General features: G+C 37.2%; 115 protein-coding genes, 3 tRNA genes and 2 riboswitches (1 of these 120 running past the window's edge). Of the genes, 21 read left to right on the top strand and 97 right to left on the bottom strand.

What is annotated here, in order from left to right:
- The 32 genes from atpB to speE form a co-directional block, all read right to left on the bottom strand.
- A protein-coding gene (gene atpB, locus ACMW72_RS03735; protein WP_418367711.1) for a F0F1 ATP synthase subunit A crosses the window boundary here: on the bottom strand, positions 1-688 show its 5' portion. 101 nt of this gene lie to the left of the window's left edge; the window shows 688 of its 789 coding nt (coding positions 1-688); the start codon lies at positions 686-688; its stop codon lies off the left edge, out of view.
- Positions 689-692: 4 nt separating this feature from the next.
- On the bottom strand, positions 693-1,121 hold the full coding sequence (locus tag ACMW72_RS03730; protein ID WP_418367499.1) for an ATP synthase subunit I: 429 nt from the start codon (positions 1,119-1,121) through the stop codon (positions 693-695).
- Positions 1,122-1,124: 3 nt separating this feature from the next.
- Positions 1,125-1,355, bottom strand: a complete 231-nt coding sequence (locus ACMW72_RS03725) for an AtpZ/AtpI family protein (protein ID WP_418367498.1) — start codon at positions 1,353-1,355, stop codon at positions 1,125-1,127.
- A gap of 348 nt (positions 1,356-1,703) precedes the next feature.
- Complete coding sequence (locus ACMW72_RS03720) at positions 1,704-1,850, bottom strand: BH0509 family protein (protein ID WP_418367497.1); 147 nt, start codon at positions 1,848-1,850, stop codon at positions 1,704-1,706.
- Between the two features lie 201 nt (positions 1,851-2,051).
- On the bottom strand, positions 2,052-3,200 hold the full coding sequence (gene wecB / locus ACMW72_RS03715) for a non-hydrolyzing UDP-N-acetylglucosamine 2-epimerase (RefSeq protein WP_418367496.1): 1,149 nt from the start codon (positions 3,198-3,200) through the stop codon (positions 2,052-2,054).
- A gap of 10 nt (positions 3,201-3,210) precedes the next feature.
- Positions 3,211-3,840 (bottom strand): uracil phosphoribosyltransferase, encoded by a 630-nt coding sequence (upp, locus tag ACMW72_RS03710; RefSeq protein WP_418367495.1) that lies wholly within the window; start codon positions 3,838-3,840, stop codon positions 3,211-3,213.
- Positions 3,841-3,852: 12 nt separating this feature from the next.
- Entirely contained in the window at positions 3,853-5,100 is a 1,248-nt protein-coding gene (gene glyA, locus ACMW72_RS03705; protein WP_418367494.1) for a serine hydroxymethyltransferase, read from the bottom strand.
- 15 nt (positions 5,101-5,115) lie between these two features.
- The gene (locus ACMW72_RS03700; protein WP_418367493.1) at positions 5,116-5,745 is read right to left on the bottom strand and encodes a TIGR01440 family protein; all 630 of its coding nucleotides are present in this window, start codon (positions 5,743-5,745) and stop codon (positions 5,116-5,118) included.
- A 91-nt stretch (positions 5,746-5,836) separates the two neighbouring features.
- Positions 5,837-7,120 carry a methyl-accepting chemotaxis protein gene (locus tag ACMW72_RS03695; protein WP_418367492.1) on the bottom strand — a complete coding sequence of 428 codons (1,284 nt, stop codon included), beginning with the start codon at positions 7,118-7,120 and terminating at the stop codon, positions 5,837-5,839.
- Positions 7,121-7,178: 58 nt separating this feature from the next.
- A complete protein-coding gene (locus tag ACMW72_RS03690) occupies positions 7,179-7,880 on the bottom strand; it encodes a low molecular weight protein arginine phosphatase (protein WP_418367491.1) in 702 nt (233 codons plus the stop codon).
- A 17-nt stretch (positions 7,881-7,897) separates the two neighbouring features.
- Positions 7,898-8,638: a ZIP family metal transporter gene (locus ACMW72_RS03685; RefSeq protein WP_418367490.1), complete on the bottom strand. Its 741-nt coding sequence runs from the start codon at positions 8,636-8,638 to the stop codon at positions 7,898-7,900.
- A 4-nt stretch (positions 8,639-8,642) separates the two neighbouring features.
- Complete coding sequence (locus tag ACMW72_RS03680; protein WP_418367489.1) at positions 8,643-9,203, bottom strand: manganese efflux pump MntP family protein; 561 nt, start codon at positions 9,201-9,203, stop codon at positions 8,643-8,645.
- A 73-nt stretch (positions 9,204-9,276) separates the two neighbouring features.
- Positions 9,277-10,335 carry an L-threonylcarbamoyladenylate synthase gene (locus ACMW72_RS03675; protein WP_418367488.1) on the bottom strand — a complete coding sequence of 353 codons (1,059 nt, stop codon included), beginning with the start codon at positions 10,333-10,335 and terminating at the stop codon, positions 9,277-9,279.
- Positions 10,336-10,535: 200 nt separating this feature from the next.
- Positions 10,536-11,171 (bottom strand): stage II sporulation protein R, encoded by a 636-nt coding sequence (gene spoIIR / locus ACMW72_RS03670; RefSeq protein WP_418367487.1) that lies wholly within the window; start codon positions 11,169-11,171, stop codon positions 10,536-10,538.
- Positions 11,172-11,287: 116 nt separating this feature from the next.
- A complete protein-coding gene (gene prmC / locus ACMW72_RS03665; RefSeq protein ID WP_418367486.1) occupies positions 11,288-12,151 on the bottom strand; it encodes a peptide chain release factor N(5)-glutamine methyltransferase in 864 nt (287 codons plus the stop codon).
- A 7-nt stretch (positions 12,152-12,158) separates the two neighbouring features.
- Positions 12,159-13,232 carry a peptide chain release factor 1 gene (gene prfA / locus ACMW72_RS03660; protein WP_418367485.1) on the bottom strand — a complete coding sequence of 358 codons (1,074 nt, stop codon included), beginning with the start codon at positions 13,230-13,232 and terminating at the stop codon, positions 12,159-12,161.
- 200 nt (positions 13,233-13,432) lie between these two features.
- Positions 13,433-13,999 carry a YhcN/YlaJ family sporulation lipoprotein gene (locus tag ACMW72_RS03655; protein ID WP_418367484.1) on the bottom strand — a complete coding sequence of 189 codons (567 nt, stop codon included), beginning with the start codon at positions 13,997-13,999 and terminating at the stop codon, positions 13,433-13,435.
- 53 nt (positions 14,000-14,052) lie between these two features.
- Positions 14,053-14,640 carry a thymidine kinase gene (locus ACMW72_RS03650; RefSeq protein ID WP_418367483.1) on the bottom strand — a complete coding sequence of 196 codons (588 nt, stop codon included), beginning with the start codon at positions 14,638-14,640 and terminating at the stop codon, positions 14,053-14,055.
- A 133-nt stretch (positions 14,641-14,773) separates the two neighbouring features.
- Positions 14,774-14,974 carry a 50S ribosomal protein L31 gene (rpmE, locus tag ACMW72_RS03645; RefSeq protein WP_418367482.1) on the bottom strand — a complete coding sequence of 67 codons (201 nt, stop codon included), beginning with the start codon at positions 14,972-14,974 and terminating at the stop codon, positions 14,774-14,776.
- Between the two features lie 120 nt (positions 14,975-15,094).
- Entirely contained in the window at positions 15,095-16,354 is a 1,260-nt protein-coding gene (gene rho, locus ACMW72_RS03640; RefSeq protein WP_418367481.1) for a transcription termination factor Rho, read from the bottom strand.
- 88 nt (positions 16,355-16,442) lie between these two features.
- Positions 16,443-17,411 carry a class II fructose-bisphosphatase gene (gene glpX / locus ACMW72_RS03635; protein ID WP_418367480.1) on the bottom strand — a complete coding sequence of 323 codons (969 nt, stop codon included), beginning with the start codon at positions 17,409-17,411 and terminating at the stop codon, positions 16,443-16,445.
- A gap of 85 nt (positions 17,412-17,496) precedes the next feature.
- Positions 17,497-18,774: a UDP-N-acetylglucosamine 1-carboxyvinyltransferase gene (locus ACMW72_RS03630; RefSeq protein ID WP_418367479.1), complete on the bottom strand. Its 1,278-nt coding sequence runs from the start codon at positions 18,772-18,774 to the stop codon at positions 17,497-17,499.
- Positions 18,775-18,884: 110 nt separating this feature from the next.
- Positions 18,885-19,529, bottom strand: coding sequence for a fructose-6-phosphate aldolase (fsa, locus tag ACMW72_RS03625; RefSeq protein ID WP_418367478.1), 645 nt, complete (start codon positions 19,527-19,529; stop codon positions 18,885-18,887).
- A 17-nt stretch (positions 19,530-19,546) separates the two neighbouring features.
- A complete protein-coding gene (gene fba / locus ACMW72_RS03620; protein WP_418367477.1) occupies positions 19,547-20,401 on the bottom strand; it encodes a class II fructose-1,6-bisphosphate aldolase in 855 nt (284 codons plus the stop codon).
- Positions 20,402-20,519: 118 nt separating this feature from the next.
- Entirely contained in the window at positions 20,520-20,900 is a 381-nt protein-coding gene (locus ACMW72_RS03615; RefSeq protein WP_418367476.1) for a response regulator, read from the bottom strand.
- 198 nt (positions 20,901-21,098) lie between these two features.
- Positions 21,099-22,709 carry a CTP synthase gene (locus tag ACMW72_RS03610; protein WP_418367475.1) on the bottom strand — a complete coding sequence of 537 codons (1,611 nt, stop codon included), beginning with the start codon at positions 22,707-22,709 and terminating at the stop codon, positions 21,099-21,101.
- 180 nt (positions 22,710-22,889) lie between these two features.
- A complete protein-coding gene (rpoE, locus tag ACMW72_RS03605; RefSeq protein ID WP_418367474.1) occupies positions 22,890-23,378 on the bottom strand; it encodes a DNA-directed RNA polymerase subunit delta in 489 nt (162 codons plus the stop codon).
- A gap of 91 nt (positions 23,379-23,469) precedes the next feature.
- Positions 23,470-24,423 (bottom strand): methylmalonyl Co-A mutase-associated GTPase MeaB, encoded by a 954-nt coding sequence (gene meaB / locus ACMW72_RS03600; RefSeq protein ID WP_418367473.1) that lies wholly within the window; start codon positions 24,421-24,423, stop codon positions 23,470-23,472.
- Positions 24,424-24,564: 141 nt separating this feature from the next.
- On the bottom strand, positions 24,565-24,720 hold the full coding sequence (locus ACMW72_RS03595; RefSeq protein ID WP_418367472.1) for a XapX domain-containing protein: 156 nt from the start codon (positions 24,718-24,720) through the stop codon (positions 24,565-24,567).
- An 11-nt stretch (positions 24,721-24,731) separates the two neighbouring features.
- A complete protein-coding gene (locus ACMW72_RS03590) occupies positions 24,732-25,163 on the bottom strand; it encodes a DUF1934 domain-containing protein (RefSeq protein ID WP_418367471.1) in 432 nt (143 codons plus the stop codon).
- On the bottom strand, positions 25,164-26,039 hold the full coding sequence (gene speB, locus ACMW72_RS03585) for an agmatinase (protein ID WP_418367470.1): 876 nt from the start codon (positions 26,037-26,039) through the stop codon (positions 25,164-25,166).
- Positions 26,040-26,045: 6 nt separating this feature from the next.
- A complete protein-coding gene (gene speE, locus ACMW72_RS03580; RefSeq protein WP_418367469.1) occupies positions 26,046-26,876 on the bottom strand; it encodes a polyamine aminopropyltransferase in 831 nt (276 codons plus the stop codon).
- A gap of 219 nt (positions 26,877-27,095) precedes the next feature.
- Between speE and ACMW72_RS03575 the strand changes: the two genes are divergently transcribed.
- Together ACMW72_RS03575 and ACMW72_RS03570 are read left to right on the top strand one after the other, a co-directional pair.
- Positions 27,096-29,174 carry a transglycosylase domain-containing protein gene (locus ACMW72_RS03575; RefSeq protein ID WP_418367468.1) on the top strand — a complete coding sequence of 693 codons (2,079 nt, stop codon included), beginning with the start codon at positions 27,096-27,098 and terminating at the stop codon, positions 29,172-29,174.
- Positions 29,175-29,222: 48 nt separating this feature from the next.
- A complete protein-coding gene (locus tag ACMW72_RS03570; RefSeq protein ID WP_418367467.1) occupies positions 29,223-29,411 on the top strand; it encodes a 2-hydroxymuconate tautomerase in 189 nt (62 codons plus the stop codon).
- Positions 29,412-29,565: 154 nt separating this feature from the next.
- Here ACMW72_RS03570 and ACMW72_RS03565 read toward each other — a convergent pair whose 3' ends face one another.
- Together ACMW72_RS03565 and glcD are read right to left on the bottom strand one after the other, a co-directional pair.
- Positions 29,566-30,858, bottom strand: a complete 1,293-nt coding sequence (locus ACMW72_RS03565; RefSeq protein WP_418367466.1) for a (Fe-S)-binding protein — start codon at positions 30,856-30,858, stop codon at positions 29,566-29,568.
- Positions 30,855-32,267, bottom strand: coding sequence for a glycolate oxidase subunit GlcD (glcD, locus tag ACMW72_RS03560; RefSeq protein ID WP_418367465.1), 1,413 nt, complete (start codon positions 32,265-32,267; stop codon positions 30,855-30,857). Before glcD ends, ACMW72_RS03565 begins: the two co-directional genes overlap by 4 nt.
- Before the next feature lie 209 nt (positions 32,268-32,476).
- On the opposite strand from glcD, the gene ACMW72_RS03555 reads away from it, so the two are divergent.
- Positions 32,477-33,205 carry a FadR/GntR family transcriptional regulator gene (locus tag ACMW72_RS03555; RefSeq protein ID WP_418367464.1) on the top strand — a complete coding sequence of 243 codons (729 nt, stop codon included), beginning with the start codon at positions 32,477-32,479 and terminating at the stop codon, positions 33,203-33,205.
- 175 nt (positions 33,206-33,380) lie between these two features.
- Here the strand turns inward: ACMW72_RS03555 and ACMW72_RS03550 are convergent, their stop codons facing one another.
- The 10 genes from ACMW72_RS03550 to ACMW72_RS03505 all read right to left on the bottom strand — a co-directional run bounded on the left by ACMW72_RS03550 (position 33,381) and on the right by ACMW72_RS03505 (position 43,484).
- Positions 33,381-34,892, bottom strand: coding sequence for a tripartite tricarboxylate transporter permease (locus tag ACMW72_RS03550; RefSeq protein ID WP_418367463.1), 1,512 nt, complete (start codon positions 34,890-34,892; stop codon positions 33,381-33,383).
- Between the two features lie 20 nt (positions 34,893-34,912).
- On the bottom strand, positions 34,913-35,386 hold the full coding sequence (locus ACMW72_RS03545) for a tripartite tricarboxylate transporter TctB family protein (protein WP_418367462.1): 474 nt from the start codon (positions 35,384-35,386) through the stop codon (positions 34,913-34,915).
- 60 nt (positions 35,387-35,446) lie between these two features.
- Complete coding sequence (locus tag ACMW72_RS03540) at positions 35,447-36,463, bottom strand: tripartite tricarboxylate transporter substrate binding protein (protein ID WP_418367461.1); 1,017 nt, start codon at positions 36,461-36,463, stop codon at positions 35,447-35,449.
- Between the two features lie 132 nt (positions 36,464-36,595).
- A complete protein-coding gene (locus ACMW72_RS03535; RefSeq protein WP_418367460.1) occupies positions 36,596-37,270 on the bottom strand; it encodes a response regulator in 675 nt (224 codons plus the stop codon).
- Between the two features lie 15 nt (positions 37,271-37,285).
- Positions 37,286-38,875 carry an ATP-binding protein gene (locus tag ACMW72_RS03530; protein WP_418367459.1) on the bottom strand — a complete coding sequence of 530 codons (1,590 nt, stop codon included), beginning with the start codon at positions 38,873-38,875 and terminating at the stop codon, positions 37,286-37,288.
- A gap of 113 nt (positions 38,876-38,988) precedes the next feature.
- The gene (locus tag ACMW72_RS03525; RefSeq protein WP_418367458.1) at positions 38,989-39,951 is read right to left on the bottom strand and encodes a TIGR01212 family radical SAM protein; all 963 of its coding nucleotides are present in this window, start codon (positions 39,949-39,951) and stop codon (positions 38,989-38,991) included.
- 246 nt (positions 39,952-40,197) lie between these two features.
- Entirely contained in the window at positions 40,198-40,689 is a 492-nt protein-coding gene (locus ACMW72_RS03520; RefSeq protein ID WP_418367457.1) for a DoxX family protein, read from the bottom strand.
- A gap of 155 nt (positions 40,690-40,844) precedes the next feature.
- Entirely contained in the window at positions 40,845-41,651 is an 807-nt protein-coding gene (locus ACMW72_RS03515) for a TIGR01457 family HAD-type hydrolase (protein ID WP_418367456.1), read from the bottom strand.
- A 28-nt stretch (positions 41,652-41,679) separates the two neighbouring features.
- Positions 41,680-42,768 (bottom strand): sporulation integral membrane protein YtvI, encoded by a 1,089-nt coding sequence (gene ytvI, locus ACMW72_RS03510; RefSeq protein WP_418367455.1) that lies wholly within the window; start codon positions 42,766-42,768, stop codon positions 41,680-41,682.
- Positions 42,769-42,812: 44 nt separating this feature from the next.
- Positions 42,813-43,484, bottom strand: coding sequence for a site-2 protease family protein (locus tag ACMW72_RS03505; protein WP_418367710.1), 672 nt, complete (start codon positions 43,482-43,484; stop codon positions 42,813-42,815).
- 140 nt (positions 43,485-43,624) lie between these two features.
- Between ACMW72_RS03505 and ACMW72_RS03500 the strand changes: the two genes are divergently transcribed.
- Positions 43,625-44,698 (top strand): aromatic acid exporter family protein, encoded by a 1,074-nt coding sequence (locus ACMW72_RS03500; protein WP_418367454.1) that lies wholly within the window; start codon positions 43,625-43,627, stop codon positions 44,696-44,698.
- A 290-nt stretch (positions 44,699-44,988) separates the two neighbouring features.
- The gene (locus ACMW72_RS03495; RefSeq protein ID WP_418367453.1) at positions 44,989-45,171 is read left to right on the top strand and encodes an H-type small acid-soluble spore protein; all 183 of its coding nucleotides are present in this window, start codon (positions 44,989-44,991) and stop codon (positions 45,169-45,171) included.
- A 141-nt stretch (positions 45,172-45,312) separates the two neighbouring features.
- Here the strand turns inward: ACMW72_RS03495 and ACMW72_RS03490 are convergent, their stop codons facing one another.
- From ACMW72_RS03490 to tatA, 4 genes are read right to left on the bottom strand one after another with little or no spacing between them, the layout of a single operon-like run.
- Complete coding sequence (locus ACMW72_RS03490) at positions 45,313-46,038, bottom strand: formate dehydrogenase subunit gamma (RefSeq protein WP_418367452.1); 726 nt, start codon at positions 46,036-46,038, stop codon at positions 45,313-45,315.
- Complete coding sequence (locus ACMW72_RS03485; RefSeq protein WP_418367451.1) at positions 46,031-46,876, bottom strand: 4Fe-4S dicluster domain-containing protein; 846 nt, start codon at positions 46,874-46,876, stop codon at positions 46,031-46,033. The genes ACMW72_RS03490 and ACMW72_RS03485 overlap by 8 nt, the downstream gene beginning before the upstream one ends.
- A 2-nt stretch (positions 46,877-46,878) precedes the next feature.
- Positions 46,879-49,959, bottom strand: a complete 3,081-nt coding sequence (fdnG, locus tag ACMW72_RS03480) for a formate dehydrogenase-N subunit alpha (protein ID WP_418367450.1) — start codon at positions 49,957-49,959, stop codon at positions 46,879-46,881.
- Positions 49,960-50,011: 52 nt separating this feature from the next.
- Positions 50,012-50,182 carry a twin-arginine translocase TatA/TatE family subunit gene (gene tatA / locus ACMW72_RS03475; RefSeq protein WP_418367449.1) on the bottom strand — a complete coding sequence of 57 codons (171 nt, stop codon included), beginning with the start codon at positions 50,180-50,182 and terminating at the stop codon, positions 50,012-50,014.
- Between the two features lie 286 nt (positions 50,183-50,468).
- Between tatA and ACMW72_RS03470 the strand changes: the two genes are divergently transcribed.
- On the top strand, positions 50,469-51,647 hold the full coding sequence (locus ACMW72_RS03470; RefSeq protein ID WP_418367448.1) for a pyridoxal-phosphate-dependent aminotransferase family protein: 1,179 nt from the start codon (positions 50,469-50,471) through the stop codon (positions 51,645-51,647).
- 154 nt (positions 51,648-51,801) lie between these two features.
- Here ACMW72_RS03470 and ACMW72_RS03465 read toward each other — a convergent pair whose 3' ends face one another.
- The 6 genes from ACMW72_RS03465 to metX are packed head-to-tail and all read right to left on the bottom strand — an operon-like array spanning position 51,802 to position 60,092.
- Positions 51,802-52,482, bottom strand: a complete 681-nt coding sequence (locus ACMW72_RS03465) for a hypothetical protein (RefSeq protein WP_418367447.1) — start codon at positions 52,480-52,482, stop codon at positions 51,802-51,804.
- The gene (locus ACMW72_RS03460) at positions 52,482-53,378 is read right to left on the bottom strand and encodes a methylenetetrahydrofolate reductase (RefSeq protein ID WP_418367446.1); all 897 of its coding nucleotides are present in this window, start codon (positions 53,376-53,378) and stop codon (positions 52,482-52,484) included. Before ACMW72_RS03460 ends, ACMW72_RS03465 begins: the two co-directional genes overlap by 1 nt.
- A complete protein-coding gene (locus ACMW72_RS03455) occupies positions 53,378-55,816 on the bottom strand; it encodes a homocysteine S-methyltransferase family protein (RefSeq protein WP_418367445.1) in 2,439 nt (812 codons plus the stop codon). The genes ACMW72_RS03460 and ACMW72_RS03455 overlap by 1 nt, the downstream gene beginning before the upstream one ends.
- 26 nt (positions 55,817-55,842) lie before the next feature.
- Positions 55,843-57,678: an ASKHA domain-containing protein gene (locus ACMW72_RS03450; RefSeq protein ID WP_418367444.1), complete on the bottom strand. Its 1,836-nt coding sequence runs from the start codon at positions 57,676-57,678 to the stop codon at positions 55,843-55,845.
- A 28-nt stretch (positions 57,679-57,706) separates the two neighbouring features.
- Entirely contained in the window at positions 57,707-59,014 is a 1,308-nt protein-coding gene (locus ACMW72_RS03445) for a homoserine dehydrogenase (RefSeq protein ID WP_418367443.1), read from the bottom strand.
- On the bottom strand, positions 59,001-60,092 hold the full coding sequence (gene metX / locus ACMW72_RS03440) for a homoserine O-acetyltransferase MetX (RefSeq protein WP_418367442.1): 1,092 nt from the start codon (positions 60,090-60,092) through the stop codon (positions 59,001-59,003). The genes ACMW72_RS03445 and metX overlap by 14 nt, the downstream gene beginning before the upstream one ends.
- 63 nt (positions 60,093-60,155) lie before the next feature.
- Positions 60,156-60,263: riboswitch (SAM riboswitch) on the bottom strand.
- A gap of 80 nt (positions 60,264-60,343) precedes the next feature.
- A riboswitch (SAM riboswitch) is annotated at positions 60,344-60,451 on the bottom strand.
- 165 nt (positions 60,452-60,616) lie between these two features.
- Here metX and ACMW72_RS03435 point away from each other — a divergent pair.
- From ACMW72_RS03435 to ACMW72_RS03425, 3 genes are all read left to right on the top strand, one after another.
- Positions 60,617-61,051 carry a cell wall hydrolase gene (locus ACMW72_RS03435; RefSeq protein WP_418367441.1) on the top strand — a complete coding sequence of 145 codons (435 nt, stop codon included), beginning with the start codon at positions 60,617-60,619 and terminating at the stop codon, positions 61,049-61,051.
- A gap of 15 nt (positions 61,052-61,066) precedes the next feature.
- Positions 61,067-61,483 carry a spore coat protein GerQ gene (gene gerQ / locus ACMW72_RS03430; protein ID WP_418367440.1) on the top strand — a complete coding sequence of 139 codons (417 nt, stop codon included), beginning with the start codon at positions 61,067-61,069 and terminating at the stop codon, positions 61,481-61,483.
- Between the two features lie 278 nt (positions 61,484-61,761).
- Positions 61,762-62,466 (top strand): class I SAM-dependent methyltransferase, encoded by a 705-nt coding sequence (locus tag ACMW72_RS03425; protein ID WP_418367439.1) that lies wholly within the window; start codon positions 61,762-61,764, stop codon positions 62,464-62,466.
- Positions 62,467-62,508: 42 nt separating this feature from the next.
- On the opposite strand, the gene ACMW72_RS03420 is transcribed toward ACMW72_RS03425, so the two are convergent.
- The 4 genes from ACMW72_RS03420 to ACMW72_RS03405 form a co-directional block, all read right to left on the bottom strand.
- Positions 62,509-63,117 (bottom strand): acetate uptake transporter, encoded by a 609-nt coding sequence (locus ACMW72_RS03420; RefSeq protein WP_132768968.1) that lies wholly within the window; start codon positions 63,115-63,117, stop codon positions 62,509-62,511.
- Between the two features lie 197 nt (positions 63,118-63,314).
- Complete coding sequence (locus ACMW72_RS03415) at positions 63,315-64,172, bottom strand: carbon-nitrogen hydrolase family protein (RefSeq protein WP_418367438.1); 858 nt, start codon at positions 64,170-64,172, stop codon at positions 63,315-63,317.
- A 36-nt stretch (positions 64,173-64,208) separates the two neighbouring features.
- A complete protein-coding gene (locus ACMW72_RS03410; RefSeq protein WP_418367437.1) occupies positions 64,209-65,039 on the bottom strand; it encodes an aldo/keto reductase in 831 nt (276 codons plus the stop codon).
- Between the two features lie 25 nt (positions 65,040-65,064).
- The gene (locus ACMW72_RS03405) at positions 65,065-66,729 is read right to left on the bottom strand and encodes a glutamine--tRNA ligase/YqeY domain fusion protein (RefSeq protein ID WP_418367436.1); all 1,665 of its coding nucleotides are present in this window, start codon (positions 66,727-66,729) and stop codon (positions 65,065-65,067) included.
- 192 nt (positions 66,730-66,921) lie between these two features.
- Here ACMW72_RS03405 and ACMW72_RS03400 point away from each other — a divergent pair, with 192 nt between their 5' ends.
- Positions 66,922-68,154 (top strand): aminopeptidase, encoded by a 1,233-nt coding sequence (locus tag ACMW72_RS03400; RefSeq protein WP_418367435.1) that lies wholly within the window; start codon positions 66,922-66,924, stop codon positions 68,152-68,154.
- Positions 68,155-68,194: 40 nt separating this feature from the next.
- Here the strand turns inward: ACMW72_RS03400 and ACMW72_RS03395 are convergent, their stop codons facing one another.
- The 4 genes from ACMW72_RS03395 to ACMW72_RS03380 form a co-directional block, all read right to left on the bottom strand.
- Complete coding sequence (locus ACMW72_RS03395) at positions 68,195-69,592, bottom strand: DEAD/DEAH box helicase (RefSeq protein ID WP_418367709.1); 1,398 nt, start codon at positions 69,590-69,592, stop codon at positions 68,195-68,197.
- A 191-nt stretch (positions 69,593-69,783) separates the two neighbouring features.
- Positions 69,784-70,488: an FTR1 family iron permease gene (locus tag ACMW72_RS03390; protein ID WP_418367434.1), complete on the bottom strand. Its 705-nt coding sequence runs from the start codon at positions 70,486-70,488 to the stop codon at positions 69,784-69,786.
- Positions 70,489-70,650: 162 nt separating this feature from the next.
- On the bottom strand, positions 70,651-71,130 hold the full coding sequence (gene rlmH, locus ACMW72_RS03385) for a 23S rRNA (pseudouridine(1915)-N(3))-methyltransferase RlmH (protein ID WP_418367433.1): 480 nt from the start codon (positions 71,128-71,130) through the stop codon (positions 70,651-70,653).
- Positions 71,131-71,201: 71 nt separating this feature from the next.
- Positions 71,202-72,425, bottom strand: a complete 1,224-nt coding sequence (locus ACMW72_RS03380) for a S1C family serine protease (RefSeq protein ID WP_418367432.1) — start codon at positions 72,423-72,425, stop codon at positions 71,202-71,204.
- A gap of 162 nt (positions 72,426-72,587) precedes the next feature.
- On the opposite strand from ACMW72_RS03380, the gene ACMW72_RS03375 reads away from it, so the two are divergent.
- Positions 72,588-72,797, top strand: a complete 210-nt coding sequence (locus ACMW72_RS03375; protein ID WP_418367431.1) for a hypothetical protein — start codon at positions 72,588-72,590, stop codon at positions 72,795-72,797.
- On the opposite strand, the gene ACMW72_RS03370 is transcribed toward ACMW72_RS03375, so the two are convergent.
- From ACMW72_RS03370 to ACMW72_RS03360, 3 genes are all read right to left on the bottom strand, one after another.
- On the bottom strand, positions 72,789-73,601 hold the full coding sequence (locus ACMW72_RS03370) for an MBL fold metallo-hydrolase (RefSeq protein WP_418367708.1): 813 nt from the start codon (positions 73,599-73,601) through the stop codon (positions 72,789-72,791). The genes ACMW72_RS03375 and ACMW72_RS03370 overlap by 9 nt on opposite strands.
- A gap of 134 nt (positions 73,602-73,735) precedes the next feature.
- The gene (locus tag ACMW72_RS03365; RefSeq protein ID WP_418367430.1) at positions 73,736-75,232 is read right to left on the bottom strand and encodes a peptidoglycan DD-metalloendopeptidase family protein; all 1,497 of its coding nucleotides are present in this window, start codon (positions 75,230-75,232) and stop codon (positions 73,736-73,738) included.
- Positions 75,233-75,270: 38 nt separating this feature from the next.
- Positions 75,271-75,346, bottom strand: a tRNA-Thr gene (locus ACMW72_RS03360).
- A gap of 119 nt (positions 75,347-75,465) precedes the next feature.
- Here ACMW72_RS03360 and ACMW72_RS03355 point away from each other — a divergent pair.
- Positions 75,466-75,837: a hypothetical protein gene (locus ACMW72_RS03355; protein WP_418367429.1), complete on the top strand. Its 372-nt coding sequence runs from the start codon at positions 75,466-75,468 to the stop codon at positions 75,835-75,837.
- Between the two features lie 131 nt (positions 75,838-75,968).
- Here the strand turns inward: ACMW72_RS03355 and ACMW72_RS03350 are convergent.
- The 18 genes from ACMW72_RS03350 to ACMW72_RS03265 form a co-directional block, all read right to left on the bottom strand.
- A tRNA-Glu gene (locus ACMW72_RS03350) sits at positions 75,969-76,043 on the bottom strand.
- A 15-nt stretch (positions 76,044-76,058) separates the two neighbouring features.
- Positions 76,059-76,134 (bottom strand) — tRNA-Lys (locus tag ACMW72_RS03345).
- A 206-nt stretch (positions 76,135-76,340) separates the two neighbouring features.
- Positions 76,341-77,630 carry an adenylosuccinate synthase gene (locus tag ACMW72_RS03340; RefSeq protein WP_418367428.1) on the bottom strand — a complete coding sequence of 430 codons (1,290 nt, stop codon included), beginning with the start codon at positions 77,628-77,630 and terminating at the stop codon, positions 76,341-76,343.
- Between the two features lie 92 nt (positions 77,631-77,722).
- Positions 77,723-79,084, bottom strand: coding sequence for a replicative DNA helicase (dnaB, locus tag ACMW72_RS03335; RefSeq protein ID WP_418367427.1), 1,362 nt, complete (start codon positions 79,082-79,084; stop codon positions 77,723-77,725).
- Positions 79,085-79,107: 23 nt separating this feature from the next.
- Positions 79,108-79,554: a 50S ribosomal protein L9 gene (gene rplI / locus ACMW72_RS03330; protein WP_418367426.1), complete on the bottom strand. Its 447-nt coding sequence runs from the start codon at positions 79,552-79,554 to the stop codon at positions 79,108-79,110.
- Positions 79,551-81,506 carry a DHH family phosphoesterase gene (locus ACMW72_RS03325; RefSeq protein WP_418367425.1) on the bottom strand — a complete coding sequence of 652 codons (1,956 nt, stop codon included), beginning with the start codon at positions 81,504-81,506 and terminating at the stop codon, positions 79,551-79,553. The genes rplI and ACMW72_RS03325 overlap by 4 nt, the downstream gene beginning before the upstream one ends.
- A gap of 8 nt (positions 81,507-81,514) precedes the next feature.
- Positions 81,515-82,432 (bottom strand): DUF2232 domain-containing protein, encoded by a 918-nt coding sequence (locus ACMW72_RS03320; protein WP_418367424.1) that lies wholly within the window; start codon positions 82,430-82,432, stop codon positions 81,515-81,517.
- 12 nt (positions 82,433-82,444) lie between these two features.
- On the bottom strand, positions 82,445-82,756 hold the full coding sequence (locus ACMW72_RS03315; protein WP_418367423.1) for a MazG-like family protein: 312 nt from the start codon (positions 82,754-82,756) through the stop codon (positions 82,445-82,447).
- 181 nt (positions 82,757-82,937) lie between these two features.
- On the bottom strand, positions 82,938-83,165 hold the full coding sequence (gene rpsR / locus ACMW72_RS03310; RefSeq protein WP_418367422.1) for a 30S ribosomal protein S18: 228 nt from the start codon (positions 83,163-83,165) through the stop codon (positions 82,938-82,940).
- Between the two features lie 32 nt (positions 83,166-83,197).
- Positions 83,198-83,617: a single-stranded DNA-binding protein gene (ssb, locus tag ACMW72_RS03305; protein WP_418367421.1), complete on the bottom strand. Its 420-nt coding sequence runs from the start codon at positions 83,615-83,617 to the stop codon at positions 83,198-83,200.
- Positions 83,618-83,637: 20 nt separating this feature from the next.
- Positions 83,638-83,925: a 30S ribosomal protein S6 gene (gene rpsF / locus ACMW72_RS03300; RefSeq protein WP_418367420.1), complete on the bottom strand. Its 288-nt coding sequence runs from the start codon at positions 83,923-83,925 to the stop codon at positions 83,638-83,640.
- A gap of 110 nt (positions 83,926-84,035) precedes the next feature.
- Positions 84,036-85,136: a redox-regulated ATPase YchF gene (gene ychF, locus ACMW72_RS03295; RefSeq protein ID WP_418367419.1), complete on the bottom strand. Its 1,101-nt coding sequence runs from the start codon at positions 85,134-85,136 to the stop codon at positions 84,036-84,038.
- Between the two features lie 131 nt (positions 85,137-85,267).
- Entirely contained in the window at positions 85,268-86,833 is a 1,566-nt protein-coding gene (locus ACMW72_RS03290) for a cation acetate symporter (RefSeq protein WP_418367418.1), read from the bottom strand.
- Between the two features lies 1 nt (position 86,834).
- Positions 86,835-87,161: a DUF485 domain-containing protein gene (locus ACMW72_RS03285; RefSeq protein ID WP_418367417.1), complete on the bottom strand. Its 327-nt coding sequence runs from the start codon at positions 87,159-87,161 to the stop codon at positions 86,835-86,837.
- Between the two features lie 256 nt (positions 87,162-87,417).
- Positions 87,418-89,430, bottom strand: coding sequence for a molybdopterin-containing oxidoreductase family protein (locus tag ACMW72_RS03280; RefSeq protein WP_418367416.1), 2,013 nt, complete (start codon positions 89,428-89,430; stop codon positions 87,418-87,420).
- A gap of 23 nt (positions 89,431-89,453) precedes the next feature.
- Complete coding sequence (locus tag ACMW72_RS03275; protein WP_418367415.1) at positions 89,454-89,657, bottom strand: DUF951 domain-containing protein; 204 nt, start codon at positions 89,655-89,657, stop codon at positions 89,454-89,456.
- A 2-nt stretch (positions 89,658-89,659) separates the two neighbouring features.
- Positions 89,660-90,565 carry a mechanosensitive ion channel family protein gene (locus tag ACMW72_RS03270; protein ID WP_418367414.1) on the bottom strand — a complete coding sequence of 302 codons (906 nt, stop codon included), beginning with the start codon at positions 90,563-90,565 and terminating at the stop codon, positions 89,660-89,662.
- A 74-nt stretch (positions 90,566-90,639) separates the two neighbouring features.
- Positions 90,640-91,656, bottom strand: a complete 1,017-nt coding sequence (locus ACMW72_RS03265; protein WP_418367413.1) for a hypothetical protein — start codon at positions 91,654-91,656, stop codon at positions 90,640-90,642.
- A gap of 147 nt (positions 91,657-91,803) precedes the next feature.
- Between ACMW72_RS03265 and yyaC the strand changes: the two genes are divergently transcribed.
- On the top strand, positions 91,804-92,382 hold the full coding sequence (yyaC, locus tag ACMW72_RS03260; protein WP_418367412.1) for a spore protease YyaC: 579 nt from the start codon (positions 91,804-91,806) through the stop codon (positions 92,380-92,382).
- A 30-nt stretch (positions 92,383-92,412) separates the two neighbouring features.
- On the opposite strand, the gene ACMW72_RS03255 is transcribed toward yyaC, so the two are convergent.
- The 14 genes from ACMW72_RS03255 to rpmH form a co-directional block, all read right to left on the bottom strand.
- Entirely contained in the window at positions 92,413-92,898 is a 486-nt protein-coding gene (locus ACMW72_RS03255) for a DUF4446 family protein (protein ID WP_418367411.1), read from the bottom strand.
- Between the two features lie 34 nt (positions 92,899-92,932).
- Positions 92,933-93,637 carry a DUF554 domain-containing protein gene (locus ACMW72_RS03250; protein WP_418367410.1) on the bottom strand — a complete coding sequence of 235 codons (705 nt, stop codon included), beginning with the start codon at positions 93,635-93,637 and terminating at the stop codon, positions 92,933-92,935.
- Between the two features lie 16 nt (positions 93,638-93,653).
- Positions 93,654-94,796 carry an aminotransferase class V-fold PLP-dependent enzyme gene (locus ACMW72_RS03245; protein ID WP_418367409.1) on the bottom strand — a complete coding sequence of 381 codons (1,143 nt, stop codon included), beginning with the start codon at positions 94,794-94,796 and terminating at the stop codon, positions 93,654-93,656.
- A gap of 323 nt (positions 94,797-95,119) precedes the next feature.
- Positions 95,120-95,971: a ParB/RepB/Spo0J family partition protein gene (locus tag ACMW72_RS03240; RefSeq protein WP_418367408.1), complete on the bottom strand. Its 852-nt coding sequence runs from the start codon at positions 95,969-95,971 to the stop codon at positions 95,120-95,122.
- A complete protein-coding gene (locus ACMW72_RS03235) occupies positions 95,964-96,725 on the bottom strand; it encodes a ParA family protein (protein WP_418367407.1) in 762 nt (253 codons plus the stop codon). Before ACMW72_RS03235 ends, ACMW72_RS03240 begins: the two co-directional genes overlap by 8 nt.
- A 127-nt stretch (positions 96,726-96,852) precedes the next feature.
- Entirely contained in the window at positions 96,853-97,689 is an 837-nt protein-coding gene (gene noc, locus ACMW72_RS03230; RefSeq protein ID WP_418367406.1) for a nucleoid occlusion protein, read from the bottom strand.
- 314 nt (positions 97,690-98,003) lie between these two features.
- Entirely contained in the window at positions 98,004-98,711 is a 708-nt protein-coding gene (rsmG, locus tag ACMW72_RS03225; protein WP_418367405.1) for a 16S rRNA (guanine(527)-N(7))-methyltransferase RsmG, read from the bottom strand.
- 1 nt (position 98,712) lies between these two features.
- Complete coding sequence (mnmG, locus tag ACMW72_RS03220) at positions 98,713-100,599, bottom strand: tRNA uridine-5-carboxymethylaminomethyl(34) synthesis enzyme MnmG (RefSeq protein ID WP_418367404.1); 1,887 nt, start codon at positions 100,597-100,599, stop codon at positions 98,713-98,715.
- A gap of 15 nt (positions 100,600-100,614) precedes the next feature.
- Positions 100,615-101,988, bottom strand: a complete 1,374-nt coding sequence (gene mnmE, locus ACMW72_RS03215) for a tRNA uridine-5-carboxymethylaminomethyl(34) synthesis GTPase MnmE (protein ID WP_418367403.1) — start codon at positions 101,986-101,988, stop codon at positions 100,615-100,617.
- 229 nt (positions 101,989-102,217) lie between these two features.
- Complete coding sequence (jag, locus tag ACMW72_RS03210) at positions 102,218-102,931, bottom strand: RNA-binding cell elongation regulator Jag/EloR (RefSeq protein WP_418367402.1); 714 nt, start codon at positions 102,929-102,931, stop codon at positions 102,218-102,220.
- A 22-nt stretch (positions 102,932-102,953) separates the two neighbouring features.
- Positions 102,954-103,679: a membrane protein insertase YidC gene (gene yidC, locus ACMW72_RS03205; protein ID WP_418367401.1), complete on the bottom strand. Its 726-nt coding sequence runs from the start codon at positions 103,677-103,679 to the stop codon at positions 102,954-102,956.
- 27 nt (positions 103,680-103,706) lie between these two features.
- Positions 103,707-103,922, bottom strand: coding sequence for a membrane protein insertion efficiency factor YidD (gene yidD, locus ACMW72_RS03200; protein WP_418367400.1), 216 nt, complete (start codon positions 103,920-103,922; stop codon positions 103,707-103,709).
- Between the two features lie 14 nt (positions 103,923-103,936).
- On the bottom strand, positions 103,937-104,287 hold the full coding sequence (rnpA, locus tag ACMW72_RS03195; RefSeq protein ID WP_418367399.1) for a ribonuclease P protein component: 351 nt from the start codon (positions 104,285-104,287) through the stop codon (positions 103,937-103,939).
- Between the two features lie 156 nt (positions 104,288-104,443).
- Positions 104,444-104,578, bottom strand: coding sequence for a 50S ribosomal protein L34 (gene rpmH, locus ACMW72_RS03190; RefSeq protein WP_418367398.1), 135 nt, complete (start codon positions 104,576-104,578; stop codon positions 104,444-104,446).
- Positions 104,579-105,115: 537 nt separating this feature from the next.
- On the opposite strand from rpmH, the gene dnaA reads away from it, so the two are divergent.
- The 8 genes from dnaA to ACMW72_RS03150 all read left to right on the top strand — a co-directional run bounded on the left by dnaA (position 105,116) and on the right by ACMW72_RS03150 (position 115,090).
- Complete coding sequence (gene dnaA, locus ACMW72_RS03185) at positions 105,116-106,474, top strand: chromosomal replication initiator protein DnaA (RefSeq protein WP_418367397.1); 1,359 nt, start codon at positions 105,116-105,118, stop codon at positions 106,472-106,474.
- A gap of 187 nt (positions 106,475-106,661) precedes the next feature.
- Positions 106,662-107,801, top strand: coding sequence for a DNA polymerase III subunit beta (gene dnaN, locus ACMW72_RS03180; protein WP_418367396.1), 1,140 nt, complete (start codon positions 106,662-106,664; stop codon positions 107,799-107,801).
- Between the two features lie 20 nt (positions 107,802-107,821).
- The gene (gene yaaA / locus ACMW72_RS03175) at positions 107,822-108,040 is read left to right on the top strand and encodes a S4 domain-containing protein YaaA (RefSeq protein ID WP_418367395.1); all 219 of its coding nucleotides are present in this window, start codon (positions 107,822-107,824) and stop codon (positions 108,038-108,040) included.
- Positions 108,041-108,054: 14 nt separating this feature from the next.
- Positions 108,055-109,173 carry a DNA replication/repair protein RecF gene (gene recF / locus ACMW72_RS03170; RefSeq protein WP_418367394.1) on the top strand — a complete coding sequence of 373 codons (1,119 nt, stop codon included), beginning with the start codon at positions 108,055-108,057 and terminating at the stop codon, positions 109,171-109,173.
- 10 nt (positions 109,174-109,183) lie between these two features.
- Complete coding sequence (remB, locus tag ACMW72_RS03165; RefSeq protein ID WP_418367393.1) at positions 109,184-109,465, top strand: extracellular matrix regulator RemB; 282 nt, start codon at positions 109,184-109,186, stop codon at positions 109,463-109,465.
- Positions 109,466-109,481: 16 nt separating this feature from the next.
- Positions 109,482-111,395, top strand: a complete 1,914-nt coding sequence (gene gyrB / locus ACMW72_RS03160) for a DNA topoisomerase (ATP-hydrolyzing) subunit B (RefSeq protein ID WP_418367392.1) — start codon at positions 109,482-109,484, stop codon at positions 111,393-111,395.
- A gap of 17 nt (positions 111,396-111,412) precedes the next feature.
- A complete protein-coding gene (gyrA, locus tag ACMW72_RS03155; protein WP_418367391.1) occupies positions 111,413-113,863 on the top strand; it encodes a DNA gyrase subunit A in 2,451 nt (816 codons plus the stop codon).
- 117 nt (positions 113,864-113,980) lie between these two features.
- Positions 113,981-115,090, top strand: a complete 1,110-nt coding sequence (locus tag ACMW72_RS03150) for an HD-GYP domain-containing protein (RefSeq protein WP_418367390.1) — start codon at positions 113,981-113,983, stop codon at positions 115,088-115,090.
- The last annotated feature ends 253 nt before the right edge of the window (positions 115,091-115,343 follow it).

The raw sequence follows: 115,343 nt of genomic DNA, 5'->3' as shown, positions 1-115,343 counted from the left end.
AAGGAATCGCTCCAGCGAACCCCATTAGCAATATGACGGCAATCAATACTTCACCAGCAAAGATGTTTCCAAAAAGACGAAAACCTAATGTCAGCGTTTTGGCAAAATCTTCAATAATGTGAAGCGGGAAAAATAGAAAGTGAGGTTCAAAATAGTGTTTAATATAATTCTTGATTCCTATAAATTTCACACTAAGAATATGGGTTAAAATGATAATTGAAACCGACATGGCTAAAGTAACACTCGCATCAGCAGTTGGCGATTTCCACCAAGCTAACTCCACCACTTTGTGACCATTATGTATGACATCTGATTCCTGAATCATCTTTTCCGTGACAATCTCCATTCCAAAGAGACTGAACGGTTTATCATGGATGGTGATAAAGTTTAGTGGTAACCCCAAAAGGTTGCCGATAAAAATAAACAAAATCAATGTAAGGCCTAAATAGATAAAACCGGCACCTTTTTTCAAGTCCATCGTGCTGCCAATAATGCCATACACAAAATCAACAACCCACTCTAAGACATTTTGCAACCCTTTTGGCACTCCGCTCGTCAATTTTCTTGTACCGGCGATTGCAATAACTAAAACGATGATAAATGTAACAATCGTCATTAACGAAGTGGATAAATTAAATTTTAACCATGGAAGCGCCTCAGGTGCCCACATTGGAGATTCATGCACGATTTTCTCACCCCTTTCCAGCAGATCGTTTTTTGTTTTTCTCTCTTTTGGCATGGATGATTCCATCCACAATCGTGATGAATTGAGCTACAAATAAACCAATCAGCGTCGAAAATAGACGAATATTTTCGGGATATTGATACACAAGCATAACAGCTAAGATCGAAGTAGCAAATCTCGTTGTCATTCCGCTAAAAAGCGGTTTTTTTCTTAATTGATGTTTTGCATTTACTGCGAATTCCCCAATTTTATTCACTTTCCAAGCAGTGTAAATCATATTGAATAGACTTACAAATGTTCCTAAAGATAAGCCTAAAAAGATAGCAGAATAAGGTGTTATTAAGGTAGCAATGATAAATATGCTTAGTAAATAAAGGGTATAACGAACTATACGGAGGATTCTTTGTTTAAAATCATCCATCGAATGATCGATCATTGATCAGTCCCCTAAAAAAGGTTTGATTAAGCCAACTACAGACCATACCCCAAGAGTAAAACCTACAACCATACCTGCGATTAAAAAAATCGGCGAACTGTGAAAGTAGGTGTCCATTTTTTTACCAAACCAGATACCAATAAGCAAAAAAATAGCGAGATTCGTACCAACAACTCCCACAACCGCTAACGCACGCCAAGGGTTTCTATTATTTCGACCCCGGTCTTGATCCATTGTGCTATCCCTCACATAGTTATCAATCCGTAAACAGTATATCAACGACTTAATTAATAATCAACCTTTATTTTGCCTTCAAATAACAGAATTTTTTGAATCTTTAATCGAAAAATTTAATTAACTTTTAATAATTATTGTGAATATGTAATCAATCTTATTTAATACTCGCTACCCAAAGCATATGTTATAATAGAATGCTATTTTTGTCAATATCGAGCAAAAGCCTGATTGAACTCCAGAAGGAATGGTATTAAAAGAGGTAGCTGAAGGGGAACTGTTGAAAACAAAATATTATTTCAAAAATTAACAGGCAGTAAAAAACTGCCTGTTTTTTTATTCAAGATACTATTCAACGATAATTTCATGGTAATAGTACACATAGTTATAAATGTCTTCAATGTCTTTATCGGTCATGTACATTAACATATCTTTATCTAACTTCTTTACCTTCTGGATAAAATCAATCATATTTTTTCTTTCTTGTCTGCTCATAAGAATGATTCCTCCTTTTTTTGGTAATCTGTAATATTACACTTATATTAATTTTTATTTATTATATAACAGTATTGATAAAAAAATCAATGCAAGAGAATTAATAAAGTGCACAATTTTAGAAAAAATATTACTATTTTATCCATAAAAAATAGCATGCACATCTAATTTATTCGCATGCTATAAATGTCATTTTAGTTGTTATTTGTGTACGGTAAAAGGCTCAGGTGGTTCTTGCAAGTATCTAAAGTGATATAATATTGCTTCAACTATACGTGTTGAAGCTCTCCCGTCTCCATAAGGATTAGCCGCCTTTGACATTGATTCATAGGCAGATTTGTCTGTTAATAGTCGATGTGCTTCCCGATATATTTCTTCCTCTTTTGTTCCAACAAGTTTAAGCGTTCCAGCTTTTATTCCCTCTGGTCTTTCTGTAGTTTTCCGTAATACCAATACAGGAACACCAAAAGCTGGAGCCTCTTCTTGAACTCCACCAGAGTCAGATAAAATCAAGTGTGCCCTTGCTTCAAAATTGTGAAAATCAATAACATCAAGAGGTTCAATTAAATGAATACGTTCATTTCCACCTAAGATTTTTTGCGCTGTTTCTTGAACTAAAGGGTTTAAATGTACTGGGTATACTACTGCTATATCTTCGTGATCGTCAACCAAGCGACGAACAGCGCGAAATATTTGTTCCATCGGCTTACCCAAATTTTCTCTTCGGTGGGCTGTCATTAAGACCATCTTTTTGTCAGCTATCTTATGCAAAACCGGATGAGTATAATCCTGTTTGACTGTAGTTTTCAATGCATCAATTACTGTGTTCCCGGTAATAAAGATACGATTATCCGGTTTATTTTCTTTTCTTAGGTTGTCAGCTGACCATTTTGTAGGTGCAAAATGAAGATCAGCGATCACGCCTGTAAGTTGTCGATTTAACTCTTCAGGAAAAGGGGAATATTTATCCCAAGTTCTTAAACCAGCCTCAACATGCCCTACAGGAATCTGTTGATAGTATGCAGCTAAACTTCCAGCAAAGGTGGTACTCGTATCCCCATGGACTAATACTAGATCAGGTTTCTCTCTCATCATTACCTCTTTTAAACCTTGTAATGCTCGAACCATGATTTCTGTTAGCGTTTGTTTTTGCTGCATGATATTCAGATCGTAATCAGGAGTTATTTTAAAAACTTTTAGGACCTGATCTAACATTTGTCGATGTTGAGCTGTTACACATACAATACTTTCAAATTGAGTTTTATGCTTTTCTATTTCTTTAACTAGAGGAGCCATCTTTATCGCTTCGGGCCTAGTTCCGAAAATTGTCATTACTTTAATTTTCTTCACAACTTACCTCCTATTTCGTCCCGAATAAACGATCTCCCGCATCGCCTAGACCTGGAACGATATATCCATGATCGTTCAACTTTTCATCAACTGCAGCTGCATAAATATCCACATCGTCATGCTCTTCTTGAACACGTTTTATCCCTTCTGGCGCGGCGATTAAACACATCAATTTAATATTTTGTGCACCTTTTTCCTTTAACAATTGAATGGCAGCAGATGCAGAACCCCCTGTAGCTAACATAGGATCAATCACAATCAATTCGCGCTCGGCAATATCACTTGGCAGTTTCAGATAGTATTCTACAGGTTCTAATGTTTCTGGATCTCGGTATAAACCAACATGTCCCACCTTTGCTGCAGGGATAATCTTCAAAATCCCGTCTACCATTCCTAAACCAGCTCGAAGGATGGGAACAAGGCCGATCTTTTTCCCTGAAACCACTTTTGAAACGGCTTTACTAACGGGTGTTTCAATGGTTACTTCTTTTAATGGTAAATCTCTTGTAATTTCGTAAGCCATAAGTGTGGCAACTTCATCGACTAGCTCCCGAAATTCTTTTGTACCTGTGTTTTTATCTCGTATATAGGTCAGTTTATGCTGAATCAATGGGTGATCAAATACATATAATTTAGACATCGAATCTCTCCTCTAATAATTTAGTCCTTTATATAATGGATATCGCTCAACAAGTGACTGAACTCTAGATCTTGCTTCTTGCTGGATTTGTTCATTATTGGGATTTTTCAATGTCATCGTAATAATCTCTGCGATTTCTTCCATTGCCTCTTGATCCATACCTCTTGTCGTTACCGCAGCGGTGCCTATCCGAATCCCGCTTGTCACAAAGGGACTAGCTTGGTCAAAGGGGATCGCGTTTTTATTACAGGTAATGCCTACATCATCCAATAAACGTTCTGCATCTTTTCCCGTAATATTCATCTCTGTTAAGTTAATGAGGATCAAATGGTTATCTGTGCCACCTGAGACCAATTTAAACCCTTTCTCGATTAAAGCATTGGCAAGATGTTTACTATTTTCCACAACTTTCGTTATGTAGTCTTTAAATTCAGGTTGCAATGCTTCTCCTAGAGCTACGGCTTTGGCTGCAATGACGTGCATTAACGGACCGCCTTGAATGCCTGGAAAAATGGATTTATCAATGGCTTTTGCATACTCAGCCTTACACAAAATCATGCCCCCGCGTGGGCCGCGTAAGGTTTTATGCGTAGTGGTGGTAACAAAATCAGCATAAGGTACAGGATTTGGATGAAGCCCTGCAGCAACTAATCCAGCGATATGGGCCATATCGACCATCAATAATGCTCCTACTTCATCGGCAATTTCACGCATTTTCGCAAAATCGATAATCCGCGGATAAGCGCTAGCTCCTGCCACAATCAGTTTTGGCCGGTGTTCAAGGGCTAATCTGTAAACTTCATCATAGTTGATTTGTTCTGTTTCTTTATCTACGCCATAGGGAACAAAATGGTATAACATCCCCGAAAAGTTTACTGGGCTCCCATGTGTTAAATGGCCACCATGGGCTAAATTCATTCCTAATACAGTATCTCCTGGTTTTAAAACGGAAAAATAGACAGCCATATTGGCTTGTGCGCCTGAATGAGGTTGAACATTGGCATGTTCTGCACCAAAGAGTTGTTTTGCTCTTTCCCTAGCAAGATCTTCAACCACATCAACGTATTCACAACCACCATAATACCGTTTACCTGGATACCCTTCAGCATACTTGTTGGTTAATACTGTTCCAAGTGCTTCTAATACTGCCTCACTCACAAAGTTTTCCGATGCAATAAGTTCAATTTTGGAACGTTGGCGGTTTAATTCTTGTTTAATCGCCTCTGCAACTTGTGGATCTTGTTTTTTTAATGTTTCCATCAAATTCTCCCCCTATTAGCAAGATTCTCCATCTTTTGGTTTGATTTCTTTAATGATTGACGATGGGTCAATTCCATTTATTGTATACTGCGCTCTAGCTCCACCAATGAGTTTTGGCCTTGTCTTAGCCATTGTAACATGAGCCTCACCCACTTGTTTGATCCTAGAGCGGACAGGAACAGCAACGTGTTTTAAATGCATACCAATTAATGTATCACCAATGTCAATACCAGCATCTGCCTTAATGAATTCAACGACCACAGGATCCTGAAAATGATGAAAGGCATAAGTGGCCATTGCCCCTCCCGCTTTATTTACAGGTACGACACTTACAATTTCAAAACCAAACTTCTCTTGTGTCTCCCGTTCTACGACTAGGGCTCGGTTAATATGTTCACATCCCTGAAAAGCAAGGTGAAAACCATGTTTTTGCTTTACTTTCATAACAGCATCAAAAATCTCTTTTGCCACTTCTTCACTTCCTGCTGAACCGATCTTTTTCCCTAAAACTTCACTAGTACTTACTCCTAAAACCAATAGATGACGATGGTTCATTGGAAAAGAAAGGAGCAGATCATCAAGCAATTGAGACACTTGGTCCTTAATCTTATCCTTTTCTAACATTTTATCTAACCTTCCTTCCATTCTTCATTCCATATTATAACCTAACTCCATCCAATCACCTATACAAAATGAAAAAAATGTTCTACCCTTATAAAAAAAAAGAAAGATTCTCTTAAATTTTGAACTTGAGAATGCTTTCTCTTAATTGATGGGCTTGTTCTTTTAGCAATTGCGTCGCTGCAGCGATCTCTTCCATCGCTGCAGTTTGTTCTTGTGTGGAAGCTGCTACTTCTTGTGAACCTGATGAGGTTTGTTTGGCAATAGCAGCGACGTGATCCGCTTCTTGCTTCGTTTTTTCGATATACATGACTTGTTCTGTAACTAAACTGCCAATATGTTCAACCGACTCAACGACATCATTCACGATTTCTTTTACATTGGATAAGGCAATCTTTGTTTCCTCGCCTTTACTCGATTCTCGTGTTGCAAGCTCTACTTGGCGAGAAATCTGATTGACGACATTTCCCACTTCTAATTGCATCTGCTGAATTAATTCACTGATGGTTTGTACCGCTTGTCTACTCTCATCAGCTAGTTTTCTTACTTCATCTGCTACAACAGCAAATCCTCGTCCATGTTCCCCTGCACGTGCTGCTTCAATCGACGCATTTAAGGCTAACAGGTTCGTTTGTTCCGCAATATCACCCACTACCCTTGTAATCGTGCCAATTTCTTCTGCGTGTTGCTTAAGTTTTCGCACAAATTGAATCGATTCTTGGTTTTCATTAGCAATTTGCGAAAGCCCTTCAACAAGGGAGTGAACGGCATCAATACTTTCTTCAATCACTTTTTTCATTTGATAGGAATTCTTTTTGGTTTGATTTGCCTTTTGATTCACATGTTCAGATAATTGGTGGATCTGATTGATCGAATCCACAGTCGTAGTAGTTGCTTCTGCTTGACGTTCGGCTCCTTTAGCAATTTCATCGATCGTTTGCGAAATGTGTTCAGCAGAAGTAGCCGCTTGTTCAGATGCTTGGTTCAGTTCTGTTACATGTGTATTGGTTAATTCAAAAATGTGATGGATTTCTTTCACAACCTCACGAATATTTTGGATCATTTGATTAAATGCAAGTCCTAACGCTCTTAACTCATCATCAGTTTTCACGACGTTTACACTCATTCTTAAGTCCCCTGCAGCCGCTTTTTTTGCAACTTGTTCAATTTCTGTTAAAGGTTTTGTTAATATTCTTGCGGCAATATAACCAAAAATACTTGACCAGATAACCCCTAAGAACAATGTTCCAATGACAAACCAATTATAAGATAAGAAATGAACGTGATTCTTCAACCCTAATATAATAAATGCACTTGTTCCGTAAGTTACCGTAGATAAAACTACGATTCCAAGAACAAATTTTTTGGTTAACTGAAATCGGTATCTCCTCTCAGCCATTAACGCCACCTCTTTTTAAACAACTTCACTTAAACATCTAATTTTCTCGTTAGGATGTTCATTCTCCTTCTTTATTTATACTTTTAGCAATGAGGAATTGAACCCATTTATCGATGGCTTCTTCAATTTCCTTTGCCGTTTTACGATAGATGTCTAAATCTCCACCAAAGGGATCATCAATATCATAGGAGGGCATACTTTTGCGCAGCTGTTCGATTTCCTTTAACTCCGTTTCTATTTCTTTTTGCAATAATTGTTGATATTGTTGTAGCTTGGCTTCAATCTCCTTCATTTCTTGTTGAAGCATCTGATAGCGATTCTCTAGTTCATCCATCTCCTTTTGATGCTGGATTAAGAAACGTTCTTTTTTCTCCTCAATTCGTTGATAGATTTCATTAAGCTTCTCCCATTCACGATTTCCTTCAATCCTGTGGGTATATTCTTTTAATGTATAGACTTTCTCCGCAAATTCAGGATATTGATCTATTAAAACGCTTTTGTGTCCTTCTGTCATCGTTAAGATTAAATCTGCCCATTCCAGTAGTTCTTTGGACACCCTTCTTGTTTGATGCCTGTCATCCATTCCGTAATCCTTCATCACTTGTCTTGCGTGCTTCGAAGCAGGTTGTCCTTCAAATGCAGCAATTCCAGCCGATTTTACTTGAAGGTCGATTTGGTTTTCTTTGGCTTTTTTTTGCAGTATCTTTTCAGCCATAGGACTGCGACAGGTATTACCTGTACAGACAAAAAGGACATTCATCTTCTCACTTCCTTTGTTCAATGATGTAAACGATAAACGATATACATGATAAAAATCCCTAACCCCATCCCTATTTTAGAAAGAAGGGGATGCAATTTGATACTTTCAGGGCCAATGTCTTTAACTACAATATATCCCATCGCACCACTAGCAACGGATAGTCCTATAGATATCCAAAAGGGTACAATTTTCCCTAAGCCTAAAGCGATAAAAGTTCCTAAAGGAATAAATAAACCAGTTGCAAAAGGTAACAATACTACGTAAAAAGATGGAATTCCCCCTAATAAAAGGGTAGAAGCAATCCCAAGACCTTCGGGGATATTATGTAAAGCAATCACTAAAGCGACCCGGATTCCCAACTTCATTTGCGTTTCAAAACCAGCACCAATGGCTAACCCTTCAGGAAGGTTATGAATAGCAATAGCCAAGGTCATGAAATAGCCCATTTGCCGATATAATTCATTTTGCCTCTTTACTGTGTGTTTTTGATGTTTAAATAATACTTTTGATAAGATCCAATCGAAAAAAAACATGAGGAGAATACCGATGATGAATCCAATCAATGTGAAAACGAGATCTCCATAGGTAATCGCTGAAGGGAGCAAATCGGCCAAAACAACTATACCCATGATGCCTGAAGCAAAACCTAAGTAAAATCCCAATACTTTTCTCGTTGGTTCACCAAACCAAAGAACAATCAGAGCTCCTACACCTGTTGCTAACCCCGATAAGAGACTCATCCAAAGTACCTGAACCATAAGACTACACCAAAAACTTAATCCCAAAGACTAGAAGAATGATTCCGCCAAATATTTCCCCATACTCTCCCAGCCAATGGCCGATTTTTGTTCCGATCGATAGTCCGATTGCTGTCATCACTCCCCCCACCAAGCCAAATAACAGGATGGCAAACCAAATGTTTGCGGAAAATAACCCCAAAGAAAAACCAATGGAAAGGGCGTCAATGCTAACGCTAAAAGCAAGTAATAATAACCCAATCCCGTCGATTTGGCTCAAGGAATAAGCCTCTTTTTCGCTAAAAGAAGACCAAATCATATTAAGTCCCAATAAGACCAATAAACTGCCTCCAAGCAGGGTAGCAACGTCACCAATCATGGTGGATAAGTAATGCCCTACTCCTATACCAATAAGGGGCATAATAATATGAAAAATACCAATCGTCGTACTTACTTTCATGATTTGCATAATAGTAAGACCTTGAATGCCAATACCAATTCCCAAGGAGAATGCATCCATTCCCAAAGCTACTGCAATCATCAAAAAGGTGACGATTTCTCCAAGATGAAGATTGGAAAAAGACATGATTTTATCCTCCCCCATAATCTTGTCTATGTAAGATTATGCAGGTAAAGGCTTTCTCATGATTGATTGTCCATTATACTTTTAAAATATTTCCGCCAGCTGCTTTTTTTAGTCGATTCATAATCGCTAATCCTATTCCTGTTTCTGGAAAGGACTCTGTAAGAATAAAGTCGATCTTTTCTTGGTCAAATTGTCGTAATGCATCATAGATATTTTGCGCTAACGGAGCTAAATCATCTCTTCGGCCATAGGCAAGAACCTTATGTGCCGCTTGCTGAAACTGGTCTTTATGCTCTTTCGTAGTGAGAATGCCCACCTTTTTGCCTTCATCTAACTTTTCCTTAGCGATACGATTGATTTCTTGAATCACTTTCTCTTCTTCACCTTGAATGAGCCACATCTCCGCATCTGGAGCATAATGGGCGTATTTCATTCCTGGAGCTTTTGGTCTATCCTCTTTTTGCAACAAAGCTGGATCAATCTCAACTTCACCAATCACTGCTTGTAGTTGTTCTAAGGTGATACCTCCTGGTCTTAAGACGACAGGCCTGTCTCCACTTAGATCGATGACGGTGGACTCTACCCCGTAGCCAGTACTTCCACCATCAACAATCCCATCGATCTTGCCCTTTAGGTCTTGCCAAACATGCTCTGCTTTTGTTGGGCTTGGTTTTCCTGAGCGGTTGGCACTTGGCGCAGCGATGGGGATTTGGGCTGCTTTTATTATCGCTAATGCGATGGGGTGATCGGGCATGCGAATCGCAACGGTTGGTAAAGAGGTTACTAATTCTGAGATTTTCCCTTTTCGTGGAAAAAGAATCGTTAATGGCCCTGGCCAAAAACGTTCCATCAATAACCTGCTTTTCTCATCAACATGCGTAACGAGTTCATCTAATTGTTCCAAAGCTGCAATATGTACGATCAGAGGATTGTCGCTTGGCCTCCCCTTTGCTTCAAAGATTTTCCTTACTGCATCAGAATCAAAGGCATTTGCCCCTAACCCATATACGGTTTCCGTTGGAAAAGCAATGACTTCACCTCTTCTTAATCTATCACCAATTTCCACAATGATGGGGTTTTGTCCATCCACATCTTTATCCACATGCCAAATCTTTGTCTTAATTGTCAACATCGTTTTCTGCTCCTATTCATTAGATTGCTATTCTTCTTGTTATATCCATATTTTCTTAACCTCATTTAACTAAATTCGAAAGAAAATGTCAAAAGAAAAGAAAAAGTTATTCACATCATGTGAATAACTTGTTAATAACTTTATTCACAACTTTAATTTAGAACAAAAAATATCCCGATCAAAATGATCGAGATGTTTGATTAGAATAATGAACTGATCAATGCGATCAACTTAGCAAATAGTTCAAAAATGAAGAACTTGATTTTGATTTCCTCATTCACTTTAGAAGGAGTATTCTTTGCATTTACAGTCGCATTGGTATCAGCTTTTAACGCATCACCGTTTGTCATATCTACAAAACATAAAGGAGGGAATAAGACACACCACCAATTTTGACCTTGGCCATTTCCTATCGTAATGCGCAGCGCCTCATAATCTCCAGCTGGATAAATGATTTGGCCGTACATTTTTGTGGGAAAAGGAACGATTCCCAGTTCAACTCTTGCTGGGTAATGGAATCCATTTTTTTGAATGGTTTGATCAACGACTTGTTGTAATTCGGGTAAATGGGCACGAATGATTTCTCTTGCTTGCTCTATACTGGCTAAAGATCCTACCCAAGGATCAATCTTAGCGACTACTTCATCACGAATTTTTTGTTTTAATAATTGGTCTTCAGGAGAATCGCTATTGGCAATAATTCGTAAACGGATCGCTTCATCTGGGATTGCTGTTTGCTGGTTTATATTTCTGGCAATAGCTACATCTTGTTTTTGTCCATTCCAACTCATTAATAAGATTGAAAAAATAAAGATGAAATATAATACCCTCTTCATTTCGTTTCCCCTCTCTCTTTTCTCTATCAACAGTATTGACAGAAAGAGCAAGGGTTAAACGACGAGAACGAAATTTATTTAGAAACGGACAACAAAGCGCGTTGGAATATACAAACCTATTTTAGATACCAAGCAAGGGCGATTCTTGGTATTCCTTGAAAATCAGGGATCACTTGAATAGAATCGGCTTTTGCTTCTTTGAACAATTTTTGAATCGCTTTTTCTTGATCAATGCCAATTTCAAAACCAATCAATCCAGGTCGCTTTAGAACAGAAGAACTTTGAGCGATTATCTTACGATAAAAAGCTAGCCCATCTTTTCCTCCATCTAAAGCAAGAAGCGGTTCGTAGTCCTTAACTTCTGGCATTAAAGTTTGAATATCCCTTGAAGGAATATATGGAGGATTGGATACTAAGATATCGATTTTAAAGTTCTGACGGATGAATGGTTCTAATAAATCACCATGATGAAAATCCAATTTCGCTCCTAGTTTTTCTGCGTTTCTTTTTGCTATTTGCAAAGCATCTTGGGAAATATCAATGGCATACACTCTCCAATTAGGCCTTTCTAATGCAAGGGTAATAGCGATCACACCACTGCCTGTTCCAATATCTGCTACTGTTATAGGTTGATCATCCCAAATTTTTTCTGCTTGTTTCATAATTGCTTCGACTAATAATTCTGTTTCGGGTCTTGGAATCAATACTTTTGAATTGACAAAGAAGGTGCGACCATAAAATTCTTGAGATCCAATAATGTATTGAAGGGGTTCATGGTTGATTCTCCGCTCTAACCATTGTTCCAATTGTTGGAATAAACTCATCGGCATGGGTTCATGCCAATGGATAAATAATTGGCTGCGATCCCAGCCAAACAAGGAGCGAAGTAAAACTTCTGCTTCAATTTCTCCTTGATCAATATGCTGTTTAGCTAAAAAGGAAGAAGCCCAAGCTAGGGCTTCTTTAATCGTCATCTTCATCCCAATCTTACTCCATACTTTGTTTTTTTAATAATTCGGCTTGTTCCTGAACTTGTAATGCTTGAATAATTTCATCTAAATCTCCATCTAAAACCTGGTCCAACTTGTGCAAGGTTAAACCAATGCGATGATCGGTTACACGACTTTGGGGGAAGTTATATGTCCGGATTCTTTCCGAACGCTCCCCTGTACCCACTTGGCTTTTACGAATATCGGCTTGTTTCGCTCGTTCTTCTTCTAATTGTTTTTCGTAAAGACGTGCCCGCAGAACTTTCATTGCTTTCTCTTTATTTTTGATCTGAGATTTTTCGTCTTGACATTGTACCACAATTCCTGTTGGCAGATGGGTAATTCTTACAGCAGATTGAGTGGTGTTTACAGATTGTCCCCCTGGACCGCTTGAGCAGAAGACATCTACACGAATATCCTTTTCATTGATTTCCACTTCAACTTCTTCTGCTTCTGGCAGTACAGCAACTGTTGCTGTTGAGGTATGAATTCTTCCTCCTGATTCTGTTTCTGGAACTCGTTGTACCCGGTGGGCACCACTTTCATATTTTAGAAAACTATATGCACCCTTACCATGAATCATAAAGACAACCTCTTTTATTCCACCAATTCCTGTATAGTTTGCATCAATCACTTCTGTTCTCCAACCTTTTCTTTCCGCAAAACGTGTATACATACGGAAAAGGTCGCCTGCAAATAGTGCGGCTTCATCACCACCGGCAGCTCCACGGATTTCCACAATTACATTTTTTTCATCATTTGGATCCTTTGGTAAGAGGAGAATTTTCAGTTTCTCTTCTAATTCTTCTTTTCTTTGTTCTAAATCATCGATCTCTATCTTTACCATTTCTTTCATTTCAGGATCCAATTTTTCATTGAGCATTGCCTTTGCATCTTTATATTCTTGAACAACTTTTTTATATTCACGATAAGTCATTACCGTTTCTTCAAGGTTAGCTTGTTCTTTGGAATAATCCCTTAGTTTTTTAGGATCATTAATGACTTCAGGATCCATTAAATATTTACTTAATTGATCATATCGATCTTCAAGTTCTTGTAAGCGATCAAACATCGTTTTATCACCCCATTCATAAAGATACCCACAAAAATAACGATGCACATATCGATTACTTTTGCGGGAATCCAAAACAAAGAATAAGCAAGAAAATAAAATGTATAACATTATAATTATATACAATAGGAAAATATAAGGCAATATGTTTTAATAAAAAATCCCCTTAGCACGATTGCTAAAGGGATTAAACGGAGATATTAGCGAGTATAGGTTCTAAAACGGGTATTAAAATCACGCATATCCGTTTGGAAACGATCGATTGGTGTTCCATTACGGATTCCATCGCCAATATTGCGTAATCTTCCTAAAAGGTCTGCATCAGAAGTAACGTAAACGTTATAACGAGGAGCAGCTTTTTTCACTGCATTGTAGACATTACGTTCTACAGTCTCTGATTGAGTACCCGATTGAATACGGTCATTTAAATCAATACCAACGTATACATTTCCACCAGCAATGACAACAGTAGCATCGTCAACTCCATTAATGCGAGCTGCAATGTCCGCTAATCGGTCAGCTTCGCGGTTCACATTCGCATAAGGTGTTACCCTGTTGTAATTATAATATGGCCCATAATTTGGCGTTCCATAATAAGGAGCCCCATCATGATAAGTACCATAGTAACGAGTTCCATCGTAGGCATAAGGATGAACATTACGATCGTTATAGCCTTGAGTCAATGGTCTATTAGCCGTATTACAACCGACTAAGCCGAGAACCAACAATGTAGCGATTACGAATAAAAAAATTTTGCGTCTATGCAAATCAGTCACCTCCTAGGACTTATATTGCCTAGAAGAGGTGAAATCCATTCGTATTATTTTTCTTCCTTGCCAGGAACTTCATGGCAATGGCGGCACCTGGCTTCATAACTTTCAGAAGCCCCTACCATAATCACTGGATCATGATAATGAGCAGGTTTACCATCGATAAGGCGTTGAGTTCGTGTAGCTGGATTTCCACATTTTACACAGATTGCTTGCAGTTTCGTGACGAATTCAGCTTTTGCTAATATTAGCGGCGATGGTCCAAATGGTTCTCCGCGGAAATCTAAGTCTAAACCTGCACAAATAACGCGGATCCCGCGATTCGCTAACTCTTCACAAACCTGTACAATTCCATCATCAAAAAATTGAACTTCATCAATGGCAACAACATCTGTATCGTCTTTTACCTTCTTCAAAATCTCGGATGAATGAACAATCGGTTCTGCTTCTTCTTGATTACCGTTATGAGATACCACCGCCACTTCACTATAGCGATTGTCAATGATGGGTTTAAAAACTTGTACTTTTTGTTTGGCGTATTTTGCTCGTTTAATTCTGCGAATCAATTCCTCGCTTTTCCCCGAAAACATACTGCCACAAATATATTCAATCCAGCCCTCTTTTTTATAGAAAAACATTACAAAACCTTCTCCTCAACCATTCATTTCTTATTTATCTCTCTTGCAAAACCATAAGCAACGACTTTTAAACCTATTTTTAAAGTCAAGAGAAAAACAGGCAAGCACGTTGGCTCGCCTGTTATTTTTAACATTATTTCATATTGTATTTTCTCTTGAATTTATCTACACGGCCACCAGAATCCACATATTTTTGTTTACCTGTAAAGAATGGATGGCACTCAGAGCAAATCTCAACGCGTAGATTTTCTTTAACTGAACCTGTTTCAAAAGTATTCCCACAAGCACAGGTTACAGTTGTAATTTTGTATTCTGGATGAATTCCTGCTTTCATTTCGTTCACCTCTTTCTGCCCTGATTCATTTACGAAACAGAGTAATCACACATAAGGAGATTATAGCATAGAGAAAATATCAGATGCAAGGAATTTTGCAATATGTTAAAAAGAACCATTTTAAGCCATCCACCCTTTTTTCGGGTCAATCGAAGCAATGAGTTCCGCATTATTTTTGGTTTCCTTCAATTTCTTTAAGAAAAGCTCAATAAATTCAGGATTGTCGCTCATCGTTTTGCGAATCAACCATAGTTTATCTAATTCTTCTTTTGTAAGTAAAAGTTCTTCTCTTCTTGTTCCCGAACGTCTGATGTCAATAGCCGGGAAGATTCGCCGTTCGGCTAATTTGCGATCAAGGTGCAATTCCATGTTCCCTGTCCCTTTAAATTCTTCATAGATCACATCATCCATCCGTGAACCTGTCTCAACTAAGGCGGTAGCTAAAATCGTTAGACTACCCCCTTCTTCGATGTTCCTTGCGGCTCCAAAGAAACGCTTAGGACGATGGAAAGAAGCTGGATCAATTCCACCTGATAGGGTTCTTCCACTAGGTGGAATAACTAAGTTGTAAGCTCTTGCTAAACGAGTAATACTATCGAGTAAAATGACGACATCTTTTTTGGCTTCAACGAGTCTTTGAGCTCGCTCTAATACTAATTCCGCCACTTTAATATGGTTCTCAGGAAGTTCATCAAACGTAGAACTGATCACTTCACCTTTGACCGACCGTTGCATATCGGTTACTTCTTCAGGTCGTTCGTCGATTAATAAAATCATTAAATGAATGTCAGGGTAGTTCGTGCTGATTGCATTGGCAATTTCTTTTAAGAGAAGGGTTTTGCCTGCTTTTGGAGGCGCGACAATCAAGCCGCGTTGTCCTAGGCCGATTGGAGCAATTAAATCAATAATTCGTGTCGAAAGGTTGTCTGGCGAGGTTTCAAGTACCAACTTTTCTTGGGGAAAAATTGGTGTTAATGCTGGGAAATGCAATCTTTCAGCTGCTAGTTCAGGGTCTTGGCCATTTACAGCCTCAATGTGGAGTAAACCGAAATATCGTTCATTCTCTTTTGGGGGCCTAGCTTTCCCTGATACGAGATCCCCAGTTCTAAGATCAAACTTGCGAATCTGAGAAGCGGAAATATAAATATCTTCCTCACTCGGTAGATAATTAATCGCTCGAAGAAATCCATAGCCATCTGGAAGGATCTCTAGAACCCCTTCCATAAACATGAGTCCTGCTTTTTCCGCTTGTGCTCTTAAAATAGAGAAGATGAGTTCTTGTTTTTTCATTTTTCCATAATAAGGAATTTGAAATTCTTTAGCAAGTTTATACAGTTCTGTGAGTTTCATCGTTTCTAATGTTGCTAAATTTAAGTCCAATACTTGACACCTACTTTATCGTTTTCCATTTTTTAATTTTTTATAGAAACCCATTTTATTATTTTAGGCTTTATTTTACCATCCTATACTATTTATTTTCTGCTAGAAAATCAGGTTTCTTATCGATGCGATGTGTCCCTTTTATAATGCGGACAGTTCCCGTTTTTGCACGCATGACGATGGATTCTGTCGTTACCATTTTTCCATGGAATCTTACACCTTTTAATAATTCGCCATCGGTTACAGCCGTAGCAGCAAAGATCGCATCATCGCCTTTTACAAAGTCATCCATTTTTAACACACGACCTGGCTCGATTCCCATTTGGCGACAACGTTCCTCTTCTTCTTTATTTTGCGGAAGCAAGATTCCTTGGATTTCACCACCTAAGCATTTTAAGGCCACAGCAGCTAAGACACCTTCTGGCGCACCACCAATGCCAAATAAAATATCTACACCTGTGTCTTCAAAAGCGGTATTGATCGCCGCTGCCACATCGCCATCGGAGATTAACTTGATCCTAGCTCCTGCTTCCCGTATCTCTTTGATAATATCTTGGTGACGCTCCCTGTCTAATACTATCGCTGTTACTTCAGTAATATCCTTATTCAACTCTCTGGCGACAATTTCTAGATTCTTACGAACACTGTAGTTAATATCGATTTTTCCAGCTACTTTCGGACCTACTGCGATCTTCTTCATGTACATATCTGGAGCATGCAGTAAGTTCCCTTTGTCAGCGATTGCAACAACGGCAAGAGCATTCCATAATCCTTTTGCAACGATGTTCGTTCCTTCAATTGGATCAACAGCAACATCCACTTCTGGGCCATATCCTGTTCCTAGTTTCTCACCAATATAGAGCATAGGAGCTTCATCCATTTCTCCTTCCCCGATGACGACAGTTCCCCTCATGGGTACTGTGTCAAACACTTTTCGCATTGCACTTGTTCCTGCTTCGTCCACTTCGTTTTTTAGCCCTTTTCCTAGCCATTTTGCAGCAGCTTGAGCCGCAGCCTCGGTTACACGAACAAGTTCTAACGTTAAACTTCTTTCCATGTTTCTCCTTACTCCCCTACTATTTTTTACATTCCCCTAACAATCTATTATTCTATCATAATTTCCGATTTACGGATGAATCGTTTTATATATTGATGGATGAATCATCTCTATCCTTCAACCGCCAAATTGTAGCACCTAAAGCTTGCAGTTTTTTCTCTAAATTTTCATATCCCCGATCGATATGGTACACATCAGTAATTTGGGTAACACCTTTTGCCATTAAACCAGCAACAACCAATGCTGCACCAGCACGCAGATCGGTTGCTTTCACTTTTGCTCCTTGTAATTCGCTAATTCCTTCGATCACTGCTGACCTGCCCTCTACCTTCACATTTGCCCCCATTCTGCGGAGTTCATCGATGTGACGAAAACGAGAAGTATAGATATTATCTGTAACAATACTCGTGCCTTTCGCTTTGGTTAACAGGGCACTCATGGGTTGTTGCAAATCCGTTGGAAACCCAGGATAGGGAAGGGTTTTAATATCAACAGCTTTATATACAGATTGGCCAACCACGCGAATGGAATCGTCATACTCTTCAACGATAACTCCCATTTCTCGCAGTTTCGCGCTCAGTGATTCTAAATGCTTGGGGATAACATTTAACAAAGTGATGTCACCTTCTGTCGCTGCAGCTATAATCATATATGTCCCTGCTTCAATTCGGTCTGGAATAATAGAATGTTTGCACCCGAATAGTTTGTCTACACCATGAATTCGAATGATATCTGTACCCACTCCTGTAATCCGAGCACCCATCGAATTGAGTATCGTTGCTACATCAACAATTTCCGGTTCTTTTGCCGCATTCTCGATGATCGTAACCCCTTTTGCTTTTGATGCTGCTAGCATGATATTTATCGTAGCTCCAACACTAACCACATCTAAAAAGATTCTCGTTCCCACTAGTTGATCTGCTTTTAGATGCATTTTCCCTGAATCATTGGTTACCTTTGCTCCAAGGCTCTCAAACCCCTTAATATGTTGATCGATGGGTCTTGGGCCAATATTACATCCTCCGGGCATTCCTACAACAGCCTCGCCAAACTTCCCTAATAATGCTCCCATCAGATAGTAAGAGGCACGAAGTTCTTTTACTTTGCCGTTTGGCATGGGCTTATTTACCATATTCATAGGATCGATCCGCATCGTATCGCCGTAATAATCGATTTTAGCTCCTAATTCTTGCAGGATCTCAACAAGAATATGAACATCGCGAATGTCTGGAAGATTTTCGATAATCATCGGTGAATCAGCTAATATGGCAGCAGGAATGAGGGCAACTGCTGAGTTTTTTGCTCCACTAATGGTGACACTTCCAGTTAGATGTTCTCCTCCTTTAATCATTAATGTTTCCAAACGATTCCCCCCTTAAAAAAGAAGCTCGTTTCTAAACAAACTTATTCCCGTGCCCCATTTTCCCATTCTATGAGTAAAGCACTTTCCAATGGAAAGTGCTTTAACGTAGATTACGCTTGCGATTTTTTCCAATCGGCTAGAAATTTCTCAATTCCGATATCTGTAAGAGGATGTTTCGTCATTTGTTCAAGCACCTTATAAGGGATTGTGGCAATATCCGAACCTGCTTTTGCGGATTCTAGGACATGCATTGGATGACGAATACTTGCTGCGATAATTTCAGTCGAAATACCATGGATATCAAAAATTTCGCGAATATCACGAATTAATGTCAACCCATCAAAACTGATATCATCAAGTCGTCCTATAAAAGGTGATACATAAGTTGCACCTGCTCTTGCAGCTAATAGTGCTTGGTTCGCAGAAAAAATGAGCGTGACATTGGTTTTAATCCCTTTTTTAGAAAAGGCATGAACGGCTTTTAAACCCTCTATTGTCATTGGAACTTTAATGACAATATTCTCATGAATGGCAGCATATTTTTCTCCTTCTGCCACCATTTCATCCGCTTGTAGACTGATCACTTCTGCACTAATGGGTCCATCAACAATACTAGTAATTTCTTTAATCACATCAACGAGGTCTCTTCCCTCTTTCGCGATAAGAGAAGGATTGGTAGTTACTCCAGAAAGGATTCCCCATTCACTAGCTTTTCGAATCTCATCGACATTTGCTGTATCAATAAATAACTTCATCACTTTCACCCTTTAGCTTAAGCTTTTTGATTGCTACCAAATAGACGAATTTTACTACGAATGACTTCTTTCATTGCCTCTTTACCAGGTCCTAGATATTTGCGGGGGTCATAGACTTTTGCATCCTTGGCAAAGATTTCGCGAATGGTATTGGTTAATGCTACTTGGTTTTCCGTATTGACATTGATTTTGCCAATTCCAGCGGCAATTGCTTTTTTAATCTCGTCATCAGGTATTCCAGACCCGCCATGAAGAACAAGGGGGATGTCAATTTCTTTGCTTACAGCCTCGATAATGTCATGACGAAGTTTTGGTATTCCTTTATACAACCCATGAGCACTGCCAACTGCAATCGCTAATGCATCAACACCTGTCAATTTATAGAATTCAATCGCTTGCTTAGGATCGGCTAAGCGAGCATTCGCTTCATCGACAGAGATATCGTCTTCCGTTCCACCAATCGTACCTAATTCTCCTTCAACAGAAACGCCCATTGCATGAGCGGCTTCAACGACTTTCTTGGTAATCTCTACATTTTTCTCAAATGGGTGGTGAGAACCGTCAATCATTACCGAAGAAAATCCAGCACGAATAAACTTCATCGCCACTTCAAAACTGCTTCCATGATCTAAATGAAGGGCTACAGGAACGGTTGCTTGTTCAGCAGCTACCTTTGCCATGGCGACGGCATATTCTAATCCCATATACTTAGCGGCTCCTTCACTCACTCCTAAAATAACCGGGGATTGTTCTTCTTCGGCAGCCTCAATAATCGCTTTCGTGAACTCGAGGTTGTTCATATTGAACTGCCCTACTGCGTATTTCCCTGCTTTTGCCGCTTTTAACATTTCGGTCATTGAAACTAAAGGCATGGATTGTTCTCCTTTCCAACTTATGTATAAGAATATTTAAAGGTAGTTTTTGTTTTTCCTATAAAAAGAATACCAAATCCAGTCATTAATTATATCATAGCGATCTATAAAAATACACCTAAAGTGTTGTAGTTTGATGGGCTGCTATTTGTTCTTTGACGATGGATCGAATTAGATCAATATCAAACGGTTTGGTAATATATGTAATCGCTCCAAGTTTTGTTGCTTCATTGATCATATCTAACTCACCATAAGCGGTCATCATAATCACTTTGATATCGCGATTGATCTTTTTTATCCGTTTAAGAATTTCTAAACCGTCCATTCCAGGGATTTTCATATCTAATAAAACGATATCAGGAGAGACTTGTTGGACGATTAACAGTGCTTCTTTCCCATTTGCTGCTTGGTAAGTTTGATATCCCTCTTTTCCAAAAACTTCATACAAAAGTACACGTATCCCAAATTGATCGTCAACGATTAATACTTTTTTCTTCACCTTTTTCCCCCCTCAGTTCTCCCTTGACCAAGAAAGACTATTTTTGTCAAAAAAAACACTAATATATATATTTCTATCTTGTTTTTAAATTTCCTTCTTTTTGTCAAAATTTTATCAAAATTTACGCCATTTATCAGAAAAATTTGCCGATTTTCATCTTATTCAAAAAAAGAGGCGAATAACGCCTCCTTTCCTACATCATTGGTTATTTAATTTGTTTTGTAAGGCCGCTTTTACAAATTCTCTAAATAATGGATGAGGACGATTCGGTCTGGAAATGAATTCGGGATGAAATTGGGTGGCTACAAACCAAGGATGGGATGGAATTTCGATAATCTCAACCAATCGCTCATCAGGTGAGGTTCCAGAGATTTTTAAACCTGCCTCTTGTAATTGATCCCTAAATTCGTTATTAAATTCATAACGATGACGGTGGCGTTCATACACCAGTTCCTCCTGATAAGCTTCCATCGCTTTTGAATCTTTTTCTAGTTTGCATGGATATAACCCTAATCTCATCGTTCCACCTAAATCTTCGATATCTTTTTGTTCTGGAAGTATATCGATAACAGGATAAGGAGTACGAAGATTAAATTCGGTACTATTCGCTTCTTTTAAACCTACCACATTTCTCGCAAACTCAATGACTGCTGTTTGCATACCTAAACAAATTCCTAAAAACGGAATGTTATTTTCCCTTGCATATTGGATGGTCGCAATTTTTCCTTCAATTCCCCGGTCGCCAAACCCCCCTGGAACCAAAATTCCATCCGCATCTTTTAATAATTGATGAGCATTTTCTTGGTTTACTAATTCTGCATCAATCCAGTCAATATCGATTTCCGTATCATTGCTAAAACCTGCATGATATAATGCTTCGGCAACACTTAGATACGCATCATGCAAAGAAACATATTTCCCAACAAGAGCGATTTTCGTGGTGTGTTTAAGGTTTTTGATTTTATTCACAAGTTCTTTCCATTCTGTCATATCTGCTGGTGACGTATCTAAGGATAGGTGTTTGACAACATATTCATCTAACCCCTGTTGTTGTAGCATTAAAGGTACATCATATAATGTATCCGCATCTAACGCTTCGATCACTGCTTCCTTTTCAATGTCACAAAATAAAGCAATTTTCTTCTTAATATCTTCTGATAAAGGGCGTTCCGTACGGCAAACAATGACATTTGGTTGAATACCGATACTGCGAAGCTCTTTTACACTGTGTTGGGTAGGTTTTGTCTTTAATTCACCTGATGCAGCGATATATGGAATCAATGTTACATGAATATACATTATATTTTCACGGCCAACATCATTTTTTAATTGGCGAATAGCTTCTAAGAAAGGTAGACTTTCGATATCACCTACAGTTCCACCTATTTCGGTGATCACCACATCGGCATGGGTTTCTTTTGCAGCACGAAAGATACGATCTTTAATTTCATTGGTAATATGAGGAATCACTTGAACCGTTCCGCCTAAATAATCCCCACGACGTTCTTTGGTGATGACGGAAGAATAAATTTTCCCTGCCGTTACATTATTGTTCTTACTTAGATTGATATCAATAAAACGTTCATAATGGCCTAAATCTAAATCCGTCTCAGCTCCATCATCTGTCACAAATACTTCCCCATGTTGGTAAGGGCTCATTGTACCAGGGTCGACATTGATATATGGATCGAATTTTTGGATCGTTACTTTTAAACCGCGATTCTTTAATAATCTTCCAAGGGAAGCAGCCGTAATTCCTTTTCCCAGACCAGATACTACACCGCCAGTTACAAAGATATACTTTGTCATGTCAAATCCTCCTCTGTCTTCTCTTATTTTGTCAAAAGTAAACAAAAAAAAACAAAAGTACCTTCCCTTTCGGGGGCACTTTTGCCTCATTTCAATTATTTAAATCTAAACAAAACGTTCAAAAATCTAAAGCCCATAGTGTATGTTACTCTCTCAATGAGAAAAAGTCAAGATTGAGATTTAATCTAAATCTAAATCTTCATCTTCATCCGCTTCAAATTCGTTCACATCATCATCTATAAAATCATCGTCAATGTCTGTATCATCATACTCATCTTCTAATTCATCATCGATGAATTCATCTTCATCTGTCAATTCTTCATCATCAACTTCTTCATCATATTCATAGTCAGTATCTTCATCTTCATCATCGTCGTCATTGAACCGCAAATGGACGGATTCGAGTTGATCGACAGGATACCACTGTTTTAAACCCCATTCGTTTTGTCCTAAACTAACAAAACGGCCGTCAATATTGATTTCCGTATATAATTGGACAATAAAATCGAATCGATCCTCTTCTGGCAAACCTTTTAGTTTAAATACTTCATCAGCCAATTCCTGATAAGTTAAGGTGTGTTTTGTTTGTTTCAAAATTTCATAAGCCAAATCGACCATTGGTTTTTCTTGAATGTTTCTTTTATCAAAAGTAAACGCGGTTTCAGCCATTGGCAGTGGCACATCCTTTCCATGTTCTTTGCCTAATTAAAAAACTCATAGTAAACAATATTGTAACCATTTTCGATAGGATGTCAAACCCTTATCGATTCTTTTTTTCTCCTATTAACTGTTCAAAGGTTTGTTTGGCCACATCAAACAAATTTACTTCTTGATGATAGATTTTTTCCATGACAATCTGATAAAAGTCGCTTTTTTTCCACTTCTCGATCCGATGTTGAAAAAAGTGATGCAAAATTTCTTCCAATTCCTTTTCTAAATCTTGTTTTCGCTGCCTATCAAGTATTCCCTTTTCTTTGATAAAGGAGAAATGGTTTTGCAGTGCCATCCATAATTCTATTATACCCTGATGTTCTGTGCTTATCGTCTTAAGAATCGGCGGTTTCCACAATGCTTGTTGTTTTGTCATCTCAATTAATAATTCAATTTCATGATACAACTTTTGGGAACCAGGGAGATCACTCTTATTGATCACAAAGATATCGGCGATTTCCATAAGTCCAGCTTTAAAGGCTTGAATACTATCCCCTGCTCCTGGATTTAGCACCACAACTGTACTATCAGCCACATTCATAATTTCTAATTCAGATTGGCCAACTCCCACCGTTTCAATCACAATGACATCGTTGCCCATCGCATCTAAAATCCTTACTGCTTCTTTCGTTGCTTTGGCAAGTCCACCAAGAGTTCCCCTGCTTCCCATACTGCGAATAAATACTCCAGGATCTGTTGCATGGTTTTGCATCCGTACTCGGTCACCTAAAAGGGCACCTCCAGAAAAAGGACTGGAGGGATCGATGGCAATCACGCCGATTTTTAAGCCTTGCCCTCTTATCTCTTGGATAAGTCGGTCAACAAGGGTACTTTTTCCTGCCCCTGGAGCTCCTGTAATTCCGATGATATGTGCTTTTCTTTGAAAACGGTATAAATGTTGAAGGAGTTCATATTTTTCTTGGCTATCATTTTCGATGATGGAAATTGCTTTGGCTGCACTTCTTTTGTCACCTTGGACAATCTTCTGAATAAGTTGTTCCACATCCCACACCTACAATCTTTGACTTTTTTATCATTATACAAAATATTCTGATATTATGATAGTCGGGTTTGTATCACTGGCTTGAATGTAAAAAACACGACTTCCAGTTTGAAGACTAGAAGTCGTGTTTTTCTCCAACGATCAAAAAAACATGCGATAAAGCTGATACCCTAAAAAGATTCCTATAATCCCCATAATGCCTGCAATCGCCGGTGGGGCTGGAATGGGGAGTTTAAAAAATGCAAAGATAAATCCTACAATGGATCCGGTTAATGTTGAAAGCAAAATTTCTTTCACCATATTGCCTCCTATGGATGATAATGAACGATCAATTGGTATCGACCTACCTTTTGTTTGCCAATGAAAAGGTCGTATTCTAACTCGATCTCCCCATGTTCATAGCTTTGAGATTGAATCTTTACTTTAAAGGGGTAGACTAACATCTCAAAGGCTCCATAGGGAGTTTGGTAAAAACTTTGATGAGGTTTCCCTTCTTGGAAAAATTGATTGGCTTTCGTTTCTCCTTGACGAAGAAGGGTTAGTTTGGCGGGGGATTCATTCCATTTCCATTTGAGAATCGTATTGGTTTTTCCTAATTGTTCTTGATCATCTTCGTATTTCAAGTAAAGATTTTGATCGTTTTTTAAATATAGCATCCCCTTATAATCATGTCGCCATTCTTCCACTTCTCCCGTTTCGTAAGCAATTTTTGTCTTAATATGAATCTGAATTTCTTTCATTTATTTCTTTTTCGTCCACCCTAAAAGGATTTCTCTTACCATTTTGGAAGCGAGAATGGCGGTTTGGTCAGCAGGATCATAAACAGGTGCAACTTCAACGATATCTGCTCCTACCACATTAATCCCAGAATTAGCGATTTCAACAATTGTAGCAAGCATTTCTTTGGAGGTAATCCCTCCCGATTCTAACGTTCCTGTCCCAGGGGCAAAAGCGGGATCTAATACATCAATATCGATCGTAATATAAACTGGGCGATTTTTGATTGTGGGCAATACCTTTTTTAAAGGTTCTAATACCTCAAAAGGATAGAAATGAAGATTTTCTTTGGCAAAGGCAAATTCTTCTTTTAATCCAGAACGAATTCCAAATTGATAAATATTTTCCCCTCCCATCAAATCCACTGCCTTGCGAATCGGAGTGGCGTGGGAGTAGGGCTCCCCTTCATAATCGGTGCGAAGATCCGCATGGGCATCAAGATGGAAAAGAATAAGATCGGGATACTTCTTATAGACTTCACGAATAATAGGCCAAGTTACAAGATGTTCACCGCCTAAACCAAGGGGAAATTTCCCATCGTTCAAAAGCTTACGAACATAATCCCCAATCATTTCAATACTTCTTTCCGCATTGCCAAAAGGAAGGGGAATATCCCCTGCATCAAAATATTTTATTTCTTTTAATTCCCGATCTAAATAGGGACTATATTCTTCTAAACCGATAGAGACTTCGCGGATTTTCTTCGGACCAAAACGGGAACCTGGGCGATAGCTCACGGTAAAATCCATTGGCATCCCATAAATAACGACCTCGGCATCTTCATACCTTGGATGGGAAGCGATAAAGACATTTCCCGAATAGGCTTCATCAAATCTCATTGACGTTTACTCCTTCACTAAATCCTCTACGAACTTGGGTAATTGGAAGACCGACTTATGAATTCTTGGTGAATAGTATTTGGTGTCTAAATCTTTTAATTGGGAATCATCGACGGTAAGTGGATCATACTTTTTCGATCCTAGGGTGAAACTCCAAAGTCCACTTGGATAAGTTGGAATACTTACCGTATACAAACGTGTGATTGGAAAGATGGAACGGATATCTTTTACCACCCGCTGAATCAAATCAGCGTTAAACCAAGGAGATTCCGTTTGAGCGACAAGGATTCCGTCTTCTTTTAATGAATCATAGATTCCTTGGTAAAAACCCTTTTCAAATAGGCCAACTGCAGGACCAACAGGCTCGGTGGAATCAACCATAATAACATCAAATTCGTTTTTATGTTCATGAATATAGCGAATTCCATCGACAACTTGTATATCTACTCTTGGATCATCCAATGCGCCTGCGATTTCAGGTAAATATTGTTTGGATGTCTCGATCACACGACCATCGATTTCGGCGAGAACGGCTTTTTCTACACTTTTGTGTTTGAGAATTTCGCGGATCGCACCTCCATCTCCCCCACCAACGACTAAGACTTTTTTTGGATTGGGGTGGGTATTTAAAGCAACATGGCTAATCATTTCATGATAGACAAATTCGTCTTTGATGGTTGTCATCACCATTCCATCAAGGACTAACATGCGGCCAAACTGGATGGTTTCGATAATATCAAGTTTCTGATATTCGGTTTGTTCTGTATGCAAGGTTTTAGTAATTTTTGTTGTAATCCCATGGTTTGGGGTTTGTTTTTCTGTATACCATAATTCCATTTGGCGTCCCTCTTTCTTCTATATTTTGCTAACATTAGCTTTCTTAAAAGCATGGAAAACTATGCGTCTTACACATAAAACAACAAAAGTATTATATAAAATCGCTGCAAAAAAGCAAAGAAAAAATATACGAACCCTTCAGCAATAAGTATAAGCTCCTTAAAATCTACCGATAATGGGTTAATAAATAGGTTTGTGATCGTAGAAAGAGGGAATTTGATGGGTCGATATGATGAATTGGAAGACTTTGCACTCTATCGTTTTCTCAGGGCTGTAAAACGAATGATAAAGTTGTTGTTCTTATTATTGATTGTTATCGGTATTCTGATTGGTATGTTTATAGTCTATCTAAAAGTAACACCACTACCTAATCCAGATATTGAGCAAACGACACTGATTTATTCGCTGGATGGAAAAGTGATTGACACGATTGATTCTGGAGAAAAAAGGATCTATGTACCTTTGTCGCAAATTCCTAAAGATCTCATTCACGCTACCCTTGCGATTGAAGATCGCAAATTTTATCACCATTTTGGTTTGGATCCGATCCGAATCGGAGGGGCCATCATTGCGGATCTTAAAAGTGGAGCAAAAGTTCAAGGTGCAAGTACGATTACGCAACAACTTGCCAAAAATCTCTACTTAACCCATGAAAAAACATGGCAGCGGAAAATGAAAGAAGCTCTTTTAACGGCAAAATTAGAGTTGAAATATAGCAAAGATCAAATCTTGGAAATGTACCTGAATCAGATTTATTATGGGCAATCGGCTTATGGGGTTCAAATGGCGGCATCCATTTATTTTAACAAAAATGTTTCTGAGTTAAATCTGGCAGAAAGTGCAATGTTAGCGGGCATTCCTAAAGGGCCAAGTTATTATTCTCCCTTTAAAAGTTTAGAAAAAGCAAAAAGCAGACAGAAACTGGTCCTGCAAGCGATGGTAGAGGAAGGATATATTACACAAGAGCAAGCAGATGAAGCCTATCATCAGCAACTTACATTTGCGAACCCGAATGAACGTTCTTTTGCTTCAAAAGCTCCATATTTTACCCAATATATTGAAAATGAGCTGATCCATCATTATGGGATCAGCGAACAAGAGTTACATTCTAGCGGTCTTAAGATTTATACCACTCTTGATTTATCCATGCAAGAAACAGCTGAAAAACTTCTAAAAGAAAAATTGCCAAAAGACCGTCCATTGCAAGTAGCCCTTGTTAGCATTGAACCTTCCACTGGATTTATTAAAACAATGATAGGAGGGCGAGACTTTCGCGAGAGTCAATTTAATCGGGTCTTCGCTAAGAGACAGCCTGGATCTGCTTTCAAACCGATTTTATATTTGGCAGCGCTTGAAAACGGCGTAACACCAGTAACTCAGCAAAAAAGTGAAGCCACTGTATTTTACCAAGAAAACGGTAAAGAATATCCCGTAAAAAACTTTAATGATCAATATCCTAATCGCAATATTGATCTACGTTTTGCCATTACCCATTCAGACAATATTTATGCCGTCAAAACCCATCTGAACATTGGCATGGACAAAGTGGTCGAAATGGGAAAACGATTAGGAATTGAGTCAAAACTAGACCCGATTCCATCCTTAGCATTGGGTTCTAATCTTGTCACACCGATGGAAATGACAAAAGCTTATGCAACCATCGCTAATCAAGGCAGAAAAATTGAACCGACTGCAATCCTTAAAATCGAAGACCATGAAGGAAACATTCTATATGAGAAAAAAGAAATTGAAGAGACCCAAGTTATTACACCAGCAGAAGCATTTGTGATGACCTATCTATTGGAAGGGGTATTTGAACCAGGGGGAACAGCTGCTAGCGTTGCCCCTATCTTGAAGCGGCCTGTTGCTGGAAAAACAGGAACAACCAATGACTATCGAGATCTTTGGTTAATTGGGTATACTCCTCAACTCGTGACTACTCTTTGGACAGGCTATGATAATGATGAGGAATTGAAAAAATATCAATCACACCGCAGCCAAGAATCCCAGCTAACAAAAGAGATTTGGGCCGAATATATGGAAAAAGTTCATCAATCTTCTGCACCACAGCTTTTTTCTGTACCTGAAGGAGTCGTTAGCCTGTATATTGATCCGCAAACAGGAAAAATAGCCAATGATCAATGTCCTAATCCTCGGTTGGAAGTTTTCATTGAAGGCACAGAACCTAAAGAAAGTTGCGATCTTCATAAGGGAGGTCAATTGTTAGATCCTAATAAAGTGAAGAAAACAGAGAAAAGATCCTTTTGGAGTAGAATGAAAAATTGGTGGAACGATTAAAAATATTTTTTATAATAGAGGTGAGAAAAAAACAAAGGAGTGATCGTCATGCCATTTGTAACCATTGAAATGATTGAAGGGCGCACACCTGAACAAAAACGAGAATTAGTAGAAAAGATTACGAAAGTAGTAGCAGAAACGGTAAATGTACCAGAAGAAAGGGTTTATGTCTTTATTGAGGATTTGAAAAAGGATCATTTCGCCCGTGGCGGCAAGCTCGTTATTGATCAGGAGTAATAGGAGTACATATAAAAAAGCTAGTATTCTTTGATTAAAGTATAAGGAGAGAAATACACTCCTAAAAGTCGCACTTATGGAAGAATACAAGCTAATCTCTCACGAACTGAATGCAAAAAATATGAGAGGGGCTATTACCCCTCTTTTTTCATACTTATTTTAATCTTGCTGCTTCTGCCAATAAATCAGCAATATGCATTACCCTTACCTTTCCTTCAAGCCCTGCACGCTGAACTCCAATTCGCATTTGCATTAAACAACCAGGATTAGCCACGACAACAATCTCTGCTTGGGTATTGATGACATTTACCATTTTCGCATCAAGAATTTGCATCGATTCATCATGATGAACGAGATTATAAGTGCCAGCCGATCCGCAACAAGTTCCCGCTCCCACCATTTCCACATACTCGATTCCTGGAATGGATTGAATCAATTTCCTCGGTTGCAACGTAACCTTTTGAACATTGGTTAAATGACAAGAATCCTGATAGGTCACTCGAACATTCATTGGATAGAGTTTTGGTAATTCATCTATTTCCGCAAGAATTTCATTAATATCTTTTACTTTTTTGACAAACGCTTTTGCCCGTTCTGCCCAAACTGGATCATCAGCAAGGAGCTTATCATATTCTTTTAGCATCGCTCCGCATCCCCCTTGGTTGTTCACCAAGTAGGAAGCTCCGGAACGTTCAAGCATTTCAATGTTTTTCTTCGCTAGATCTTTAGCTAGATCTACTTCTCCTGCGTGAGCATGAACAGCCCCACAGCAAGTTTGATTATCAGGAGTAACGATGGGAAACCCTGCCGCTTCTAATAACTTCATGGTTGAGACATTGGTTTCATAGAAAACCGTATCTTGAATACACCCAGAGAAAAAGGCAACGGTAGGCTTATTTGTCTTTTCTTTTGGTTCTACTCTTTTTGGGAGTTTTGCACGAAATGGTGCAACCTCTGGTAATGCGGCCTCAAATGTCCCCATATTCCATGGCAATAATTTTAAAATCCCACTTTTTCTTGCAATCTTTTGTAATCCCGATTTTTGATAGACTCTAATTCCGCCACGTATCCATCTCATCCGTTTTGGATAGGGGAGCAATTGTTTTAAGAATAACCATCGTACGGCTTTGACAGGTGGTGAGAATTTAGTCTTTTTAGTAATAACTTCTTTTGCATGCTCAAGCATCGTGCCATATTGAACCCCTGATGGACAAGCGACTTCACAAGCTCGACATCCCAAACATAAATCTAAAGATTCTGTAATATCTTTCGTTACCAATCCCCCATCTTGGACCGCCTTCATTAAAGCAATTCGTCCACGAGGTGTTGCCGTTTCTTTTGGAATAATCTTATAAGTTGGACAAACCGATAAACAAAAACCACATTGCATACAATTTAATAAATCGTCTTCCGAGATGCCAAGTGCTAAAGATACTTGCTGGCTCATGATTGAATAACCACTCTCTTTCTAGGCTGATCTGTAAACAGTTTGCCTGGATTGAGGATCCCTTTTGGATCAAAAGCCTTTTTAATCCCTTTCATGACTTCAATTCCTGATTGTCCTACTTTCCACTCGAGATAACCCGCTTTAGCGATTCCTACTCCATGTTCGCCAGTAATCGTTCCTCCTAATTCAATCGTTTTTTCGTAGATTTCATCAAAAGCTTTTTCCACCCGTTTTATTTCATCCGTGTTGCGAACATCTGTTAAACAGGTAGGATGTAGATTCCCATCACCTGCATGGCCAAAAGTACAAATCATTAAGTTATATTTTTTAGCCACATTTTTAATCGTTTCCACCATTGGCGCCAATTGAGACCTAGGAACAGTGGCATCCTCTAAAATCGTCGTTGGTTTTAAACGGGCTAAAGCTGAAAGAGCCATTCTTCTTGCTGTCATCAGTTGTTCCGCTTCTTTTGCAGTGTTTGCTACTTGTACCGATACTGCTTGTTCCTGACGACAAATTTCAGCCATCTTCTCTATATCCCGATCCACTTGGTCTTTACTTCCGTCTTGTTCCATTAATAAGATGGCTTCTACATCACGGGGAAGCCCGATTTTTACATAATCTTCAACGACATTAATCGTCGCATTATCCATGAATTCTAAAGTAACAGGGATAATTTTATTCGCAATAATTTTTGATACTGCCCGAGCCGCATCGGTCAAATCTTTAAAGATCGCTAACATTGTTCGTTTTGTTTCTGGTAATGGCAATAATTTCAGTGTTGCTTTTGTGATCACAGCTAAGGTACCTTCAGATCCGATTAATAACTTTGTTAAATCATACCCTGCTACGTCTTTTGCCAATTTGCCCCCAGTGTGAAGAATATCTCCATTTGGAAGTACTGCTTCAAGGGCAATCACATAATCCTTGGTCACCCCGTATTTCAGACCACGAAGACCCCCAGCATTTTCTGCAATATTACCGCCAATGGTGGAGATCCGTAGCGAACCAGGATCAGGTGGGTAAAATAATCCCTTTGCTTCAACGGCTTGATGTAATTCTTGGGTAATGACGCCAGGCTGTACCGTAGCGGTTAAATTTTCCTCATCGATTTCTAAGATCTGATTCATCCGATTCAATGCGAGGACGAGCCCGCCTTTTAATGGTACCGTGCCCCCACTTAGATTCGTTGCGGAGCCTCTAGGAACCACAGGAATATTGTTCTCATAAGCAATTTTCATAACTTTTGCGACTTCTTCCGTTGTTTTTGGCAATACAACGATATCGGGAAGTTCTTGATACATGGGTGTTGAATCATAGGAATACGCTACTAATTCCTCTGGCTGATCTAATACCCAATTTTCTCCCACGATTTCAACTAATCGTTGTTTTACTTGCGGGTCAATCATCTTATCCTCCCCCTAGGCGAAAAATAATTGGTTTTAAATAACTATTTCAGATTATCTGATGACCTTATGATAACATATATAAAAGCGTTATAAATTTATTTTTTTAAAATTTTTTTAACAATTCATTTTTTTGATACTGTTTTTTGTAAAGATTGTGATAAACTGTATTTAGTATTGTAACGGATGATGATTTAGTTGAGGTGTATGCGATGAAGTTGAAACAAATTAAGCCCCAAAAAATTTACGAAAGGGTAGCTGAACAATTGAAAGAAATGATCCTAGATGGGACGTTAAAGCCAGGGGAAAGATTATTATCTGTGAGGGAACTAGCAGAAGAACTACAAGTTGGACGAAGCGCAGTAAGAGAAGCCCTAAGTGCCCTAAGTGCAATGGGATTAATTGAAATTCGTCAAGGAGAAGGAACCTTTGTTAAAAAGTTTTCTGAAGCCGACCTTTTATCTTTAGATGTTTCCGATCAATTAATCGATATGGATCAGATTAAATCTTTGATGGAAGTAAGAAAAATCATCGAGGTTGGTGCGGTTGAATTAGCAGCACAAAGAAGAACCAATGAGGATCTTTTTCATCTGGAAAAAGCCCTGAATAAAATGAAAGAAGATTTAAAGACACTCGATGAAAACGAAGAAGCAGATTGGATGTTCCACTATGCCGTTGCAAGAGCAACAAAGAACAATATGCTTGTCTATATCATTGAGTCTATTTCCGACTCGATCAAAAAAAATCTTAAAACAAACCGCAAAATTTTATTCTCTTTACCTGGAACTCCTGAACAACTTTTAAAAGAGCATATGAATATTTACCTTGCGATTGAAAAAAAGGATCCTCAAGAAGCTAGATCATTAATGTTTGAACATCTACAGCGCGTTGAAGATAAAATCGTAGAATTAGCAAATCATTCTGCAAAGAAAAAAGGATGATTTTATCTTGTTTCCTCCCTTTTTTTGTTTTATACTATAAACATCTGATGACCTTATCATCGCATTACCGATCCGTATATGTACTTGCAAATCTGTCAAGTGGTTTATTACATCCCTCTCTTTTTATATTTTAAAGCCCATAGATTGATATCTCTATGGGCTTCTTTTTTAACTTTTATACAGAGGTTTCCATTTGTTTCCCTCTTCTTTTTTGCGTCCAGTCTTTCACAATGGGATAAAAAACAGATAAAACTGTTAAAATAATGAGAACAACGGATACGGTTGACTGAATAAAGATATGGAAATTCCCATTTGAAATCGTTAATGCCTGTCTAAAAGATTGTTCCATACTATTCCCTACGATAACTGCTAGAATCAGTGGGGCTGTCGGAATTTCGGCTTTATCCATAAAGTACCCAACTAACCCAAAAATGACAAGTAAATAAAAATCTACAATACTATTACTTATCGCATACGTACCGACAAAAGCTAAACCTAATACGATTGGGTATAAAATTTTTGGTGGTATCGCTAGAAGTCTTACTAATAATCCAGCTAATGGGATATTCACTATTGCTAAGATCACATTCCCGATAAACATACTGGCGATTAAACCCCATGTTATATCTGGGTGTTGTTGAAATAACATTGGACCTGGTTGGAGGCCTAACATGAGAAGTGCTCCCATCATTACAGCTGTCGTCCCTGACCCTGGGATGCCAAGAGTTAACATGGGAATTAATGCCCCGACTGATGCTGCATTATTCGCTGCCTCAGGAGCGGCTAATCCTTCGATTGCACCTTTCCCAAACTCTTTCGGGTTTTTTGACAATTGTTTTTCATTATTATAAGCCATTAAAGCAGCCATCGTACCGCCTGCACCAGGTAATGCTCCAATAAAAAATCCAAGCGGTGTACTTCTTAAAATTGGCCATTTACTGCGTTTCCAATCTTCTTTGGTGATCCAAATCCGTTGAAATTTGGTTTGCATTTTTTTCTTGCCTTCTTTAATACTTTGAAAGCTTTTATATACCTCTCCTAAAGCATACATCGCAATGATGACAACGAGGAAATCGATTCCTGTTTGTAATTCCATGATACCAAAAGTAAAACGTTCAACCCCTGATTGTGCGTCAATGCCAACTGTGGAGATCATCAATCCAAAGATCATGGAGATAAATCCCTTTAACAAATTCTCTTTGGCTAAAGAGGCGGTTGCCGACAAAGCGAAAACCATCAATAAAAAATATTCAGCAGGGCCAAATTTTAATGCAAAATGAGCAACTGGATCAGCTACAAAAACCATAATGATGGTGGAGATGATTCCTCCAATAAATGAAGCAATTGCTGATATGGCTAATGCTGCTTCCGCCCTTCCATTCATCGCCATTGGGTATCCATCAAATGTCGATGCAATCGCTGCTCCATCTCCAGGGGTATTGATTAAAATTGCACTTCGTGAACCACCATACATTGCGCCATAATACACACCAGCCATAGTGATTAACGCTGCGGTTGGGCCCATTGTAAATGTTAGAGGGAGGAGAACAGCTACCCCAGTTGCTGGTCCAAGGCCTGGTAACATGCCAATGATTGTCCCTAGAATTCCCCCTAGAGTCACCCAAAATAGATTTTCTGGCGTTATTGCTACTAACATCCCATCGAATAAATGTTTTAAGACTTCCATTTTGCATCACCTCCATTGCATCAAAATTCAATAAATGGGATTTTGGGTAAAATGATCCCAAGAAACTTAGAGAAGATAATATAAATTCCAAGCGAAAATGTAATTGAAACGATGATATTCACCTTCCATTGTTTCTTTCCATTGACTACAAATAGAATTGCTCCCATAAAGAAGATCGTTGATAAAACATAACCAAATAAATCAAAAATGAAAGCATAAATAATACTTACCACGCTTGTGAAGGTAATCAACTTTGCCGTATAGCTAATCCCTTTTTCCTTCGTTATAGATTCCTTTCCCTTCCATCCTTCTTTTAGTACTGTTCGGATGAAAAGGATCATTCCAAAAACAAACATAAATACTCCTAAACCTAGAGGGAAATAAATAGGGGCCATATTACTTCCAACTGTCGCTCTTGGTAATTGGTAAGCTTGAACACTATAGACAATACCGATCACCATTGCAACGATGGAAGTGATGATTGATTTATTCACCTAAGTCACCACCTTTTATAAAAAGGAGCCAATTTAAAAAATGGCTCCTTATTATTGTTGTTACTTTAACATGCCAATTTCCTGCAGTATCTCTTTATATTTTTCATTTTGCTCCTCTAAAAACTTCTTAAATTCTTCACTTTTTGCAAAAGCTAAATCCCAACCATTATTCTCTGCTGCTTTTTTCCACTCTGGCGTTTCAACCATTTTGGCAAGGGTATCTTCCCAATATTTCAACGCATAATCTGGCATTCCCGGAGGTCCAAATAGTCCTCTCCAGTTTTCAAATGTCGCATCAATACCTTGTTCTTTTGCAGTTGGAATTGTAGCAAGAACTCCCGTCCCTACTCTTTTTGGAGCTGTTGTTGCAAGAACTTTCAATTGTCCACTTTCTGCTAACGCTCTAACCTCGCCTAAACCTGAAGTGAGGAGATCAAGATGGCCACCCATCACTTGTGCCGCACCTGAATTATCTTGGAAGCTCACATAGTCAATATCTCTTAAGTTTTTCACCCCAGCTGCTTTAGCCATAAGAAGAAACTGGATATGATCCATACTTCCGGCAGAAGAATTGCCGCCAATCTTCACACTTTTTGGATCTTTTTTAAGTGCCTCCATTACATCTTTTAAGGAGTTATAAGGTGAATTTTTGGAAACAGCAAATGCACCATAGTCGGTAATTAATTTTGCTATCGGCGTTGTGTCTTTGTAACTATAATTCGTTGCCCCTGTTAAATTAATTAAAAGCAAAGGCGGAGAATATACCGCTATAATTGAATCGCTACCTTTCTTTTCTTGTAAATAAGCTAAAGCGACCCCACCTCCACCACCAGGTTTATTCGTTACGGGCATTGGAACAGATACTAATTTCGTATCTTCTAGTGTTTTTGCTACCGTCCGAATGGTTAAATCCCATCCTCCTCCAGCCCCAGCTGGTGCGATAAATTCCATCGCTTTTTTCGGATACTTGATATCACTTGCATTGCCTGAAGTTTGTTTAGAACTACTACACCCTGCAACGACTAAAACAATACTCAACAAAAAAATGGTTAAAATAAAAGAAAACCGTTTCAACATGAACCACCATCCTTTTTTCTAATTTTCTGTGTTTTAAGAATAGCATGGTAATTCATTATTGAAAACGATTTCTATCATTCTATTTATTTAATGATTAAAATCCATTTTGTTCATTTTGTTCACTGAATAACACTATTGATCTAAAGGACAATAAACCCGCTCTGGCCGCCCTACTGTTCCATAGCGTAGTTCTGCTTTTATCTCTTCTTTCTTCAATAAATACTCTAAATACCTTCTGGCAGTAGTACGGCTAATCCCTAACTGTTTAGCAACTTCTTCAGCAGTAAATCCTGTTTGTAATTGTGCGATAAACCTCTGTATCCTTTCTAATGTAATCGGGTCGATCCCTTTTGGGGATTTTTCTCGATCGTTTGCAAAAGATTTATCCATAATGGAATCAATTTCATGTTGATCCAATTCTTTTTCTTTTTTCAGCTTTTCTCTATATTGATGATACTTCTTTAAAGAATACTGTAATCTTTCCATACGAATCGGTTTTATCAGATAGTCAAAGACACCATAGCGTAGAAAATATTCTAAAGTAGTAACCTCTTTTGCTGCTGTTATCGTGATAATATCTATTTTGGGGTAGTTTTCTTTAATCAAGCGAAATATCTTTTCACCGGAAATATCAGGAATATATACGTCCAAAAGCACTAAGTCGGGCTGATATTTGTCAATCATCTCCATACCGGTTTTTCCGTTCAATGCTATACCAACAACCTGAAATCCTTTCACTTGTTCGACAAACCCTCGATTAATTTCCGCAATCCGATAATCATCTTCAATGATCACGATTCGGTACATAAATTCTCCCTCTTTCTACTTTAATGGAATGATAACTTCAAATATTACCCCTGTATGTTCCGGTTGGTAGAAAGATATTTTTCCATTATATTTGTTAACCAATGAACGAGCTAAAGCTAAACCCATTCCTCTTTTATCCCCTTTTGTTGAAAAACCATCTTCAAAGATATGCTTGCTTATATCTTCAGCAATTCCTTTTCCCCAATCTTCAATCATAAAATCAATAGATGTTTCTGTTTGTTTTAATCGTATCTTTATTTTTCTATAAGGTTCTGATTGGTCACGAACAGCATCTAATGAATTTTCAATTAAATTTCCATAGATCGTAATTAAATCATCAACACTAAGTGCTGGACTTGATAAATAACGTGTATCTGGGTCGATTAATAGTCTCACTTTTAGTTCCTCTGCACGAGTTAATTTTCCAATGAAAAAAGCAGCCATTTTAGGATCAGCAATATGTTCTTTTAAAAATTCAAACATATTATCCTCTTGAACCGTCTTTTCAGTAATAAATTCAATCGCCTCCTGTAGTTTCCCTAATTGGAGCAAACCAGAAATGGTATATAATTTGTTCACAAACTCATGATTCTGAGCTCGAAGTGTATCGAGATAGATTTTATGATCAGATAATTCCTGAAGTAACTGGTCTATTTCCGTTTTACGGCGAAAACTTGCTACTGCACCTATAACCTCATTTTTTACAATCATTGGTACTTGGTTGGTAACGACCCATTCATTTCCTATCAACATCTCTTGGTCATATTGGGCCTTTCCTGTTTCTAATACATTCATAAACTTGGTATTTGGAATCACTTCCTTTATTGGTTTCCCAATATGATTTTCCTGATCCATAAAGTCTTTTAGCAATTCTTTTGCCGCTTGGTTAATCATTGTGATTCTGCCTTTTTGGTCAACAGCAATAATTCCTTCTTTAATACTTTCCAGCATGGTTTGTCTTTGTAAAAAAAGTTGTGAAATCTCATCAGGTTCTAAGCCGAAAATATCTTTCTTAATATTCCGAGATAAAAATAGTGATCCTAATGTTCCTATAAATAAGACAAGAATCACGATTCCGATAATCTTAATAATTTGTGAGTACTCTTTTTCTTTAATATCTTCAATCAGGAATCCAACGGAAACAACGCCAATTACTTGATGTTTTTCATTAAAGATGGGCGCCTTCCCTCTAAGAGATGGACCTAATGTTCCGACAGCTTTTGATATAATGGCTTGTCCCTCTTTTAAAACGGGTTCATTATCCCCGCCTACCATTTGTTTGCCTAGGCGGTCAGGATATGGGTGGGAGTAACGAACTCCATCTTGATTCCCAATGACAACAAATTCTGCACCAACCTCTTTGCGAATTTGTTCAGCAAGGGGTTGAATGATTTGACTTGGATTCTGACTTTTAAATGCTTCGTGAATCTCAGGCATTAAAGCAATTGTTTTAGCAATATTTAATGCATTTTCCCCAATCTTCCTTTCTAGGATAGAGGTTAAAAGATAAGAAGAGTAGAATCCTAATATGAATATAATGATCAGACTAAAAATCGTAGATAAAATCATGATTTTTGTTTGTAATCGAAGACGTCTTTTTTTCATTAAACCACCCTTGTTAACTACTACTATAATCATACAAAATATTTTTTCTATTTTGTCATTTTTTCAGCTAATTTTAATGAAAACATACAAAAAAAAAGAGACCAGTACAGTCTCTATTCTTGATTGTTCAGATAATACTTTCCCTGCCATGTGTTTCTTCGTTCTAGTTCTTGGTCAATACCATTTAATACTTCCCATTTTTTCAATGTCCATAAGGGTTCTACTAGAAGCTCTCTTGGTCCATCACCGGTTAAACGATGGATGACCATCTCTGGTGGCAATATTTCTAACATGTCGACGACTAATTTCGTATAGGTTTCTCGGTCCATAAAATGAAGTTTTCCTTCTTGATATAATTTCATCATAGGTGTCTTTTTCAACAGGTGGAGCATATGGATCTTGATTCCTTGAATTGGAAGGTTAGCGACTGCCCTTGCCGTTTCCATCATCTCTTCCATCGTTTCCCCAGGTAAATTGACAATAATATGAACAACAACATCAATCTTTCGCTCTCTTAGTTTATGAACTCCATCCAAAAAAACTTGATAATCATGGCCGCGATTAATTAATATTTGGGTATGCTCATGGATCGTTTGCAACCCTAATTCGACCCATAATTTCGTTTTCTGATTCACTTCCGAAAGTACGTCTAATACCTCATCTGGCAAACAATCGGGTCTAGTTGCTATGGATAATCCAACGACACCTTCTTCTTCTAAGATCGCATCATACATTTCCCTTAATTGTTCTGCTGGTGCATAGGTGTTGGAGAAGGCTTGAAAATAACCAATATACTTTGCCTTTGGCCATTTCTTATGCAGCCTGTCCCTTATTTGGCGAAATTGTTGTTTCAGATCGAAGCGCCTGTTACCAGCAAAATCACCTGAACCTCTTGCACTACAAAAGATACATCCTCCAGTAGCTACAGTTCCATCCCGATTTGGACAAGTAAAACCGCCATCTAAAGAAACTTTGAACACTTTTTCGCCAAAAAGTTTTCGGTATTCATAGTTTAATGTGTGGTATCTTTTATTTCCCCATAATAAAGGTTGCTCTAGTTCCTGATTTATTCTCATGATGTGTTCCTTTCTATTACAGCAATCATTTAAACCCTATTTTAACATATTCATAGCTTAAAAAGGAGGCTGAGGTGTTGGAAGATTTATATAAATAGGTTTGTATATTCCAACGCGCTTTGTTGTCCGTGTATAAGGTTAGGAGCACGTTAAAACATACAAGCTAGTTGCAAACCTATTTACGAGGGTCTTATATATAAAAAAAGCCCTTCCATTTTACTGGAAAGGCAAGGGAAGAGATTCAGTTTATGAGGCAACACTTTGTCCTTTTCTCATTTGTTTTAATTTTGGTAAAAGGTAATAATCTACGCCCCAGCGGTATGCTGCAGGTCCCATTGCTAATAGGATAATCGCTACGGTATATAAAATTGGGTTTGTCGATGTTGTTCCAGCGAGCATAAAGTTTAGATTCATAAATGCACCAGCTAATAATGCGATCGTTGTAAAAGTACCTAAAATAAGGCCTAATCCTACTAAAAATTCACCCCAAGGAATAAGGAAATTGAACAAACCCACATTAGGAATTGCAAATCCTTCTAAGAAGGAAGCATACCAACCTTGAACTGCGGGATGATCGCCTGTTGCTTTTTTCAAAGCTCCCATTAAGAAACCTTTTGCATCAAAAGCTTCTGGTCCAGTTAATTTTTCCCAACCAGCTTCAATCCATTGAACTCCTAACCATATACGAACAATTGCCCAGAAGATTGCCGCTTTGTCTCCACGCAAAGCTTTTAACATCCCTATCACCCTTTTTTAGATTTTAATAGAGCGCTCTATTTGTCTTAAATATAAATCTAAAGTAAAATTATGAAAAGGCACTTCACAATTCCGTCATATCTCGTTCAAAATTCGGACAATTTTAAAGACACAAAATGTTCAAGAATTATTCTAAATTAGAGCAATTGGTGGATTAAATCCTCTAAATCCTTGGCAACTATTTTTGGTTGGTAGTCTAAGCCTTTTAGGTCTTCTTTACGGGAGATGCCGGTTAAAACCAAAGCCGTTTTTAATTTGGCGAATACCCCTGCTTTTATATCTGTGAGCAAATTGTCCCCAACTACCCAGATGTTTTCCCTTTTTAATGTTGGTACTTTTCTCATTAAACGCTCAATTGCATATTCCATAATAATCGGAGATGGTTTGCCAATCACAACGGCTTCTTTTTTTGCTGCTGTCTGAATGGCTGCTGCAATCGATCCTGCCCCAGGGATCGGTCCTTCATCTGAGGGGAGTAAATGATCGGGGTTCGTATTAATAAATTCTGCTCCTAAATGAATGAATTGAATGGCTTTTGCTAGTTTTTCATAAGTAAACTTTCGATCAATCCCCTGAACCACTGCATCTACGTTCCCAGATTCACTTAGAATAAACCCCATTTTTGTTAACGCATCTTCTAAGCCCTCTTCACCAATCATATACACTATTTTACCGATTTGATGTTCTACCATATATTGAGCAGCACCTTGTGCACTTGTGTAAATTTCATCTACAAATGCTTGAATCCCCATCTCTTGTAAATGGTTGGCCACCATTTCAGGGGTGCGGGAAGAATTATTCGTAACAAATAAAAAAGGGAGTCCTTTTTCTCTAAGCTTTTCAACAAATTCCTTTGCTTTTGGAATGGCCACTTTTCCATGGTACATCGTTCCGTCTAAATCGATTAAGAATCCTAGCATGGAGATTTCTCCTTTCCAATCCATTTAGCGTCGTTTCCCGCTCTCATCTTAATTATTCTATATATTCATCTTCAGGAATACGAATCCATTTTTTCAAATAACCCTTTTCATAAAGCGCTTTAATTAAGATTACTAGAACTGGAGATAAGATGACTCCAGCAACACCAAATAATGAGAGGGAAATCACCATAAACGAAAGCATGGTAAATGCCGATACCCCTAATGATTCCCCTGTTATTTTTGGTTCAGCTATTTGTCGAAATACAATCACCACAAGCAGTAACAACCCTAACCAGAATGCACGTACGGTATTGCCGATTATGATTAAATAAATGATCCAAGGGATAAACACGGTAGATATCCCGAGAATCGGTAACATATCAAAAAAGGCAGCAAGCAAAGAGATAGAAAATGAATTTTCAATCCCTAATAATAATAAACCGATGAAGATCATGATAAATGTAAAGCTAATTAACTTTAATTGAGCTTTGATGTAAGTTAGAATTCCCTTAATGACATGCTCTTTTAAAAAGTAGAAGGCCCTTTTAAATGTTTTTGGCGTTTTCTCTTCTGCTAAACGTTTCCACATAACAATCTCAAGACTCAAAAAGTAAGCCAGAATCAGCCCAAGGACAAAATTAACAACGAGAGTAGGGATTGAGGTTAAGAAATGAAAAATTCCAAGTAAGACCCCTGATAAAAAGGCTGAGCTTTTATCCGCAATGATTTGCGAATAGTCTCGCACTTTTTCAACAACATTAGGAGGTAGAGCACTTAACTTTCCTTGAATATCATGAGCCTTTGCCATTAACTCTTCTTGGAAGAAATAGATGTATCGAGGGAGTGATTCAGCTAATTGTTGGATTTGTAAGGTAAAAATAATTCCAAATGTCACTACGATTCCTAAAATAATTAAGATAAAAACTAAAGTGGATATGGTAGTTGCCATTGATTTTTTAATCCCTCTTTTATGTAAGAAGCGAGCGAGAGGTTCAATCAACAAATAAATTACAAAACCAATAAAAATGGGCTTAGCAATATTATATACATAACTAAAAACAAGCATGATTAAATAAACCGTTAAGATGAGCAGGAAAATATCAAACACCGTTTTGGCATATTTCTTATAAAACGTAAACAAAATGGTTAAGCCTCCTCTTGGTCAATACTCTCTAATGGATAAAGCTATAATCCAAACAGCCATTGAAACGCAGCTACTAACGAATTCAAGATATAAGGAACCAGCTGATGAAAAATAGGTTGAAATACATAATCACCAAGGGGTGTGATAATAAGAAATAGAAAGAGAAAAATCCCATACTGTTCATATTGGGTTAATCGGGCTCTTACATCTGCTGGTGCTAGATCTTCGATGATGCGATAACCATCTAGTGGCGGAAAAGGTAGTAGATTAAAGACAAAGAGAACGACATTTAAAGAAACAATCATGTTTACCATTTGATTGATAAAAAGATACATCGATTCACCTAGATTGGATAGGATTCCCCCTTTATATAGTGCAAAGTAAAGACCAATAAAGAAAATGGCAATCAATAGATTACTAAAAGGTCCTGCAAATGAAACCAATGCCCCTGACAATCTTCGATGTCGAAAATGGAAAGGATTCACGGGAACTGGCTTTGCCCAACCAAATCCAGCGATAAAAATCATTAACGTCCCAAATATATCCAAGTGGGCAGCGGGATTTAAGGTAAGCCTTCCTGCGTTTTTTGCCGTCGGATCTCCTAGTTTATAAGCCACATACGCATGACTAAATTCGTGCACAGTAAAAGCAATGATTAAAGCAGTAATTACATAAGGTAATTGGGATATAGGGTAATAAAGAAATTGCTGAATATTCTCCATAATCAGTCTCCATTCACATATTTTTTAGAATTTCTTTCAATCTATTTTATCATTTTTATTTTATAATAATATCAGATAAGATGATCAGTTCACCTGATGTTTTGCAAGGCATTTGGAACAGAGGTGTAAAAATGAGAAAGTTTATCGGTCCGCGTATATTAAAAACGGGTATTGGGGTTACCTTTGCTCTCATTGTTTCTCAACTTCTTCATCTCAATACTACGTTTACTGGCGTAGTAACCCTTATTGGCATGAAAGAAACGATCAAAAAAACGGTGCAATATGGTTCAACATTATTTGCAGGAAGCATTCTTTCATTAATCGTTGGTTTTATCTTAGGAACCAGTCTTGGAGTAAGTCCACTTATTTTTGGCCTTGGTACGATTCTTATCATTGCGATCCTTGTTGCTTTTCGTTTGGTTGATGGCCTGATTTTATCTGTAATTGTCATGTACCATGTCTTCGATGCTTTCCCTATGGATTTTTACCAATTCGTCTCATTCTCTTTTCGCGAACTGTTGATTTTAATCATTGGAATTCTCAGTAGTATTATCGTCAACTTATTAGCCCCACAAAAATACGATCAGCAATTAAAAGAGGAAATTGATCATTACTATTCCATTCTCAGTGAGTATCTCTTATCGATCGCAAAATGGATAAAAAATCCTGAGAAAGAACTTCCTCTTTCTTTACATGAATTCTACCAACACCAAAAAGACATAAAACGATTGATTAAAAAAGCAGAAATAGGCATCGAAAATTGTTTTTCAGCAAATAGCAAGATACAATATGAATCCTATATCATGAAGTTCAAGGCGATTCAAAAATTAATATCGATCATCGAGGATATGATGTTGGAAATGAAAAGAATATCTGGAACCCACCTTCAAACTTATCCCGTATCAAGGGCGATGGAATTATTAGCCAAAATCCAACAACACCCTGAAGAAACCACCTACTCTACTTATCAAAGAACAAAAGTCGTTCTAAACCATTTAAATGAATATTTTGAATTATCTCCTTTACCGGAAACGAGAAGTGAATTTATCGATCGGTCTTCATTACACCATTTATTTTTATCGATTTATGATTACCTTGAGATTTTAACCCTTCTCCATTCAGAAAAGGAAAAGGAAATAGAAAAGGAAACAATCCAAAAAAAATGGAATCTTGGTCAATTAATTTCACAAAACTTAATCAAGTAAGTTTTTAAAAAAAACTTCTATCAAAATCTTATCGAAGATATAATCGAGAAGGCTTGGCTTAGCCAAGCCTTATTCTTTAGCACTAAAACAACTGACTAATAATATCGTCGACCATTACATTTTCAAAAAATAGTTCTTCTTGTATTTTACTTGAAAAAAAGGTAAGAAGAAAGTTTTACTCCATTTGTAGAACCAAGTTGAATACTTTTTTGCCTTTGATAGAAAATAATAAAAACAAAATTGGCGAATCCGCCAATTTCCAAATGAATTTCATATAAAGGGGTGATTTTATGAAATACTCTCGTGCAGAAGAGATCTTGAATTCAAAAGACACCATCGAGGTTCTTTATCATGACCAATCGGTTTGGATCCAAAACCTAAACCCACAAACGGAAACTGCTGTTATCACCAACATGGACAATGAAACATTTGAAGTACCTGTCCGTGAACTTGTTGAAGGAGACCAGAAGTAATCGACTCTACTGGCTTGTATGTTCTATAAGCTGATTCTTTAGACGCGAGGGATCAGAGTAGCGTTAAAACATACAAGCAACATCAGCTTTGTATATTCCAAAAAATGGCACACTTACATGATGTAAATGTGCCTTTATGATTTATGCTTGGATTGATGTGTTGTTCCTTTGATTCTTCTGTTCCATTTTTCGCATCTTTCTTTCACCACAGGTTATCATTTGATCATACTTCACCTTATCAAACCATAATTTGTGGTGATGTTCTGCATATTCTGCTTCCATCCATCCTGTCGTCATCGCATTAAATGATTCCCTTTCCCTTGCATGGAATACCGTTAAATGTAGATGGATCCCAAAGAAAATGGTAATAATCAGCGCAGAAATGTCATGCATCACTAACATCCATACTCCTAAAGGACCCGTAAACCAATCATGCCATAAAGCCAAACCGGTTATAGCAAGAAGAAACCCAAAGACAAGGACGACTAAATAATACAATTTTTGTCCCGTATTATACTTATCCTGTGGTGGCATCCCTTCCCCACCAACGAAATAATGTTTGGGAGCTGCTTTTAACCAACCTAAATCATATTTACTCCATTTAAAAGCAACGAGAAAACCAAAGCGTTTGCTAGAAAAGATGAAATAAATGAGTGGAGCGCCAATAAAGAGAATCGCTCCGATCCGATGTCCTTTCCTTAGATACATCCCTGCTTCAGTTGTGAGTAATGAAGCAGGTCCCTTAAAGAAAATCAGAAATCCTGTTACCAGTAGAAGTAAAAAACCAAGGGCAACCGTCCAGTGCATCAATTGATCGGGAACACAGTATCTTTTCACATATTTGGTAGGTTTATAGGAATTACTCATGTTTCTTCCCCTCCTCTAAAAAATCCTTTGGTTCATCTTTGCCATTAAAGTTAAAGGAAGTGGAAGAAACGATAAAGTTGGCTAAAAATCCTACTCCGGCAGCGCCCATTAAAAACTCAGTAACAGGCTTGATCACATTCGAGCGGAATTCAACTAAGTCATTGGTTTTTGGATTCGTTGGCAAACCGTATTCCTCAGGTTTTTCTGTTAAGACATAAATATAGTGTGTGCCCCCCATAATCTTGTCACCATAGACATTTGCATTTGGATAACGATCTTTTAATTGCTCTACCCTCTTATAGGCTTTTTGCACCGCTTCTTCCCAGGTCATTAATTCTAAGGCTTTAGTTGGGCATGTTTGGACACAAGCAGGCTGTTCGCCATTGGTGATTTTGTCTTGACAGAAATTACATTTGTTCATCTTATCCTTACCTGTAAAAGCATCATACTGGTATCTCGGAATATCAAATGGACATGCTTTTGCACAATAACCACAACCAATACAACTTTCTTGGTCAAAGGCAACAAAACCTTCCTTGTGTTGGTATAAAGCTCCTGTTGAACAAATAGCAACACAAGGAGCATCAGAACAATGCATACATTGGTCTTTACGAATCAACCATTCAAAGGTACCCGTCTTCTGATCGTATTTCTCGTCAAATCTCATTAACGTTAAAGTATTAAAGGAGCGATCAGCAGGGTTTTGGTAAGTTCCAGGGACCTTGTCAAATTCAGTGGCTGGTAGGTTATGCCATTCCTTACAAGCGAGTTGACATGCTTTACAACCAGTACAAAGTGAGGTATCTATCAAGATCGCCTTATCCGTTTTTTGTGCCATGATTATTTATCCCCCTTTGTCACATTACATAAACATGCCTTATATTCTGGTGTACCCGTATTTGGGTCAGTGACTGAATTGGTGACTAGATTAATCGACTCGCCTGTAACCAGTCCTTTAAAACCCCAACCCCAAGGAACGCCGACCACTTCGATCTGTTTGCCATTGATCGTTAACGGTTGAATTCGATCGGTCACCATTGCTGAAATGGTTACTTTTCCCCGTGCTGTTGAAATCACTACCTTATCCCCTGATTTCACGCCAAGTTTCTTTGCTAGATTTTTACTCATTTCCACAAAATTTTCAGGCATTAATTCAGCCAATTGGGGCGTATTTCTTGTAACTCCACCTGATAAAAATTGTTCTGTCAGCATATAGGTGGTTAAAACATAAGGATAATCTTTTGCCTCTCCTAATTTTTGAATTTCTGGTACACGGAATGGACGAATTAATGGGTTATTTTTTTGTTTTGGATAAAATGCGTTTTCTACCGGTGACTCTTTCGGCTCATAATGAGCAGGTAATGGTCCATCTGCAATTCCTGCTTCTTTTAAAATTGGTGCAACTTTAAAGACGTTTGGATCATACCCAGGTTTTAGGTCTACCGATACTTTTTCATTTTGTGTTTTTGCATAAACCGCACGGAATAAAGCACCTTTTGTATCCGCAATAGGGAATACTTGTGAACCTTCAGGTGTATTTGGCGCTTTATCTTTTGCTGCCACATCGAGTTGATCATATCCTGTCCATTTGGTACCGTCCCACCATACAAGGGCTCGATCTTTATCCCTTGGTTTTCCATTGATATCTGCAGAACCGCGGTTATATAGAATACGCGTATTCCCTGGCCATGCAAACGTCCAATTTGGATAAATTCCCAAGCCGCTTGGATCACTATTATCGTGACGTAATGAATGGTTACCTTCTTCTGTAATCACCCCTGTATAAAGTCCACCTAAGCCAGAAGAGACCGTTCCTGGTTCTGCTTTTTGGATCTGTGCTGCACTCTTTAATAGTTTTCCAGTTGTTAAATCATAGCCGTTTATCTCTTTTAAGACTTTCTCAAGATCGATTTCTTCTTTGCCTTCTACATGATAATCCCATGTCAAATCGAGAATTGCGCGATCTTTTTCATCAGTGCTATTTTTATATAATTCTTTTAACTTTAATAAAATCATTGAGATGATATCGGCATCTGGTTTTGCTTCCCCAGGTGGACGAACTGCTGCAGGTTTCCCTTGAATCCATCTTGCAGAGTTGGTCATTGTACCTGCTTTTTCAAAAGACATTGCTGCAGGTAATAAAATTACCTCTGTTTTGATCTCTTTGGGATTAGCACCAGGGTGTTGCCAGAATGCTGCTGTTTCGGTTTCGAATACTTCAGAAACAACTAACATCTCTAACTTGGATAAACCCTTAAAAACCAATTCTAAGTTCGGCGTACTAACCGCTGGATTTTGGCCAAAAATTAATCCTAATTTAAACTTCCCTTTGTTCATATGTTCAAAAATGGAAATATGACCTTGAGATGCTTCTTTTGAATCCCGTTTTGGCAAGTAATGATAACCGAACTCATTTTCAGGAGTTGCTTTATCCCCATACCATGCTTTTAATAATGCAATCGTCTGCTTCGTTCTTGTTGTACCAAATGCCATCGCATAATCATTTAATGTTGCATGTTTATCCGTTGGTGCTGGCATATATCCTGGTAAGATATGTGGTAAACAAGCCATATCGGTAGATCCTTGAACGTTAGGTTCTCCGCGGTTTGCATTGATCCCACCGCCGGCCATTCCCATATTTCCAAGAAGTAATTGAAGGATCGCATACATGCGAATTCCTTGTACTCCAGTTGTTTTTTGGGTCATTCCTAAAGCATAAAGAATAGTTCCTGGACGATTTTCTACAAGAGTATCGGCAATTAATTTAATTTTTTCCGCTGGAATTCCCGTAACCTGGGAAGCCTTTTCAAACGTATAGTCTTTAAAATGTTCTTTTAATTTCATAAAGACAGTGTCAGGGTCATCTAAGGATTCCGCTACTAATGGCTTCCCATCTGGTCCTAATTGATAAGTCCATGTCTCTTTGTTATATGTACGTGTTGCTTCATCAAAACCAGAGAATAAACCTTCATGAAAAGAGAACTCTGGGTTTACCTTGTAAAGTGCTGTGGTGTAATATTTGACATACTCTTCATCATATAATTTATTCTCAATGATATATTTCACAATCGCACCTAGATAAGCGATATCTGTCCCTGGGCGAATTTGGGCATAGATATCTGCTACTTTCGCGGTCCGATTAAAACGTGGATCCACGACAATGATCTTGGCACCATTTTTTTGTGCTTTTAGTACCCAGCGCATCGCCATTGGATGGTTTTCTGCTGTATTATTTCCTCCGATTAAAAGAACTTTTGCATTTTTCATATCGGTAAAACTGTTTGTCATCGCTCCGCGACCAAATGAAGGGGCTAAACTAGCCACCGTTGGCGCATGTCATATCTCGGCTTGGTGTGTGTAATATTGAACACCAAGGGCACGGTTAAACTTCGTATAAAGGTAAGCTTCTTCATTATCGATCTCGGCACTTCCTAAACTAAACATTCCATTCACACGATTTACTTTTACGACTTTACCATCTTTGGTGGTAATCGTTTTTTCAAAGGTATTATCACGAACCTCTTTAATCTTGTTCGCAATTTTGTTAATCGCATCTTCCCAAGAGATGGGTTCCCATTTGTCACTCCCTGGCTTACGCACTAATGGGTGAGTGAGTCGCAATTTTGAATTGTGCATTTCTTTTAGGGATCGACCTTTTGGACATAATGCACCTTCATTAATCGGATGATTTTTTAATCCTTCTGTGGATATGATCTCATTTCCTTTAGTTTTAATTTCAATTCCACATCCTACAGAACAAAAGTGGCAGATTCCATATGATGTAGCTGCACCTGCTGTCATTAATGGATATGCTTTGGCATTTCCATTTTCCTTAGCAAAGGCTTGTTTTTCGGCAATGTAAGCAGCAGCTACAGATGCTGCAGTAAATTTGAAAAACTGGCGCCTTGTCAGCTTTGGCATTTCTTTCCCCTCTTCCTAAAGATTGATCTTTTTCTCTTGTAAAATACATTCCCTATTCACTTTTCATTGGTTGATCATCAATGATCTCTTTTGTAGCACTCTTAAATTCCTTTAATGTTCGACCAACTGCCTTCCCAAGTTCTGGTAAACGGTTAGGACCAAAAATCACTAATGCAATAATCAAAATTAAAATTAATCCTGGCATACCAATATTAGAAAGCATCTTTTCGTCCCTCCCTTTTTTATTTAAAATCTTTATAAATGTTGTCATAGAACTTAATTGTAACAAAATTGTCACATTATTTATACACCTATTTTAATACTAATTCTTAAAAAAGTGTATGATTAATTTTTTTAATTTTCAAATTAATTATTACTATTTTTATGGTGTTAATAGATTTTTCTTTTTTTTTTAAAATTTAATATTTTCATGAAGGTTTTTTTAAAAAAATATTGAATATCATTAAACAAATAGGTTTATATATCATGATCCATAGGGGGGAGAGAGCATGAGTCAAGAATTAATTTTACCGAAACGGTTATTAATGGGTCCAGGACCTAGTGATGTTCATCCACATGTTTTAAAAGCAATGGCAACCCCATTATTAGGACATTTGGACCCAACCTTTCTTAATATTATGAATGAAACCATGGATTTGATTCGCTATGTTTACGAAACAAAAAATCAAGTGACCATTGCCATGTCAGGTACTGGTAGTGCCGGTATGGAAACGGTATTTGTGAATCTGATCGAACCAGGGGATAAGGTCATTATCGGTGTTAATGGTTTATTTGGTCAGCGTATGGTTGATGTTGCACAAAGAGCTGGAGCCGAAGTGATCCAAATTGAAGCAGAATGGGGAAAGATTATAGATCCCGCTGCGATAGAAAAAGCATTAAAGAATCATTCCCCTGTAAAAGCTGTAGCAGTTGTCCATGCCGAGACTTCTACAGGTGTCCACCAACCATTAGCAGAAATAGCCAAACTAGCGAAAGAATATGATGCTCTATTTATTGTCGATGCCGTAACTTCACTGGGAGGAATGAAAGTTGGCGTTGATGAGTTAGGAATCGATGCGATTTATAGTGGAACCCAAAAATGTCTTAGTGCTCCTCCAGGATTATCTCCTGTCAGTTTAAGTGATCAAGCGCTTGAAGTTTTAAAAAGCAGAAAAACAAAAGTACAAAGCTGGTACCTTGATTTATCCATGATCCAAGCTTATTGGGGCCAAGAACGCTTTTATCATCATACGGCACCGATTTCGATGATTTATGCCCTTCATGAGGCATTAAGATTGATTAAACAAGAAGGCTTGGAAGCTACCTTTAAACGCCATGAACAAAACGGACGTGCTTTGCAAGCGGGAATTGAGGCTATGGGTTTAGAGTTATTTGCACAAGAAGGTCATCGATTACCGATGCTCACCTCAGTCAAAATTCCCGATGGTGCTGATGATGTGAAAGTGCGTCAATTATTACTCGAGCGTTACGGTATTGAAATTGGCGGAGGGTTAGGACCAACTAAGAATAAAATTTGGCGTATTGGTCTAATGGGTTATTCCTCGCAAAGAAGTAATGTCATTCATTTCTTAACTGCATTAGAGTCCATTTTATCCGAATTAAAAATTAAGATTAATCAGGGGCAATCCGTAAAAGCGGCTGAGAATTACTTAAACAACAATGAATAGTTGCAATTCACTCTAGAGTAAAAATAGGCTTGTACGTACTGGCTTGTATGTTCTAGGAAAGCTCGCTCGCTAAAGCGTAGCATATAGAATCATACAAGCCATATTTAGTTTGAATATTCCAACATGTTCCGTTGCAAAAACTCCGGTATAGGTCTTAGCGAACCTTTACCGAAGTTTCTCGATACATACATTCAAGTTTAGCACAGGTTTGACAAGGAATTTGGGGAGTGATATCTTGCATTGTCCAGGTAATGATCCCCGTCAATGAATGTTTGGGTGTTATTAAATAACTATCATTTATCTGAACATCTAGAGCCCTATAATCCAAGTGTTTAAAAAATAGAGATTGAGCTTCTATCTTCCAATCGCCATAGCCGGGTGCCATTCTTGGGCTCAACCTTGCTCCTTCTTTTTGCGCCATCGGTTTGATATATTTTTTTAATTGTTCTACCGTTTGATGAACGGCTACGGTACCGATTGCATCCCAAAGATAAGCGGAAGATAGATCTTGATTTTTCGTGTAAAATTCCACTTGTTTTTCTAATTCATTCCCGATTGTTGCTAGCAAAAAAGTAACTTTATGACTTCGATTTAGTAATCTTTTCACTTGTTTTCCGCCAAACTTTAATGAATGGAATTCCCATCGATCCAATAATTCAGGGCAAATCTCTTCTGTCTTAATGATTCCTGTAGGTTTTAAAAAAACTTTAGCCCCTTTGATCGCCTCTTTGATTCGGTACTTCCAATCTTCCGGTACTTTGTTTTCCTTCTGAAATCCCATATATCGATAGACGAGATTCTCAGGAATCGTTATTGATATTCTTGGGAAAAACATTAGATCACCTTGGGCATTTTTTGCGGAATATCGAGAAGATCAGATACCATGGTTAAGTCGCCAATAGGGTAAATATGAATTCCTTGAACCATTCCTTTGATCTTTTCGATGAGCTGTTTGGTAACTTCAACTCCCGCTGCTCTTCCTCCTTGTTCCACTATCGCGATCATTTCTTTTGCGATCTTAATTCCTGGAACTTTTTGATCCAAATAGCGAGCCATCTTGCCACTTTTTAATGGTAAGATCCCAAAGATGATATGGAGAGGAAGATCTTTTGTTAACTCTAAATAGCGTTCCACTTGAGAGATATCAAAGACAGGTTGGGTTTGCACAAAATGAACCCCTGCCTCTACTTTCCTTTTTAATTTTTCCAGCTCAATATTTAAATCGTCTGCCCCTGGATTGGCTGCAGCACCAATAAAAAACTGTGTCGGGCTATTTAAGGGGTGGCCTGTTAAATCGAACCCATCATTTAATTGCTTAGCTATTTTTGCTAAGCCAATGGAATCAACGTCAAAAACACCTCTGGCATTGGGATGATCCCCTTTTGATGGGTGGTCTCCTGTTAAGGTTAAAATATTCCTTACTCCTAATGCAGCAGCACCTAATAATTCCGATTGTAAACCAATTACATTTCGGTCACGACAAGTTAAATGAAAGATCGCTTCAATCCCCATATCTTGTTGAATGATATGACTTAGAGCGATTGGACTCATTCGTAAGGTTGCCATGGGACTATCGGCGATATTCACCCCATCTACATAGCCTTTAAGAAATGAGGCTTTCTGAAGAACAGGCATTGGATCGGCACCTTTTGGTGGTTCCAGTTCAACCGTAACCACGAACTTCCCTAAGGTTAATTTTTCCTTTAGACCATGGATTTGATAAGTACTCATTAAAAAACACTCCTTTGCTTCAATAAGGCTTTGGCCACTTCTACTGCTTCTACTGCATCTTTGGCATACCCATGTGCTCTGATTTCTTTGGCATATTGTTCGTTCACAGCAGCTCCACCAATGATGACTTTGAATGGTAAGTTCTGTTTTTCAATCATTTCCACCACTTCTTTCATTCTGACCATGGTAGTCGTCATTAAGGCAGATAAGCCAATAATATCGGCTTTTTCTTCTATGGCTCGCTGAATCACCACTTCGTTTGGGACATTTTTCCCAAGATCGATCACTTTGAAGCGATGGTTGGAAAGAAGTACACTGACAATGTTTTTACCAATATCATGAATATCTCCTTTCACCGTTGCCATCACGATCGTCCCAATGGTTTCGTCCGATTGTTTGGCTAATTCAGGCCGCAAGCGTTCAAAACTGATAGTCATCGTATCTCCCGCTTGGATTAATTGAGGTAGAAAATAGGTTCCATTGCCAAATAACCTTCCAACTTCTTCTATCCCAGGGATTAATCCTTTGTTAAGTAAATCCATGGGGTCTTTTCCTTCTTTTAATCCTTGTTCTATTAGTGGAACGACTCGTTCCTTATCCCCTGCTAATACCACTTGATAAAGAGCTTCATAAATGTCTTTTGCTTCTTTTTGCTTAGGGGTTTTTTTTACCACTTTTTCTTCATTTGCTCCCATTTTTTCCTTTGCATATTCAATGTAGGCTTCAGCATGGCGATCCCGATTGGTTAATACAGCGCCAATTTTCATCGTTTGAACCATTTGCTCTTCCAATGGATTCATAATCGCTGCATCTAAGCCTGCTGCTAATGCCATACTGAGGAAAACGGGATTAATCGCTTTTCGGTTTGGTAAGCCAAAGGAAACATTACTAACACCCAAAATGGTAGGCACTTGTAATCGTTCCTTCACTAATGTAATAGCCTTTAATGTTTCGGCTATTCCTTCTGGTTGGGCACTGGCTGTTAGCACTAAACAATCTATAATGATATCTTGTTTGGGAATCCCGTATTCTGCAGCTTTCTTCACAATTTTTTCGGCGATTTGGTATCGTTCTTCTGCCGTTTTGGGAATTCCCTTTTCATCTAGCGTTAAACCTACTACTGCTGCTCCGTAACGTTTCACCAAAGGGAGAATTGAATCAAGACTTGCATCTTCCCCATTTACTGAATTGACTAATGCCTTACCTGGATAAAGTTTTAATGCTTGGTCTAGAACCTCAGGGTTGGTGCTATCTAGCATTAAGGGCGTGTCAACTAATGTTTGGATCGATTGAATGACTTGAATCATCGTTTTTCGTTCATCAATCGTAGGTACACCAACGTTAACATCAAGAATTTCTGCCCCAGCTTCTGTTTGTTCGATGGCTTCACGACGGACCGTTTCCATTTTCCCTTGTTTCAATTCTTCAGAGAGTTTTTTTCTCCCCGTTGGATTGATCCGTTCACCGACAATCACAGGTAAGCCTTTAAACGGGTCAATGGTTGTTGTCCGTACACGACTAGCTACTCGTAAACCAAACTCTTGATTCCGCAAAATTGGCGTGAGATCTTTCACTTGTTCATAGATTGCTTTCGTATATTCGGGAGTGCTTCCACAGCAGGAACCTACCATATTAGCTCCATATTCAACAAACTTTCTTGCATATTCAGCCATTTTCTCTGGCGATCCTTCATAGATGGTTTTACCTTTTACTAACTTAGGTAAACCCGCATTGGGTTGAACTAAGATCGGCAGGTTCGTTGAACGGACGAGGGTTTTTACAACCTCTTCTAATTGCTCTGGCCCTACGGAACAGTTCACGGCGATGACAGATGCTCCTAATCGTTCTAAGATAACTGCTGCCGTTTGTGGATCTGTACCTGTAAATGTTCTTCCATCTTCTTGATAACTCATGCTGGCAATCACAGGAAGGTGACTATTTTCTGTTGCTGCCAATAGTGCTGCCCTCATCTCATTGATATCGCCAATCGTTTCAATAATGATTAAATCAGCGCCTGCTTCTGTGATTGCAATAACCTGTTCCTTATACACTTCATAAGCAATATCAAAGGACAACTCTCCTAAAGGTTCAATCAGCTTTCCTGTTGGACCAATAGAAGCAGCAACATATCCATAACCATAATTGTTGACCGCTTCTTTAGCAATTTGGATTGCTGCGTGGTTAATCTCTGCCACCTTATCATCTAACCCAAATTCTTCTAAGCGGACTGCTGTTGCTCCAAAGGTGTTGGTTGTGATGATATCAGCTCCAGCCTTTAAATAACTCTCATGAATTTCACGTATTACTTCTGGATGGGTAAGATTCCACCGTTCAGGACATTCTCCAGCGGGAAAATTTCTTTCCTGAAGCTGGGTTCCCATTGCTCCATCAAAAACGACGATTTTGGATTGGATCAATTCGTTTAACCATTGACTCACGTTGCCTCACGTCCTTTTTACCATTTCTACCATCTCTCTGTTTTTGGAAAATCTAGAGATTCTACAAAGACTTGTTCATATCCTTTTACCTCAGAAAGGTTATAATGTTCAATCTTCCTAGCCAATTCAATTCCTTTTTGCCATTCCTTTTCTGATAGAAGAGCAAGTTTCGCTCCATAACCTGCGGCATTGCCAACGGTCTTGATTTTGTTATGATCTATAGGTGGAATTAATCCGATTCGTTTGGCATTATTGCTATCGATAAAACTGCCAAATCCACCTGCGAGATAGAATTCGTTGATTTGGTCAAGGGTTACATCAAGTTGTTTCATCAATAAATGAATTCCTGTATAGATAGCACCTTTTGCTAGTTGTAATTCGCGGACATCTTGCTGTGTTAACGTAATCGTTTTCCCTGTTCCGCTTTTTTCCGGTTCCACAATAATAAACTCATTTCCTGTTTCTTTCTCAATGATTCGTTTCTTTATGAAAAAGGAGACAATCGGTGGACATTCCTGTTTGCCTCTGATTCTTCCTGAGGGATCGATCACACCTATTCGTAATAATTCAGCAACAAGATCGACTAATCCAGACCCACAAATTCCTTTTGGCTTGGTATTTCCAATCACTTCATATTTTAGATCTGCTTCAAGCCAAACCTTCCCGATCGCTCCTTCAATTGCCCTCATCCCGTGACGAATCTGTCCCCCTTCAAAGGCAGGTCCTGCAGGAGATGAGCAAACGACCAATCGATCTTTTGTTCCTAAAACCATTTCGCCATTGGTTCCAATATCAACAGCTAAAGTTAGTTGCTCTTTATCATCCATCTTGGTCGCTAAAATCACCCCAAGGGTATCAGATCCTACAAATCCTCCTAGATTCGGCAAGATTCTGATCAGGGAATTGGGAAGGTTCAAATCGATTTCTCTCGCTAAGATCATGAACTCTTGCTTCAAAACAGGGAGGTGGGGAGCCTGGCCTAAATACTTAGGGCTAATTCCTAATAACAGGTGTTGCATGGTACTATTGCCGACAATCGTACAATCGAGAATCGCTTGATGATCAATTCCTGTTTTTTCTGTTAGTTCAGCGATGATTTCATTCATCACTTCAACAATCGTTTTCTGCAGTATTTTGATCCCATTTTTCTTCTCTGTTGCATAACTAATCCGCGAAAGCACATCGGCACCATATTGGGCTTGACGATTTAACCGAGATGCCACTGCTAATTCTTCCCCTGAAACTAAATCCAGCAAATAGCCGACGACACTTGTAGAACCAATATCAAAGGCAATTCCCAGCAATTGATTGGTGGTATCCCCTTTTTCTATATGGATAACTTTCCCCATAGGGTCAAAAGTTAAGGTGAATCCTTCTTTGTTTCGAAGCAATAGAGGGATTTGTCTTAGTTGTTCTAACGTAAATTCCAATTTTTCTACATCTGACAGAAAGTCATAGATTGAATCAAGATCAGAGGTTTCTGGATTTTGCATGGGAATAAACCTTTTTCTAAGGAAAGGAACAATATCAACATCTCTTTCTACACTATTTTCCATCACTTGCAGTTTTTCTTCTTGAAGCTTCGGTACTTCAATGTGCAGTGCTTTGTCAACGTATACTTGGCAAGCGAGGTGATACCCTTCTTTTTTTTCGCTTGAAGTGAGCACTTGTTCTTCGGTCCGATTAAAAGGAAGGGCTTCTTTGATTTTCACTTTGCAAGTACCACAACGACCTGTTCCACCGCAGGTAGCAGAAAGCCCTATTTCTTCCTCTTGTATGACATCAAGAAGATTTGTTCCTGTTTTTACGTATCGAGTGATTCTCGTATTTCCTATATTGATGTAGATGGTTCTAGCTGCCATCGTTCTCCCGCCTTATCCTCATTTCTTTTTATGCATATACTTTTTTCTTGATCTTCTCTTCTTGTTCCTGCCAATTAGAAATAGGATACCATTTCAATCCCCAGTTCGGTTCTTCTACTTGGTGGCGAAATTGTTGAATCGATTCTTCTCTAGCTGAAAGGATATAACCAGAAGCTAATCCATAATTCTTTATCTCTAACCATTCATAGGCATGAATGGTTAGTCCAGACTCTTGAAAGCGATTTTTCAAGACAATGTCTTCATTTTTCCCATGTTTTGGTTTTGGCTGAATCACAAACCAATATGACTCGTTTTCTTTTTGATTGGTCATTGGTTTCCATTTCATTTCTTTTGTTGCAACGTCTATATTCTGACGTTGCCATACATTGACAAGATCTTCGATGATTGCACTTGCCGTAGCTAGAGAACCGGCTCCACTTCCTTGTAAAAACAATCGACCTGCTAGATCGGTTTCAACAACAATTCCGTTTTCTACACCTTCAACATAATAGAGAGGATGAGATTTTGTTAGGAATGTTGGTTGTACTTTTGCTTCAATACGAGAGCCCTTTTTTGAGAGAGAAGCGATGAGCTTTAAACGTAGCCCAAATTGTTCAGCAAGGACTAATTCTTCAATTAAAACTCCCTCTATTCCTATACGCTCCACATAATTCCAATTGGGTTGTTCACCGAAGATTAAATCACTGAGAACCATTAATTTGAAAAAAGCATCCCATCCTTCGATATCATTATTTGGATCGGCTTCTGCATATCCCTTTTCCTTTGCTTCCAATAATGCTTTTGCAAACGGAATTTTCTTATCCCGCATCTTTGTCAAAATATAATTGGTCGTTCCATTGAGGATCCCTTCTATTTTTGTAATTTGATTCACTTGCAATAAATCTTGTAATGTACGGATAATAGGAATCGCTCCTGCAACACTAGCCTCATATGCGAGTTGAACGCCTGCTTTCTTGGCAAGGTTACTTAATTCTTTTCCATGAAAAGCCATTAACTCTTTATTTGCAGTAATCACATGGCAACCTTTTGTTAAGGCTTGCTCAATATAGGTTTTTGCTGGTTCAATTCCACCGATCATCTCAATGACAAAATCGATTTTTGGGAGTTGAAGAATTTCTTGATAATAGGTCGTCAACGTAACAGAAGGGTCAATAAGGATGTCTCTTTTTTTCCCTTTATTTTTAATAAGAATTGCCACTACTTCAACTTTCTTTCCTAATAAAGCTTGAAGTTGCGCCTGATGGGTTTGAATCGTCCTATATACTCCCTTCCCAACAGTACCTAGACCCAATAATGCGACTTTAATGGATTCCATATATACCCTCCTTCACTAGATGGGACCATTTCTCAAATTCAACCAAAAAACCATCATGGCCAAATTGTGTATCCACCTCATAAAATTTTCCTTTCCCACCTAATTGCTGATAATGTTCAACGAGTTTTGCCAATTCTTTGGGTGGATATAGTAAATCACCTTTAAAGCCAATGGCAACGATCGAAGCTTTCACAACTTCTAATGCTGTTTGCCAATTGCCACGACCTTTTCCAAGATCAAAAAGATCCATCGCTTTTAATAGATACAGATAACTATTGGCATCAAACCTTTTCGCTAATTTTTCCCCTTGATAGCGTAAATAGGATTCCACTTCAAAGGTTGTCTCATAATGATGGATTCCCCAATCTTCTTTTTGCGCCCTTTGAAAACGAGCATTAAATAGTTCAGCGGATCGATAAGTAACCATCCCTACCATACGAGCAATTTTTAATCCATGAATCTGTTCGTTTGAAAGATAATTCCCTTGATTCCATGCTGGATCATGAATGATTGCCAACCTTGCGATCAAGTTATAAGCTATCGCATAATCGCTAAGATAGGGTGTGACTGCAAGGGGAATTAGCGTATCCATAAAATCCGGATAAAGCACTCCCCACTCTAACACCTGCATTCCACCTAATGATCCACCGATAATCGCCTTGACATGGTCAATTTTCAGCTTTTTTAAAGCGAGATATTGAGCGTGAACCATATCACGAACGGAGACAAATGGGAAATTAGCTCGATAAGAATTGCCCGTATCGGGATCTATGGTTAATGGACCTGTTGACCCATCACATCCACCAATCACATTCATCGTGATCACTTGGAATTCTTGCGTATTAATCGCTTTATCTGGCCCAATTAATCCTGACCACCAGCCAGGGTTTTGTTCTGTTCCAACGGCAAATTGATTTCCTGTTAAAGCATGACATACAAGAATAACCGGCGCTTCCTTTGATCCTACCCGTTCATAAGCAATCTGTACATTTTTTAACTTTTTCCCTGATTCTAAAGATAACTCGCCAATTTGAATGACACTTGCTTCATAGGGTGATTGCACCTTTATTCCTACCATCAAAATCCCCCCCTAACTGTAAAAAACCCTCTTCATAAGAAGAGGGTAGTTTTTCTTACACTCTTCTTATCTCTCGGAGAATCGCCTCCGCAGGAATTGGCACCGCGTTTTTTTTAAAAAACCGGTTGCCGGGCTTCATTGGGCCAGTCCCTCCACCTCTCTCGATAAGAAAGAATTACAAATGATTCAATTTTACTTTTGAAATTAAGCGTAAAAAAACCTCTTCATAAGAAGAGGGTGTATTTACGCTCTTCTTATCTCTCGGAGAATCGCCTCCGCAGGAATTGGCACCGCGTTTTTTTTAAAAAACCGGTTGCCGGGCTTCATTGGGCCAGTCCCTCCACCTCTCTCGATAAGAAATCCTGTGTTGTTTTAAATTGTTAATGAAATCATATAATCATTTCCATTCTATGTCAAGATAAAATTGAAATTTCTTCCCTTTTCGAAATTTCCTATGATAATTTTTCACCAATTTTTTTAAACAAAATATATTGTTATAGAGGCCTAATATGCGAGGTGAGTCAATGGCTGTTATTAAAGCAAACATAAACGATTTGAAATTATTAGCTAGATTAATGCGGGCAGAAGCAGAAAGTGAAGGGAAACTTGGGATGTTGCTAGTTGGGAATGTTGGAGTAAACCGGGTACGAGCTAATTGTTTAGATTTCAAAGGGATCCGAACTGTGCCGCAAATGGTCTTTCAATCCCCAGGAGGATTCGAGGCAGTACAAAAATCCTATTTTTATCAAAGAGCACGCACTTTAGAAATCCAATTAGCTCGAAAAGTGGTCAATGGAGAAAAATATCATCCTGCTACTTTTGCCCTATGGTTTTTTAATCCAGGAAGAGAAAGTTGTCCTAGTAGGTGGTATATAGCATGGAATACAGGACGATATAAATCCCATTGTTTTTATGCACCTACTTATTCAGACTGTCCTTCAGTTTATGGAACTTTTTAAAAGGAGTGATTGTTTATGTATCAATACTATCCTTATTTTTATGATCTATTTTCAGCTTATCAATATGATCAAAATTTCCCTCAACCTATAATGGCGATGCAACCAATGTATCCAATGCAACCCATGCTTCCAACTCCCCAAGCCCCTGAACGCAGGATCGAAATTCCAGGGCAATTACCTATAGAGGAATCCTATATTGAAAACATTTTGCGATTAAATCTCGGAAAAATTGCTACCATTTATATGACTTTTGAAAATAATAAAGAATGGAATGCAAAGGTATTCCGCGGAAGACTAGAAGCAGCAGGTAAGGACCATATTATTATTAGTGATCCTGAAACAGGCAAAAGATATCTTTTATTGATGGTTAATCTCGATTATATTACCTTTGATGAAGAACTGAATTATGTTCCTCCAGCGATTCAAAGATAAACACGAAAAAGGCAGGAAGAAAACGTTTATTTCCAGCCTTTTTTAAACGTATATAAGACCCATGACTTGTATGATTCTAACGCACTCCGATACCTCGCGGTTTTCCTTGAATAAACAGTCGGTAGAAAAACTCGCTCGCTCAAGTCGCCCTTATAGAATCATACAAGCCTATTTTTATTGCATTTTCTTTGATTCTTTGATTGATTCTTTGAATATTCCCCCTTATATCTGGAAATATTTTAGATGTTTAAACAAACGATTAATAGGGGTTTAGGAAAATGAAGGAAATTGAAAGAATCAAAGAAGCCTATGCAAAACGAAACCAACTTGCCAGACATAATTGGTATGAACCTTTAAATCCAGTCGTTTATTTAACCCAACAAGAAAAAGAACGAAAACTGATTCAGTTGTTGAAATGGGCAAAACTTGAACCTTTAGCCGATAAAAAGGTTTTAGAAATCGGTTGTGGTTCTGGCAGTAATCTTCTTTTTCTTATTCGCTTAGGTTTCAAACCGGAAAATCTTGTTGCCAATGAACTATTAGAAGAAAGGGCCTTGCATGCTAGAAGAACATTACCGATCGTTACCAAAGTGATGATTGGTGATGCTTCTACCCTTGATTTGGCTGATCATAGTTTTGATATTGTTCTTCAATCAACAGTTTTCACATCCATCCTTGATGAAGAGTTTCAACAAAAATTAGCCACTAATATTTGGAGGCTTGTCAAACCTGGTGGAGGGGTTCTTTGGTATGATTTTGTTTATAATAATCCTAAAAACCCTGATGTAAAAGGAATCCCCTTAAAAAGGATTAAAGAATTATTTCCCGAAGGCCAAATTAAATCTTGGCGTGTAACTTTAGCGCCACCGATTAGTAGGCGAGTGGTTAAAATTCATCCTGCTTTATATCACCTTTTTAATTCGATTCCTTTATTACGTACCCATCGATTATGCTGGATTTCAAAACAAAAAATAGGGGGCTGAACCCTTACTTTTGGGTCAACCCCCTTTTTGTTATTTTACAAATTATTTAAAAATTCCTAATGGCTTACCAGTTGGTAAAAACTGACGACCAAAATGGTGATTTAAAACAGTTGCAGCCGACCCATAAAAAGAAACCATTGAGATCGCAAGTTCTGACCATGCCGCCAGTTTATGAGAAAACTCAGGTAGTATCTGGAACGAGCTTAGTGAAAGACCAATAAATAAAAGATCAATAAGTACAAAAATGATAAATAAAACTTTATTCGTTTCCATTGATCCAATCGTCATATAAATACTAAAAATTAAATAACCAACAAAAGCAAAACCAAGTTGTTTGATATCCACATCTGCTTTTAATTCTTCACCAAAAGCACCCATTTGAATTAACCAAGTAATTCCTACTGCAAACCAAAAAAATGCGTAAGCAGCAAATGCAGTACTTCCAAAGATATTATTCCGTTTCGAATCATTAATACTTGCAAACAATTGAGCAAATGCACCTAAAAATAATGCCCATGGAACCGCATACGAAAACCCTTGTGTTATTCCTAACTTCTGGGATGAAGCCACCAACGTTACAATGGCTAACCCTAATAAACCAATTCCCCCTGGCTCGACCACACTAAACTGTTTTTCTTCATTCCCACTCATTTTAGATTATTCCCCTCCCATTTTCCTATTGCTTTAAACTTTGCACTATCCCTTATCTATGTACAAAGTTATCCATGTTCTAATGGTAACAGAAACATTTTCTAAATTCAACAAAAATAATGAATTTTTCAAATATTGAGTATTTGCATACAAAAAGAGTCTGCATAAGGCAGACCCTTATAAAACACATGATCACCCTACTTCCAATCAGGATACAAGTCTGTCCGTCTGTCTCTCCAAGTCGTGACAGAGCCGTTTTCTCTAACCTTATATAAAAGTTCTAAATCAAGATCAGCCGTTATCACCATGTCATCATTAATTTCCCCTTCTGCTAAAATTCCTCGTGGCGGAAAGGGAATATCATTTGGGGTTATAATTGCTGCTTGACCAAAATTGGCTCTCATAAAGTCAACAGTTGGTAATGATCCTACTGTTCCTGTTAGGACAACATAGACTTGGTTTTCGATCGCCCGAGCATGACTTGTATAGCGAACCCGGTGATAACCATGGCGATCATCGGTACAAGACGGGCTAAAAATAACATCCGCGCCTTTTGCTTTCGCCATTCTCACGATTTCTGGAAACTCGATATCATAACAAGTCAAAATCGCAATTTTCCCTTTCTCTGTATCAAACACTTTCAGTGAATCACCAGGAGTGATTTCCCACTCTTTTACTTCTGTTGGTGTCATATGAAGTTTAGCTTGTTGTTCGATTCTTCCATCAGGATAAAATAAATGGGCGGCATTGTATAGTTTGCCTTCTCTTTCAATCACATGGGTTCCGCCAATGATATACATTTGTTTTTCTTTGGCAAGGTTTTGAAATAAAGCAAGATATTGCTCGGTAAAGTTGGGCAAGTCTTGAATGGATAAAGCATTTCCTTTTCCATCGCCGATTGATAATAATTGCGTGGTGAAGAATTCGGGAAATAAGACAAATTCAGCGCCAAACTCTGCTGCAGTTTTCACATAATGCTCTACTTGCTGTTTAAACTCTTCAAAACTGCCGATAGTATGAAGGTGATACTGCACGGCAGAAACTCTCATCTTCATCCTTAGCTCTCCTTAATTTTTGTGAAGTTCAAATCATTAAAAATTAAAATGATCTGGATCTGGACCGATGCGACGATTTTGATTCAATTTATCGATCGCTAACATATCCTCTACAGCTAATTCAAAGTCAAAAATATCCGCATTTTCTTTAATTCGATCCTCTTTTACCGATTTCGGGATGGTTACAACACCATGCTGCAAATCCCATCTTAACACAATTTGTGATGGTTTTTTGCTGTATTTGTTTGCTAATTCTACGATCGTTGGTTCATTTAAGATTTCGCCTCGCATGAGTGGGCTCCATGCTTCCAATTGAATATTATGGATTTTGCAAAAATGAAGTAATTCTTTTTGCGTAAGTCTTGGATGAAATTCAACTTGATTCACCATGGGGATGATTTCAGCATCTGCCATCACATCTTCAAGGTGATGGATTTGGAAATTGCTTACCCCAATTGCCTTAACATAGCCATCTTTGTATAATTTTTCGAGAGCTTTCCAAGTTTCTTTGTATTTCCCTTTCACAGGCCAATGAATTAAATAAAGATCAACGTATTCTACACCTAACTTCTTTCTGCTCTCTTCAAAGGCTTGCAGTGTAGATTCATATCCTTGGCGGTTGTTCCAAACTTTTGTCGTGATAAAAATCTCTTCTCTTTGTACCCCTGATTCTCTTATCGCTTTTCCAACTCCTACTTCGTTATCATAAAATGCCGCCGTATCGATACTCCGATAACCAACTTTTAATGCCGTCTTTACTGCGTTTTCAACCTCTTCCCCTTCTTTTGCCTTATAGACGCCAAGCCCAAGCCAAGGCATTTTTACCCCATTATGTAACACGGTAGAGTCGATAATACTGTGTGGCATTAGTATCCCTCCTTCATTTTCTTATTTATTTTTGATCCTCTAACTTAAAGGAGCTCTTTAAAGGAGCAATTCGGTTAAACACCTTTTTCTCGTCTGTCGTATATTTGGGATCAACGTTAAAGTATCCATGACGGAAGAATTGGAATTTATCTTGAGGCTTCACGTTTTCCATGTTGGGTTCAATAAAACCCTGTAAAATTTCTAAAGAGTTCGGGTTAATCCGATCAAGAAAACTTTCTTCTTCTCCTTCTTGATCCTCTAAAACGAGGGGTTCATAAAGTCTAAATTCAGCTGGGATCGCATGTTTCGCTTCTACCCAGTGGATGGTGCCTTTTACCTTTCTTCCCGTAAAACCAGTACCACTTTTCGTTTCTGGATCATAGGTACAGTGAATTTCGACGATATTGCCGTTTTCATCTTTAATGACGTCATGGCATTTAATGAAATAAGCATGTTTTAAACGAACTTCATTTCCTGGATATAATCGGTGATACTTTTTCGGTGGATTTTCCATAAAGTCGTCTTGTTCAATATAGATTTCCCGGGAAAAAGGAATTAGGCGGGTTCCCATTTCGGGATTCTCTGGATTGTTTTCTGCTTCGAGCATTTCCACTTGATCCTCTGGATAGTTGGTAATCACGACTTTTAGTGGGCGAAGAACAGCCATTGTTCTTGGTGCTTTCAATTTTAGATCTTCGCGGAGAAAATGATCAAGCATTTGGGAATCGACAATGCTGTTACTTTTAGCTACCCCAATTTCCCTAATAAAGTTGCGAATTGATTCAGGGGTATACCCACGTCTTCTTAAACCAGAGATGGTTGCTAAACGGGGATCATCCCATCCGTCTACGATCTTTTCTTCAACCAATTGTTTGATATAACGTTTTCCCATTACTGTGTTACTTAAATTGAGTTTGGCGAATTCGATTTGTTTGGGCTTATTCTCCATTTCACATTCTCTTATGACCCAATCATATAAGGGACGGTGGTCTTCAAATTCTAATGTACAAAGAGAATGGGTCACACCTTCAATGGCATCCTCTAATGGATGAGCAAAGTCATACATTGGATAGATACACCATTTGTCTCCAGTATTGTGATGAGTGGCATGAGCAATTCGATAAAGAACAGGGTCGCGTAAATTTAAATTGGGAGAAGCCATGTCAATTTTTGCCCTTAAGACCTTTTCTCCATCCTTAAACTCACCTTTTCGCATCCGTTCAAATAGGTCAAGATTTTCTTCAACAGAGCGATTACGGTAAGGGCTTTCTTTCCCTGGTTCTGTAAGAGTCCCCCTTGTTTGCCGAATCTCTTCTGCAGATAGATCATCGACATAAGCTAAGCCTTTTTTAATTAATAAAACGGCACGATTGTACATTTCTTCAAAATAATCGGAGGCAAAATAAAGTCCATCCCAATTGTAACCCAACCATTTCACATCTTCTTTAATCGCTTCTACATATTCTTTATCTTCTTTTAATGGGTTGGTATCATCAAAGCGTAAATGGGTTTTGCCATTAAACTCATCGGCTAAATCAAAATTTAAAACGATAGATTTCGCATGTCCAATATGTAAATAACCGTTTGGTTCAGGCGGAAAACGGGTAACGATTTTGTCGTACGTCCCTTCTTTTAAATCATTAATGATAATATTCCGAATAAAATTCGATGACGTCGGTTTATTTTCCATTGTCCCTCTACCTTTCATCCATTACCTTTGTATATTGATTTCATTGATTATATATATCACAAATAAAACATGATTTCCAATCTAACAATATAAAATGTATGATTATTTTATACAAAAACTGTGGAAATTTTTACATGATCGATCAAAGAAAATGGTACAATAAAAAAAATTTTAGAAGAAGGAGTTTTGCAGATGAATACTTTTGAACAAAATCTTGAAAAATATGCCGAATTAGCAGTAAAGGTTGGTATTAATGTTCAACCTGGTCAAACATTAGTTATTAACGCACCATTAACGGCAGTTGAGTTTGTCAGAATCGTAGCCAGAAAAGCATATGAAGCAGGTGCAAAGAACGTCCATGTTGAATGGAATGATGAAAAATTAGCACGAATTAAATATGACCTTGCTCCTGATGAAGCCTTTAAAGAATTCCCAATGTGGAAAGCAAAAGGTTTTGAAGAAATGGCTGAAAATGGTGCAGGTTTTATGTCCATTATCTCTCCTGATCCCGATTTACTTAAAGGGGTTGATCCTAAGCGCATTGCCACATTCAATAAGACAGCAGGACTTGCGCTGCAAAAATATCGGGAATATGTTTTGTCTGACCATGTAAGTTGGACGGTAATCGGTGTACCTTCGAAAGAGTGGGCAGCAAAAGTTTTTCCCAAGTTGCCTGAAGAAGAACAAATTGCAAAGCTTTGGGAAGCAATTTTCAAAGTGAGCCGTGTCGATGTTGAGGACCCCATTCAAGCTTGGAAAGAACATAATGAAAATCTCCTCAAAAAAGTCAATTATCTCAACGAGAAGAAATATAAAAAGTTGCACTATAAAGCTAAGGGCACCGATCTAACCATTGAACTTCCTGAGGAACATGTTTGGCTTGGTGGTGCTTCTAAAAACCAAAAGGGCATCATCTTTAATGCCAATATCCCTACGGAAGAAGTCTTTACCATGCCATTCAAACATGGGGTAAATGGGGTTGTTCGCAGTACCAAACCGTTAAATTATAGCGGCAATCTCATTGAAAATTTCTCGCTAACCTTTAAAGACGGTCGAATTGTCGATTTTACCGCAGAAAAAGGATATGACATTCTCAAAACATTAATTGAAACCGATGAGGGATCTCATTACTTGGGTGAGGTGGCTTTAGTTCCCTATGATTCACCAATCTCTCAAACGAATATTCTCTTTTACAACACCTTGTATGATGAGAATGCCTCTTGCCATTTAGCAATTGGAAGTGCTTATAATAGTTGTCTAGAAAATGGTGCCAATCTGTCAAAAGAAGAGTTAGAGAAAAAAGGTGCCAATCAAAGTATCACCCATGTCGATTTTATGATCGGCTCAAGGGACCTTGATATTGATGGTGAAACAAAAGATGGTAAGTTAGAACCCATCTTCCGTCAAGGAAACTGGGCATTTTAATAAAGGAGAAGCCAAGGAATGCGATCCTTGGCTTTTTCTTTCAAATCATTTTTTTGGCAGCAACTCGAGAAGATTTCAAGTTCTTGCTTTGCCTTTTCTGAAAAGAGGTTTTAGCTGAAAGTGCAGTTTTAACTTTTGCACGTACTTGATGTTTTTCATGCTTTTCTTTTTTTACTTTGAGCGGTTCCTCTTCGGTCAATTTTACAGGTGTTTGGTCGGGCTCCTTTGTCAACATTTTTAATGCTGCAGAAACAAGAACAAGCGAATCGTGCTCATCTAATAATTTCTCTGCCGTTTCTTGGTAAGAGAAGTACTTTCCTTGTTCGATCACTTCCAATAGTTTTTCGACAGTAAGTCTCAGCTGTCCTTCCATCGCTTCTGTAACGGTCGGAATCGCCTTCCGTATAATTTTGCGTTTTGTTACTTTTTCGATGGTTCGTAGATAAGGAATTTCTCTTGGGGTTACAAATGTAATCGCCAAACCTGTTTTACCCGCACGTCCCGTTCTCCCAATTCGATGAACATAACTTTCTGGGTCTTGTGGGATATCAAAATTAAATACGTGAGAAACCCCGCTAATATCTAATCCTCTTGCTGCCACATCGGTCGCGACTAAGATTTCAATACTTGCCTCTTTAAACTTTCGCAATACACTCTCTCTTTTTCTTTGGCTTAAATCGCCATGAATTCCTTCTGCACTATATCCTCGCTTATTTAGTGCTTCTGTTAATTCATCAACCCGTCTTTTTGTCCTTCCGAAAACAATGGCTAACTCCGGTGCTTGAATATCCAACAAGCGACATAATGTATCAAACTTTTGTTTTTCATTCACTTCAATATATTGCTGTTCAATATTAGGTACCGTTAGCTCTTTTGCTTTAATCGAGATAAATTCGGGATTTTTCATGAACTTATTTGCCAGAAGTTGAATGGGTTTTGGCATCGTTGCGGAAAAAAGTAACGTTTGTCGCTCCTTAGGAATCTCTTCTAATATGGTTTCAATATCATCGATAAAACCCATATTTAACATTTCATCTGCTTCGTCCAATACTACCATTTGGATAGAATGAAGTCGAATTGTTGCTCTTCTCATATGATCCATGAATCGTCCGGGTGTTGCAACGATGATATGTGGCCTTTTCTTTAAAGCCTTAATTTGACGATCAATTTCTTGCCCTCCGTAAATCGGAAGTGTACGAACTCCTTTAAACTGACCAATCCGATTTAGTTCCTCTGCAACTTGAACTGCAAGTTCACGTGTTGGGGCAAGGACTAGTGCTTGAATGCTTAATTCTTTTTCATCTACTCTTTCAATTAGCGGAATACCAAAAGCAGCCGTTTTCCCAGTTCCTGTTTGGGCTTGTCCAATTAAATCTTTCCCTTGCAGCGCAAGAGGTATTGTTTGTTCTTGAATGGGTGTTGCTTCTTCAAAGCCCATATTGGTAATCGCGCGAAGTATATTGTGATGTAATCCTAACTCATAAAAAGTTGTCAAAATCCTAACTCCTTTAATAATTTTATCGCTGACGTTCATTAGCTAACGATAGCATGTTATAAAAGAAAAAGCAAATGAATTATAAAAATGAAATACGAGAAAAAGTTTTTCCGCACGATGAAATGATAATTATATTATACTCTTTTTTTAAAAATTTTATAAAGGTCATCCTTTAAAAAATAGATCAATGAAATTCCAGCAAACAGGATCGCACTGCTCGTTTCTAATAATTCTGCTCCTGAAGGAATTAACTTAACAAGCCCTTCCCCTAGTAATTCTGCGCCGATAAAAATTAATATTACGCCTAATACTTGAAAGATAATTTTCAGATTTAATTTCAATGAAGTCTTAAAAACGAGATAACCAACGATGATTGCCAAAATGATACCAATAACCGTACCTGAAGCTATGGTTATAGCATTTTCGCTAACTTTTGTGAGAGTAAAGGTTACTAGTTCCATTCCTTCTCTTAAAACAGATAGAAAAGATAATACAAACAATCCCCAACCTGTATTCTGTTTATCGATACTAGTTTTTAGACTCTTTGCCATATTTCTATTTTGTGTTGCCATCCATACAACAAAATAACCAATTAAACCAGATGAGATCAGCATCATAATTCCTTCAAATAGTTCTTCCCCTGCTTCTTCAAGTTCTTGTGCTTCTTTAAAACCAATAAACCCACCGATTAAGCTAATGAATATCCCTATAGTAGCACCTGAATAAACATATTTTGATAGATTTTCTTTTTTGATTTGAACAAGATAAGTTAATATAATACCAACAATTAAAACAGCCTCTAAACCTTCTCTAAATGATAAAAACATACTTGAAAACATATATAGCCCCTCCATAACTGATAATGATTATCAATATCAGTATAGGCTACTTAAAAATAATTGTCAATTCAAAATTATCTCTGCATTTGCCTTTCTTTACTTATTAGGTCATGCAGAGAAAGAAGGATATGAGCAAACATTTAGGAAATGAATAGTGGAACTTTATTTATGATACGGTTCACCCTTAATAATCTTAAATGCCCGATATACTTGCTCTAATAGAATTAGCCTTATTAACTGATGAGGAAATGTCATTTTAGAAAAGGATAATAATGTATTGGCTCTTTGATATACTTCTTTTCCCAATCCTAATGAACCGCCGATGACAAAGACCACACTACTTTTTCCGTGGATGGCTAATTTGTCTAATTCCTCAGCCAATTGCTCAGAACTTAACATCTTTCCTTCAATGGCTAAAGCAATTACATAATCATCCGGCTTGATCTGAGCCAAAATCCTTTTTCCTTCTTTATTTTTTACTTGTTCCATTTCGGCTTCACTTAAATTTTCAGGGGCCTTTTCATCTGGAACTTCGATGATTTGCACCTTTGCGTATGGAGTAAGCCTTTTTGTATATTCTTGTATCCCTTGGCGTAAATATTTCTCTTTTAACTTTCCTACAACTATAATCTTGATTTGCATTTTGAATCGTTTCCTTTCTTCTTTTTTACCTCAAATAGTAAAAACAGCAGAGCAATCCACTCTGCTGTTTTTCATTGATTATCTGGGAATTCAGCTAATGTCATCTCAATCGTTTGCTGTTTGCCTTCCCGATAGAAGGTCACTTTCATTCGTTCGCCCACGTGTTTGACCTTATATAGGTATTTTCGTAAATCTGATGAGTTTTTAATCGGCTGATCGTCTAATTTCACGATTACGTCAAGTCGCCGTAATCCAGCTAAAGCGGCAGGTCCTGTTGGTTTAATATCGTAAATGACAACCCCTTCCTCAACAGAAGAAGGAAGTTTTAAGACATTCACTCGATCTGATTGGGAAACCATTTGCAGATCAACGGGTGTAATTCCCATATAGGACCGCTTAACTTTTCCATATTTTAATAAATCATTAATAATCGGTTTTGCATCACTAATAGGAATTGCAAAACCTAAACCTTCTACACCACTTTCGGCAATCTTTGAACTATTAATTCCAATCACATCGCCATCAATATTTAAAAGTGCCCCGCCACTATTTCCTGGGTTAATCGCAGCATCCGTTTGAATGACTTCTGTCTCCCAATCCGATTGTCCATCCCCATCAAGATCTTTTTCAATGGTACGAAGGGGTGAACTAATAACCCCTACAGTAACGGTTTGCGAAAACTCAAGCCCCAATGGATTTCCAATCGCAATGGCTGGCTCACCAGGTTTTAATGTCGTGGAATCACCTAAAGTGGCGACAACATCTACATATTGATCATCGATCGCTAACACTGCAAGATCTGTTAATGGATCGGCGCCTAGTATCTCTGCCTTTACTCTTTTACCATCGGCTAAAGCGACTTCAACACCTGTTGCCCCTTCAATGACATGATAGTTTGTAATGATATATGCTTTCCCGTTTTGCTTTTGAAAGACAACTCCTGACCCTACTCCTGCTTCTACATTCTTGGTTGATTGATTCCAAAAATTGATTTGTTTCCGCAAGTTAACTACACCAACGACTGCCGGTCTTGCCTTTTGTGCTGCTTGTTGAATTGCTGATGTCACGTTTACAGTAATTTGCTTGGTTTCTCCTGGCTGACTAGGTTGTAATGGACCACTTATTTGCCCTGTTTCTGTCTTCGGCGTTAATTTGATAATTCCAGAATTAACCAAAGCGGGCATCAATAATAGAACAATTAAACCACCAATGATCGCTGAGATAAGAGGGGTTAAGACTCCTCCTCGCTTTCGATTTGATCTTCTACCATCGAAATCATCTTCATAAAAACTCATAATGACCACCTTTCTTTATCCTTTTAACATTATACCCATTACTTTTTCTACTCTATCTTTGCATCATAATAAACGAGGTCTATTTTCTGTCTCATTTGTTAATACTTCATCATAGAATCCTTTTATAAGGGATAACGATATCAAGAATAGGAGTGTTTCAAAATGAAATCCCCACAAGTGAATAAAATCGTTCCTGAAGTAGATCTCATCGCAAAGCTGGCTGATCTTAAAGAAGTGGATTATAAGAATACGTTGGTATTAACTGCCCTCATTGAATTATTAGTTGAAAAAGGATTGATCACAAGAAAAGAAGTCATTGAAAAAGAAGAACAACTGGAAGCAGACTTCTCTTTTCTCAATTTACTAGAATAGAATTCTTACCCTTTTCTCTTTTAATTCTTCTAAGGCTGTTGGCTTATCATGATATGTATCCATGATTTGTACATCTTTTTCTGTGATTCCATACTCTTTGAGTATCGTTTGAACGGTTAGCCGAGCTATTTCTGGCAGATTGTTTTCCCGACTAAGATGGGCCAAAAATACTTTTTGCGTATCATTGGTAATCACATCCGCTAATGCTTCTCCAGAAGCTTCATTGGAAAGATGGCCATAATCTCCAAGAATGCGTTGCTTGACACTCCAAGGGTAACGAGACATCCGTAACATTTCCACATCATGATTGGCTTCAAAGATAAAAACATCAGAACCCTTAATCTTTTCTTTTATTTTCTCACTGATATATCCTGAATCAGTGACGATGGATAATTGTAGATCTTTGTTTCGAAACAAAAAACCGACAGGATCGGCTGCATCGTGAGAAATGGGAAAGGATTCGATCTGAAAATCCCCAAACTCAATCACCGAACCTGTTTCGATCATCCTTTTTAAGGAGTCGTCAATTTTTCCTACTTGACTGGGTAATGCATTAAATGTTCGTTCATTCGCATAAATAGGAATCTGATATTTTCGCGCTAACACTCCAATTCCCCGAATATGATCGTCATGTTCATGAGTAACTAGGATTCCTGTTAATTCCTTTGGGTTCACACCAATCTCTTTTAATCCTCTTTCGACCTTTTTACCACTTAATCCTGCATCAACAAGAAAATGATATTGGTCTGTTCCTATGTATATGGAATTCCCTGTACTTCCACTTGCAATGATTCGATATCGGATCAAAAAAAGCCCCCCACATTTTCCCAATTTCTTTTTTCTACCTCACCTTGTCATTATAACACTTTCATTTATCAATAAAAAAGATAGGTCTGCTCATAATGAACAAACCTATCATATTCATCCATTTTGTTCAATTATCTTCTGACATAGTTCAGTGGATTTCTGATGCTTCCGCCAACATGAACTTCAAAATGTAAATGAGTACCAGTTGTACGGCCTGTATCTCCCATGATACCAATCGTTTGGCCTTTATCAACACGAGTACCAGGGGAAACAAAAATTACACTTAGGTGCGCATATAAGGTTTGCATTCCATTATTATGGTTTATAATAATAGTATTACCATATCCATTCTCCCATCCCGTAAAGGTAACAACACCACTATCGGCTGCTCTTACCGTATGATTGCTCGATGTAATATCGATTCCCGCATGCATTCTACCCCAACGTGAACCATACGAGCTACTTACTGATCCGCCAAAAACAGGCCAGATTAATGAACCAGAACCGCGGGATGGAACCACTTTTGTACCACGCTTAATAATCTGTTTCACCGGTTGAGTGATGATATTTTCGTTGATTGCTTTTTTCTGAATTTGAATGCCATTTTCTAGATATACTTCATACGTAACCAGTTTTGTACCATTCTTTCCAGCTTGAACCGTTCTTGTTTGGCCTTTATACATGGAAGAATCATTTTGATACTCTATTGCATAAGGAATGGTTTCTTCCTGTGTTACTGTTTCTTTCACTATAACCGTTATTAATGGTTTAACTGCAGTTACATTTAGTTCATCGCCAATATGAATTAATTCACCACTTAATCCTGGGTTTAATTGATATAATTGTTTTGTGGTTAATCCATGCTTATTGGCAATGTCAGAAAGGGTATCTCCCTCTTGAACAATATATTTCTTTTGTTCCAATGTTCCTTGCTTAATCAGCTTAAGTAAATCCTCTTCTGACATAATCTCATCTGGTGCAACCTTTACTTCTTGCAAGTTGACTTTTTCTTTAATTGTAACATCTTCAACTTTCACTTTTGATCTTTCATTTAAGGATGCAGTTTTTACTTTGTTTTTCTCCGTTTTTGGTACATACCCTTGCTTTATCATTTCGAGAATTCGATCTGCCGTTGCTTTATCTTTTGCAACACCAATTTGTTTCCCATTAATGACAATAGCCGTCCCTTTTGCTTCAATATGGAAAATTTGGTTCAATGAATGAATGGTTTCGTTATTATTAAATTCGCCCTTAAATACAGTGTCTTCTATGTATGTAATCTTGTTCGCTGCTTCCAAAGATTTTAGATCATATGTAGATTTCGCTTTTTCTAACTTTTCTTTTTTCCATTGTTCGACAATGTTTTTATCATTCACTGTACCAACAAATTTTCCATCTACATAAACGTGGTATAAAGTCTTAGCATTTGCATGATAATAATAAAGACCAAAAGTTGAACTAATGAATAACAGTCCCGTAAGCGAACCTATAACCATCGATTTTTTTTTATTTTCTGATATTTGTTGCTGCAAAAAAATCCATTTATCTTTACTGATATTGAATGCAGAAGTAACATTGTCTTTCACTTTATCTTTCATTTCACTAATTCTTTCACTTAAACTCTGCATGATAACCTCCTTTATTAGGGAGTTTTTAAAACGGAAAATGGAGCCGACGATGGGACTCGAACCCACGACCTGCTCATTACGAGTGAGCCGCTCTACCAACTGAGCTACGACGGCACAATTAGAAAGAGCTTATCCATACATACTATAAATGTAACATAGCACAGCTTGTATCATCAAGCAAAAAAATTCTGATGACTTATTATATAGAATTAACTGTAATGGAGGTGTAAAATATGAAAAAAACAAGGAACATTTTGGCCTCTTTTCATACAGTAGATGAAGCGCAAAAAGCGGGTCAAGAATTAAAAGCCTTAGGAATCAATGAATTGCAAATCGATCGAGTTAGTCTTTACCCTGGTTATAATCTTAATGAATTTACAAACCCCATTAGAGGTCGTTTTGATAGTTTATCAAAATTAACCTTAGGTGCAAATTTCTCGAATAAAAGCGCTGAAATTCTTGCTGCCGCTAGTGCAAGTGCAAGTGGTTTAGCTGATGACAGTGAAACAGATATAGGCAAAGATGTGTTATTAACAGTAGTAACGGATGAAAGTTTAGCCAATCAAGCAGAACAAATCATCAAAAAATATAACGGTAAACTCTAAACAAAAGTTTCTAATGTGACTCCAACATCGAATCTCTGCGTCACTTCGTTCCTTGTTCTTCGTGTTTACGACTTCCCCTCGCTTGCTTTCGCAAGCAGGTTTTAAATCCCTTTATTGAAGTATAGTAATGATGGTGACCCGTAGGGGATTCGAACCCCTGTTACCGCCGTGAAAGGGCGGTGTCTTAACCACTTGACCAACGGGCCACATTTTTATAAAAATGGTGAGCCATACAGGATTCGAACCTGTGACACCCTGATTAAAAGTCAGGTGCTCTACCTACTGAGCTAATGGCTCACAAACAACACGATTCATATATTATCATGCTGAATAATAAAATGCAACCCCTTTTTTTATAACCATTTTTTGGTCTAAAAATAAGCTTGTATGTTCTATAAAGCTGCGACTTTCGCAAGCGGGCTTTCCTACCGCTTGTTTATTCAAGTTAAAGCCGTAAGGTTAAAAGCAGCGTTAGAACATACAAGCCACTTTATAATTTTGTTCTATTCAAATACGCCTCGTATCATATTGGTTTGATCCCGATTAGGGCCAACAGAAAATATTGCAATAGGAATTCCGGTTAACTGGGAAATCCTTTCAACATAATGGCGAGCATTAATAGGTAGATCATTCAGGTTACGAACACCAGATATATCTTCTGTCCAACCAGGTAATTCTTCATAAATGGGCTCACATTTGGTCAGGACATTAAGATTAGCTGGATAATTTTCCAATACTTCGCCGTTATATCGATAAGCAACACAAATCTTTAAAGTAGGAATACCGGTCAAAACATCAAGGGAGTTGAGGGAAAGTTCTGTTATTCCACTCACCCTTCGAGCATGTCGTACCACTACACTATCAAACCAACCGACTCTCCTTGGCCTGCCTGTTGTTGTTCCATACTCTTTCCCAACTTCTCGGATACGACTACCGATCTCATCTTTGATCTCTGTAGGGAAAGGGCCATCACCAACACGAGTCGTATATGCCTTCGCTACCCCAATAACATGATGGATTTTGGTTGGGCCTACTCCAGAACCGATGGTAACCCCGCCTGCTACAGGATTTGAAGAGGTTACAAACGGATAAGTACCTTGGTCTATATCTAACATTACTCCTTGCGCCCCTTCAAATAATACCCTTTTCCCTTGATCAATGGCATCATTTAACACAACAGATGTATCCGTGACATATGGAGCAATGATTTTACGATATTCCCCATATTCTTTCAACAATGCCTCTAAATCGAATCCATCTGTTTCATAAAACTTCTCAAAGAGACGATTTTTTTCTTCAAGATTCCTTCGTAATTTTTCTGCAAATATTTCTTCATCTAGAAAATCAGCCATTCGAATCCCAATTCGAGCTGTTTTATCCATATAAGCAGGTCCAATCCCTTTACCTGTTGTTCCAATTTTATTTGTACCCTTTCTTTCTTCTTCGACTTTATCTAATTTGATATGATAAGGCATAATCAAGTGGGCACGATCACTAATCTTTAAACGATCGGTTGTTTTTATCCCTTGCCTATGAAGGTATTCTAGCTCCTCAACTAAGGCTTTTGGATCAATGACCATTCCATTCCCTAAAACGCAAATTTTATCTTCATATAAAATCCCTGAAGGAATAAGGTGAAGCTTGAATTTCTTTCCGTCAATAACAATAGTATGTCCTGCATTATTTCCTCCCTGGTAGCGTGCAACCACTTCTGATTTCTCTGCTAAAAAATCAGTAATTTTCCCTTTTCCTTCGTCTCCCCATTGTGTTCCGACTACAACAACTGTAGACATGGAACCACCTCCAAATTTGACTATTCCAATTCCCAACAATTTCAGTTTAGCAATTTGGAGGGTCACTGTCAAATATTAATCACGAACGTTTATTAAATATTTGTCAAATTTTGTTCGTGTTTATGGTTTTGTGCATAGTTTACAAATTTATTATAGTTTTTCAAGAATACAAGTTCTACTTTGCCAACAGGACCATTGCGTTGTTTTGCAATGATGATTTCAACAATATTTTGTTTTTCTGTTTCAGGATTGTAATAATCATCTCGATATAAAAAAGCAACGATATCTGCATCTTGCTCAATACTTCCAGATTCACGGATATCCGATAACATCGGCCGTTTGTCTTGTCTTTGTTCAACCGCACGACTTAATTGAGATAAAGCAATAACAGGAACTTCTAGCTCCCTTGCAATTCGTTTTAATTGCCTTGATATTTCTGATATTTCTTGTTGTCTATTATCCGATTTTCCCCGACCATGAATCAATTGCAAATAATCGATCACAACTAAACCTAACCCTTTTTCTGCCTTAAGCCGCCGTAATTTCGCTCGGATATCATACACGGTTAAACCAGGGGTATCATCAATGTAAATGGGAGCTTCCGATAACGTACTTATAGCCATTGTAAGTTTTTGCCAATCATCTTCTTCCATTTGGCCGGTTCGGAGTTTATGAGCGTCTAAGTTCCCTTCTGCAGAAACCATCCTTTGAACCAATTGACTCGCTGGCATTTCTAAACTAAAGATCGCTACCGTTTCTTTTGCTCTTGCCGCTACATTTTGGGCTACATTTAAGGCAAAAGCGGTTTTTCCTACACTAGGTCTTGCAGCAATGATGATCAGATCTGATTTTTGAAACCCTGAAGTCATTCGATCTAGGTCGATAAATCCTGATGGAATCCCTGTAATTTCACCTTTGTGTTGATGTAAAAACTCGATCCGATCAATGGTCTCCATCAGGACATCTTTTATGGGAATAAAACCATCTTGGTACTTTTTTTGTAAGATTTCAAGAATTCTTCTTTCTGCTTCTCCTAAAATCTCCTCAACATTGTCACTTTCGATATAACTTGTACTAGCAATTTCTGTTGCAGCACGAATGAGCCTTCTTAAAATCGCTTTTTCCTCTACGATTTTCGCATAGTATTCCACATTCGCAGCGGTTGGCACTGCGTTAGCAAGGTCGGTAAGATAAGAAACACCACCCACTTCTTCTAAAAGTTTTTTGTTTTGTAAATCAGAAGTTAAGGTAATCAAGTCAACCGGTTGACCATTTTCCGACAGTTCAAGCATGGATCGATAAATTTTTTGGTGTGATGCACGATAAAAATCATCAACAGATAAGATTTCGGACACCAACATTAAAGCATTTGGATCAAGTAAAATCGCGCCAAGAACGGCTTGTTCTGCCTCAATATTTTGTGGTGGAATCCGGTCTAAGAATAATTCACTCACTTTTATTCCCTCGATTTTCTATGCTAATTTTCATCAACCACATGCACTTTAATCGTTGCCGTTACCTCTTTATGAATCTTCACAGGAACATGGGTATAGCCTAAACTTCGAATCGGTTCATCTAATAAAATTTTCCTTTTATCAATTTGAATCTTCATTTGTTTCAATTGATCAGCAATTTGTTTTGCGGTAACCGCACCAAATAATTTTCCCCCTTCGCCAGATTTTGAAGGGATTGTTACCGTTAGTTGTTCTAATTCTTTTGCCAGCTTTTTAGCTTGTTCCAATTCTTGTGCTTTTCTTTTTTGTTCACTGCTTTTATATGCATTTAATTCATTGATATTCGACTTTGTTGCTTCCTTTGCTAACCCTCTTGGCAAAAGAAAATTTCTAGCATAACCATCTGCTACTTCTTTGATTTCCCCTTTTTTTCCTTGTCCTTTTACATCTTGAAGAAATATGACTTTCATACGGTTAATCCCCCTTCTTTTTGAATTTCTTCTAATACTTTCATTAATTTCGCTTCCGCTTCTTCAACATCAATTCCTTCTAATTGTACTGCAGCATTGGTTAAATGACCACCGCCTCCCAAACGCTCCATAATCGTTTGTACATTGATTTGTCCTAGAGATCTTGCGCTGATTCCTACTAACCCATCAGGACGAACGCTAATAACAAAAGAGGCAAAGATACCGCTCATATTTAAAAGTGTATCTGCAGTTTGGGCAATCAACAACTGACCAAGTTTTTCTTTCGCCACAGCAATTGCGATATGATCATAAACAATACGGGCTTTTTTTACTAATTCTGCCCTTTGAATAAAGTGTTCTATATCTTCTTTTAATAATTTTTGCACTAATGCAGGATCTGCACCATTCCTTCTTAGAAAAGATGCCGCTTCAAAGGTTCGCACTCCAGTTCGAAATGCGAAAGATTTGGTATCGACGACAATACCAGCTAACAACGCAGAAGCTTCCAATCGATCCATCTCAATTCGATCGCTCTGATACTGTAATAGCTCGGTTACAAGCTCGCTTGTTGATGAGGCATAAGGCTCGATATACATTAATACCGGGTCTTTAACAATTTCTTCTCCCCTTCGATGATGGTCAATTACAACAATTCGCCGGCATAATGCTACAATTTTCGGTTCAATGGTTAATGAAGGTTTATGGCTATCGACCATGACAAGTAAAGTCTTAGCTGTAATCATGTTTAATGCCCGTTCGGGAGTTATAAAATATTGGGGTAGTTTTTCATGGCGATGGATCTCGTCTAATAAGGTTTGAATCGAGGGATTTGCCTCATCCAAAACAATATAACCGATTTTATCATGAAGATGAACCGCTTTTAATACCCCAATTGAAGCACCAATCGCATCCATATCTGGAGTTTTATGTCCCATAATGAGGACCGAATCACTTTCACGAATCAGATCTTTTAATGACTGAGAAATCACTCTTGCTCGAACCCTGGTTCTTTTTTCAACTGCATCTGATTTGCCGCCATAAAAAGATAGGCGATCACCAACTCTAACTGCCGCTTGATCTCCTCCACGCCCCAAAGCAATATCTAAACTAGATTGGGTGATTTGCCCTAATTCAACCAGTGAATCGACTCCTGCTCCAATTCCAATACTTAATGTTAATGGGATCTTGTTAACAGAAGTCATTTCCCGAACGCGATCCAATATCTCAAATCTTGTACTTTCCAATTTTTTTAATACACTTTCTGTCATTACAATCCAAAATTTATCCGCTGTGTACCGTCTTAGATAAATATCTAATTCATTGGCCCAATCGTTAATCAAACTAACGACATCGGTAAGTAAGATACTCCGGCTTAACTCATCTAGACCTTGAGCCACTTCATCTATGTTATCTAAATGGATGATGCCAAAGACCAGCCTAGAATTCTGGTACTTTTCCAAAAGGCGATGATATTCGGTAACATCTGTAACATATAAAAGCCGTTCTTCTTTATTGAACTCGATTTGATACATTTTATCCTGATAGGATATAGTCTGTTTCTTTCCTTGATGATCCCATTTCAAAGATGGAAAAATCTCACCAAGGGATTTCCCAATTAACTCTTGATGACGAACTAAAGTTTGAAAATAGGGATTATACCATTGTATATTCCCATCTTCATCATAAAGAACAGCCCCGATTGGTATTGATTGTAATACATCACTACCTATCTTTTTGACACGATGGGAGATGGTGGATATATAACGTTGTAATTCTTTCTTAAAACGAATTTCTTCCTGATATAGGTAATACATCAAAAAAGAAAGAATAACAAGGAATACAAAAGCCAAAAACCAATGATCAATAGCAATGACTCCTATTACAATCAAACCAAATAAGCTATATAGGAAAAGTTGATTTTTTCTTAAACGACTCAGTGAAAATTTAGGCATATTTAGAATCAGCCCCTAAATTTAAGCTTTTTGCGAAAGTCAAATCCCAAATCAAATAAACCGATAAAGTCTAAAATCGGTAAAATCGATGAAACTTGGAGCATGACAAGTCCAATAACTGTAATAAACTGTAAAAATGAACTCCACTTTTTCTTATGCATAAAAAATAATAGAAAAGAAATCCCCTGAACCATTAAAAGAAATCGTAAGATTGGATATAGATTTAATAGAAATAATTTCATGAAATAAACATCCATGACAAAAGGGAAGGCCATTAAAATAGCTACGATGACATAATAATAAAAAATGCTTTTTGGTAACATCCATTCTCTAAATGGTGGGAATGTTGGTGTTTCGATTCGTAATGCTTTAAATACAAACCGAGAAATAAAATGAACGATAAACACAAGGAATAAAGAAGCAAAAATCAACATTGATGGAAGAGTGTATCCCACCATATCTGCCATTTCTTGCAAATAATGTTCCCCTTGTTGGTTAACTGCCCCTATTTGTTGCATCATCTGTAATGGTTCTAAGATCAAAACCTTGCGCATATATTCCACAATGTCGATATGTAGAATCATGCGAATAAAAATTAATAGAAGAATGAAGTTGATTAGTGATGTAATCATTCCAGCAACAATAGCAGGCAAAAGGCTCTTTTTATGATATAAAGTACCCATTACACTTCCAAGTGTTCCACCTAATAATATGAGAAAGTAATCCAATGGGTGCAAGAAAACAATGGTCAAGAATGACATAATGATCGTGAGTGCCAGTCCTTTTTTTAATCCTTGATGATATCCAAAAATAACAAAGGGAATCGGCATGAGATATATGGTAATCATACCTAACCATTGATATAAAAGTAATAAAGCAAGAATAACGAGAATTGTACTTATTATAAGCCGAATATTCTTCTTCAAACAAGACACCTCTTAGCGTTTATTGATATATTGATCTAATAAAGATAAATCTCCATACCATTCTTCTACTTCATGTCCGTTTTTCAAATGTTGTTGAATCTTATCCTTTACTGCTGTCTCTAATTTATGAAAAGGAATTCCAATACGTCTAGCAAGTACATATATCGCCAATAACAAACTTGCCAGACTATCTAAAATGAATTCTTCTTTTCCATGTAACAAGCCTTTAAATAAACCGCTGACTTGTTCGAGGATTTCTGTTTTTAACCATTCCATCACTTTTATATTTTTGGCAAATTGGACATTCCGATCTTGTTTATCCAAAAAAATCTCTCCTCTCATACATTCTATCTATGAAGGATAAGATCTATTCTTCGTCAATCTTTTTATGTATAACATAATTTAATTCAACATAAAAGTTCTTGTTTCCTTCAAGATCGGACTATTGGAATTAAAAAAAACACCATAAACGGATGAAACCATTTACGGTGCTTTTTATACTATTTTATTCAATCGTATATGGCAATAAAGCAACTTGACGAGCACGTTTAATCGCCGTTGTTAACTTGCGTTGATATTTTGCCGATGTACCTGTCACACGACGAGGTAAAATCTTACCGCGTTCACTGATAAACTTTTTAAGTAAATCAGTATCCTTATAATCGATATGGGTAATTTTATTTACAGTAAAGTAACATACTTTACGACGTTTACCACGTTGTTTGCGGGCCATTTTATTCCCTCCCTTTTCAAAGGATATTCGTTTCAAAATGGTAAGTCATCATCGGAAATATCGATGGGACTACCCTCATCTGCAAAGGGGTCATGTTCAAACCGATCATTTCCTTGATTCCGAGACCCTGAATGAGCTGGTTCTAAGAAACGGACATGATCAGCTACAACTTCTGTCACATAGACACGTTTCCCTTCGTTATTCTCATAACTACGGGTTTGCAACCGACCTTCCACTGCAGTTAAGCGACCCTTCCTTAAATAGTTGGCCACATTCTCTGCTAGACCTCTCCAGGTCACGATATTAATAAAATCGGCTTCCCGTTCTCCTTGTTGATTCGTGTAATTTCGATCAACCGCTAACGTAAATGTCGCCACCGCTACTCCTGTAGGCGTATACCTTAATTCTGGATCCCGGGTTAGTCGCCCGATTAAAATGACACGGTTTAACATGATTATCCCCCCAAAAAAAACTATTTTTCGTCTTTCACAATGAGGTAACGGATAATTCCATCGGAAATTCTTAGGTTACGCTCAAGTTCTGCAACCATTTGCGGTTCAGATTGGAAGTTCATGACGACATAAACTCCCTCAGTGTAACCTTTAATTTCATATGCCAAGCGACGCTTTCCCATTTCCTCAACTTTTTCAATTTCACCGCCATTGGCAGTGATTACATTTTGAAACTTATTTACTAATCCTTTCATCGCTTCTTCATTAAGGTCAGGGCGAATCACATACATGACTTCGTATTTCCGCATCAGTTTCACCTCCTTCTGGACTTAACGGCCCCAAATAGGGGCAAGGAGCGAGATTGAGAACTCGCATTTTTAAATTATAACATCAGAATCATTCAATTTCAAGAAAGCCATTAAACATTAAAACGGAAATGCATGATATCTCCATCTTGAACGACATAGTCTTTACCTTCCAAACGAAGAAGTCCTTTTTCTCTAGCCTGATTCATTGTACCGGCTTGAACCAAATCTTCATATGCAACAACCTCAGCGCGAATAAATCCCCGTTCAAAATCACTATGAATGACACCAGCTGCTTGGGGTGCCTTAGTTCCTTTTTTGATCGTCCAAGCTCTTACCTCTTTTTCTCCTGCAGTAAAATAGGTAATCAATCCTAGTAGACGATAAGCGGCTTGAATTAATCGATCAAGTCCTGACTCTTTTAATCCTAATTCTTGCAAAAATAACTCCCGATCTTCTCCATCTAATTCGGCAATTTCTGATTCAACCTTTGCACTGATCACAATGACTTCTGCACCTTCTTTAGTTGCAAAATCCTTCACCTGTTTAACATATTGGTTATTCTCATGTTCAGTAATTTCATCTTCACTTACATTGGCCACATAAAGGACAGGCTTCATCGTTAACAAATGCAAGTCACGAATGAACATTTTCTCGTCTTCATTTAATTCAACACTACGTGCAGGTTTCTCTTCTTGCAAAGCTTGATGGATTCGTTGTAAAACTTCATATTCGATTTGAAACTTTTTCTCTCCGCTCTTTAAATTCTTTTTTGTCCGTTCTAAACGCTTCTCCACCGTTTCTAAATCGGCTAAAACTAGTTCTAGATTAATCGTTTCAATATCGCGAATCGGATTTACACTTCCAGATACATGGGTAATATTCTCATCTTCAAAGCAACGAACGACATGAGCAATCGCATCTACTTCACGGATATGGGACAAAAACTTATTTCCTAATCCTTCGCCACGACTCGCTCCAGCTACTAAACCTGCGATATCAACAAATTCATAGGTAGTTGGTACAATCCGTTCCGGATGAAACATATTTGCTAATACTTGTAACCGATTGTCTGGTACCTCCACAACACCTACGTTTGGATCAATGGTACAAAAAGGATAATTTGCCGCTTCAGCACCAGCTTTGGTTATCGCATTAAATAAAGTCGATTTCCCTACATTGGGTAATCCAACAATTCCTGTTGTTAGTGGCATCCTCTTCACTCCTTAGAAAACGAACATATACCTGAATTATTATATATAAAGAAGGGATCAGAAAACAAGAAAAAACCACCTCCAAGAAGGAGATGGTAAGGACACTTTAAGCTCGCTGTCAATAATTCTGTTTAACTTGCTTTTTTGTTGAGTTCATTCAAGTTACTTAAATGTAAACCTGTATTAGCTTTAACCAAAATTTCATCATATTTTGCAGGATCTTCTTTTCTTGATGAAAAGAGGGTTCCTAAATAAGCCCCGATGAATCCTAAAGGAATAGAAATGATTCCTGGATTTTCTAACGGGAAGATTGGATGGCCAACCAAAATCGCTTTACCAGGTACTGGATTCCAAATATTTGGTCCAATTGCAATTAAGATAAGGGCACTAAGTAAACCAACGAGCATACCAGTCACTGCGCCAGTCGTATTAAATTTTCTCCAGTAGATCGTGAAAACAATTACAGGTAGATTCGCACTAGCAGCAACTGCAAAGGCTAATGCCACTAAAAAGGAAACATTCAATGATTGTGCATATAGTGCAAGAAGAATGGATAAAACAGCCACACCAACAGAAGCCCAACGAGCTGCTAACATTTGCTCTTTTTCTGTTGCGTTACCTTTACGCAAGACATGACCATACAAATCATGAGCAAATGCGGAAGCAGCAGATAAAACAAGACCTGCAACTACAGCTAAGATCGTGGCAAATGCTACTGCCGAAACAAAAGCAAATAGGAAGTTACCACCGAGGGATTCAGCTAATAAGGGGGCAGCCATATTTCCTGCTTTATTGGCAGCAACGATCTTATCATAACCAACAAATGCTGCTGACCCAAAGCCAAGGAATACAGTCATAATATAGAATAAGCCAATAACCCAAGTTGCAAAAACAACAGATTTACGTGCAGTTGGTGCGTCCTTAACAGTAAAGAAACGGATGAGAATATGTGGTAATCCTGCTGTTCCTAAAACAAGGGCTAAATTCAAAGATAGGACATCAATGGGATTTTTTAATTTGACACCAGGGTTTAAGAATTTCTCCCCTAAGGGGGTTGCAGTTTTCATATATTCAAACATTTTTAGGAAACTGAAGTCAAATTTGGCAAAAACCATCAGGCTAATAATAAATGTTCCTGTCATTAAGAGAACCGCTTTCGTAATCTGAACCCAACTTGTCGCAGTCATTCCACCAAATACAACGTAAATCGTCATTAAGGTGCCGACAATTAAAACGGAAGTCGTATAGTTTAACCCGAGCAATAATTTGATTAATCCACCAGCACCAACTAGTTGGGCAATCATATAAAAAATCGATATCGATATGGTATTTAACGCAGCAACACCACGAACCATTTTGTTATCAAAACGTGCCGCAATCATATCTGCCATCGTATATTTTCCTAAATTTCGCAAAGGCTCAGCAACGATATAGAGTACGACCAAGTAGGCGACTAAATAACCGATACTATAGAAAAATCCATCAAAACCAGTTAGAGCAATCGCACCGGCAATACCTAGAAAAGAGGCAGCTGACATATAATCTCCAGCAATCGCTAGACCATTTTGCCATCCAGTTAGTCCTCCACCAGCAGTATAGAATTCACTGGTTGTTTTCGTTTTTTTGGAAGCATAGTAGGTTATGACTAATGTTAAGGCAACGATTATCAAAAATAAGACAAATGCAGTTACGTTCATTTTATTCCCCCCTTCCCACGGTCTTTTGCAGAATCTGATCGACAATCTGATCAAAATTTGAAGCTTTTTTTGTATAAATGGTGACTAAGGTCCATGTCATGATAAATTGACCAAAAGCAAAAAGCCAAGCCCAATTTATATCACCAATCGCAGAGGTATTTAACACCTTAGAATAAGCAGTCATGATAGGCAAAGCAAAATAAAAGATAAAAAAGAATAGAGTAAGAGGGATAATAAAACTCTTTTTTCTTGCCATAAGTTGCTTAAATTCATCAGACTGAACAATTTCTGTATAATCGATCGATGAATTTGCTTTTTTAAGTGCCATACCGCCTACCTCCTTAATTTATTTTTCTCTCTATAATTTTCAAAGGATAAGTCCGAAATTAGCGGTTTGTTTTTCTTTTGGATCACCTCCTTAATCTCTAATGAAATTAAAATGGGTGGATGAGTGCAAATGATGTTTCTTGTATCCTTAATATATCGTTAGTATATGTTCAAAGTCAATATAAAATTCAGAAAATTCTAACATATATAAATTAAGTAAATGGAAAATGAAATAAAAAAAATAGGGATTCTTCTCCCTATTCCTCAATCATTTTTTTTATGGAAACGAAGCATTCATAAAAGATACTACTATTTCCCATCTCGGAAAGGCCATTTTTGGTTAAGTAGTTTACATTGCCACCCGTATCTAAGCCGTATCCTTCTTCAATCATGATTGTTTTTGGATGATTGCCCTTTACTATTTTTGCTTTACCGATTACTTTTCCTCTTTCATTATAAACCATGACTTGGTCGTGTTCCTCAATGCGTTCTTTTTCTGCGATTTCCTTTGGAATATAAACAAACGGTTTTAATTCTTTTTGCTGATTCAGCCAATGATGCTGTGAATGTATCGATTTTCTTGGGTGAATCGATAATAACTGATAAGGGTGTGGATCTACGGAAGCAGAACTAGTCAGACTTTCTTTGGGATACATGATTTTTGCTGTTGGCGAATACCCATCATTCTTTGCTTTTTCCGAATAAAATTCAAACTTCCCAGACGGTGTTGTAAATCTTTTATCTCCCCAAGGGATTTTTGGAAGTGGCAATTCAATTTGTTGCTTTTCTTTTAACACAGATAAGTGAATTCCAAATGGATGTAATGGTTTTAATGCGATTTCGAAGAATTCTTCTCGTGATCGTTCAAAACCTTGCAACTCTAAACGTTTGGCTAGTTCTGACCATATTTTCAATTCCGACCAAGCTTCACCAGGTGGATCAACAAGTTTTGGACCATAGCGAATGTATGAATGAAACATTGATCCATAATAAATATCCTCTTCTTCGAAGACAGAGGCCACAGGCAATACATAATCGGCCATTTTTGCTGTATCCGTTAAAAACAGATCCAAGACTACTTTAGTTTCAACCTGTTCTAATGCTTTGATCGTACGGCTTACATCTGGCAATTGGGTTAATAAATTAGTACGGGAAATAAACATCATTTTAATGGGCGGTTCTTTTGCCTTGATGATCTCTTCAGCTTGACTTGGTCTAAAAAAAGTGCGATATTCCATACGTAAATCTTCTCTTAATAACTCCTCCCAGCCAAAACTTTCTCCAACCAACCGATTCGCATAATTGACTCCACCACCAGCAATGCCAATATTTCCTGTTAAAGCGGCTAAGGCATCAATTGCGCGAACCGTATTCCCGCCATTTGTATATCTTTGCATCCCAAGTCCAAGAAAAGTCATCACTGGGCGATCTTTCGCATACCATTTCGCAAGTTGTACAATATCTTTAACATCAATGTTTATTTCCTTGGAAATGTCCTTTATATTGATCTTTTCCAATTCCTTTTTAAACGCTTCAAAACCAACGGTATAATGACGAATAAATTCTTGATCGTACCATCCATTTTCAATGATGATCTTGCTCATCGTTAAAGCGAGATGACCATCCATTCCTGGAGTTATGGGAAGAAATAAATCACCTTGTTTTGCAATCCCATTTTTGATTGGATTAATGACAACTAACTTGGTACCTTGTTTCTTCGCGTCCATAATAAAACGATATAAATGCATATTGGTGGTTGTAATATTCCTTCCCCAAACGACAATCGTCTTAGCATTTTGTATATCTTCAACATGATGATTCAAAGAGTTGCCAAAATCATATTGCTGGGCTTGAATCCCTGCTCCCCAGCAGAGACTGCCAATCACTTTGGTCATCCCGCCAAAATAATTGAAAAAGCGCCCGTCTAACTCCTTTAATAAGCCAGATGAAGCATAATCATAACTATGAAGAATAGCTGTAGGACCATAAGTCTCTTTGATCTCTTTCATTTTCAGACTGATTTCATCCAGGGCTTGATCCCAGGAGATTCGCGCGAATTGTCCGTTGATTTTCTTTAAAGGGTGAAGTAGACGATTCTGATGATACATCCGATCTTTTAACATTTTTCCCCTACCACAAATTTTCCCTTTCGTAATCGGATGTTCAGGATCACCCTCTATGGCCGTCACTTTCCCATTTTCCGTTGTTACTAAAAGGCCGCAAACATCAAAACAATTTAATGGACATGCTGTCTTCCATGTTTCCCCCATCCTAAATTCTCCCATCTATCTATTTATTCTGAATGTTCTCCTTTGATCAACACCTTTTTCAATGCCTTCTCAAACTTTTTCCTTGGGATTAAAACACTATGGTTACAACCTGTACATTTAATTCGAATATCTGCCCCCATACGGATAATTCTCCACGCATTTGTTCCACACGGATGGGGTTTTTTCATTTGAACAACATCATTTAAGCCAAATGTTTTCTCTTGCAACTTTATACCCCCTTACTTGTCTCATTTCGATGAAGTGTCACCATTCTTGGATAAGGTATTTCGATTCCTTCTTTATCAAATCCTTCTTTAATCTTCGCTCTTAATTTCCTAGCTACCGCATAATGAGTCATTGGCTTGGTTTCAGCAATGATTCTTAGTACCACCTCCGAAGGTCCAAAGTTTTGAACGCCAAGGATTTCCGGTGGTTTTACAATCTCTTTTGTTTCCTTAAATACTTCATTTAAAATATTTTCTAAAACTTTGGTCACATGATCAAGATCTTCTTCATAGGCAATACCAATATCGACTACAGCAACAGAATTGTGAGTAGAATAATTGGTTACTTCTTGAATGGTTCCGTTGGGGATAATATAAAGTTCTCCTGTCCAACTCCGTATTTTGGTAATTCGCAGACCAATTTCCTCAACAACACCAGTAAAATTACTAATGGTTACATGATCGCCTACACCAAATTGATCCTCAAAAATAATAAAGAAACCAGAAATCACATCTTTGACTAAGTTTTGTGCTCCAAAGCCAATGGCCAAACCCAACACACCAGCACCTGCTAATACGGGTCCTAATTCAAATCCCAATTGTTCTAATACCATTAAGATCGCAAAAAAGTGAATCGTATATTTTACTGCATTATGAATTAGAGATCCGAGTGTCTTAGCTCGCCTTTCATTCACTTTTAAAGCTTTTGGACTTTTATTTATCCAGCGATCAATGAAGGCATTAACCAATCGAACCAACATTTTTGCTGCAACAATAATCATTAAGATTTGGATAACCGTCCATAACAAATTGATCCAAAGCTCAGGATTCATCAGTTTTATTCGTAAATTAGACCAAATACTTAGCAATGAAAATTGGTCAATATTCTCTAATGCGTTTATAAAATCCATGATTCATTCCTCCCTCATAAGAAAATTGTTTGATTCGGATTTTAAACGGAAGTATTAGCATATTTGTTCCCTTTTTAAACACGTTGAAATGGAAAAAGAATAATTAAAGTTAACACATATAAATTTAGAACACCGTATAAAGGATATAAAAAGTGGATTAAATTAGAAAAACCGATAAACGATACTGGTATAATGAATATTAGAAAAAATAAGCTCAATTGTCCAGTTGAAAAAGGCAAACGTTTCTGAACTCGATAAATTAAACCATGAACATTACTTAATGCGGTCGTATAGATCGCTAACCATAAGATCACTGAAACAAATGCCATAAAAAGAGGTTGATTTTGCGGGATAATCGAAAAAAGGGGGATTTCATACTGATTGGCATTTGCAACACGCAATAAGGATTGATTCATTAAAATTGCAATCAATCCTAAACCAGAAATGCCAATAATACTTCCTAGAATAATCTCACCCTTTGATCGAATCTCCTTCCCAATAGTGGATAAAACACCAAGTAAAGAAATGATATTAAAAGCAACATACGTAACAGCTGAAGGCCACACTCTTAAATGTTCTCTTATAAAATGAGAAACTACATCCTTATTGGTAAAAAGAAAATGAAAACCAATATAAACCATCATTAACATCTTCATTGGCATAAGAACACTATTTAAATGAATGAGTCCACTTACCCCGTGAGCTAAAACAAGCCACAAGCTTATTGCTAAAACGATATCTCCTATAATCATTGGGTATCCCCATTGTTCAAAGATGGCACTACTTCCTGCAAACATTATCACAGATCCTGAAAATAAATATAAAAAGATAAACCAATCAAAAATTTTAGCAAACCGATTTCCCATTAATAATACGAGAATATCATAATAGTTTTTGGTTTCATATCGCCAACTTAACCATAAAATCACTATGCTGCTTAAAAGAAATAAGACCATTGCAATCAATAATCCTATCGTGCTTTGCAATCCATAAGAAGTGAAAAACTCCCAGATTTCTCTTCCTGAGGCAAATCCCGCACCGATTGTTGTACCCATAATCGTTAACCCAATCTTGACTCCATTCTTAAACATTGTAAATTCTCTCTCCCTTTGTTCTTCTTAAAATATATTTTTTCTTTCCATTAAAAATTGATTCATTGATTTATCCATGTTCTATGTATATTTCCTAAATTATCCACGTATACTAGTAATACTATTTTTTTGGAGGTATTTATAGATTTGCTTACATTTAAAAATCCTATGAAATATGTGATTGATTCTACTGATCCTCAGGGTTATCATCAACTATCCCATTCTATTCAATATTTTTTAGATAAATACGCTTATAATCATTGGGTTATCCTTTGTATTGGTACAGATCGATCCACTGGCGATGCTTTAGGTCCATTAGTCGGTTCAAAATTAAAATTAATGGAACCACGCCATTACACTGTATTAGGTACATTAGAAGAACCTGTCCATGCTTTGAATCTTGAAAATACGATTCAATTTTTAAAAGAACATTATCCCGATTCTGGTATTCTTGCAATCGATGCTTGTCTTGGTCAATTAAGAAGTGTAAAATCAATTCAAGTTGTAGATGGTCCTTTAAAACCAGGAGCTGGGGTTTATAAAACTCTTCCTGAAATCGGTCATTTTCATATCTCTGGGGTTGTAAATGTCGGGGGGTTTATGGAGTATTTCGTATTACAAAACACCAGACTTCATGTTGTAATGAAAATGGCAGATATGATTGCATTGTCCGTTCATCATAGTATTCAATTCAATAGATATAAAAAGGAGAATGCCGCAAATTAGATTACGATCATTCTCCGTATATCGTGTCTATTATGACTGAATCGCTTTCTCGATCGCCTTTTTTTCTTCATTTGAAAGGCGATAAATCGATTGGCCATTTTCAATTGGTTTCGCATAAACAGTAGATTGTTCCCGATTATAGATACTTGTAATTACGACTCCGTTTTGTTTTTCATCAAGAATCGCAATGGAAAAACTAAGGTCATTTCCTTGCTCACCAAATGCATTATAACGAATGATTCCTACTTTTCCTTTTAATCTTTCCACTTGTTGAAAGATGGTATCTAATTTTTCTTTATTCACCGTTATCTCTTTTTTTATCGTTTCTATTTCTTGGTTGAACTCTTCAATGAATGCCCCTAGGTTTTGATTTCCTTCCCCACGAGTAAAACGTTTAAAACTTTTTTTTAGCTTTCTTACTTTTATCCCAAGGAAATAAATCCAAATCAGTTCAATCACACTAACGACTGTCAATATGATGATGAATTCATTTTGGTATTGTAAAACGATTTTCACTGTTTGTCTTCCCTTCTCTTACAAGTTCTGCTTTTTAAAAGAATAGTTTGATGATTGCTACACCTATTGGTGCGATAACCACTGCTGGTAACATATTAGCCACATTGATCTTTTTTAATTCTAAAATATTAATGGCAATCGCAATAATTAATATACCACCTGTTGCTGTAATTTCAACAATCATTTGGTCAAGCAGATTTTTTGGAATAAAGGAATGGATATAAGTGGCTAGTAGTGCGATGGTTCCTTGGTAGAGAAAAACAGGTATTGCTGAAAAAATAACCCCGATACCTAAAGTTGAAGCAAAGATAATCGCTGAAAATCCATCTAGCATTGCTTTTAAATATAACAATTGATGGTCTAAATTTAATCCACTGTTTAAAGCACCTAAAATCGCCATTGCTCCTATCGTGTAAACAAGAGTAGCAGTAACAAAAGCTGTGGATATACTTCCTTTACTTTTCCCACCAACTTTTGCTTCTAACCACATCCCTAAACGATCTAATCGATCCTCAATTTTTAATAATTCACCAACAATCCCGCCTAATACTAAACTTAAGATCACTAATAAGAAATTTTGTGTTTTTAAACCCATTGTTATTCCTTGGATGATAACCGCTAAACCAATTCCTTGCATGACCGTATTTCTCATTTTCAAGGGGATATTTGATAAAAAGCTACCAATTATCCCTCCAAATATAATTGCAATAGCATTTACGATTGTTCCTGTTAATACCATTCATTTTTCCCCCTAATTATAAGACCGACGCAATCTCTCTTATTGCTTTTAAAAATGCGTCAACTTCTTCTTCTGTATTAGAATAACCCATACTTGCTCTTATTGCGCCATTTATAGTTCCTATCGCTTGATGTACTAAAGGTGAACAATGGAAACCGCTGCGAACGGCAATTTGGTAATGTTGATCTAAGATAGTTGCAATTTCTGCTGAATCCATTCCTTCAATCGAAAAACTAATCACCGCTACTCTTTCCTGATTTGGATCTGGACCATACCATTTCACACCTTTGATTTCACTAAGTCCTATTAACATGCGCTTTGTTAATGCCCATTCTTTTTTTTGTAAGGTATCTATTCCAATCTCTTCAAGAAAATCTAATGCTGCCCCTAATCCCACAATTCCGATTGTATTTAAAGTCCCAGATTCATATCGTTCAGGGCTTTTTAAAGGTTGATCGATGTCCTCAGAAAACTTTCCTGTTCCCCCATGGATAATCGGTGATAATTGAAGTTCAGGATGAATATATAATCCCCCTGTACCTTGTGGACCAAGAAGTCCTTTATGACCAGGAAAAGTAAGAAGATGGATATTCATTTCTTGAACATCTATGGGCAATCTTCCTGCTGTTTGGGCAGCATCTAGTAAAAAATAAATTCCTTTTTCTTTCGCAAATTGACCAATTTCCTGCGCTGGTTGAATCGAACCTAAAACATTGGAAGCATGACTCATCGCTAATAACTTTGTGTTTTTTTTGATTTCTTTTTTCAAAGAGTCTAGGGAAATAAAACCTTTGTCGTCTACATCTAGATAAGTAACTTCAATCCCTATTACCTTTTTCAAATACTCTAATGGTCTTCTAATAGAATTATGTTCTAATTTGGTTGTAATGACATGATCGCCAGGGGAGAGAAGCCCCTTTATGGCCTGGTTTAATGCTTGTGTTGTATTCATGAAGAATACAATTTGGTTGGGATCTGAAATATGAAAAAGTTTTGCCAATTTCACTCGGGTTTGATAAATCTCTTTCCCTGCCAAATCTGCCATTTTGTGATTTCCTCTACCTGGGTTAGCACCGTTTTCCATTAAAAACTGGGCCATTTTTTCAATTACTTGCTTTGGTTTCGGCCAAGAAGAAGCTGCATGATCAAAATAAATCATAAATACACCCCGTTTTTTTAACGTTTTTTGAGCAATAACTCTTTTAAAACATGAAACCTTTGTATGTTCTAACGCTACTCCGATGCCTCGCGGCTTTCCGTAAATAAGGTCGGTAGGAAAGCACGCTCGCCAAAGTCGTAGCTTATAGAACATAAACATATAAAAAAAATCTTATTAGATTAGTATATTCCATAAACAGCGACTTTTGGGAGTGTATTTATACACGGACAAGGGAGATTTGGAATATACAAATCTATTTTTAAAGTGGTTATGGAAAAAAGTAAAGAAAAGTGAAAAGACAACCGACTTGGTTGCCTTTGTCTCTAATATACCCCCATGATCTCCAAAATTCTCTGTAAGTCATTTTGATCAAAATATTCAATTTCAATTTTCCCTTTATTTTTCCCTTGTTTAATCTTAACCGAAGTTTTTAATGTTTCCCGAAGTTGTTCCTCTAAATGACGATACAATTTTGTAGAGTGAGTTTCTTTTTTCTTTTTCAATGTTTCACGTGAAACATTTTCTTTTTCTTGCTGGATTTTTTCTTCTAAAGTACGAACACTCCAATTCTCTTCGATCGTACGTTTTGCTAATTGGATCTGTTTTTCCTCTGTATCAAGGGTAATCAAAGCCCTTGCATGCCCCATCGTTAATCGACCATTCATAATTTCTTCTTGGATCGCTTTTGGAAGTTGAAGTAAACGTAAGATATTCGCTACATGGGGACGGCTTTTCCCCACTCTTACAGATAATTCTTCTTGGGTCAAATGGAAAGTTTTCATTAATTTATCATAAGCATTTGCGATCTCTATCACATTTAAGTCTTCTCTTTGGAGATTTTCAATAAGGGCGATTTCCATTACTTGTTGATCGGTAAATTCTTTAATCACAGCAGGAATAGTTTGCAATTTTAATTCTTTACTCGCCCGCCATCTCCGCTCACCCGCTACGATTTCGTAACCTTTTAAAGCTTTTCTAACGATAATGGGTTGAATGACGCCATGTTCTTTGATCGAAGCCATTAAATCTAATAATTGTTCTTGATTAAATACCTTTCGGGGTTGGTAGGGATTTGGGCGAATATGACTAACTTCAATCTCTGTTACTTTTTCATCATCCCCTATGTCTAAAGAAGGAATTAAAGCATCCAACCCCCTTCCAAGGCGCTTATTCATGAGAAATCACTTCCTTTGCTAAATCAAGATAAACTTCAGCTCCTCTAGACTTAGGATCATAAGTAACAATCGATTGACCATGGCTTGGCGCTTCACTTAAGCGAACATTTCTAGGAATGATGGTTTGATAAACTTTTTCTTTGAAGTATTTTTTTACTTCTTCCACGACTTGAATACTAAGATTTGTCCTTGCATCAAACATCGTTAAAAGGATACCCTCAATGGTTAAATCGGTGTTTAAATGCTTTTGCACCAAACGGATCGTATTTAATAATTGACTTAACCCTTCTAAAGCGTAGTATTCACATTGAATAGGAATAATCACTGAATCAGCAGCAGTTAAAGAATTTACCGTTAAAATACCTAATGAAGGGGGACAGTCAATGATAACGTAATCATATTGGTCACTAACAACATGAAGCGCTCTTTTTAAACGAACCTCTCGAGATATGGTTGGTACGAGTTCAATTTCCGCTCCAGCTAATTGAATTGTGGCAGGTATGATATCTAATCCTTCAATTTTTGTTGGGTAAATTGCATCTTTTGGTGGTATGTCATTAATTAACACATCATAGATACAATATTCTACATCTGCTTTATTAATTCCTATCCCACTTGTTGAATTTCCTTGAGGATCTATATCAACTAGGAGAACTTTTTTTCCCAATTTTGCTAAACTAGCACTTAAATTGACTGAAGTTGTTGTTTTACCAACGCCACCCTTTTGATTCGTAATGGCGATAATTTTCCCCATAAATACATTCACCTCATTTTCAACGACTAAGAAGCCTAACTCTTGCGAGGTTATACTATAGAGCAAAAGAAAAGCTTCAAATTGAAGCTTTCTCTTGATGGTGATGATTAATCTTTAATTCTGTTTCTTATTTATTTTTAGGTATTTTAATAATAAACTCATAGTAGTTTTCGTATTCTTTTTCATCGGCCTCGATCGATAATCCGTTTTTTAATACCATATCGACCGATTGACGAATAGTATTCATCGCTAAACGAACGTCTCTAGATAAAGCAACCCGCTTTGGTTTAGGCTTTTGCTTATTTGTAACTTTCTCTAAAATTTGATTGACTCGGTTTTCCGTTTGTTTTACATTTAATTCTTTTTCAACAATTTCTGCTAAAATTTTTTCTTGAGATTCAACATCATGAAGAGACAATAATGCCCTAGCATGTCTTTCTGTAATCTTCCTTGACATTAATGCCTCTTGAACCGTAGGTGGTAAATTTAATAAACGTAATTTGTTCGCTATTGTCGATTGACTTTTTCCTAATCTTTGTGCCAGACTTTCCTGAGTTAACCCATGGATTTCAATTAATTTTTTATACGCCATCGCTTCCTCGATCGCAGTTAATCCTTCTCTTTGTAAGTTTTCGATCAGTGCGATAGAAGCAGCCTGTCCATCATTATACTCCTTAATAATAGCAGGGATTTTATCCCACCCTAATTTTTGTACTGCTCTTAATCGCCGTTCCCCTGCAATAATTTCGTATTTTTCATTCCGGAAGCGAACCACAATCGGTTGAATAATTCCATGTGTTTTGATCGTTTGACATAATTCATCTAATTTATCATCGTCAAACACCGTTCGAGGCTGGTATGGACTAGGGACAATTTTGTCTACTGAAATATATTTTACTTCTTCTGTTTGCGAATTTTGACTTCTCTCAGCCAACCCAAAAAAACGCGATAAATGGTCTTTCATTGGGACCACACCTACCTAATACCCTAATACTTTCTCAACTTTATGTATTCTCTTCTTATTTTTAAAATCCTTCTATTAAAAGACAAAATAATTGAATGATTTAAAGTGACTTTATTATTTTATACGATTCAATGGGAATTGAGAATAGAGTAAAAATAGGTTTGTGTATTCAAAAGTCGCTGTTTATGGAATATACAAACCCAAGATCCTGATATTATTTAAAAAGTAGCTATCCAAAACTTAAGAAAAGAAAATGGCTAATAAATTGATAGCCAATCTATCAGCCATAGTTATTGTTTCACGTGAAACATTGATTATATAATCGGTTGTCGATTGGGTGTTCCAGGTTTTCGTGGATATTTTTTTGGTGAATTTTTTGTTTTTTTGATGAAAATGATTGTTCGCTCCCCAAATTGATAAGGTAGATTCAGTTCCTTCGTTTCCATTAACTCTCCCCCTAAGATTTCTATTGATTTTTTTGCTTCAACGATTTCTTCTTTTGCATTGGATCCTTTCATTGCTATCATCATTCCATTTTTCTTTACAAATGGGAGAGTGAGCTCAACCAAAACATTTAACCTAGCTACTGCCCTTGCAATCCCAATATCAAAAGTTTCTCTGTATTCTTTTTTTTGACCAAATTCTTCCGCTCTCCCATGAATACAAGCAAAATCAGTAAAATCTAACTGGTTACCAACTATTTTTAAAAAGTTAATTCTTTTGTTCAATGAATCGAGTAACGTTACTTTTAATAGGGGGAAACAGATTTTTAAAGGAATACTTGGAAAGCCAGCACCTGCACCAATATCAATGATCGTCTGGTCAGAAAACGGGTAGTAGAATGCCGGTGTAATTGAATCGAAAAAATGTTTAATGATGACTTCTTTTTTTTCTGTAATTGCTGTTAAATTTATTTTCTGATTCCATTCTAATAATAATTGATAAAAGGTTTCAAACTGACGTATTTGGAAATCAGAACACTCGATCTGATAAGGTTCTAGCAACTTTCTTAATTCTTCCATTCTACTTTGTCTCCATCTCTTTTTTTCCTTGTTCAATGTAAATCAAAAGTATGGATATATCAGCAGGACTTACTCCTGATATCCGTGAAGCTTGGCCAATGTTTAAAGGTTGAATTTTATTTAATTTTTCCCTTGCCTCCGAGGAAAGTCCACTAATTTTATTATAATCAACCCATTCTGGAATTTTCTTTGCTTCTACTTTTTTCATTTTCTCTACTTGTTGCAGTTGCTTCTCAATATATCCAGCATACTTCACTTGGATTTCTACTTGTTCTTTTACTTCCAGAGGTAATTCCTCGGGACTAGGTGCAATTCTTTCAATTACCGAATAGTTGATCTCTGGTCTACGTAATAATGTAGCTAAATCGACCGCATTATTTAATTCAGCTGTCCCTATTTCACGCAAGATTTGCTGTACTTCAGGTGTGGGTCTTACTTTTTCTTGTTTTAAACGAGCAATTTCTGCCTCGATATTCCTTTTCTTCTCTAGAAAACGCTGATACCTTTCTTCATCAATCAATCCAATCCGATAGCCAATTTCCCGTAAACGTAAATCTGCATTGTCATGACGTAATAATAAACGGTACTCTGCTCGTGAAGTAAGTAATCGATAAGGTTCATTGGTACCCTTTGTTACTAAATCATCAATTAACACACCAATATATGCTTGGGAACGATCTAAGATTAATGGTTCTTTTCCTAAAACTTTTAATGCGGCATTGATCCCAGCCATTAACCCTTGTCCAGCAGCTTCTTCATACCCTGATGTTCCATTCAATTGTCCAGCGGTAAACAGATTTTTAATTTTCTTCGTTTCTAGTGTTGGCTTTAATTGAGTTGGAACGATCACATCATATTCAATCGCATAACCAGGTCGCATGATTTCGGCTTTTTCTAAACCAGGTAAAGTTCTTAACATTTCAATTTGAACCTCTTCGGGAAGACTTGTGGAAAAGCCTTGAACATACATTTCTTTCGTATGTTCCCCTTCAGGTTCTAAGAAAATTTGATGGCGAGGTTTATCATAAAAACGAACGACCTTATCTTCGATCGACGGGCAATAACGGGGACCCGTTCCTTCAATCACACCAGAAAACATGGGTGCACGATGTAAGTTGTTCGAAATAATAGAATGGGTACGGAAGTTGGTATAGGTTAACCAACAGGGAATTTGTTCTTTTCGATACATTGTTGTATCGAATGAAAAAGCGCGAGGAACATCATCTCCTGGCTGGATTTCCATTTTTGAAAAATCAATCGTATCTTGATGCACTCTTGGTGGAGTACCTGTTTTAAAGCGTACAAGTTCAAAGCCAAGTTCCCGAAGGTTTTCCGATAATTTAATCGATGGTTTTTGATTGTTAGGGCCACTTTCATAAATGAGATCGCCAATAATAATTCTTCCTCTTAAATAAGTACCTGTCGTTAAGACAACCGTCTCACTATAATATTCTGCACCTGTATGGGTGATGACTCCTTTTACCGTATCATTTTCTACGATTAACCGATCCACCATTGCTTGTTTTAACGTTAGATTTGGTGTATTTTCTAATGTCTTTTTCATTTCCCGTTGGTAGGCTTGTTTATCCGCTTGAGCTCGTAATGCATGTACAGCAGGACCTTTTCCTGTGTTTAACATCCTCATTTGGATATATGTTTTATCAATATTTCTCCCCATTTCACCACCTAAGGCATCGATTTCCCGAACGACATGACCTTTGGCCGGGCCACCAATCGATGGATTACAAGGCATAAAAGCAATCGTATCTAGGCTAATCGTTAATAACAGAGTCTTTACACCCATTCGCGCAGCTGCTAGAGCAGCTTCTACTCCTGCATGTCCGGCGCCTACAACAATACAACCATAATCACCAGCATGATATCCCATCTTTTTACCTCCATTTCACTTACCAACACAAAATTGAGAGAAGATTTGATTGACTAAGTCCTCGGAAACAGAATCACCAATAATTTCTCCAAGTTGATCCCAAGCATTTTTTATATCAATCGCAACCATATCGACAGGTAACCATTGTTCAATCGATTGAATCGCATCTTCTAAACTTTTCTTTGCCTTTTTTAATAAGGAAATATGTCGAGAATTAGAAACATAAGTCAAATCATCAGCTTCAATTTTCCCCTCAAAAAATAAATTGATGATCGTTTTCTCTAAATCATCAATTCCTTCTTCCTCTTTTGCTGATGTAAAAATGATTGGCGAATGAGGAAAGTAACCTTTTACCTCTTCGATATTTAATTTTTGCTCTAAATCGGTCTTGTTGATGATAATCATTACATTGGAATTCCTAACCATTTCAATTAAGCGCCGATCTTCTTCTGATAATGGTTCATTATAATTTAATACAAATAAAACAACATCTGCTTCTTCTAATGCCATTTTTGACCGTTCTACACCTATTTTTTCAACGATATCCTCTGTTTCCCGAATTCCAGCTGTATCGATTAATTTAAGGGGAATCCCTCCAATATTTACATATTCCTCGATTATGTCTCTTGTCGTTCCAGGTATGTCTGTAACAATCGCCCGATTTTCTCTAATTAACGCATTTAATAATGAGGACTTTCCTACATTGGGTCTACCGATAATCGCTGTTTTCAAACCTTCACGAAGAATTTTCCCTTGCGATGCATGTTCAAGTAATTGTTCAATCTCTTTTTTACTTTGAGTTGTCTTTTCTAGCAATAATTCATGGGTTACATCTTCAACATCATAGTCAGGATAATCAATCGTCACCTCAATATGGGCCAAAACCTCTAATAAATTCTGGCGAATCCCTTTAATTTTCACAGACAACTTACCTTCTACTTGTTTCATCGCTAAAGCCATTGCCCGATCGGTTTTCGATCGAATCAGATCGATGATTGCCTCTGCTTGTGATAAATCAATACGCCCATTTAAAAAAGCCCTTTTTGTAAATTCGCCAGGTTCAGCTAAACGAACACCTTGTTCTAAAATTAGATCTAAAACCTTTTTAACAGCAATGACTCCTCCATGGCAATTTACTTCTACTACATCTTCCCGTGTAAACGTTTTTGGGGCTCTCATCACTGTAACTAAAACTTCATCAATGGTTTCTCCATTTTTATCCACAATACGCCCATAATGAATGGTATGACTATCCACAGTAGATAACTTTTTCTTCCCGCGAAAAATGGAATCTACAGCTTCAATCGCTTTATCCCCACTTACGCGAATAATGGCAATCCCACCTTCTCCTAATGGTGTGGAAATTGCAGCAATTGTATCAAACTCCATTGGTTTTCACCTCAAAATATTTAACGCAATAATTTCTCTTAAAAGAAAAGGATAACATATTTTTCATTCAAAAACAAAATAACAAAAGTTATTATTAATATTTATCCCCATGTTGATAAATTTAAAATAGGTTTAAAGCCGTAAGGTTAAAAGCAGCATTAGAACATACAAGTGTTTCATGTTTTTTAAAAAGAAAAGGGAGCTTTTGCTCCCCCAAAATGTAACCTATTTAATATTTCCTAGTAATCGTCACTTTTCGATTTGGTTCTTCTCCTTGGCTGATCGTTCGAACTTTCGGATGATTTTGTAATTTTGTATGAATAATTTTTCTTTCATGAGGACTCATTGGTTCAAGAACAACATCTCTTCCCGTACGAACTACTTTATCAGCGAGTTTCATCGCCAATGCTTCGAGCGTTGCTTTTCTTCTAGCACGATAATTTTCTGCATCTAAAACAATTCTTATTCGATTTTCTTTTACATGTCGATTAGCAACAATATTTGTTAAATATTGTAATGCATCTAGGGTTTGGCCTCTTCTGCCAATTAAAATGCCTAAATCATTTCCAAGCAAATTCAAAATAACTTGTTCATCTTCTTCAGAAACTTCAATTTCAACACTTAAGTTCATCGCTTGAAAAACATCATATAAAAATTCTTTCGCTTCTAGAATCGGATCCTCTGAAAATATTTGTTTTCTGTCAGGTTTAGTAAATTTTTCTTCCAAGAAATCTCGAGCCTTTGTTTCTAATATTGAGGGTTCTGATTCGGAAAGCAATGTAACTTCCACAACCGCATCTTTTCGTCCCATTAAACCAAATAATCGTTTTCCTGGTTGTTCAAGTACCTTTACATTTACTTTGTCTTCTGTGGTGTTAAGTTGTCTGAGGGCTGAGTTTATTGCTTCTTCCACAGTCTTTCCCGTAGCAATGACTTTTTTCATTTTTTAAAAACCCCCATTAAGCCTATTTCTTATATGTAATTAATTTGGTTTGTAAAATCGTAAAAATATTCCCTACCACCCAATAAAGAGCTAATGCTGATGGTAATGTGGTACCGATAAATAGAATCATTAAAGGCATCATAATCGACATAATTTTTTGTTGCTGAGCCGCTTGCGGAGTTGTCGCAACATTCGTGTTCATCATCACAGTCTGAATATATGTTAATACAGCTGCTAAAATCGGCAGTATAAAATATGGATCTTTCTCCCCTAATTGTAACCAGAGAAAACCGTGTTTTGCGATGTCCGGATTCCTCATAATCGCATGATAAAATGCAACTAAAATAGGCATTTGAATGAGAATCGGTAGACAACCGGATAAAGGATTTACATTATGTTTTTGGAAAAGCTTCATTGTTTCTTCTTGCATCTTTTGTGGATTGTTCTTATATTTTTCTCTTATTTTTGCAATTTCTGGCTGCAACTCCTGCATTTTCTTTTGACTTTTAATCTGGGTAATCATTAGGGGTAAAACTAAGAAGCGAATAATAATCGTAACGACAATAATCGACAAACCATAATTGTTAAAGAGAAGCTTTGCAAAAAAATCTAATGTTTCAGATAATGGATAAACAAAATATCGATCCCAAATTCCATTATTCGGATCAGGTACACCTCTTGTAGAACACCCGCTAGTAATCAACATGAATCCTATTAATAGGAAAAAAACAAATGAGCGTTTCCGCAAACAAAATTCCCCCTCTAAAGATAATCGCTATTTTTTCGGAACAGGATCATATCCTCCTGGATGGAATGGATGACATTTAGATATCCGTTTTACTGATAACCATCCACCTTTAATTGGACCATGAATTTCAATTGCTTCAAAGGCATAATGGGAACAAGTAGGATAAAAACGACAAGTTGGTGGTTTGATTGGTGAAATAAACTTTTGATAGAAACGAATCAACGATAATAAGAACCTTTTCATCAAACGGTTTCACCTTACTTCTTAACAAATAAATTCATTTTTCTGAAAAGATGTTCTACACTTTTTTCAATTTGCTCATATTCCATCTCTATGATTGGCTTTCGTGCGATGATAATAAAATCTTTATGTTTTTTAATCTCATTTTTACTGATAATTGAACGAATCGCTTCCTTTATAAGACGTTTCACTCGATTTCGAACAACCGCTTTTCCTAATTTTTTACTAACAGAAATACCAAAACGATGACATTCTGTTTCATTATTATCCAATTCATACAATACCAAAGAACGATTTGCTATGGAATGACCATATTGATAAACTTTTTTGAAATCTTCCCTTTTCCTAAGTCGAAATTCTTTTTGCAAGACCTTGCCTCCACGTTCTCTGAATGCGTTAACAAAACATTTTCTAAGTAAAAGTATAGCTAAATATGATCTAGAATAAACTCATTTTAACACATTACAACAATGAGTTTAATAAGTTTTTCAAATAATATAGAAAAAAGGCCACCCAAATGTGACCTATGCAGATAATACTTTTCTCCCTTTTGCACGACGTCTCTTTAATACTTTACGACCATTTTTTGTACTCATTCTCTTACGGAAACCATGATCTTTCTTTCTTTTACGCACATTTGGTTGATAAGTTGGTTTCATGTATCATTACACCTCCCCTTGAGGATCCATCATTCATAGTGTAAAGAAATTCTTTCACATTATATTAAAGGAAAAAGCCTTTTGTCAAGAAACGGTGATGAATCACCTCTCATTTCATAAAATATCTACAACGATCAAAAAATCAAAAATCTACCATATCATTTTTTGTTGATAACTTCATGATGAAAATCCACCTGTTTTCGACAAATTTCTCACAGATTATCCACAAAATATAGTACTGTTGATAATCATTGCACACAATTTGTAGTTATTGTGGATAATTTAAGAAAAGCATTGATATTATTGAATCAATTTGATATTATGTTTTTGATTAAATCGGTGGATAACTCTTGTCATGAAAGAAAATATTCACAGCCTGTGGATAATTATGTGGACAATTATCCATGGTTGTGGATTTTTTATTCACAAAATGCGCTTTTAATTTTATCAAATTTCGATCATTTCCCCAAGAATCAACAATTCTTTATCCACACTATCAACTTATTTCTGTGGAAAAACGGTATGGGAGAGTTTAACGTGGAACAATTACAAACTTTATGGAAAAAAACTTTATCGATTATTGAAGGAAAAATAAGTAAACCAAGTTTTGAAACTTGGCTACAATCAACGCAAATTTCATCTCTCGTAAATGATCAACTAACAATTATCGCACCAAATGAGTTTGCTAGAGATTGGTTAGAGTCCCGTTACTCCACCTTAATTCAAGAAACCTTATACGAAGTTACTGGGGAACATTTCGAAATTAAATTTACGATCCCACCATCTACCAATGAAATGGATTACATCCCTGACCAAACTCCGAAAAAAAAGATCATTACTCCTACTGAAGATGAGGATACACAATATAAATCGATTTTAAATCCAAAATATGTATTTGATACTTTTGTCATCGGAGCAGGGAATCGCTTTGCCCATGCAGCATCCCTCGCAGTAGCTGAAGCTCCCGCTAAAGCCTACAATCCTTTATTTATTTATGGTGGTGTGGGACTTGGTAAAACTCATTTGATGCATGCAATTGGCCATTATGTCATCCAGCACAATGAAAACGCAAAAGTTTTGTATATCACTTCTGAAAAATTTACAAATGAATTTATTAATGCCATTCGTGATAATAAAACCGTTGAATTTCGCAATAAATATCGAAATATTGATGTTCTCTTAATTGACGATATTCAGTTTTTAGCTGGAAAAGAACAAACACAAGAAGAATTTTTCCATACTTTTAATGCTTTGCACGAAGCAAGTAAACAGATCATTATTTCTAGTGATCGCCCACCAAAAGAAATTCCTACATTAGAAGACCGATTGCGCTCCCGTTTTGAATGGGGACTCATCACAGATATACAACCCCCTGATTTAGAAACGCGGATTGCCATTTTAAGAAAAAAAGCAAAAGCAGAAAACTTGGATATCCCCAATGAAGTGATGATTTATATCGCCAATCAAATCGATACAAATATTCGCGAGTTAGAGGGAGCATTAATTCGCGTTGTTGCTTATTCCTCTTTAATCAATAAAGACATGAGTGTCGAATTGGCGGCTGAAGCCTTAAAAGATATTATTCCTTCATCAAAACCAAAAGAAATCACGATTTATAGCATTCAAAAAGCAGTGGCGGAGTATTACGGTATCAAACTAGAAGATTTAAAAGCGAAGAAAAGAACAAGAGCCGTAGCTTTTCCAAGACAAGTAGCGATGTATCTTTCGCGAGAATTAACCGATCTTTCACTCCCAAAAATTGGTGAAGATTTTGGTGGTAGAGATCATTCTACAGTTATTCATGCTTATGAAAAAATTGTGAGCGAATTAAAAACTGATGTTGAGTTACAACAAGCGATTAAAATATTAAAAGAAAAAATTAAAAACCTTCATTGATTATGGTTATTGTGAATAACATAAAATGCATATCCACACGTTATCAACATGTGAATAAATAGACGACCCTTATTCTTTTGTAACTTATTCACATGTTCACAACCCTTATTATTATTACGATTTTTTAACTTAAAAATATATATTATATGTATCAATGGAACAAAATATTACCATTTTGGAGGTTCATATGCATTTTATTATCGATAAATCTCAACTCATTAATGGAATCCAACATGTTAGTAAAGCTGTTTCATTAAAAACAACGATCCCAATTTTAACAGGGATTAAATTTGAAGTTACAGAAAAAGGTTTAACTCTTATTGGCAGTGACTCGGACATTTCGATTCAAATCTTTATTCCCAAAATAGATGAAGAACAAGAGTATGTGAAAATCTATCAGGAAGGAAAACTAATTTTACCGGCCAGATATATTGTAGAAATTGTCAAAAAACTACCAGGGGATGAAATTGAATTTAAACAAATCGATCAACTATCGGTTGTCATTCGTTCAGAACGAACAGAATTTCGTTTAAATGGATATGATGCTGAGGAATTTCCAAATTTGCCTCAAATTGAGGAAGAACAAGTATTTACCATTCAAAGTGATTTATTAAAATCGATGATTCGCCAAACATTGTTTGCTGTTCATACTTTAGAGAGTAGGCCGATTTTAACAGGTGTACTCTGGGAACTAGAAAATCATATTTTAAAATTTATAGCAACTGACTCCCATCGTTTAGCAACAAGATCAGCAATGGTTGAAACTCTTAATGATTCAACATTTCATAATATTGTCGTACCAGGAAAATCTCTAAATGAACTAAGCAAAATTTTAGAAGATGAACCCAGACTCGTTCAGATTGTTGTTACAGAAAATCAAATTCTAGTAAAAATGAAACATTTGTTATTCTATTCTCGATTATTAGATGGGACTTATCCTGATACTTCAAGAATTATTCCTGATAAATTCAAGACGAATCTTATTCTTTCAAAACAAGAATTTGCTGATGCTATAGAAAGAGCGTTATTAATTGCAAAAGATGGAAAGAATAATATTGTAAAACTGACTACGCAAGAGAATTTGATGGTTGAACTCTCATCCAATTCTCCAGAAATAGGTAATGTAATCGAACAAATTCAAGCACAAGAAATTGCTGGAGATCAGATAAAGATCTCATTTAATGCAAAGTATGTATTAGAAGCGTTAAAGGCGATCGATAGTCAGGAAATCCGTATTAACTTTACTGGTGCGTTAAGTCCATTTGTAATTAAGCCATTAGATCACGATTGGGCCTTACATTTAATCTTGCCTGTTCGTACCTATTGATGACCAAAGGAGATCGAAAGATGGAATTTGTTAACATTCATACTGAATTTATCACATTAGGCCAATTATTGAAGTTAAAGAAGATCATTGATACAGGTGGACAAGCGAAGCATTTTTTGCAAGAAAATGATGTATGGGTAAATGGAGAAAAGGAAAACAGGCGAGGTAGAAAATTGTATCCAAATGACCGCATTCGCATTCAAAATTATGGGGAATATCAAATTATCGGAAATCAATAAACAGGAGAGAAGATATGTTCCTTACTCATCTCCAGCTAAAAAATTATCGGAATTATCATGAACTAGACTTAGACTTTGACCAGCGAATTAATATTTTTCAGGGGAATAATGCACAGGGAAAAACAAATATTATTGAAGCCATCTATCTTTTAGCTTTCGCAAAATCACATCGTACGTCAAAAGAAAGAGAGTTGGTCCAATGGGGCCAATCTTTTTCTGTTATTAAAGGTAATGTAAAGCGTTCACTTGGAGATGTAAACTTAGAAATTCAAATTACGACAAAAGGAAAAAAAGCAAAAATTAATGCTTTAGAACAAAAAAAATTAAGCGATTATGTTGGAGCGTTCAATGTGATTCTTTTTGCTCCAGAGGACTTAACCTTAGTAAAAGGCAGTCCTCAATATCGCCGTAAATTTCTTGATATGGAAATTGGACAAATTCACCCGTCTTATCTCTATCATCTTTCCCAATACCTAAAAGTGATTCAACAAAGAAATAATTTATTAAAGGATTTTACAAAAGATAAGAAGAATAAATTAGAAATGTTAGAAATTTGGAACATACAAATGGTAGAACATGGAACAAAAGTGATCGCTAAACGACTTGAATTTCTAAAAAAATTAGAAAAAAGGGCACAAGAAGTACATGATGGAATAACAGAAGGAACGGAAAGTTTAACCATTCAATATAAAAGTTCAATCCCAATAGAAGAGATAAAAACGGATTCTGATATAAGGCGAAAGTTTGAAGATCAGATCAAGAAAAACATAAAACATGAATTAGATCGAGGTACAAGTTTGATCGGTCCCCATCGAGATGATTTAGATTTTTATATCAATCAAATTGATGTAAGATCTTATGGATCCCAAGGGCAGCAAAGAACAACGGCATTATCTTTAAAATTAGCAGAGATTGAACTTATCCATGAAGAAGTAGGAGAATATCCCATTCTTTTACTCGATGATGTTTTATCAGAGTTAGATAAAAAAAGGCAAACTCATTTAATCAAAACCATTGAAAATAAAGTACAAACCATGATTACGACAACAACAACAGAAGGAATTGATTTCAAGCGTTTAGATCAATCATCTATGTTTTCCGTTTCTCAAGGAAAGGTAACGAAAAAGGATTGAGGTGTACATCGTGTTTATCCATATTGGTGGAGATTTTGTTGTTTTAGCAAAAGAAGTTGTGGCGATTATTGATGTTAGTAACCAAGAGCAAATATCAAAAAAAGGAAAATCCTATGTACAGCAAATGGAACAAACACATCCTGTCATACGAATTTCAAACACGGATGTGAAATCCATCGTCATTACAACAAATCATATTTATTTTTCACCTATTTCTTCTTTAACCTTAAAAAAAAGAGCCAATGCTTTTCATTTAGAGAATGATCTTATGCATAATAAAACTCGTGATTAAGATGGAAGGGGTATATATGGCGACAGTTTCCAATAATTATGATGCAAGTCAGATTCAAGTGTTAGAAGGGCTAGAGGCAGTTCGTAAAAGACCAGGCATGTATATTGGATCCACATCTGAACGGGGATTACACCATTTGGTGTGGGAAGTTGTGGATAATAGTATCGACGAAGCCTTAGCGGGTTATTGTGATCATATTGTCGTTACCGTTCATAAAGACAATAGTGTAACGGTTAGTGATAATGGTCGAGGCATTCCCGTCGATATTCACCCGAAAATGGGCCGTCCAGCTGTTGAAGTTGCTTTGACGGTATTACATGCTGGCGGTAAGTTTGGCGGAGAAGGGTATAAAGTATCGGGTGGGTTACACGGTGTTGGTGTATCTGTTGTCAATGCTTTATCCACTTGGTTAGAAGTTATTGTAAAAAGAGATGGAAAAATACATAAGCAAAGATACCGCCGTGGAGTTCCTGAATATGATTTAAAGGTGATCGGAGAGACCGATGAGACAGGAACGACAGTTACTTTTTTACCAGATCCCGAGATCTTTCAAGAGTCGACTGAGTTCAACTATGAAACGTTAAAATCTAGATTAAGGGAATTAGCCTTTTTAAATCGAGGAATTAAGATTGAGCTGATTGATGAAAGAGGAGAGGGAAAAAAGGACCGTTTTTACTATGAAGGCGGAATTAATTCATTTGTTGAGTTTTTAAATAAAAATCGAGATGTCTTACATCCAAAGCCAATCTATGTAAAAGGAAACAAAGATAACATCGAATTAGAAATCTCTATGCAGTATAATGATAGCTATTCAAGCAATATCTTATCATTTGCCAATAATATTCACACCCATGAAGGGGGAACGCACGAGTCTGGTTTTAAAAGTGCGTTAACGAGGGTATTAAATGACTATGCAAGAAAGAATAATCTTTTAAAAGAACAGGATGCAAATCTATCAGGCGATGATGTTCGTGAAGGACTTACTGCGGTGATTAGTGTAAAGATTCCTAATCCCCAATTTGAAGGACAAACCAAAACAAAGTTGGGAAATAGCGAAGTTCGTGGGATTACGGAGTCCATATTTGGGGATAAATTATCCATTTTTTTAGATGAGAATCCTTCTGTCGCTAAAAAAATAATCGAAAAAGCCCTTTTGGCTGCAAGAGCAAGAGAAGCTGCAAGAAAAGCAAGAGAATTAACAAGAAGGAAAAATGCATTGGAAGTTAGTTCATTACCAGGGAAATTAGCCGATTGTTCAAGTAAAGATGCTTCCATTAGTGAACTTTATTTAGTTGAGGGGGATTCGGCAGGGGGTTCAGCAAAACAAGGAAGAGATCGAACCTTCCAAGCGATTTTGCCACTAAGGGGGAAGATCTTAAACGTAGAAAAAGCAAGATTAGACAAAATTTTTGCCAACGAAGAGATTCGCGCGATGATTACCGCTTTAGGAACAGGAATTGGGGATGATTTTGATATTTCTAAAGCGAGATATCATAAAATTATTATCATGACTGATGCTGACGTAGACGGAGCCCATATTCGTACTTTGTTACTTACGTTTTTCTTTAGATATATGCGGGAGTTAATCGAAAAAGGTTATGTATATATTGCACAACCACCTCTTTATCAAATCAAACAAGGAAAAACCGTTCGTTATGCTTATAATGACCGAGAATTAGAAAAAATTAAAACAGAACTCCCTGATCGTCCAGAACCAGTTATCCAGCGTTACAAAGGTTTAGGAGAAATGGATCCCAACCAATTATGGGAAACGACGATGAATCCCAAGACAAGAACCTTATTACAGGTTAGTTTGCAAGATGCTTCTGATGCGGATTATGTTTTCGAAACATTAATGGGGGATAAAGTAGAGCCTCGAAGGGAATTTATCCAAGAATATGCGAAATACGTTCGTAATCTGGATATATAAAGTGATGGAGGTAAAACATGCTTGAAGCAAATGAAAGAATAAAAGAGGTCAATATTAGTCAGGAAATGAAAAACTCGTTTATTGATTATGCCATGAGTGTCATCGTAAGCCGAGCATTACCTGACGTAAGAGATGGTTTAAAACCAGTACACCGTAGAATTTTGTATGCGATGAATGAACTGGGAATGACACCAGATAAACCACACAAAAAATCAGCGAGAATCGTAGGTGAAGTAATTGGGAAATATCATCCCCATGGAGATGCAGCTGTCTATGAGACCATGGTGCGAATGGCTCAAGATTTCTCATATCGTTATGTATTAGTTGATGGTCATGGCAATTTTGGCTCTATTGATGGGGATTCTGCGGCAGCGATGCGTTATACAGAAGCGCGGATGTCGAAGATTTCTACTGAATTATTACGGGATATCAATAAAGAAACCATTGATTTTGGTGATAACTATGATGGATCGGAAAAAGAACCATTCGTATTACCTGCACGATTTCCCAATTTGTTAGTCAATGGTGCTTCAGGAATAGCCGTTGGGATGGCAACCAATATTCCACCTCATCAATTAGGTGAGGTCATCGATGGAATCATTATGTTGATTGATAGGCCGGATGTGGATGTTAACCAGTTAATGACGGCCATTAAAGGGCCGGATTTCCCAACGGGTGGAATCATTTTAGGCAAAGAAGGCATTAAAAAGGCATACCAAATAGGTAAAGGCTCCATTACAATTCGTGCGAAAGCGTTTATTGAAGAAATGAATAACGGCAAAAGCAGGATTATCGTTGAAGAAATCCCTTATCAAGTGAATAAAGCAAAATTAATCGAAAAAATTGCTGAATTAGTTCGGGACAAAAAAATTGAAGGAATTACCGACTTAAGAGATGAGTCTGACCGCAATGGTATGCGCATTGTGATCGAGCTAAGGAAAGATGTAAATGCCAATGTGGTTTTAAACAATTTATATAAACAAACCAGTTTACAAACTTCTTTTGGCATTAATATGCTTGCGCTAGTGGATGGGGAACCTAAAGTTCTTAACTTAAAACAAATTCTAATCCATTACCTCGATCACCAAAAAGTTGTCATTCGCAGAAGAACAGAATACGACTTAAAGAAAGCAGAAGCAAGAGCCCATATTTTAGAGGGGTTACGGATTGCACTCGACCATTTAGATGAAGTGATTTCCCTTATTCGCGCTTCAAGAACAACGGATGAAGCCAAAAATGGTCTAATGACGAAATTTCAGCTCACAGAGACCCAAGCACAAGCGATCCTAGATATGAGATTACAGCGCTTAACAGGGTTGGAACGAGAAAAAATTGAGAATGAATATCAAGAATTAATAGTAAAAATTAGGGAATTTAAAGCCATTTTGGCCGATGAACAAAAAATATTAGCCATTATTAAAGAAGAATTGTTAGAGATTAAAGAAAAATATAACGATGAAAGAAGAACAAAGATCACCAATGCAGAGAATGAGATTGATGTAGAAGATCTCATTCCTGAAGAAGAAGTTGTCGTCATGTTAACCCATCAAGGGTATATTAAACGGCTTCCCATCTCTACTTACCGTAGCCAAAGACGGGGCGGAAAAGGTGTTACAGGAATGGGAACAAAAGAAGATGATTTTGTTCAACATGTCTTTATTACAAGTTCTCATAATTATATCATGTTTTTTACCAATAAAGGGAAAGTCTACCGATTAAAAGCATATGAAATCCCAGAATTAAGTCGTACGGCAAGAGGTACACCGATTATCAACTTAATTCAAATCGAATCCAATGAAAGAATTAATGCTGTTTTCTCAATCAGGGAATATAGCAAAAATCATTATTTATTTTTTGCAACTGCTCACGGAATCGTGAAAAAAACACATCTTTCTGAATATGAAAACATTCGGAAAGGTGGGCTTATCGCCATCAATTTAAAAGATGATGATGAACTTATTGGCGTCAAATTAACGGATGGAAAGCAAGAAATTATCTTAGGTACAAAGATGGGGCAATCGATTCGTTTTTCAGAACAAGATGTTCGAGTCATGGGCAGAAATGCCACAGGGGTAAAAGGGATTCAACTAGCAGAAGGTGATCTTGTTATCGGCATGGATATTATTCGTGATGATCTTGATGTCTTAATTGTTACAGAAAAAGGTTATGGGAAAAGGACACCAGCTTCCGAATATCGTGTACAAACAAGGGGAGGAAAAGGGATTAAAACTTTAAATGTAACAAGAAAAAATGGTTATATCGTTAGTTTGAAAGTTGTCTCAGAAGATGATGATCTGATGATTGTTACAACTAGTGCAATGGTTATCCGTCTGAATATGAAAGCAATTTCTTTAATTGGAAGGTATACTCAAGGGGTGAAACTGATTCAAATTCAGGATGATGACGCTGTAGCAACTGTTGCAAGAGTACACACTAATGATGAAGAAGAATATAGTGAAGAAGAATAAAGATTATATCCGTTTTTAAAAGAGCACTTCAATAGTGCTCTTTTTTTTTATATCTCATAAAAGAGACAAAATTAAGATCTTGTCGTTAAAAAGGAAATATTTGTAGAATGGAGATAAGTGAAAAGAAAAGGGGAAATGTCTATGACTTTAATCTCCATCCAAAATATTTATCCAGGTATGGTTTTAAAAGAAGATGTTTATAGCAGATTAGGTGGTCTTTTATATAAAAAGGGGACGATTTTAAAAGAACAAGATCAAGAAATACTATTTGCTTTTGGAGTCACACATATTCAAATCATTGATGAGAAAAAAGATAAAGAAAAAATGAAAATAAGTAGAAATACAAAAAAAGAAGAGGAAATTCATAATCAAAGTAATAGTCAAGAACTTATTTTTCAAGAAAATTATAACCGTGCATTTTACTTAGTTGCGCAAATTTTAAGATCAGCACAAGGAAAACCACAAATTCCACTTATTGAGTTAAGAAACTCAATTCAACCTATTTTAGATTACACCATTAAAAACCCAAAAGTATTACTAACTTTACATCGCTTTGAAAATTTAAATAAATACGAGATTGTCCATGCATTATCTGTTGGTATGTTATCTTACTCTATAGCAAATTGGTTAGGCATGGATCAAAGCAAATGGACGCAACTTGCTTTAGCTGGTGTTCTTCATGATATAGGAATGAGTCGGATACCAAATCAAATTCTTGATAAAAAAACGAGTCTTGATTATTACGAGCGAGAAGAGGTAAAAAAACACACAGTATACGGTTATCAAATGTTAAAGGGTATAAAAGGATTAAACGAAGGAGCGATTCTTGCTGTATTACAGCATCACGAAAGAAATGATGGGTCAGGTTATCCCCTTCAATTAAAACAAGAACAAATTCATACCTACAGTAAAATTATTGCAATTGCAGATGTGTTTCATGCAATGATTTCAAAGAGAAGTTATAGGGAAAGGATTCCTATCTTTAGTGTATTGGAACAATTACTGGAAGATAGTTTTGGAAAGTTAGACCCTAAAATTGTGCAAACATTTGTAAGGATGTTATCGCAAATTACGATTGGAAAACGAGTAATATTAAACAACGGTTTAGAAGGAACCATTCTATTTATAAGTGCGAATCATCCTACGCGTCCTTTGATTCAAGTAAATGACCAGATAATTAACTTAGAAACAGAAACGAACTTATTTGTTAAAGAAATAATTGTGTAACTTCATTAAGTTAATTGCAAACCAAAAAAGCTCCAGAAAAATCTTATTGACATAATATCAAAGGGTATGATAGTGTATTAGATGTCGTTTCGTTGCGAGATCATCGGATGAAACGGCAAGATAAAAATAAGGAATAAAAAGTTATTGACAAGGGATAATAAAATGTTATAGAATGTTTCTTGCTGTCGTCACGAAATTTGTTCTTTGAAAACTGAACAGTGTCTGCTTAGCGAACCCTTCAATTCACGAAGGA

This window comes from Tepidibacillus sp. LV47 (genome assembly GCF_048381575.1).
In the GTDB taxonomy this organism is placed as follows: domain Bacteria; phylum Bacillota; class Bacilli; order Tepidibacillales; family Tepidibacillaceae; genus Tepidibacillus.
Note: the sequence above shows the minus strand (reverse complement) of the source record. Positions and strands in the feature narration are given on the sequence as shown.

Excerpts from the sequence above, each read along its gene's own strand:
- ACMW72_RS03290 (WP_418367418.1), bottom strand. The coding sequence starts at position 86,833 with ATGAACGTAACTGCATTTGTCTTATTTTTGATAATCGTTGCCTTAACA.
- ACMW72_RS03415 (WP_418367438.1), bottom strand. The coding sequence starts at position 64,172 with ATGAAGATGAGAGTTTCTGCCGTGCAGTATCACCTTCATACTATCGGC.
- ACMW72_RS03495 (WP_418367453.1), top strand. The coding sequence starts at position 44,989 with ATGAAATACTCTCGTGCAGAAGAGATCTTGAATTCAAAAGACACCATC.
- ACMW72_RS03240 (WP_418367408.1), bottom strand. The coding sequence starts at position 95,971 with ATGAATAAGCGCCTTGGAAGGGGGTTGGATGCTTTAATTCCTTCTTTA.
- ACMW72_RS03500 (WP_418367454.1), top strand. The coding sequence starts at position 43,625 with ATGAGAAAGTTTATCGGTCCGCGTATATTAAAAACGGGTATTGGGGTT.
- ACMW72_RS03380 (WP_418367432.1), bottom strand. The coding sequence starts at position 72,425 with ATGAGTTTTTATGAAGATGATTTCGATGGTAGAAGATCAAATCGAAAG.
- ACMW72_RS03720 (WP_418367497.1), bottom strand. The coding sequence starts at position 1,850 with ATGAGCAGACAAGAAAGAAAAAATATGATTGATTTTATCCAGAAGGTA.
- ACMW72_RS03265 (WP_418367413.1), bottom strand. The coding sequence starts at position 91,656 with ATGTTTAAGAATGGAGTCAAGATTGGGTTAACGATTATGGGTACAACA.
- rpmE (WP_418367482.1), bottom strand. The coding sequence starts at position 14,974 with ATGAAAGCAGGAATTCATCCAGAATACAAAATTACAACTGTAACCTGT.
- rlmH (WP_418367433.1), bottom strand. The coding sequence starts at position 71,130 with ATGCAAATCAAGATTATAGTTGTAGGAAAGTTAAAAGAGAAATATTTA.
- ACMW72_RS03540 (WP_418367461.1), bottom strand. The coding sequence starts at position 36,463 with ATGTTGAAACGGTTTTCTTTTATTTTAACCATTTTTTTGTTGAGTATT.
- ACMW72_RS03270 (WP_418367414.1), bottom strand. The coding sequence starts at position 90,565 with ATGGATTTTATAAACGCATTAGAGAATATTGACCAATTTTCATTGCTA.
- ACMW72_RS03425 (WP_418367439.1), top strand. The coding sequence starts at position 61,762 with ATGAAGGAAATTGAAAGAATCAAAGAAGCCTATGCAAAACGAAACCAA.
- ACMW72_RS03470 (WP_418367448.1), top strand. The coding sequence starts at position 50,469 with ATGAGTCAAGAATTAATTTTACCGAAACGGTTATTAATGGGTCCAGGA.
- ACMW72_RS03650 (WP_418367483.1), bottom strand. The coding sequence starts at position 14,640 with ATGTTTTTCTATAAAAAAGAGGGCTGGATTGAATATATTTGTGGCAGT.
- glpX (WP_418367480.1), bottom strand. The coding sequence starts at position 17,411 with ATGGAAAGAAGTTTAACGTTAGAACTTGTTCGTGTAACCGAGGCTGCG.
- prmC (WP_418367486.1), bottom strand. The coding sequence starts at position 12,151 with ATGAAGATGACGATTAAAGAAGCCCTAGCTTGGGCTTCTTCCTTTTTA.
- fba (WP_418367477.1), bottom strand. The coding sequence starts at position 20,401 with ATGCCTTTAGTTTCAATGACCGAAATGTTAAAAGCGGCAAAAGCAGGG.
- ACMW72_RS03575 (WP_418367468.1), top strand. The coding sequence starts at position 27,096 with ATGGGTCGATATGATGAATTGGAAGACTTTGCACTCTATCGTTTTCTC.
- ACMW72_RS03490 (WP_418367452.1), bottom strand. The coding sequence starts at position 46,038 with ATGAGTAATTCCTATAAACCTACCAAATATGTGAAAAGATACTGTGTT.
- prfA (WP_418367485.1), bottom strand. The coding sequence starts at position 13,232 with ATGTTTGATCGCTTACAAGAACTTGAAGATCGATATGATCAATTAAGT.
- gyrB (WP_418367392.1), top strand. The coding sequence starts at position 109,482 with ATGGCGACAGTTTCCAATAATTATGATGCAAGTCAGATTCAAGTGTTA.
- ACMW72_RS03555 (WP_418367464.1), top strand. The coding sequence starts at position 32,477 with ATGAAGTTGAAACAAATTAAGCCCCAAAAAATTTACGAAAGGGTAGCT.
- ACMW72_RS03590 (WP_418367471.1), bottom strand. The coding sequence starts at position 25,163 with ATGAAAGAAATTCAGATTCATATTAAGACAAAAATTGCTTACGAAACG.
- tatA (WP_418367449.1), bottom strand. The coding sequence starts at position 50,182 with ATGCTTTCTAATATTGGTATGCCAGGATTAATTTTAATTTTGATTATT.
- ssb (WP_418367421.1), bottom strand. The coding sequence starts at position 83,617 with ATGTTAAACCGTGTCATTTTAATCGGGCGACTAACCCGGGATCCAGAA.
- ACMW72_RS03285 (WP_418367417.1), bottom strand. The coding sequence starts at position 87,161 with ATGGCACTTAAAAAAGCAAATTCATCGATCGATTATACAGAAATTGTT.
- ACMW72_RS03390 (WP_418367434.1), bottom strand. The coding sequence starts at position 70,488 with ATGTTTTCAAGTATGTTTTTATCATTTAGAGAAGGTTTAGAGGCTGTT.
- upp (WP_418367495.1), bottom strand. The coding sequence starts at position 3,840 with ATGTCTAAATTATATGTATTTGATCACCCATTGATTCAGCATAAACTG.
- ACMW72_RS03730 (WP_418367499.1), bottom strand. The coding sequence starts at position 1,121 with ATGATCGATCATTCGATGGATGATTTTAAACAAAGAATCCTCCGTATA.
- rpmH (WP_418367398.1), bottom strand. The coding sequence starts at position 104,578 with ATGAAACCAACTTATCAACCAAATGTGCGTAAAAGAAAGAAAGATCAT.
- ACMW72_RS03435 (WP_418367441.1), top strand. The coding sequence starts at position 60,617 with ATGGCTGTTATTAAAGCAAACATAAACGATTTGAAATTATTAGCTAGA.
- ACMW72_RS03570 (WP_418367467.1), top strand. The coding sequence starts at position 29,223 with ATGCCATTTGTAACCATTGAAATGATTGAAGGGCGCACACCTGAACAA.
- gyrA (WP_418367391.1), top strand. The coding sequence starts at position 111,413 with ATGCTTGAAGCAAATGAAAGAATAAAAGAGGTCAATATTAGTCAGGAA.
- ACMW72_RS03610 (WP_418367475.1), bottom strand. The coding sequence starts at position 22,709 with ATGACAAAGTATATCTTTGTAACTGGCGGTGTAGTATCTGGTCTGGGA.
- ACMW72_RS03445 (WP_418367443.1), bottom strand. The coding sequence starts at position 59,014 with ATGGAATCCATTAAAGTCGCATTATTGGGTCTAGGTACTGTTGGGAAG.
- ACMW72_RS03420 (WP_132768968.1), bottom strand. The coding sequence starts at position 63,117 with ATGAGTGGGAATGAAGAAAAACAGTTTAGTGTGGTCGAGCCAGGGGGA.
- ACMW72_RS03700 (WP_418367493.1), bottom strand. The coding sequence starts at position 5,745 with ATGGAAGGAAGGTTAGATAAAATGTTAGAAAAGGATAAGATTAAGGAC.
- recF (WP_418367394.1), top strand. The coding sequence starts at position 108,055 with ATGTTCCTTACTCATCTCCAGCTAAAAAATTATCGGAATTATCATGAA.
- ACMW72_RS03375 (WP_418367431.1), top strand. The coding sequence starts at position 72,588 with ATGAAATCCCCACAAGTGAATAAAATCGTTCCTGAAGTAGATCTCATC.
- ACMW72_RS03520 (WP_418367457.1), bottom strand. The coding sequence starts at position 40,689 with ATGTTAAAAGCTTTGCGTGGAGACAAAGCGGCAATCTTCTGGGCAATT.
- metX (WP_418367442.1), bottom strand. The coding sequence starts at position 60,092 with ATGGTAGGAATAAAGGTGCAATCACCCTATGAAGCAAGTGTCATTCAA.
- ACMW72_RS03395 (WP_418367709.1), bottom strand. The coding sequence starts at position 69,592 with ATGGGCTTTGAAGAAGCAACACCCATTCAAGAACAAACAATACCTCTT.
- ACMW72_RS03565 (WP_418367466.1), bottom strand. The coding sequence starts at position 30,858 with ATGAGCCAGCAAGTATCTTTAGCACTTGGCATCTCGGAAGACGATTTA.
- yidD (WP_418367400.1), bottom strand. The coding sequence starts at position 103,922 with ATGAAAAGGTTCTTATTATCGTTGATTCGTTTCTATCAAAAGTTTATT.
- ACMW72_RS03725 (WP_418367498.1), bottom strand. The coding sequence starts at position 1,355 with ATGGATCAAGACCGGGGTCGAAATAATAGAAACCCTTGGCGTGCGTTA.
- mnmE (WP_418367403.1), bottom strand. The coding sequence starts at position 101,988 with ATGGAGTTTGATACAATTGCTGCAATTTCCACACCATTAGGAGAAGGT.
- ACMW72_RS03245 (WP_418367409.1), bottom strand. The coding sequence starts at position 94,796 with ATGATTTATTTTGATCATGCAGCTTCTTCTTGGCCGAAACCAAAGCAA.
- dnaN (WP_418367396.1), top strand. The coding sequence starts at position 106,662 with ATGCATTTTATTATCGATAAATCTCAACTCATTAATGGAATCCAACAT.
- ACMW72_RS03325 (WP_418367425.1), bottom strand. The coding sequence starts at position 81,506 with ATGCCTAAATTTTCACTGAGTCGTTTAAGAAAAAATCAACTTTTCCTA.
- speE (WP_418367469.1), bottom strand. The coding sequence starts at position 26,876 with ATGGAATTATGGTATACAGAAAAACAAACCCCAAACCATGGGATTACA.
- rplI (WP_418367426.1), bottom strand. The coding sequence starts at position 79,554 with ATGAAAGTCATATTTCTTCAAGATGTAAAAGGACAAGGAAAAAAAGGG.
- ACMW72_RS03675 (WP_418367488.1), bottom strand. The coding sequence starts at position 10,335 with ATGTTGACAATTAAGACAAAGATTTGGCATGTGGATAAAGATGTGGAT.
- jag (WP_418367402.1), bottom strand. The coding sequence starts at position 102,931 with ATGAAAAAAGTCATTGCTACGGGAAAGACTGTGGAAGAAGCAATAAAC.
- ACMW72_RS03485 (WP_418367451.1), bottom strand. The coding sequence starts at position 46,876 with ATGGCACAAAAAACGGATAAGGCGATCTTGATAGATACCTCACTTTGT.
- ACMW72_RS03365 (WP_418367430.1), bottom strand. The coding sequence starts at position 75,232 with ATGCAGAGTTTAAGTGAAAGAATTAGTGAAATGAAAGATAAAGTGAAA.
- glcD (WP_418367465.1), bottom strand. The coding sequence starts at position 32,267 with ATGATTGACCCGCAAGTAAAACAACGATTAGTTGAAATCGTGGGAGAA.
- ACMW72_RS03535 (WP_418367460.1), bottom strand. The coding sequence starts at position 37,270 with ATGTACCGAATCGTGATCATTGAAGATGATTATCGGATTGCGGAAATT.
- ACMW72_RS03280 (WP_418367416.1), bottom strand. The coding sequence starts at position 89,430 with ATGGGGGAAACATGGAAGACAGCATGTCCATTAAATTGTTTTGATGTT.
- ACMW72_RS03695 (WP_418367492.1), bottom strand. The coding sequence starts at position 7,120 with ATGGCTGAGAGGAGATACCGATTTCAGTTAACCAAAAAATTTGTTCTT.
- fsa (WP_418367478.1), bottom strand. The coding sequence starts at position 19,529 with ATGAAGTTATTTATTGATACAGCAAATGTCGATGAGATTCGAAAAGCT.
- rpoE (WP_418367474.1), bottom strand. The coding sequence starts at position 23,378 with ATGGCTGAAACCGCGTTTACTTTTGATAAAAGAAACATTCAAGAAAAA.
- ychF (WP_418367419.1), bottom strand. The coding sequence starts at position 85,136 with ATGCCACTAACAACAGGAATTGTTGGATTACCCAATGTAGGGAAATCG.
- rpsF (WP_418367420.1), bottom strand. The coding sequence starts at position 83,925 with ATGCGGAAATACGAAGTCATGTATGTGATTCGCCCTGACCTTAATGAA.
- ACMW72_RS03690 (WP_418367491.1), bottom strand. The coding sequence starts at position 7,880 with ATGAATGTCCTTTTTGTCTGTACAGGTAATACCTGTCGCAGTCCTATG.
- ACMW72_RS03465 (WP_418367447.1), bottom strand. The coding sequence starts at position 52,482 with ATGTTTTTCCCAAGAATATCAATAACGATTCCTGAGAATCTCGTCTAT.
- glyA (WP_418367494.1), bottom strand. The coding sequence starts at position 5,100 with ATGGAAACATTAAAAAAACAAGATCCACAAGTTGCAGAGGCGATTAAA.
- ACMW72_RS03550 (WP_418367463.1), bottom strand. The coding sequence starts at position 34,892 with ATGGAAGTCTTAAAACATTTATTCGATGGGATGTTAGTAGCAATAACG.
- spoIIR (WP_418367487.1), bottom strand. The coding sequence starts at position 11,171 with ATGAAGAGGGTATTATATTTCATCTTTATTTTTTCAATCTTATTAATG.
- ACMW72_RS03450 (WP_418367444.1), bottom strand. The coding sequence starts at position 57,678 with ATGGCAGCTAGAACCATCTACATCAATATAGGAAATACGAGAATCACT.
- ACMW72_RS03355 (WP_418367429.1), top strand. The coding sequence starts at position 75,466 with ATGAAAAAAACAAGGAACATTTTGGCCTCTTTTCATACAGTAGATGAA.
- ACMW72_RS03530 (WP_418367459.1), bottom strand. The coding sequence starts at position 38,875 with ATGAAAAAAAGACGTCTTCGATTACAAACAAAAATCATGATTTTATCT.
- ACMW72_RS03405 (WP_418367436.1), bottom strand. The coding sequence starts at position 66,729 with ATGGAAAATAAACCGACGTCATCGAATTTTATTCGGAATATTATCATT.
- ACMW72_RS03250 (WP_418367410.1), bottom strand. The coding sequence starts at position 93,637 with ATGGTATTAACAGGAACAATCGTAAATGCTATTGCAATTATATTTGGA.
- speB (WP_418367470.1), bottom strand. The coding sequence starts at position 26,039 with ATGAGATTTGATGAAGCCTATTCGGGAAATGTCTTTATCGCTTCCCAT.
- yaaA (WP_418367395.1), top strand. The coding sequence starts at position 107,822 with ATGGAATTTGTTAACATTCATACTGAATTTATCACATTAGGCCAATTA.
- rpsR (WP_418367422.1), bottom strand. The coding sequence starts at position 83,165 with ATGGCCCGCAAACAACGTGGTAAACGTCGTAAAGTATGTTACTTTACT.
- ACMW72_RS03685 (WP_418367490.1), bottom strand. The coding sequence starts at position 8,638 with ATGGTTCAGGTACTTTGGATGAGTCTCTTATCGGGGTTAGCAACAGGT.
- ACMW72_RS03410 (WP_418367437.1), bottom strand. The coding sequence starts at position 65,039 with ATGCCACACAGTATTATCGACTCTACCGTGTTACATAATGGGGTAAAA.
- ACMW72_RS03525 (WP_418367458.1), bottom strand. The coding sequence starts at position 39,951 with ATGAGAATAAATCAGGAACTAGAGCAACCTTTATTATGGGGAAATAAA.
- ACMW72_RS03680 (WP_418367489.1), bottom strand. The coding sequence starts at position 9,203 with ATGTCTTTTTCCAATCTTCATCTTGGAGAAATCGTCACCTTTTTGATG.
- rsmG (WP_418367405.1), bottom strand. The coding sequence starts at position 98,711 with ATGGAAGAATTAAGAAAGTTGCTAGAACCTTATCAGATCGAGTGTTCT.
- mnmG (WP_418367404.1), bottom strand. The coding sequence starts at position 100,599 with ATGGGATATCATGCTGGTGATTATGGTTGTATTGTTGTAGGCGCCGGA.
- ACMW72_RS03340 (WP_418367428.1), bottom strand. The coding sequence starts at position 77,630 with ATGTCTACAGTTGTTGTAGTCGGAACACAATGGGGAGACGAAGGAAAA.
- gerQ (WP_418367440.1), top strand. The coding sequence starts at position 61,067 with ATGTATCAATACTATCCTTATTTTTATGATCTATTTTCAGCTTATCAA.
- noc (WP_418367406.1), bottom strand. The coding sequence starts at position 97,689 with ATGAAAGACCATTTATCGCGTTTTTTTGGGTTGGCTGAGAGAAGTCAA.
- ACMW72_RS03235 (WP_418367407.1), bottom strand. The coding sequence starts at position 96,725 with ATGGGGAAAATTATCGCCATTACGAATCAAAAGGGTGGCGTTGGTAAA.
- ACMW72_RS03515 (WP_418367456.1), bottom strand. The coding sequence starts at position 41,651 with ATGGATTGGAAAGGAGAAATCTCCATGCTAGGATTCTTAATCGATTTA.
- ACMW72_RS03460 (WP_418367446.1), bottom strand. The coding sequence starts at position 53,378 with ATGAGTACTTATCAAATCCATGGTCTAAAGGAAAAATTAACCTTAGGG.
- ACMW72_RS03400 (WP_418367435.1), top strand. The coding sequence starts at position 66,922 with ATGAATACTTTTGAACAAAATCTTGAAAAATATGCCGAATTAGCAGTA.